This window comes from Paenibacillus wulumuqiensis, from assembly GCF_000971965.1.
GTDB classification, from domain to species: domain Bacteria; phylum Bacillota; class Bacilli; order Paenibacillales; family Paenibacillaceae; genus Saccharibacillus; species Saccharibacillus wulumuqiensis.
Genome location: NZ_LAQP01000004.1, coordinates 519042 through 634384 on the forward strand (window position 1 = coordinate 519042; position 115343 = coordinate 634384).

Annotated in this window: 92 protein-coding genes, 1 tRNA gene, 2 pseudogenes and 2 other annotated features (2 of these 97 cut by a window edge); of the genes and pseudogenes, 66 read left to right on the forward strand and 29 right to left on the reverse strand. The window is 49.9% G+C overall.

From position 1 onward, the window contains the following. Nucleotides 1-46: a binding site (T-box leader), on the reverse strand (it extends 175 nt beyond the left edge of the window). Between the two features lie 163 nt (nucleotides 47-209). Continuing rightward, the gene (locus tag WH45_RS14390; protein WP_046215063.1) at nucleotides 210-1412 is read right to left on the reverse strand and encodes a pyridoxal phosphate-dependent aminotransferase; all 1203 of its coding nucleotides are present in this window, start codon (nucleotides 1410-1412) and stop codon (nucleotides 210-212) included. 204 nt (nucleotides 1413-1616) lie between these two features. Between WH45_RS14390 and WH45_RS14395 the strand changes: the two genes are divergently transcribed. The 4 genes from WH45_RS14395 to WH45_RS14410 all read left to right on the forward strand — a co-directional run bounded on the left by WH45_RS14395 (nucleotide 1617) and on the right by WH45_RS14410 (nucleotide 4984). Continuing rightward, entirely contained in the window at nucleotides 1617-2426 is an 810-nt protein-coding gene (locus WH45_RS14395) for a carbon-nitrogen family hydrolase (RefSeq protein WP_046215064.1), read from the forward strand. A 161-nt stretch (nucleotides 2427-2587) separates the two neighbouring features. Further along, a complete protein-coding gene (locus tag WH45_RS14400) occupies nucleotides 2588-3196 on the forward strand; it encodes a histidine phosphatase family protein (RefSeq protein WP_046215065.1) in 609 nt (202 codons plus the stop codon). 221 nt (nucleotides 3197-3417) lie between these two features. Next, nucleotides 3418-4362: a ring-cleaving dioxygenase gene (locus WH45_RS14405; RefSeq protein ID WP_046215066.1), complete on the forward strand. Its 945-nt coding sequence runs from the start codon at nucleotides 3418-3420 to the stop codon at nucleotides 4360-4362. 13 nt (nucleotides 4363-4375) lie between these two features. Then, nucleotides 4376-4984, forward strand: a complete 609-nt coding sequence (locus tag WH45_RS14410; protein WP_046215208.1) for an alpha/beta hydrolase — start codon at nucleotides 4376-4378, stop codon at nucleotides 4982-4984. 108 nt (nucleotides 4985-5092) lie between these two features. On the opposite strand, the gene WH45_RS14415 is transcribed toward WH45_RS14410, so the two are convergent. The 3 genes from WH45_RS14415 to WH45_RS14425 form a co-directional block, all read right to left on the reverse strand. Continuing rightward, nucleotides 5093-5986 (reverse strand): hypothetical protein, encoded by an 894-nt coding sequence (locus tag WH45_RS14415; RefSeq protein WP_046215067.1) that lies wholly within the window; start codon nucleotides 5984-5986, stop codon nucleotides 5093-5095. A 309-nt stretch (nucleotides 5987-6295) separates the two neighbouring features. Next, the gene (locus WH45_RS14420; protein ID WP_046215068.1) at nucleotides 6296-7012 is read right to left on the reverse strand and encodes a DsbA family oxidoreductase; all 717 of its coding nucleotides are present in this window, start codon (nucleotides 7010-7012) and stop codon (nucleotides 6296-6298) included. A 201-nt stretch (nucleotides 7013-7213) separates the two neighbouring features. Continuing rightward, entirely contained in the window at nucleotides 7214-7591 is a 378-nt protein-coding gene (locus WH45_RS14425; RefSeq protein ID WP_046215209.1) for a winged helix-turn-helix transcriptional regulator, read from the reverse strand. A 114-nt stretch (nucleotides 7592-7705) separates the two neighbouring features. Between WH45_RS14425 and WH45_RS14430 the strand changes: the two genes are divergently transcribed. Then, nucleotides 7706-8233: an NAD(P)H-dependent oxidoreductase gene (locus WH45_RS14430; protein ID WP_046215069.1), complete on the forward strand. Its 528-nt coding sequence runs from the start codon at nucleotides 7706-7708 to the stop codon at nucleotides 8231-8233. A 165-nt stretch (nucleotides 8234-8398) separates the two neighbouring features. On the opposite strand, the gene WH45_RS14435 is transcribed toward WH45_RS14430, so the two are convergent. Continuing rightward, complete coding sequence (locus WH45_RS14435) at nucleotides 8399-9325, reverse strand: LysR family transcriptional regulator (protein WP_046215070.1); 927 nt, start codon at nucleotides 9323-9325, stop codon at nucleotides 8399-8401. Between the two features lie 321 nt (nucleotides 9326-9646). On the opposite strand from WH45_RS14435, the gene leuC reads away from it, so the two are divergent. The 12 genes from leuC to WH45_RS22890 all read left to right on the forward strand — a co-directional run bounded on the left by leuC (nucleotide 9647) and on the right by WH45_RS22890 (nucleotide 26956). Next, the gene (gene leuC / locus WH45_RS14440) at nucleotides 9647-11071 is read left to right on the forward strand and encodes a 3-isopropylmalate dehydratase large subunit (RefSeq protein WP_046215071.1); all 1425 of its coding nucleotides are present in this window, start codon (nucleotides 9647-9649) and stop codon (nucleotides 11069-11071) included. A 30-nt stretch (nucleotides 11072-11101) separates the two neighbouring features. Beyond that, a complete protein-coding gene (gene leuD / locus WH45_RS14445; RefSeq protein ID WP_046215072.1) occupies nucleotides 11102-11704 on the forward strand; it encodes a 3-isopropylmalate dehydratase small subunit in 603 nt (200 codons plus the stop codon). Nucleotides 11705-12038: 334 nt separating this feature from the next. After that, complete coding sequence (locus WH45_RS14450) at nucleotides 12039-13466, forward strand: N-acetylmuramoyl-L-alanine amidase family protein (RefSeq protein WP_046215073.1); 1428 nt, start codon at nucleotides 12039-12041, stop codon at nucleotides 13464-13466. A 342-nt stretch (nucleotides 13467-13808) separates the two neighbouring features. Continuing rightward, nucleotides 13809-14525 (forward strand): endonuclease III, encoded by a 717-nt coding sequence (gene nth, locus WH45_RS14455; protein ID WP_046215074.1) that lies wholly within the window; start codon nucleotides 13809-13811, stop codon nucleotides 14523-14525. A 16-nt stretch (nucleotides 14526-14541) separates the two neighbouring features. Next, nucleotides 14542-14820: a hypothetical protein gene (locus WH45_RS14460; protein ID WP_046215075.1), complete on the forward strand. Its 279-nt coding sequence runs from the start codon at nucleotides 14542-14544 to the stop codon at nucleotides 14818-14820. A gap of 288 nt (nucleotides 14821-15108) precedes the next feature. Further along, a complete protein-coding gene (locus tag WH45_RS14465) occupies nucleotides 15109-18972 on the forward strand; it encodes a dynamin family protein (protein WP_046215210.1) in 3864 nt (1287 codons plus the stop codon). A gap of 369 nt (nucleotides 18973-19341) precedes the next feature. Continuing rightward, nucleotides 19342-21171, forward strand: a complete 1830-nt coding sequence (locus WH45_RS14470; protein ID WP_046215076.1) for an ABC transporter ATP-binding protein — start codon at nucleotides 19342-19344, stop codon at nucleotides 21169-21171. Nucleotides 21172-21214: 43 nt separating this feature from the next. Then, on the forward strand, nucleotides 21215-23032 hold the full coding sequence (locus tag WH45_RS14475) for an ABC transporter ATP-binding protein (protein WP_152663568.1): 1818 nt from the start codon (nucleotides 21215-21217) through the stop codon (nucleotides 23030-23032). Between the two features lie 598 nt (nucleotides 23033-23630). After that, entirely contained in the window at nucleotides 23631-24818 is a 1188-nt protein-coding gene (gene purT, locus WH45_RS14480) for a formate-dependent phosphoribosylglycinamide formyltransferase (protein WP_046215077.1), read from the forward strand. After that, nucleotides 24808-25263: a GNAT family N-acetyltransferase gene (locus WH45_RS14485; RefSeq protein ID WP_046215078.1), complete on the forward strand. Its 456-nt coding sequence runs from the start codon at nucleotides 24808-24810 to the stop codon at nucleotides 25261-25263. Before purT ends, WH45_RS14485 begins: the two co-directional genes overlap by 11 nt. A 200-nt stretch (nucleotides 25264-25463) precedes the next feature. Further along, nucleotides 25464-26021 (forward strand): CAP domain-containing protein, encoded by a 558-nt coding sequence (locus WH45_RS14490; RefSeq protein WP_046215079.1) that lies wholly within the window; start codon nucleotides 25464-25466, stop codon nucleotides 26019-26021. Between the two features lie 239 nt (nucleotides 26022-26260). Next, on the forward strand, nucleotides 26261-26956 hold the full coding sequence (locus WH45_RS22890; RefSeq protein WP_052723788.1) for a DUF1450 domain-containing protein: 696 nt from the start codon (nucleotides 26261-26263) through the stop codon (nucleotides 26954-26956). A gap of 202 nt (nucleotides 26957-27158) precedes the next feature. On the opposite strand, the gene WH45_RS14500 is transcribed toward WH45_RS22890, so the two are convergent. Further along, nucleotides 27159-27231 (reverse strand) — tRNA-Lys (locus tag WH45_RS14500). 332 nt (nucleotides 27232-27563) lie between these two features. Here WH45_RS14500 and WH45_RS14505 point away from each other — a divergent pair. The 6 genes from WH45_RS14505 (at nucleotide 27564) to gyrA (ending at nucleotide 37574) form a co-directional block, all read left to right on the forward strand. Continuing rightward, complete coding sequence (locus WH45_RS14505; RefSeq protein ID WP_046215080.1) at nucleotides 27564-29273, forward strand: glycoside hydrolase family 13 protein; 1710 nt, start codon at nucleotides 27564-27566, stop codon at nucleotides 29271-29273. Nucleotides 29274-29500: 227 nt separating this feature from the next. Further along, on the forward strand, nucleotides 29501-30331 hold the full coding sequence (locus tag WH45_RS14510; RefSeq protein ID WP_046215081.1) for a GDSL-type esterase/lipase family protein: 831 nt from the start codon (nucleotides 29501-29503) through the stop codon (nucleotides 30329-30331). A 126-nt stretch (nucleotides 30332-30457) separates the two neighbouring features. Then, nucleotides 30458-31468, forward strand: coding sequence for an ABC transporter ATP-binding protein (locus WH45_RS14515; RefSeq protein WP_046215082.1), 1011 nt, complete (start codon nucleotides 30458-30460; stop codon nucleotides 31466-31468). Then, a complete protein-coding gene (locus WH45_RS14520; protein WP_046215083.1) occupies nucleotides 31461-32450 on the forward strand; it encodes an ABC transporter permease in 990 nt (329 codons plus the stop codon). Before WH45_RS14515 ends, WH45_RS14520 begins: the two co-directional genes overlap by 8 nt. 535 nt (nucleotides 32451-32985) lie before the next feature. Then, entirely contained in the window at nucleotides 32986-34971 is a 1986-nt protein-coding gene (parE, locus tag WH45_RS14525; protein WP_046215084.1) for a DNA topoisomerase IV subunit B, read from the forward strand. A gap of 140 nt (nucleotides 34972-35111) precedes the next feature. Next, entirely contained in the window at nucleotides 35112-37574 is a 2463-nt protein-coding gene (gyrA, locus tag WH45_RS14530) for a DNA gyrase subunit A (protein ID WP_046215085.1), read from the forward strand. A 434-nt stretch (nucleotides 37575-38008) separates the two neighbouring features. Here the strand turns inward: gyrA and WH45_RS14535 are convergent, their stop codons facing one another. Both WH45_RS14535 and WH45_RS14540 read right to left on the reverse strand, forming a co-directional pair. Then, complete coding sequence (locus WH45_RS14535; RefSeq protein ID WP_046215086.1) at nucleotides 38009-38734, reverse strand: RluA family pseudouridine synthase; 726 nt, start codon at nucleotides 38732-38734, stop codon at nucleotides 38009-38011. Between the two features lie 6 nt (nucleotides 38735-38740). Continuing rightward, on the reverse strand, nucleotides 38741-39604 hold the full coding sequence (locus tag WH45_RS14540; RefSeq protein WP_046215087.1) for a class I SAM-dependent methyltransferase: 864 nt from the start codon (nucleotides 39602-39604) through the stop codon (nucleotides 38741-38743). A gap of 531 nt (nucleotides 39605-40135) precedes the next feature. On the opposite strand from WH45_RS14540, the gene WH45_RS14545 reads away from it, so the two are divergent. Further along, a complete protein-coding gene (locus WH45_RS14545; protein ID WP_046215088.1) occupies nucleotides 40136-40723 on the forward strand; it encodes a sensor histidine kinase in 588 nt (195 codons plus the stop codon). Continuing rightward, on the forward strand, nucleotides 40716-41360 hold the full coding sequence (locus tag WH45_RS14550) for a response regulator transcription factor (protein ID WP_046215089.1): 645 nt from the start codon (nucleotides 40716-40718) through the stop codon (nucleotides 41358-41360). Before WH45_RS14545 ends, WH45_RS14550 begins: the two co-directional genes overlap by 8 nt. A gap of 254 nt (nucleotides 41361-41614) precedes the next feature. On the opposite strand, the gene WH45_RS14555 is transcribed toward WH45_RS14550, so the two are convergent. Continuing rightward, on the reverse strand, nucleotides 41615-42232 hold the full coding sequence (locus WH45_RS14555) for a hypothetical protein (protein ID WP_046215090.1): 618 nt from the start codon (nucleotides 42230-42232) through the stop codon (nucleotides 41615-41617). A 207-nt stretch (nucleotides 42233-42439) separates the two neighbouring features. Here WH45_RS14555 and WH45_RS14560 point away from each other — a divergent pair, with 207 nt between their 5' ends. From WH45_RS14560 to WH45_RS14585, 6 genes are all read left to right on the forward strand, one after another. Beyond that, nucleotides 42440-42808, forward strand: a complete 369-nt coding sequence (locus tag WH45_RS14560) for a sigma factor-like helix-turn-helix DNA-binding protein (protein WP_052723789.1) — start codon at nucleotides 42440-42442, stop codon at nucleotides 42806-42808. A gap of 333 nt (nucleotides 42809-43141) precedes the next feature. Beyond that, nucleotides 43142-43771, forward strand: a complete 630-nt coding sequence (locus WH45_RS22895; RefSeq protein ID WP_052723790.1) for a DUF1906 domain-containing protein — start codon at nucleotides 43142-43144, stop codon at nucleotides 43769-43771. Between the two features lie 95 nt (nucleotides 43772-43866). Continuing rightward, nucleotides 43867-44277, forward strand: a complete 411-nt coding sequence (locus tag WH45_RS14570) for a hypothetical protein (RefSeq protein WP_046215091.1) — start codon at nucleotides 43867-43869, stop codon at nucleotides 44275-44277. Between the two features lie 43 nt (nucleotides 44278-44320). Then, nucleotides 44321-44590 (forward strand): hypothetical protein, encoded by a 270-nt coding sequence (locus tag WH45_RS14575; protein WP_046215092.1) that lies wholly within the window; start codon nucleotides 44321-44323, stop codon nucleotides 44588-44590. Nucleotides 44591-44868: 278 nt separating this feature from the next. Further along, nucleotides 44869-45321 carry a flavodoxin gene (locus WH45_RS14580; RefSeq protein WP_046215093.1) on the forward strand — a complete coding sequence of 151 codons (453 nt, stop codon included), beginning with the start codon at nucleotides 44869-44871 and terminating at the stop codon, nucleotides 45319-45321. Nucleotides 45322-45351: 30 nt separating this feature from the next. Next, complete coding sequence (locus WH45_RS14585; RefSeq protein WP_046215094.1) at nucleotides 45352-46137, forward strand: hypothetical protein; 786 nt, start codon at nucleotides 45352-45354, stop codon at nucleotides 46135-46137. Between the two features lie 379 nt (nucleotides 46138-46516). Here WH45_RS14585 and WH45_RS14590 read toward each other — a convergent pair whose 3' ends face one another. The 3 genes from WH45_RS14590 to modA all read right to left on the reverse strand — a co-directional run bounded on the left by WH45_RS14590 (nucleotide 46517) and on the right by modA (nucleotide 49228). Then, nucleotides 46517-47380 (reverse strand): GNAT family N-acetyltransferase, encoded by an 864-nt coding sequence (locus WH45_RS14590; RefSeq protein ID WP_046215095.1) that lies wholly within the window; start codon nucleotides 47378-47380, stop codon nucleotides 46517-46519. Nucleotides 47381-47681: 301 nt separating this feature from the next. Next, nucleotides 47682-48359 carry a molybdate ABC transporter permease subunit gene (gene modB / locus WH45_RS14595; protein ID WP_046215096.1) on the reverse strand — a complete coding sequence of 226 codons (678 nt, stop codon included), beginning with the start codon at nucleotides 48357-48359 and terminating at the stop codon, nucleotides 47682-47684. Next, nucleotides 48356-49228 (reverse strand): molybdate ABC transporter substrate-binding protein, encoded by an 873-nt coding sequence (modA, locus tag WH45_RS14600; RefSeq protein WP_046215097.1) that lies wholly within the window; start codon nucleotides 49226-49228, stop codon nucleotides 48356-48358. Before modA ends, modB begins: the two co-directional genes overlap by 4 nt. A 218-nt stretch (nucleotides 49229-49446) precedes the next feature. On the opposite strand from modA, the gene WH45_RS14605 reads away from it, so the two are divergent. From WH45_RS14605 to WH45_RS14615, 3 genes are all read left to right on the forward strand, one after another. Further along, nucleotides 49447-50583 carry a substrate-binding domain-containing protein gene (locus WH45_RS14605; RefSeq protein ID WP_046215098.1) on the forward strand — a complete coding sequence of 379 codons (1137 nt, stop codon included), beginning with the start codon at nucleotides 49447-49449 and terminating at the stop codon, nucleotides 50581-50583. Nucleotides 50584-50660: 77 nt separating this feature from the next. Then, nucleotides 50661-51107, forward strand: coding sequence for an AAA family ATPase (locus tag WH45_RS14610; RefSeq protein ID WP_046215099.1), 447 nt, complete (start codon nucleotides 50661-50663; stop codon nucleotides 51105-51107). Nucleotides 51108-51244: 137 nt separating this feature from the next. Further along, the gene (locus tag WH45_RS14615) at nucleotides 51245-51577 is read left to right on the forward strand and encodes an antibiotic biosynthesis monooxygenase family protein (protein ID WP_046215100.1); all 333 of its coding nucleotides are present in this window, start codon (nucleotides 51245-51247) and stop codon (nucleotides 51575-51577) included. A gap of 135 nt (nucleotides 51578-51712) precedes the next feature. On the opposite strand, the gene WH45_RS14620 is transcribed toward WH45_RS14615, so the two are convergent. Continuing rightward, nucleotides 51713-52081, reverse strand: a complete 369-nt coding sequence (locus WH45_RS14620; RefSeq protein WP_046215101.1) for a hypothetical protein — start codon at nucleotides 52079-52081, stop codon at nucleotides 51713-51715. Between the two features lie 107 nt (nucleotides 52082-52188). Next, nucleotides 52189-52398 carry a KTSC domain-containing protein gene (locus WH45_RS14625; protein ID WP_046215102.1) on the reverse strand — a complete coding sequence of 70 codons (210 nt, stop codon included), beginning with the start codon at nucleotides 52396-52398 and terminating at the stop codon, nucleotides 52189-52191. Nucleotides 52399-52690: 292 nt separating this feature from the next. On the opposite strand from WH45_RS14625, the gene WH45_RS14630 reads away from it, so the two are divergent. Together WH45_RS14630 and WH45_RS23945 are read left to right on the forward strand one after the other, a co-directional pair. Continuing rightward, nucleotides 52691-53596 (forward strand): NUDIX hydrolase, encoded by a 906-nt coding sequence (locus WH45_RS14630; protein ID WP_046215103.1) that lies wholly within the window; start codon nucleotides 52691-52693, stop codon nucleotides 53594-53596. A 594-nt stretch (nucleotides 53597-54190) separates the two neighbouring features. After that, nucleotides 54191-54307, forward strand: a pseudogene (locus WH45_RS23945) (excalibur calcium-binding domain-containing protein); the annotation flags it as partial. 408 nt (nucleotides 54308-54715) lie between these two features. Here WH45_RS23945 and WH45_RS14640 read toward each other — a convergent pair. Both WH45_RS14640 and WH45_RS14645 read right to left on the reverse strand, forming a co-directional pair. After that, nucleotides 54716-56230, reverse strand: a complete 1515-nt coding sequence (locus tag WH45_RS14640; RefSeq protein ID WP_046215105.1) for a HAMP domain-containing sensor histidine kinase — start codon at nucleotides 56228-56230, stop codon at nucleotides 54716-54718. Further along, on the reverse strand, nucleotides 56215-56898 hold the full coding sequence (locus WH45_RS14645) for a response regulator transcription factor (protein WP_046215106.1): 684 nt from the start codon (nucleotides 56896-56898) through the stop codon (nucleotides 56215-56217). Before WH45_RS14645 ends, WH45_RS14640 begins: the two co-directional genes overlap by 16 nt. 200 nt (nucleotides 56899-57098) lie before the next feature. Between WH45_RS14645 and WH45_RS14650 the strand changes: the two genes are divergently transcribed. The 3 genes from WH45_RS14650 to WH45_RS14660 all read left to right on the forward strand — a co-directional run bounded on the left by WH45_RS14650 (nucleotide 57099) and on the right by WH45_RS14660 (nucleotide 61876). After that, a complete protein-coding gene (locus WH45_RS14650) occupies nucleotides 57099-57803 on the forward strand; it encodes a YceI family protein (protein ID WP_046215107.1) in 705 nt (234 codons plus the stop codon). 278 nt (nucleotides 57804-58081) lie between these two features. Beyond that, nucleotides 58082-60277, forward strand: a complete 2196-nt coding sequence (locus WH45_RS14655; protein ID WP_046215108.1) for a bifunctional alpha,alpha-trehalose-phosphate synthase (UDP-forming)/trehalose-phosphatase — start codon at nucleotides 58082-58084, stop codon at nucleotides 60275-60277. Nucleotides 60278-60580: 303 nt separating this feature from the next. Next, the gene (locus tag WH45_RS14660; protein WP_046215109.1) at nucleotides 60581-61876 is read left to right on the forward strand and encodes a galactokinase; all 1296 of its coding nucleotides are present in this window, start codon (nucleotides 60581-60583) and stop codon (nucleotides 61874-61876) included. A gap of 166 nt (nucleotides 61877-62042) precedes the next feature. Here WH45_RS14660 and WH45_RS14665 read toward each other — a convergent pair whose 3' ends face one another. From WH45_RS14665 to WH45_RS14675, 3 genes are all read right to left on the reverse strand, one after another. Continuing rightward, nucleotides 62043-62600 carry an O-acetyl-ADP-ribose deacetylase gene (locus WH45_RS14665; protein WP_200897698.1) on the reverse strand — a complete coding sequence of 186 codons (558 nt, stop codon included), beginning with the start codon at nucleotides 62598-62600 and terminating at the stop codon, nucleotides 62043-62045. A 152-nt stretch (nucleotides 62601-62752) separates the two neighbouring features. After that, on the reverse strand, nucleotides 62753-63727 hold the full coding sequence (locus WH45_RS14670; protein WP_046215110.1) for an aldo/keto reductase family protein: 975 nt from the start codon (nucleotides 63725-63727) through the stop codon (nucleotides 62753-62755). 93 nt (nucleotides 63728-63820) lie between these two features. Beyond that, nucleotides 63821-64363: a GbsR/MarR family transcriptional regulator gene (locus WH45_RS14675; RefSeq protein WP_046215111.1), complete on the reverse strand. Its 543-nt coding sequence runs from the start codon at nucleotides 64361-64363 to the stop codon at nucleotides 63821-63823. A 262-nt stretch (nucleotides 64364-64625) separates the two neighbouring features. Between WH45_RS14675 and WH45_RS14680 the strand changes: the two genes are divergently transcribed. From WH45_RS14680 to WH45_RS14715, 8 genes and pseudogenes are all read left to right on the forward strand, one after another. Continuing rightward, on the forward strand, nucleotides 64626-65459 hold the full coding sequence (locus WH45_RS14680; RefSeq protein ID WP_046215216.1) for a carbohydrate ABC transporter permease: 834 nt from the start codon (nucleotides 64626-64628) through the stop codon (nucleotides 65457-65459). Nucleotides 65460-65611: 152 nt separating this feature from the next. Then, nucleotides 65612-66412 (forward strand): carbohydrate ABC transporter permease, encoded by an 801-nt coding sequence (locus WH45_RS14685; protein WP_046215217.1) that lies wholly within the window; start codon nucleotides 65612-65614, stop codon nucleotides 66410-66412. A 224-nt stretch (nucleotides 66413-66636) separates the two neighbouring features. After that, a complete protein-coding gene (locus tag WH45_RS14690; protein WP_235338385.1) occupies nucleotides 66637-67929 on the forward strand; it encodes an ABC transporter substrate-binding protein in 1293 nt (430 codons plus the stop codon). A 100-nt stretch (nucleotides 67930-68029) separates the two neighbouring features. Continuing rightward, nucleotides 68030-68836: an HAD family hydrolase gene (locus WH45_RS14695; protein ID WP_152663560.1), complete on the forward strand. Its 807-nt coding sequence runs from the start codon at nucleotides 68030-68032 to the stop codon at nucleotides 68834-68836. Next, nucleotides 68833-69165: a DMT family transporter gene (locus WH45_RS14700; RefSeq protein ID WP_046215112.1), complete on the forward strand. Its 333-nt coding sequence runs from the start codon at nucleotides 68833-68835 to the stop codon at nucleotides 69163-69165. Before WH45_RS14695 ends, WH45_RS14700 begins: the two co-directional genes overlap by 4 nt. Beyond that, nucleotides 69162-70199: a metallophosphoesterase family protein gene (locus WH45_RS14705; RefSeq protein ID WP_052723792.1), complete on the forward strand. Its 1038-nt coding sequence runs from the start codon at nucleotides 69162-69164 to the stop codon at nucleotides 70197-70199. The genes WH45_RS14700 and WH45_RS14705 overlap by 4 nt, the downstream gene beginning before the upstream one ends. Before the next feature lie 509 nt (nucleotides 70200-70708). Next, nucleotides 70709-71472: pseudogene (locus WH45_RS14710) on the forward strand (alpha/beta hydrolase). Nucleotides 71473-71908: 436 nt separating this feature from the next. Then, on the forward strand, nucleotides 71909-72982 hold the full coding sequence (locus WH45_RS14715) for a M42 family metallopeptidase (protein ID WP_046215113.1): 1074 nt from the start codon (nucleotides 71909-71911) through the stop codon (nucleotides 72980-72982). Nucleotides 72983-73330: 348 nt separating this feature from the next. Here WH45_RS14715 and WH45_RS14720 read toward each other — a convergent pair whose 3' ends face one another. Next, a complete protein-coding gene (locus WH45_RS14720) occupies nucleotides 73331-74506 on the reverse strand; it encodes an aminotransferase class I/II-fold pyridoxal phosphate-dependent enzyme (RefSeq protein ID WP_046215114.1) in 1176 nt (391 codons plus the stop codon). Between the two features lie 221 nt (nucleotides 74507-74727). Then, nucleotides 74728-74965: a binding site (T-box leader), on the reverse strand. 492 nt (nucleotides 74966-75457) lie between these two features. On the opposite strand from WH45_RS14720, the gene WH45_RS14730 reads away from it, so the two are divergent. The 6 genes from WH45_RS14730 to WH45_RS14755 all read left to right on the forward strand — a co-directional run bounded on the left by WH45_RS14730 (nucleotide 75458) and on the right by WH45_RS14755 (nucleotide 90366). Continuing rightward, nucleotides 75458-78943 carry a chitobiase/beta-hexosaminidase C-terminal domain-containing protein gene (locus WH45_RS14730; RefSeq protein ID WP_046215116.1) on the forward strand — a complete coding sequence of 1162 codons (3486 nt, stop codon included), beginning with the start codon at nucleotides 75458-75460 and terminating at the stop codon, nucleotides 78941-78943. A gap of 157 nt (nucleotides 78944-79100) precedes the next feature. Further along, nucleotides 79101-81932 carry a glycoside hydrolase family 2 protein gene (locus tag WH45_RS14735; protein WP_052723793.1) on the forward strand — a complete coding sequence of 944 codons (2832 nt, stop codon included), beginning with the start codon at nucleotides 79101-79103 and terminating at the stop codon, nucleotides 81930-81932. A 69-nt stretch (nucleotides 81933-82001) separates the two neighbouring features. Next, nucleotides 82002-85298 (forward strand): glycosyl hydrolase, encoded by a 3297-nt coding sequence (locus tag WH45_RS14740; protein ID WP_046215117.1) that lies wholly within the window; start codon nucleotides 82002-82004, stop codon nucleotides 85296-85298. A 180-nt stretch (nucleotides 85299-85478) separates the two neighbouring features. After that, complete coding sequence (locus WH45_RS14745; protein ID WP_046215118.1) at nucleotides 85479-86822, forward strand: glycoside hydrolase family 140 protein; 1344 nt, start codon at nucleotides 85479-85481, stop codon at nucleotides 86820-86822. A gap of 5 nt (nucleotides 86823-86827) precedes the next feature. Further along, the gene (locus WH45_RS14750) at nucleotides 86828-88474 is read left to right on the forward strand and encodes a response regulator transcription factor (RefSeq protein WP_046215119.1); all 1647 of its coding nucleotides are present in this window, start codon (nucleotides 86828-86830) and stop codon (nucleotides 88472-88474) included. Further along, a complete protein-coding gene (locus tag WH45_RS14755) occupies nucleotides 88471-90366 on the forward strand; it encodes a cache domain-containing sensor histidine kinase (RefSeq protein ID WP_046215120.1) in 1896 nt (631 codons plus the stop codon). Before WH45_RS14750 ends, WH45_RS14755 begins: the two co-directional genes overlap by 4 nt. Here the strand turns inward: WH45_RS14755 and WH45_RS14760 are convergent. Continuing rightward, complete coding sequence (locus tag WH45_RS14760) at nucleotides 90327-90932, reverse strand: TetR/AcrR family transcriptional regulator (protein WP_046215121.1); 606 nt, start codon at nucleotides 90930-90932, stop codon at nucleotides 90327-90329. The two genes, WH45_RS14755 and WH45_RS14760, sit on opposite strands and share 40 nt — an antisense overlap. 218 nt (nucleotides 90933-91150) lie before the next feature. Here WH45_RS14760 and WH45_RS14765 point away from each other — a divergent pair, with 218 nt between their 5' ends. The 5 genes from WH45_RS14765 to WH45_RS14785 all read left to right on the forward strand — a co-directional run bounded on the left by WH45_RS14765 (nucleotide 91151) and on the right by WH45_RS14785 (nucleotide 97321). Continuing rightward, nucleotides 91151-91909 carry an SDR family oxidoreductase gene (locus WH45_RS14765; RefSeq protein ID WP_046215122.1) on the forward strand — a complete coding sequence of 253 codons (759 nt, stop codon included), beginning with the start codon at nucleotides 91151-91153 and terminating at the stop codon, nucleotides 91907-91909. Between the two features lie 169 nt (nucleotides 91910-92078). Continuing rightward, complete coding sequence (dat, locus tag WH45_RS14770; protein WP_052723794.1) at nucleotides 92079-92945, forward strand: D-amino-acid transaminase; 867 nt, start codon at nucleotides 92079-92081, stop codon at nucleotides 92943-92945. A 612-nt stretch (nucleotides 92946-93557) separates the two neighbouring features. Continuing rightward, nucleotides 93558-94496 carry an ABC transporter permease subunit gene (locus tag WH45_RS14775; RefSeq protein ID WP_046215123.1) on the forward strand — a complete coding sequence of 313 codons (939 nt, stop codon included), beginning with the start codon at nucleotides 93558-93560 and terminating at the stop codon, nucleotides 94494-94496. A gap of 107 nt (nucleotides 94497-94603) precedes the next feature. After that, nucleotides 94604-95515, forward strand: coding sequence for a carbohydrate ABC transporter permease (locus tag WH45_RS14780; protein WP_082096808.1), 912 nt, complete (start codon nucleotides 94604-94606; stop codon nucleotides 95513-95515). Nucleotides 95516-95572: 57 nt separating this feature from the next. Further along, on the forward strand, nucleotides 95573-97321 hold the full coding sequence (locus tag WH45_RS14785) for an extracellular solute-binding protein (protein ID WP_235338378.1): 1749 nt from the start codon (nucleotides 95573-95575) through the stop codon (nucleotides 97319-97321). A 226-nt stretch (nucleotides 97322-97547) separates the two neighbouring features. On the opposite strand, the gene WH45_RS14790 is transcribed toward WH45_RS14785, so the two are convergent. The 3 genes from WH45_RS14790 to WH45_RS14800 form a co-directional block, all read right to left on the reverse strand. Further along, complete coding sequence (locus WH45_RS14790) at nucleotides 97548-97967, reverse strand: hypothetical protein (RefSeq protein ID WP_052723795.1); 420 nt, start codon at nucleotides 97965-97967, stop codon at nucleotides 97548-97550. A 470-nt stretch (nucleotides 97968-98437) separates the two neighbouring features. After that, nucleotides 98438-98821 (reverse strand): VOC family protein, encoded by a 384-nt coding sequence (locus WH45_RS14795; RefSeq protein ID WP_046215125.1) that lies wholly within the window; start codon nucleotides 98819-98821, stop codon nucleotides 98438-98440. Between the two features lie 293 nt (nucleotides 98822-99114). Beyond that, nucleotides 99115-99978, reverse strand: a complete 864-nt coding sequence (locus WH45_RS14800) for an AraC family transcriptional regulator (RefSeq protein WP_082096810.1) — start codon at nucleotides 99976-99978, stop codon at nucleotides 99115-99117. 370 nt (nucleotides 99979-100348) lie between these two features. On the opposite strand from WH45_RS14800, the gene WH45_RS14805 reads away from it, so the two are divergent. Beyond that, on the forward strand, nucleotides 100349-101410 hold the full coding sequence (locus WH45_RS14805) for an SPFH domain-containing protein (protein WP_046215127.1): 1062 nt from the start codon (nucleotides 100349-100351) through the stop codon (nucleotides 101408-101410). After that, complete coding sequence (locus tag WH45_RS14810) at nucleotides 101407-102351, forward strand: diacylglycerol kinase catalytic domain-containing protein (RefSeq protein ID WP_046215128.1); 945 nt, start codon at nucleotides 101407-101409, stop codon at nucleotides 102349-102351. The genes WH45_RS14805 and WH45_RS14810 overlap by 4 nt, the downstream gene beginning before the upstream one ends. Before the next feature lie 59 nt (nucleotides 102352-102410). Here WH45_RS14810 and WH45_RS14815 read toward each other — a convergent pair whose 3' ends face one another. Then, the gene (locus tag WH45_RS14815; RefSeq protein ID WP_046215129.1) at nucleotides 102411-103526 is read right to left on the reverse strand and encodes a DUF4179 domain-containing protein; all 1116 of its coding nucleotides are present in this window, start codon (nucleotides 103524-103526) and stop codon (nucleotides 102411-102413) included. Between the two features lie 217 nt (nucleotides 103527-103743). Next, nucleotides 103744-105444: a methyl-accepting chemotaxis protein gene (locus WH45_RS14820; protein WP_046215130.1), complete on the reverse strand. Its 1701-nt coding sequence runs from the start codon at nucleotides 105442-105444 to the stop codon at nucleotides 103744-103746. Between the two features lie 291 nt (nucleotides 105445-105735). On the opposite strand from WH45_RS14820, the gene WH45_RS14825 reads away from it, so the two are divergent. Together WH45_RS14825 and WH45_RS14830 are read left to right on the forward strand one after the other, a co-directional pair. Then, the gene (locus WH45_RS14825; RefSeq protein WP_046215131.1) at nucleotides 105736-107025 is read left to right on the forward strand and encodes a glycoside hydrolase family 27 protein; all 1290 of its coding nucleotides are present in this window, start codon (nucleotides 105736-105738) and stop codon (nucleotides 107023-107025) included. 114 nt (nucleotides 107026-107139) lie between these two features. Then, the gene (locus WH45_RS14830) at nucleotides 107140-107361 is read left to right on the forward strand and encodes a hypothetical protein (protein ID WP_046215132.1); all 222 of its coding nucleotides are present in this window, start codon (nucleotides 107140-107142) and stop codon (nucleotides 107359-107361) included. 378 nt (nucleotides 107362-107739) lie between these two features. On the opposite strand, the gene WH45_RS14835 is transcribed toward WH45_RS14830, so the two are convergent. From WH45_RS14835 to WH45_RS14845, 3 genes are all read right to left on the reverse strand, one after another. After that, complete coding sequence (locus WH45_RS14835) at nucleotides 107740-108900, reverse strand: DUF4179 domain-containing protein (RefSeq protein ID WP_046215133.1); 1161 nt, start codon at nucleotides 108898-108900, stop codon at nucleotides 107740-107742. Further along, nucleotides 108887-109429 (reverse strand): sigma-70 family RNA polymerase sigma factor, encoded by a 543-nt coding sequence (locus WH45_RS14840; protein WP_082096812.1) that lies wholly within the window; start codon nucleotides 109427-109429, stop codon nucleotides 108887-108889. The genes WH45_RS14835 and WH45_RS14840 overlap by 14 nt, the downstream gene beginning before the upstream one ends. Before the next feature lie 201 nt (nucleotides 109430-109630). Next, complete coding sequence (locus WH45_RS14845) at nucleotides 109631-110518, reverse strand: DegV family protein (protein WP_046215134.1); 888 nt, start codon at nucleotides 110516-110518, stop codon at nucleotides 109631-109633. 372 nt (nucleotides 110519-110890) lie between these two features. On the opposite strand from WH45_RS14845, the gene WH45_RS14850 reads away from it, so the two are divergent. The 4 genes from WH45_RS14850 to WH45_RS22900 all read left to right on the forward strand — a co-directional run. Next, nucleotides 110891-111505: a DUF1836 domain-containing protein gene (locus WH45_RS14850; protein WP_046215135.1), complete on the forward strand. Its 615-nt coding sequence runs from the start codon at nucleotides 110891-110893 to the stop codon at nucleotides 111503-111505. Nucleotides 111506-112075: 570 nt separating this feature from the next. After that, nucleotides 112076-112747, forward strand: a complete 672-nt coding sequence (locus WH45_RS14855) for a hypothetical protein (protein ID WP_046215136.1) — start codon at nucleotides 112076-112078, stop codon at nucleotides 112745-112747. Beyond that, nucleotides 112747-114171 (forward strand): contractile injection system protein, VgrG/Pvc8 family, encoded by a 1425-nt coding sequence (locus WH45_RS14860; protein ID WP_046215137.1) that lies wholly within the window; start codon nucleotides 112747-112749, stop codon nucleotides 114169-114171. Before WH45_RS14855 ends, WH45_RS14860 begins: the two co-directional genes overlap by 1 nt. Nucleotides 114172-114203: 32 nt before the next feature. After that, a protein-coding gene (locus WH45_RS22900; protein WP_082096822.1) for a pentapeptide repeat-containing protein crosses the window boundary here: on the forward strand, nucleotides 114204-115343 show its 5' portion. It continues 78 nt past the right edge of the window; the window shows 1140 of its 1218 coding nt (coding positions 1-1140); its start codon is at nucleotides 114204-114206; its stop codon lies beyond the right edge, outside the window.

Below are 115343 nucleotides of genomic sequence, written 5' to 3' on the forward strand. Positions count from 1 at the left end.
CTATACACGCTGCGATATTGCTTACTATTCCCGTCATTGCAGTTATATCATCATAAGGTCAGTGGAATGCTTTTTCTCACAGCAGTATAGCGGCTGCAGCAGCTTATCCATCTGATATTCATGTTCTCGGCGTAGCTGGTATTGCACATTAGAATAGCACGTTCCGCTGCTTTTGCCAAGCACCGCATTGCTTGCTTCCAGCAAGTTTTTCAGAACAGATTCAGTTTACCGATCCGGCGAACCGCTTCACGCAGACGTTCTTCCGAAGTCAGCAGGCCGATACGTACATAACCTTCACCCTTGGTACCAAAGCCGATACCTGGTGCAACCGCGACATGTGCCTGTTCCAGCAGCAGTGTGGCAAATTCTCTGGAGCCCATGCCTTCCGGTACAGGCAGCCAGCAAAAGAAGGAACCTTTGGGTGCTTCCGCTTTCCAGCCGATCTGGTCCAGTTCTTCAAAGAAAGCATTACGACGGGACTCGTACATGGCCACCAGATCGGTGACACACTGCTGGTCATCGGTCAGTGCACGCGCTGCCGCCGCCTGAATGCCGCCGAACAGGCTGACATACACATGATCCTGCATCAGATTGATCAGGCGAATGATTTCTTTGTTGCCGAGCGCAAAAGCAACGCGCCAGCCGGCCATATTGTAAGTTTTGGATAGAGTGTAGAATTCAACGCCCACTTCCTTGGCGCCCGGCACCTGCAGGAAGCTGACCGGCTGCTGACCGTCAAAACCGATCGCACCATAGGCAAAATCACTCGCAACCACAATCTGGTGTTCCCGTGCGAACTGCACCGTTTCTTCATAGAAAGAATACGGAGCGGTCGCAGAGGTCGGATTGTTCGGGTAATTGAGGAACATCAGCTTGGCACGCTCCAATGTCTCGGGCGCGATTGCACTGTAATCCGGCAAATAAGCATGATCTTCGGTCAACGGCATAAAAGCCATCTCTGCACCGGCCAATGCTACGCCGGACCAGTAATCCGGGTACCCGGGATCAGGCACGAGGCAGACATCGCCTGCTTCCAGCATAATCTGACTGATTTCAATCAATCCGGTCTTGCCGCCAAACAGTATGGCCACTTCCGTCTCGGGGTCCAGATCCACATCATAATCTTCCTTATAGCGCTGGGCGGCAGCTTCCTTGAGGAAGGCATACCCGGAGAACGGCGAATATTTGTGATACTGCGGATTGCCTGCCGCTTCCCTCAGTTCCTCAACGATATGAGAAGGGGTCGGCTGGTCGGGATTGCCCTGTCCCAGATTGATCACATCATGTCCGGCAGCGACCTGCCGATTCACATCCTGAACAAGTTTGGCGAAAAACTGCTCGGGCAGCTGATTCATGATACCGGCAGGCTTGATTGCAAAAGCAGAGCCTGTGCCGTGGTTGTTATTTTGCATTGTATTCATCACTCCGGTGGCTTCATTTTGGGTAAAATGTACATAGTCTTCCTAATCTATCACGATTTTTCCGATGAGTATAGGGGTATTTTCTGGAAGAGGTGAATAGGCATTGATTTTATCAGAATACTAAGGATATGATGGAAACAGAAACGATTATGCCGGTGCTGACAGCCGGAATTGAATGGTAAGGAGAGAAGATGAATGACAATGCGTACATTACATATAAGCCTGATCCAGATGGATATTGAATTGGGCAATCCGGAGGCCAATCTGCAGCGGGCTGAAGAATGGATTCGTCAGGCAATGGAAGCTCATCCGAGACCCAATGTAATCATGCTGCCCGAGATGTGGAATACCGGCTATGCGCTGGATCGGCTGGACGGACTGGCTGAACCGGAGAATGGGCCTTATACATTCTGGATGAGTGAGACCGCCCGGCATTACGGAATTACGCTGGTAGCCGGCTCGATCTCCGAGCAGCGGCAGTCCGGCTTTTATAATACGCTGTATGTGTTCGGCCCGGATGGTGAGCGTACCGCCCGCTATGACAAGATTCATCTGTTTAAATTGATGGATGAAGAGAAATTTATGCAGCCTGGCGAACAGACGGCTTTGTTCCCATTGGGAGATATTACGGCAGCCGCCTCGATCTGCTATGATATCCGTTTTCCGGAACTGGCCCGTACACTTGCGCTGGACGGAGCCAAAGTATGGTTCGTACCGGCAGAATGGCCGCATCCGCGTCTGAACCACTGGCGTACGCTGCTGACCGCGCGGGCGATTGAGAACCAGATGTATGTCATTGCCTGCAACCGGGTAGGCCGGGATAAGAAGAGTCATTTCTTCGGTCATTCGATGGTCATTGATCCATGGGGAGAGATTCTGGCCGAGAGTGGCGAAGAAGAAGGCATTCTGACTGCGACGATCGATCTGGATCTGTCAGAAGAAGTGCGTGAACGCATTCCCGTATTTGCAGACCGCCGCCCGGAGCTGTACCGTCATCAGGACTGATGCACCTAGAATGGATACAGGCAGAGAGTGCCTATATAATAGAATAAGAAAGATTAAGAACCGTTCATTGACTGCATACTGCTGCCGGATGAACGGTTTCTTTTTGGATAAGCGGGTAACGCTTACATCAGAACCGATTTTGGATAAAGGAGGGTCAGGCCATGAGCATCACATTTCTGCTGGTAAGACACGGTATCAAAGAAAGAGCAGCTGGTGATGTACCTATCACCAGCGAGGGGAAACAGCAGGCTATACGTACAGCACAATATTTGCGCAATCAGCCGGTAACTGCCGTTGTAACCAGTCCGCTGCGCAGAGCCCGCGAGACGGCTGAATATATATCTGCTGCTGTTCATTGTTCATTAAAGACAGATGAACGTCTGAGAGAACGAGCGAACTGGGGAGATCTGCCAGGCCAGACTTTTGGACAATTCGTGGAAATGTGGGAGCAGTGTACAGCAGACCGCGAATACATCCCCCCGGTGGGAGATTCAGCCCGTCAGGCGGGAGAGAGGCTGAACTCCGTATTGTCCGAACTGGCAGCAGAACATCCGGCTGGCAGCACAGTAGTGATTGTTACTCATGGCGGACTTATTACAGACTTTCTCGTCGGCGTATTGTCCGAGAGTGAACTTAGGCGCTGGCATCCCCGGTTCATTGCTGAGCAGAGCACACTGATTCCGGAATGTTCCATTACGGAACTTCTGTATGACAGGGGACACTACCAGCTGACTTCATTGGCATCGGTCGAACATCTTACAGAAGACTAGGCCAAATAGCTGTTATTATTACTTACCAAAAGTTAGTTAGTTGTGGTTTCAAAACTGTTTTGCTTTACCCCCTTTTCTTCCTGTCCAGAGTGGATATAATAAAGGTATAGAAATTATCTACAATTAAAGATATTTAATACTTGAACATTCACAACAACATGTGATTACATCAAGCTACATTGGCAACTATCCTATCAACCATCCAAAAGGAGCTGGAATTCATGACACTTCGTACAGCCGGAATTCACCACATTACTTCTTTCGTTACAGACCCGCAGCGCAATGTTGATTTTTATGCAGGAGTACTCGGACTGCGTATGGTGAAGCAGACCATTAACTTTGATGCACCGGAAGTTTATCATTTATACTTTGGCAATGAGGGCGGCAGCCCGGGGACAATCGTAACCTTTTTCCCGCAACCGGGATCGCGTAAAGGTGTAATCGGCGCAGGTCAGCTGGGTATTACCGTATTTGCAGTACCGTCTGGCGCACTGCCTTTCTGGGAAGAACGCCTGAATCGCCTGAACGTGCATGTGGAAAAGGCAGAGCGTTTTGGGGAGCAGCTGCTTCGTTTTACCGATTATGATGGACTGCGTATTGAACTGGCGGAACGTGAAGAAGGAGCACTCAGCACCTGGGAGTGGGATGGCATCACTCCACAGCAGGCGATCAAAGGATTCGGCGGCGGTGTACTGTTCAGCGGACGTCCGGAACGTACGCTGCATACGGTAGAGCATGTGCTTGGACTGACCCGGATTGGCGAAGAAGATGGATATGTACGCTTCAAAGCAGCCGGTGATATCGGTAATATCATTGACGTTAATTCACGTGATCTGCCGCGCGGTATCGGCGGCGCCGGAACCGTTCATCATATCGCCTGGCGGGCAGCGGATTTTGAAGAACATGAGCAGTGGCGTGAACAGGTAGCTGCAGCCGGATTCCAGCCTACCCCGGTTATCGACCGTCAATACTTTAATGCAGTGTATTTCCGGGAAGATGGGGGCATACTGTTCGAGATTGCGACCGATCCTCCAGGCTTTGCCAATGACGAGACCGCTGAAGAGATGGGCAGCAAATTGATGCTGCCGGAATGGTATGAACCGCAGCGCGCGCTGATCGAGAGCAATCTGCTGCCCATCCAGGTTCGCAAAGTGGAGGGGAAATAAGATGACAACTACAATGAAGCATATATTCAAACAGGGAACCGACCTCAATCAGCCGGTACTGCTGCTGCTGCACGGAACCGGCGGCAATGAGCATGATCTGCTGCCGCTGGCGGAACTACTGGCACCGGAAGCTTCGGTGCTCGGTGTCCGGGGCAATGTATCCGAAAATGGCATGCCCCGTTTTTTCCGCCGACTGGCAGAAGGGGTGTTTGACGAACCCGATCTGATCGCTCGCACCCATGAGCTGAATGCATTTCTGGATGCTGCGGCAGAGGAATATGGATTTGACCGCAGAAAAGTGGTGGCTGTCGGGTATTCCAACGGTGCCAATATCGCTGCCAGTCTGCTGTTCCACGATGCCACCTCCCTGCAGGGAGCGATTTTGCACCACGCGATGGTCCCGCTGCGCAGCCTGACTCTGCCAGATTTGACAGGTATTCCGGTATTTATGGCTTCGGGTACCAATGATCCGATTATTCCGCGTCAGGAAAGCGAAGAGCTGGGAAGTCTGCTGGCTGATGCCGGAGCGGATGTAACGATGCACTGGGAAAATAATGGACATCAGCTCACGGCAGCAGAAGTACAGACCGCAGCCGAGTGGTATGCCCGCAAGTTTCGCTGAAGATAAAGCAGATACAACAACAGAACAGCAGATACACAGTATCCAGACAAAATTGCAAATAAAAACGGGACAGCTCCTCATTATGCTGTCCCGTTTTTTGTATTGATTTTAAATTCGGATATCAATTACAGGTGAAGAAGCAAATATGTAGCTCATTGGATATCCGTTGTCTGTCGTTTTGATGCTGTTGATCAGATCCTGGATCGCTTGTACATCCGGTGCTGCTTCCTGAGCGGCTGCCCGGCTGTCCTGAAGAGTGTTAATCTGTCGGGAGGCATAATCGTTAAATCGATCATTGACATTTTTGATCCAGTCTCCGGGAATGCCGCTTTCCTGAAGATTATAATTGAGTGCTGCTTTGATTGTACCGAGCGCATAGCCCAGCGCATTATCATCCACATAGTGAGGAATGGTCTCATGAATCAGTGAAGGCTGATGCATTTGCAGAGAAGCGTTTTTCATATTGTAGTCAAGCTGCTGAAGCTGTTCAAAAGTGGACGTGGAACTAGGAATCGGACTTTTAATCCCTACTTTGGTCTTGAGTGCCTCAGTCATCTGCATACGTACATCCTTTAGTGTATCTAGCGACATAAAGGATGAATAGGCTCGGGAGCTGGTGGCCAGTTCGGCAGTTCTGGATGCTGCCAGGCCAAAAACCTCCTGCAGCTTGGCTTGTTCTTCGGTCCGTTTGTCGCTGCTCCATGTGCTGGTGCCGGCAATGCTGTTGGACAGGATCGTGTACTGATTCTGCAGCTGGTTGTACATCATACCGAGATCTTTGCTATTCCAGCGATCTACCGCATCATTTAGAGCATTTTCCATATCGGTGCTGTTCATGTTCTTCACATCAACAAGTCCGCCAATCATGGAGTTTCTGGAGGCCAGAATGGAAGCGGGTACTCCTTTGTTAGGCACTTCAGATGCAGGCGGTTTGATACTGGATGCTGCTTTTTGAAGAAATTCCGGGTTCAGCGGGTACATTTGTGGTGAACTGATTTTCATGGTATTTCTCCTTTCCGTATATTGGACTACCTCTTAGTTATCGGGAAAAGGGAAAAAATAGTAAAGATGTAAGCTGAAAAAGTGGATCATACCAGGATACAGACATGCGGGACAGTACGTACAGAGGTCTAATTCACAAAATTATATACAACAAAAAAGCCCATATCCGCCTTTTTGGAAGAAGACGGTATTCCGATTCTGATCTGCAAGGATGAGAATCGGAAATGATGGGCTTTGATTAACGATATAGGGAATATATGCTTCAGCTAATGAAGACATCGGATCAAAAGTGCATATCGCATATGGAGATTATTTACGATCTTGCGGAGCCGCGCAGGAACCATCTGTGCACATCTCGCCATCTGCCGAATTACCGAGCATCTGCAGCGGATGGTCTTCTGCCCAGATATCGTTCAGTGCTTTGGTGAACATTTCGGTCGGCTGGGCACCGGATACGGCGTATTTGTCATTGATCACAAAGAACGGCACACCGGTAATTCCCAGCTGGCTGCCCAGATGCTCCTGACGACGTACCAGATCGCCATACTGCTCGCTCTCCAGCACAGCAGCAGTCTGCTCACGATCCAGACCGACACTTTCTGCGATATCGATCAGTGTAGGATGGTCACCGATATGACGGGATTCGGTAAAGTAGGCCCGAAACAGCGCTTCGTTCATCTCTTCCGCTTTGCCCTGATCGGCCGCATACTGCATTAACCGGTGTGCATCAAAGCTGTTGGTCAGTATCATCGTATCGAACTTGAAGTCCAGTCCTTCCTGGGCTGCCTGGGCACCTACGTTCACATTCATCTCGCGTGCCTGTTCAATGGTAGTGCCGTACTTTTTGGCCAGACTCTCATAGATATTCAGCGGAATATCACGTTCTGCCGAAGGATCGAGTTCAAAGCTCTTGTAGTTGACGGTTACTTCTTCCGCATGCGGAAACTGGGACAGTGCATTTTGCAGTCTTGTTTTGCCAATATAGCAGAAAGGACACTGATAATCGGACCAGATATCAATTTTCATGTAAAAACCTCCGGATTATTGTTGTGCTGCTTCACCTGAGCGGATACGGGAGCCGCCGGACATCCGCAGCCTGCATCGCAAGCGGCAAGCGCATAAACCATATGGTCTCATCCTACTATATTTACTTTTAATAATCAACTAACAATTAAACAACTTCTTGACTGCCAATGGATGACGTGGCTAATTTATTGGTTTATTGTTCTATTCACTCATTTCGTATTTTACGGACGAATCCTGCTGAACATTCAACTGATTACGTTCTCCCCACTCGCACATCATATTCAAAATAGGCATTAGGGACAGTCCTCTTGCAGACAGTTTGTATTCAACTTTGGGCGGAATCTGTGGATATTCCGTACGGATGACCAGCTGATCCCGTTCCAGCTCCTTTAATGTATTACTCAGTGTTTTGAAAGAGATATTTCCAATACAGCGTTTGAGTTCATTGTATCGCATTGCCGGTTGATGCTCGTAGAGCCAGTACATCACAATCATTTTATACTTGCCACCGACAAGGGAAAGGGTATAGCCGAATCCGGTATCTTTCAGATTCGTATTGGTGAGATTATACGATTCCATAGTCATATTACACTCTCCTTGAGGTTAGTATCTAACCTTATTTTGCGTACTTCCCCGGACAGGCGGAAGGGGTTTACAATGAGCTGGAAATCATAAAAGCAAATGGAGGTTATTATGAAAACACTGGTTATTGTGGCACATCCCCATATGGAACAATCCCGGGTCAATCAGCGCTGGGTCAGCGAGCTGGCGAAATATCCGGATAAATTCACTGTTCATCAGCTATATCAGGCTTATCCCGATGGGCATATTGACGTAGAGCGGGAACAGGCACTCGTTGAATCTCATGGCAGTCTGGTATTGCAGTTTCCGTTATACTGGTTCAACTGTACACCGCTTATGAAGAAATGGCTGGACGAAGTATTGACCTATGGCTGGGCTTTTGGCTCTACCGGCGATCGGCTGCGTAATCGTCGTACAGCGCTGGCGGTGACGGCAGGAGTCAGCGAAGATGATTATTCGCCTGCAGGCAAATACAAGTATACGCTGGAACAGATTTTACTGCCGTTTGAGATGACATTTAACTATATCAATGCCGACTACAGAGGTTATACCGCTTTTTACGATGCGGAATATAAGTCGACAGATGAACGGATTGAAGGCAGTGTCAGCGGCTATATCGATTTTCTCAGCAATCTGTAACCGACACGAGTAATAATTCGGAAAGTTAACCGAAAAATGTACGATTGAAAATCAGCAGTTATTTGTAACTATAGTATAGAAGGAAAAAATGATGAGTACGAGTCAATTAGCTACCATTTTCTCTGTTCGTTCCATTCGCACTTTGCAATAATCTCTTACGGCAGGCTAGACTCTTTCATGGGTAACTACGTTGACCATTGTTTCCTTGAATGTCTCGATAAAGGCTTCAGCCGCTTTGGATAAATAGCGTCCTTTGCGCCGGGCAATAACGAGAGTACGGCTCGGAACAGGTTCTTCTAAAGGCAGATAGACCGGAAGAAATTCACCGCGTCGCGCCCGGGCGATATAATGAGGCACAAACGTAACCCCCATACCTGTAGCGACAAGAGACTGAATCGTCTCGATATTATTGCTCTCAAACACAACCTGCGGCTCAAAGCCGGCTTCGCTGCACACATCAAACACAATTTTGCGGAAGCCCTGTCCTTTTTTGAGTACGATAAAAGACTCATCCTTCAGTTCGGACAGCTTGACCGGTGTATGATCACCTGCGAGGAAACGCTGGGCGAGCGGGTGAGCAGGAGGTACGGCGAGATCGATCCGTTCTTCCGCTACCGGTTCGTACGTCAGTGAGGATTCGGTCAGCGGCAGCGCGAGCAGGCTAAGATCGGTCTGGCCGCTGGCGGTCAGCTTTTCCAGATTAAGCGATGTATCTTCCAGCAGTACCACATCAATCTGGGGGTAGGCTGCGCGAAAAACAGGCAGTACATGCGGCAGCAGATGGGAGCCGGTAATCTGCATGCTGCCGACGATGACGCGCCCGCTCTGCAGCTGGGAGATATCCGCCATTTCCTTGCGCAGCTGTTCGACCGAATCGATAATTTTCTGAGCATGTTCCACAAAGCTTGATCCGGCATGAGTCAATTCGACGGTGCTTGTATTACGCTGGAACAGCAGTACGCCAAGCTCCTTTTCCAGCTTGGACAGCTGCTGGCTGAGGGAAGGCTGGGCGATATGCAGCTTCTCGGCGGCACGGGAGAAATTGCGTTCTGCAGCAATCTGCAGCGCATATTGTAGTTGTCTGAGTTCCATGGAATGTCTCCTTTAATCATCATTCTCTTATAAGATTAACCTATAACTTCTATAGATATAATATCTTAGACCTATCGCACACACAATGTTATATTGTAATCATTATAAAAAAGCCTGTTGAAACGATACAGGCCGCCGATAAAGTAACTACCGATCTTTTTCCACATATTGCAAATTATGCAGTGGTGGAGTGACAGTCATTCAGCAGTAAAAAAGAGCAGCAGTGCATTTTCAGGTCCGATCTCTACGGGACACCGGTTCACCGGCATCCCACCGAACATGCAGCAGCTTGGGATCACAATCCATGATGGGGTGAGAATAATGAGCAAAAAGACATTGTATGAGAAAATCTGGGATAACCACGTAATTCATCAGGAAGAAGGCAAGCCGAGCGTACTCTATATCGATCTGCATCTGGTTCACGAAGTAACTTCTCCGCAGGCATTTGAAGGTCTGCGTCTGAGCAAACGTCAGGTTCGTCGTCCGGAACTTACTTTTGCCACAATGGATCATAATGTACCTACGTTTGACCGCTTCAATATTACTGACCCGATCTCCAAGCAGCAGATTGATACGCTGACTCAGAACTGCCGTGATTTTGGTGTCAAGCTGTTCGATCTGGATACGATTGACCAGGGTGTTGTTCACGTTATGGGACCTGAACTCGGCCTGACTCATCCGGGCAAAACGATTGTATGCGGGGACAGCCATACATCGACCCACGGTGCGTTTGGCGCGCTGGCATTCGGAATTGGAACGAGTGAAGTGGAGCATGTGCTGGCGACGCAGTGTCTGCAGCAGTCCACCTCCAAAACAATGGAAATCCGCTTCAACGGTTCGCGCAAGCCGGGCGTAACAGCCAAGGATATGATTCTCGGCGTCATCGCCAAATACGGAACCGACTTCGCTACAGGGTATGTTATCGAGTACACCGGTGAAGCCATCCGTGATCTGTCCATGGAAGAGCGTATGACCGTATGCAATATGTCGATCGAAGGCGGAGCGCGTGCAGGACTGATCGCACCGGATGAGACGACATTCTCCTATCTGCGCGGACGCCAGTATGTACCGCAGGGTGCCGCATTTGACGAAGCGGTTGCCCGCTGGAGAGAGCTGACGACCGATGAAGGTGCAGCTTACGATACCGTGCTTGAATTTGATGTGGATGCACTGATTCCGCAGGTGACCTGGGGCACCAGCCCGGGTATGGGTACCGATATTACTTCGGCTGTACCGAATCCGGCCGACTTCACCACTGAAAATGAACGCAGAGCCGCCGAGAAGGCGCTTGAATATATGGATCTCGTACCAGGTACTCCAATGTCCGAGATTCCGGTCGATTATGTATTTATCGGCTCCTGCACCAACGGACGGATCGAGGATCTGCGTGCTGCCGCCGAGGTGGCGCGCGGCTACAAAGTATCCGATCGTCTGACAGCAATCGTCGTACCCGGCTCCGGCCGCGTCAAAATCCAGGCTGAGAAAGAAGGACTGGATGTAATTTTCAAGGAAGCCGGTTTTGAATGGCGTGAAGCGGGATGCAGCATGTGCCTCGCGATGAATCCGGATGTACTGAAACCGGGTCAGCGCTGCGCATCGACCTCCAACCGTAACTTTGAAGGACGTCAGGGTCGCGGTGGACGTACGCATCTCGTCTCTCCGGCAATGGCGGCAGCAGCAGCGATCACCGGCCGCTTTACCGATGTTCGTGACTGGGAATTCAAGAATGAACCTGTATTGAACTAAGTACGGTATTTTAGAGAGGAGTCTTCATCAATGGAACCATTCAAACAGTTAAACGGTATTGTCGCACCGGTCGACCGGGTTAATGTAGATACAGATGCCATCATTCCCAAGCAATTTCTGAAACGGATCGAACGGACAGGCTTCGGCCAGTTCCTGTTCTACGAATGGCGCTGGGATGAAGAGGGCAATGTGAACGAGAATTTCGATATGAACAAGCCGCGTTACCAGGGAGCATCCGTGCTGGTCTCCCGTGCGAACTTTGGCTGCGGTTCTTCCCGTGAGCATGCGCCGTGGGCGATCATGGACTACGGATTCCGCTGCGTTATTGCTCCGTCCTTTGCGGATATCTTCTATAATAACTGCTTCAAAAATGGCATCCTGCCGATCAAGCTGTCGGAAGAGCAGGTACAGGACCTGTTTGAGCGCACGGATGCACATGAAGGATATCGCCTGAAAGTGGATCTGGAGAACAAGCAGCTCACCGATGAGTATGGACTGCATATTGGCTTTGATCTTGACGAGCACCGTCGTCAGTTCCTGCTGCAGGGACTGGATGATATCGGTCTGACGCTTCAGCATGAGTCTGCGATCACAGCGTATGAGCAATCCAGAGGTGCCCATCTGTTTGCCTGATTCTGCAGGAGAATGACCGATATTAACATTTTGTACCGTCCAATTTACAAATAGTTATTACAAAAATGCATAACTCTGTCGATATTAGCTACGACAGATCCTTATGCATTTTTTTTTGCGGATGCCAATCCGGCGCAGACGAGGCAGGCTCTGCGATCTCGTCCATCATGCTTAAAAAAGGACAGCGCAGAATCAAGAAAAGCGCCCGGAAATGAAAATTGGCTCGCAACTTTTGCAGAGTGCAAGCGTCTAATATGTCGTCTGGTAATAACATTTGCCGGTACAGCCGTGCTGGGTAGTTCGGTAATCAAAACGGGAATGGTAGGGGTGAAGAATGAAGAAATTAGGTTTTTTAGTCTTTTTGTTGGTGTTTATGTGGTCCTTTCCCCATATCGGCGAAGCTGCCACAGACACGAGAGTTGTACTGAACGGTCAACAGCTCAGCATTCCGGAAGACGTGCAGAATATCAAGGGCTCGGTGATGGTGCCGATTCGGGTCATTTCCCAGAATCTTGGCTATCAGGTGAAATGGGATCAATCTGCCGGACAGGTCAATATTGATGGTGAAGGCAAGTCCATCCAGCTGTATATTGGCAAGAATGCAGCTTCTGTAGACAACAAAACGTACAGCTTGAACACCGCACCGGTCGTTCAAAATGGCACTACACTGGTACCGATCCGACTGGTAAGTGAACAGATGGGTATCGGAGTTCACTGGAACAACAGCGACAAAATCGTCACATTGACATCGACGGGCACGAGCACCGGCGGAGGAACGACTTCGGACGCGGACAATGCAACTCCCGAAAACGGTCTTGCACTGGTGAACGGCATCAGCTTCAGTGAAAGTCGCCTGCTGGTGACGCTGGATAAGAGCGTGACGCCAAAAGTATCAAAAATGGATTCACCGAACCGGATCGTGGTCGATTTGCCAAATGCCGATTTCGGTAAAGGTTTTGCCCAGGGGGTCAATGCAGAAGCGGGGCAAATTGCTACGCTGGCTGTGCCCAATAACGATAATGTCTCCCAGGTTCGTTACTCGCAGTACAGTACCGATCCATCCAGTGTACGTATCGTTATCGATCTGAAAAAAGAACGGAACTACGAAGTGTTCAACGAAGGTCAGGGTCTGCTGATCGTGGATCTGACAGCGAACAACGGTACAACCAAACAGCCGGATTCGACGACAGGCGCAACACAGCCGGGTTCTTCGGTAGGTCATTCCGGCAAAAAGGTTGTCGTGATTGATGCAGGTCACGGCTACCAGGATCCGGGTGCTGTAGGCTCCCAGACGACCGAGAAGAAGCTGAACCTTGCACTGGCACTCAAAGTGGAGGCACTGCTCAAGAACGATCCGAATATTGATGTCGTGCTGACACGTTCGGATGATACGTTCCTCGAACTCAAGGAGCGTGTCAAAGTGGCCGAGAAGCTGAATGCGGACGTATTCGTATCCATTCACGCGAACAGCAGCGGTTCATCTGCTGCCTCGGGCACGGAGACGTACTACCAGCGCAGCAGCAGCAAAAAGCTGGCACAGACGATCCACAAGTATTTTGTAGCCGCTACGGGCTTTAAGGACCGCGGTGTACAATACGGTAACTTCCATGTTATCCGTGAAACGACAATGCCTGCCGTACTGCTCGAAGTGGGCTTTATCAGCAACCGGACGGAAGAATCCAAAATGATGGATTCCGCCAAGCAGGATCAGATTGCCGCATCTGTCGTTAAAGGCATCAAGGAATACCTTGGTGTATCCTGATCCATTCCTAAACAGGAGGATATCCGGTTAACGGTATCCTGTCTGACCGGGCCAGCCTCTCCTATCCGCAGGGAGGGCTGGTCCTTTTTTATGTCATTTTCTGTTAATCGTCCGACTGCTGAACAATTGCAATCATCGCCAATAAAATTACTGAAATTTCATGTAAAGTATACGTGCAATTACAGTCAGAACATGTTAAGATACGAATTGTATTGTCATTGAAGATGGAGCATCAGAGTCTGACACGTAATCCAGCAATCCCATCATCAGGTACCGTGAGACGATACCGTCTGCATCACGATCCATATCGTGAACAGGCGGTTTTTTGCAGGAGGAATGAAAATGAATGCCGCTACCGTAAGACATATTCTGGACACGCTTGCCGGCATGTTTCCCGATGCCCACTGCGAGCTTAATCATAGCAATGCCTTTGAACTGACGATTGCCGTACTGCTCTCCGCACAGTGTACAGATGCAACAGTCAATAAGGTAACGGTTGATTTATTTCAGAAATACCGTACACCGCAAGATTATCTAAACGTGCCACTGGAAGAGCTGGAGCAGGATATACGGCGGATCGGTTTGTATCGCAGCAAAGCCAAGCATATCCAGAATTTATGCCGGATTCTGATCGAACAGTATGGCGGCGACGTGCCAGGTGAGCATGATCTGCTCGTGCAGCTTCCGGGTGTGGGCCGCAAGACAGCCAACGTCGTCGTATCCAATGCGTTCGGAGTGCCTGCTTTTGCCGTTGATACTCATGTAGAACGGGTATCCAAACGACTGGGTCTCGCAAATTGGAAAGACAATGTACTGGAAGTGGAACGTAAATTGATGAAACGGGTGCCGCGCGACGAATGGACGCTATCCCATCACCGATTTATCTTTTTTGGAAGGTATCATTGCAAGGCGCAAAACCCGGCCTGTCAGATCTGTCCATTACTCGACATTTGCCGTGAAGGCAAAAAAAGAATGAAAACATCCCTTCTGATCAAGGAAAAGCCCGCCAAGCCGCGTGCCTCCAGAGCAAAGGGAAAGCAATCTAACACTACAACATAAAAAGAGGTCGAACGTTATGAAATGCATTTCCGTCTACACTGATAACTTTGAGCAATTCTCCGATATCTTCGAGCAGATCGTTGCTGAAGAATTGGCCGAAAACGAAGAAAAAGTAGTTGAAGGCATCACTGTCAACTATTCCGGCGATGTTCCGGAACATTACATCGAGCGTATGGCACAAAAGCGCGATGTAGTCGTGATGAAAGACAAAGGCAGAGGCATCACGATTCTGCAGCACGGCAAACTGTTTGAAATTCTGGTTCCGGTTGCGGAAACGGAAGCAAGCGTAGTTTAATACATCACGTCTGTGGAGAACGGCTGCCTGTCAGCGAATGATCTCCCAGCGGCTCAAAAGCTTTTTATACGATGCATCCCTGTTCGCAGGGATCGTCTATAAAAAGCTTTTTTGTTGTAGATCGACTTTAAAATGGATCACTGGTTTCCGATACATCGTATACAGTGCTACAATACAGATAAGGATAAATTTTAAAATAATATGCAGGCGCATCACTGTCGCCTGTACCGAATCAGCACAGGAACACACCGATTGAACCATCATCAGAAAGTGACGGAGGACATACTGATGCAAGCGATTACAACGCAGAGAGAAGATTCATTCGAACTTATTCTGGAGCAGCTGGCAAAAGAATTAAACCAGCAGGGAAATCACGCCGCTGCTCGCAAGGCCCATGATCTGCAGCTAAAGTACCGCTCGGAGGAGCTGGTACTGGCGTTTTGCGGTCATTTCTCGGCAGGCAAATCCAGCCTTATGAACTGGCTGTGCGGCAAGCAGATACTGCCGACCAGCCCGGTGCCGACTACCGCCAATATTGCAGCTATCCGCTGCGGAGAGCCGCGGGCGGTTGTGCATGTGCACGCAGGCGACCAGCTGGAGATCGGGCTGAACGATCTGGATGAGTACTGCAAAAATGGCGGCGACTATGAATCCGTGGAGCTATGGGACCGGATTACGCTGCTTGGACAGCATGGGGTGCTGCTGGATACGCCCGGCGTGGATTCAACAGATGCAGCTCATGAAGCAGCTACCTATTCGGCACTGCACCGCGCCGATGTTGTCTTTTATGTAATGGATTATAATCATGTGCAGTCTGAGACGAATCTTTCCTTTGCCCGCACCCTGTACGAACGGGGCAAGCCGCTGTATCTGATCGTCAACCAGATCGACAAGCATGAAGATCAGGAGCTGTCCTTTGCCGATTATCGTAAAGGGGTTGAGCAGGCTTTTGCCAGACGGGGGATTGAGCCTGCAGGTGTGCTGTATGTCTCCCGCCAGGTGCCCGATCATTCGTATGGCCGACTGGAGCGTCTCCGGGAAGTGATTGGCGAGCTGCTGCAGGACCATCGGCCGCTGCTACGCTACAGCCTGTCACAGGCAGCGTGGGAGCTGGCAGAGGAACACAGCAAGTGGCTTGTTCAGCAAATGTCGATAGACGTGGAAGATCAAGCGGACGAGACTGAAATGGACGATACGGGCGAAAAAGTGGAATTTTCCATGGAGCAGGATCATTCCGAAGAAGAGCCTGATACCAAGCAGGAGCCGGATGATCTGCCTGCCTTGAGCGGGAAAATCGCACAGCTGCAGCAGCGGCAGTCCGAACTGTCCGGCAATCTCAAGGCGCTGCGTGAGAAATGGAGCTGGGAGATTGGCCGGCTGATGGAGCAGGCCAATCTGACACCGGCCGATCTGCGTGATCTGGCCCAGCTCTATCTGGAAGGTGAACGTCCCGGATTCAAAAAAGGACTGTTCGCTTCCAGAGAGAAAACGCTGCAGGAGCGCGAGCAGCGCAGACAGACGTTTTTGCAGGCTTTTCAGGAGCAGGTAGCCGCTCATCTGGATGTGCATGTACGCGGCCTGCTGCGCGGCTGGAGCCGGGAGCATGAATTATGGAATGAGGAGCAGGAGACAGCACTGACAGCATCGCTGCCAGAGATAACAGCCTCTGATATCGAGAATGGTGCGGGCAAGGATATGGCGGTCACCGGGGAATATGTGCTTAATTATACGCGTGCACTGCGCGAGCAGACCGCTGCCCGCTATCGCCGGGCAGCACTGGAAGCAGCAGATCGGCTGCTGGAACAACTGCAGCCCGAGATCGATCGCCAGCTGGCTGATCTGCAGGCTAAACAGAAGCAGCTGCAGGTGCGTTATGATGATCTGCTGCGTCAGCAGGAAACCGAGCAGCAGATGCAGCAGCAGGATCAGGCGGTTCGCAGTCTGCTGCCGCAGCGGGAGACCGAAGTACCGGACTGGCTGCCGCGTATCGAAGTGGCGTCAGCCGGGCAGAATACCGCTGCGGGTCATCCTTTATCTTCACAGGCAGAACAGACTGGAGCGATGAATCGTCCGTCTGCCGAAGAGAAGCGAAGTGATTTGTCTGTAAAAGATCAGCGGGAGAATAATAATCCTGCTTTGTCTTCTGCTGCGTCATATGATGCCTCAGCCGGAAGCGATAAAGGTTTTGCTGCAACGAAAATGGAAGCTATCAACGAAGCAGCATCTGAGACTGTATCGAAGCAGGCAGCCGGGACTGGATCGTCGGCGCGCAGACAGCGTCTGCTGGATACGGCTGAGCGGCTGCGTCATACCGCTGACAAGATCAGCGGACTGCCGGGTATGACTTCCCAGGCCGAAGAGCTGCGCCACCGTGCCGGTGTAATGGAGGATGGCAAGTTTACCCTGGCACTGTTCGGTGCATTCAGTGCAGGCAAGTCTTCTTTTGCCAATGCCCTCCTGGGTGGGCCGGTGCTGCCGGTCTCGCCGCATCCGATGACGGCGGCGATTACGCAGATTATGGGAGCGGACGCTGCTCATCCGCACGGAACTGCCGTTGTCTTCCTCAAGGATGCGGAAGAAATGCAGGAGGATATCAGCGGAGCACTGCGGCTGCTTGGTCTGCCGGATCGTACGCTCAATCAGGACTGGCGCAAAGCGGTGGCTGCACTGTCTCCGTCGCGCATTCATCCTTCTGCCCGTGCGCACTACAACTTTATTATGGCTGCAGCAGCTGGCTGGGAGCAGATGTCCGGTCATCTGGGTGAAGAAGTGGTCGCCGATATGCAAGCTTTCCGCGGATATGTATCGGAAGAGCAGCAGTCCTGCTTTGTCCGCCGGATTGATCTGTATTATGACTGTGATCTGACCCGCCAGGGGATGGTGCTGGTCGATACACCGGGTGCTGACTCGGTCAATGCCCGTCATACCGGTGTAACGTTTGAATATATGAAGTCTGCGGATGCATTGGTGTTTGTAACCTATTACAATCACGCCTTTACCGCTGGCGACCGTCAGCTGCTCGAGCAGCTGGGACGGGTCAAGGGCAGTCTAGCCCTGGATAATATGTTCTTTATCGTGAATGCTTCCGATCTGGCTTCATCGGAAGAGGAAAAGGATGACGTAGTGAACCGGATCGTCCGCGAGCTGAATACAGCGGGCATTCGTGAGCCCAATATTCATGCATTGTCCAGCCGCCGTGCTCTGCATGGTCAGGACGAAGGATTCCGCCAGTTCCAGCAGAGCTTTAATACATTTGCCGATGAGACACTGGCCGGGCTGGCTGTACATGCTGCGCTGGAAGAAATCGGCCGTATCCGGGACATGATTCTCTCCTGGGAGCAGGCTGCAAGGCAGGGTGAGGCTTATCGTCACCAGCGCAGACAGCAGCTTATGACCGAGCAGCAGACAGCACGGGAAGCAGTCAGCGGTATCGCACGTACCGAGCCGGACCGCAGAGTGCAGGAAGAGAGTGGAGAGCTGCTGTTCCATGTGCGTCAGCGCGTGCGCCTCAAGACACTGGAATGGATACCGGAAATCTTCAACCCGGCACAGCTGAACCAGGAGTCTACCGATCTGAAAGCCGACTTTGCCGCCTGTGGACGCGAACTTCAGCGGCGTGTCGGCATTGAGCTGGAACAGGAAGTGCTGGCCACCACGCTGCGGATGGAAAAGGCTGCCCGTCAGCTGATCAGCGAGCGCATGAGAACCTATGGCCGTGAAGCGGAAGCCGGTGCACAGGGACTACGCCTGTCTGCTTACGAACCATCCGGCTGGGAGACACCTCAGCTGCCGCCCCTGGCATTGTCCCAGGCGCTGGACTGGAAGTCACTCTGGTCCATGTTCCGTAATCCTCGTCATTTCTTTGAACAGGGAGGACGGGAGAAGCTGCGCACAGAAGTAACTGCCCGAATCGACAACATGATCGGTCAGCTGCTGGAGGAACAGCGTGAACGGCTGGCTGCTTATTACATCGATGGCCTGAATGCGAGATTCCAGGAGACGGTCCGGGAGATGCACCGCCAGATCGCCGAATGGGCAGAGGCAACGGAAGCATCTCTGAGCATGTCCGACGGTCCGGAGCGCTGGCAGCAGCTGGCTGCCGAACTGGATGCACTATCATCTGACCCGGCTGCTTTTGAGCTTCATCATTAACAATATAATTGTGCACTAAAGTTATAGAAGGCAATTCCCTTTGCGGAAATGCCTTCTATTTTTACATATTATTAATTTCCTTATTATTATATGAGTTGCTCGAAAATAGGTGTTTCAAATTTGGAATTACAACGCTTATGTTTCCTGAAGAATCTCAGCGGTTTACAAAAAACGGGACTATGGAATAATTGGCTGTTATCACGAGCATTTTGCATGATTTCATTATAATCGGCTCATTATATATCGATTATGGCATTAATTTGACACCATCGACTGTAAACGGTCTCTTTTCCTCTTTGCGGGCAATTGGCGACGGTGGTAAGCTTCATTATGCTAAATAACCTGACAGGTGATTGAAGGAGGAACAACATGGACGTTCTCAGGCAACTGCAAGGCTTTTATCGCGAAAAAAAGAGCTATCTCTACTTCTCCATCTTTTGTCTTGCAACCGCTACCGCGCTCGGATTGGTCTATCCGAATCTGCTGAGATACCTGATCGATGACATTATCAGGCTCAGGCGGTTTGATCAGGTTCCCATGCTGGTCATTGGACTGTTCGTCGTTACTGTTTTAAAAGCATTTATGCAGTTCCTGCACGGTTTTTTCGGTGGAAGGCTCGGTAATTTCCTCGCCTACCGGCTTCGTAATGCCTGCTATGAAAAGCTTCAATTTCTTTCCTTCCGTTATTATGATACTGCCAAGACAGGCGATCTGATGTCCCGTCTGACCGGAGATCTGGAGGCCATCCGTAACTTTATCGCGTTTGGTTTTGCCCAGCTGCTCAATGTGTTCCTCATGGTCATTTTCGGGGCAGCCGTCATGTTCTCGCTCAACTGGCAGCTCACCCTTGTCACCCTCATTTCCATTCCGTTTCTCGTCTATGTGGCTTTGCGCTTTGAATCACGCATTCATCCGGCTTTTCAGGAGATGCGACTGGCGTTAAGTTCACTTACAACAGCTGTACAGGAAAATATCACCGGTGTACGCACGATCAAGGCATTTGCCCGGGAGTCGCATGAAGTGGACAAGTTCTCCGTACGCAATGAACGCTACCGGACCAATCAGATTTTTGCTTCATCTCTCTGGAGCCGTTATTTCCCGGTGATGGAGCTGCTGGCTTCGGTATGTATCGTCATTTTGCTCGGATTTGGCGGTACGCTGGTGATCCAGGGATCGATGACTCTCGGGGAGCTGGTCGCTTTTTTCACCCTGATCTGGTACATAATTGGCCCGATGTGGGGACTTGGCTTTCATATTAACAACTACACCCAATCCAAGGCATCGACCGAACGGATTCTGGAAATTCTGAATCAGCCGGTGGATATCAAGGATGAACATACAGCTAAACCAGTGCATGAAATCAAGGGGCATGTGGTATTTGATCATGTGACCTTTGCCTATGGCAACAAAATGGCAGCCGTGGTCGATATCAATCTGGATGCGCCTCCCGGCTCGGTGATCGGGCTGCTGGGCGGTACAGGCTCCGGTAAGTCGACCATTATCCAGCTGCTGATGCGCGCCTATAACGTAAATGAAGGCAAAATCACACTGGACGGTACCGATATCCGGGATATCCGAATTGAAGATCTGCGGGCACAGATTGCCTCTGTTTTCCAGGAAACCTTTCTGTTCTCCTCCACGATCAAAAATAACATCGCCTACGGGATGGAAGAAGTGACCATGGAAGAGATCGTTCGTGCCGCCCGGCTAGCCAAAGCTCATGAATTCATTATGGAGCTGCCAAAGGGCTATGATACGATTGTCGGCGAACGCGGTCTGGGATTGTCAGGCGGACAAAAGCAGCGTCTCGCTATCGCGCGAGCCCTGCTCAAAAATCCGAAGATTCTCATTCTGGACGATGCGACCAGTGCAGTCGATATGGAGACCGAGCATGAGATTCAGTCCGGGTTCCAGGAAGTCATGCGGGGCAGAACAACTTTTATTATCGCGCACCGGATCTCCTCGCTGCGTCATGCGGATGAGATTCTGGTACTGGAAGAAGGACGCGTCATCCAGCGCGGCAAGCATGAACAGCTAATCCATATCGCGGGTCCGTACCAGGACATCTATCATGTCCAATATGCGGATCATATCTCCCGTCTGCAAGAACAGCCGGAGACTGACATGCCGGAGCCGGATGGCTGGAAAAGCGAACTGCCGCAGCCAGGCAGTGGGGAGCAGGTGAGATACCATGAGTAATCCGTCCATGAACAATACATCCATCGATGACAAGCAAAAAGTGATGGATACCTCGGCATCGGTACGGGTAGAGGAGCGGTTTATCTACCAGGATGACGAGCTGATCGACAAAGCATTTAACTGGGGACAATTCAGCCGCCTGTTCAGTTACATGAAGCCGTATGCCCGGCAGCTGCTGCCCTTTATTCTGCTTATGATGGTGCTCGGAACCGTAACCAAGCTGGCGGTCCCGCTCATTACCGGTATGGCGATCGACCGGGCGATCCAGCCTGCTAACGGTGTACCCAGTCTGAAGCTGCTGTATGGACTGACTGCGCTCGCACTGGTGCTTTATCTGATTCAATGGGCAGCCAATGCCTACCGGATCAAGTACACCAATATTATCGGGCAACGGGTCATCTACGATCTGCGCTCGGACCTGTTCAGCCATATCCAGCGGCTGTCCTTTTCTTTCTTTGATAAAAGGCCGGCCGGTTCGGTACTCGTCCGGGTGACCAATGATGTGAACTCCCTGCAGGATCTGTTCACCAACGGGGCGGTCAATGTCATGATCGACTGTGTACAGCTGCTCGGGATCATTGTCATTTTACTGTTCATCAACTGGAAATTGGCACTCGCGGTTATGCTGACCGTGCCGATCATGTTCTTCGTCTCCACCAAGCTGCGCAAAGTCATCCGTCGTTCGTGGCAGGAAGTACGGATGAAAAACTCGCGTATCAATTCCCATCTGAATGAATCGATTCAAGGAATTCGCGTGACCCAAGCGTATACACAGGAAAAGCAGAACATGAAATATTTCGATAATATGAATATGTCGAGCAAGCAGTCCTGGGACAAAGCGTCGGCGATGAACCAGATGTTCGGACCGTTGATCGAAGTAACCGGCGGTCTTGGATCGGTCATTCTGTTCGGGTTCGGAGCCATGCTGATCGCCAGCGGCGAGATTGAGATCGGTATTCTGGTCGCCTTTGCCAACTACGTCAGCAACTTCTGGGACCCGATCAACCGGCTCGGCAATATGTACAATCAGCTGCTTGTTGCCATGGCTTCCTCGGAACGTATCTTTGAATTTATGGATGAAAAGCCTTCGGTAGCCGACAAGCCGGATGCCCATCCCATGCCGCGTATCCGCGGTGATATCGTGTTCAAGGATGTGGTGTTTGAGTATGAACCGGGCCGTCCGGCACTTAAGGGAATCAATCTGAACGTCAAAGCCGGACAGTCGATTGCCCTGGTCGGTCATACCGGTTCAGGTAAATCAACCATCATCAATTTGATCAGCCGGTTCTATGATATCAAGAGCGGCCAGATTACGATCGATGGTCAGGATCTGCGTGATGTGACACTGGAGAGTCTGCGCAGTCAGATCAGTATTGTGCTGCAGGATACGTTTATTTTCTCCGGTACGATCCGTGACAATATCCGGTTCGGACGCCTGGATGCGACCGATGAAGAGGTGGAAGCCGCAGCAAAGGCGGTTCATGCCCATGTATTTATCGAGAAGCTGGCCAAAGGTTATGATACCGAAGTCGAGGAGCGGGGCAATGTACTGTCTATGGGACAGCGGCAGCTGCTCTCCTTTGCCAGGGCGCTGCTGGCCGATCCGCGGATTCTTATTCTGGATGAAGCGACAGCGAGTATCGATACGGAGACCGAGCTGCGGATTCAGGAAGCGCTCAAGGTACTGCTGCAGGGAAGAACATCCTTTATCGTCGCTCACAGGCTATCGACGATCCGCCATGCCGACCTTATCGTCGTGCTGGATCACGGAGAGATCAAGGAAGAGGGTACCCATGAGCAGCTGATTCAGCGCAAAGGGGTATACAACGGACTGATCGAAGCTCAGTTCCGCTTTTTGTAAGATCGTCTGGATCAGTCTGGATCGAACAGCTTGAGGAATGACAAAACTATCCGGTTTGCATCTTATAGCAGACTGGCAGCTGCTCGGACGAGAATTTTTCTGCCGATATAAATCGGAATTTCTCTCCAGTATGGGCGATAGGTGCCGTGGAGCGGCAAAGCCGGGTCTGCTCGCCAGCAAATAAGTGCCTTCAATATCCTTTTATATCCATATAAGCCTCTTATCTGCTATTCACGTGAGCAGTGATAAGAGGCTTTTTTTGCTTAAAAATGTTTCTTGTAAAAAGCAGGAAACAAGCAAATATACAAATTGTGACAAAATTCGTGAATGAAAGCGTCATCATTTAATAAATTTCGTGATTTGTCCAAAAATTTAAGTAAAGTGGGTTGCAATCTAACTTGGAAGGTAAGAAAATAAGAGTGTCAACACATTGTAAAGTTCATTATCAACATCGTCGGGAATTTTACAATGTGTTAATCACTTAACAGCAAAGAGAATAGACAAAGAGCACAATCTGTACCAACGGAGAGTTTTGCAGTTCGAGTAGTATGCAAGCTTGACGCAGTGTAAAAAAGTGGATAAGGGAGTGCTGTTTATTATGTGGGGGGCCCCAATGTCTCGCCAGGCGAAGAAAATTTTGATGCTTGGCAGCGGAGAACTTGGTAAAGAAGTAGTGATCGAAGCTCAGCGTCTCGGCGTGGAATGCATCGCCGTAGATCGCTATCCGGACGCACCTGCGATGCAGGTCGCTCACCGTTCTCATGTCATTGATATGCTGAACGGACAGCAGCTCAGGGAAGTTATCGCCCTGGAGCAGCCGGATCTGATCGTACCTGAAATTGAAGCGATTGCGACGGATGTGCTGGTGGAGCTGGAGCAGGAAGGCTATCATGTCGTTCCTACCGCTACAGCCGCGAGATTAACGATGGATCGTGAGGGGATACGCCGCCTGGCTGCCGAGACACTCGGCCTGCCGACTGCAGCGTACCGATTCGCGGATAATCTCGAGCAGCTCCAGGCAGCCGTCGCTGAACTCGGAACACCCTGCGTAGTAAAACCTCTGATGAGCTCGTCCGGCAAAGGACAGAGCGTCTGCCGTACGCCGGAAGATACGGAAGATTGCTGGAATACGGCGCTCGAAGGAGCCAGAGGCAAGTCAGTACGGGTCATCGTCGAAGCCTTTGTCCATTTTGAAAGTGAAATTACACTGCTAACGGTGCGTTCAGCCTCAGGTACCCTGTATTGTCCGCCGATCGGGCATATTCAGCGGGATGGGGATTATGTGGAGTCATGGCAGCCGCATTACATGACTGCGGAGCAGCTGGCAGAAGCCCAGCATATCGCCGGCACCATTACCGGACATCTGGGAGGATACGGATTGTTCGGTGTGGAGCTGTTTCTTACGGCGGATGGGGTAGTCTTCAGCGAAGTATCGCCAAGACCGCATGATACGGGTATGGTAACGATGGTAACCCAGGACTTGTCCGAATTCGCTCTGCATGTGCGGGCGATTCTCGGTTTTGAGATCCCTGGTGTCCATCTATTGACCCCTGGCGCATCGGCAACACTCAAGGCAGCACAGACTTCAAAAGATTTTGTTGTTGGCGGACTGGAAGAAGCATTGAAGCTGCCGCGTACGCAGGTACGGGTATTCGGCAAACCGGAGACCAAACCCGGACGCCGGATGGCAGTGGCACTCAGTGCGGACGAAAGTGTGGAAATCGCGCGGAAGCGTGCCGTTGAAGCGGCCGCTCTGCTAAAAGAGGAGTATGTACATGTCGACTAGTGTATTAATGCCTGTTGCGGAAGTCCGTAAATTCGAAAGTAAAGATGTTCAAGCTTTGACTGGCCTGATGCGTGAACTTTGTTACCCTATGACGGAGAGTGTACTGCGTGACCGGATGGCTGCACTGGAAGGCAAGCCCCAATTTATGACCCTTGTCGCTGAACGTGAAGGACAGGTGGTTGGTATGATCGCTCTGTATCGCAAGACATCTTATGATACAGGTCATCAGACTTCCCAGATTACCGGTCTGGTGATCTCGGAAGCCTACCGCAACAAAGGAATTGGCCGTGAGTTGATTACGACAGCCGAACGTCAGGCGCGTGAAGCCGGAGATCATTCCGTATTTGTCACCGGAATGAACCGTGACGAGCGTCTGTCTTCCTGCTCATTTTACCAGCATATGGGTTATGAGAAGATCGGCTGCAATTTCATTAAACAGATGTAAGTATCATCAGATGCAAAATGACGGCTCCCCTGCATCAGGGGAGTCGTTTTTTATTTCTCTTTAGGACACCGAGGCTGAATCGGTGTCTTTTTTTGCAAATAGGCACATATTTCATGCAAAGTTGCCGATATATAGCAATAAATGTTAAAATCTTAGGCGGATTTGAACATACTCATTTTACAGGAGGATTTGTACTTATTATGAAGCTTACCCAACTGAAACGCATTGTCGCATCGGCAGCAGCTGCCGGAGTTCTTGCAGCGACACTCATCGCACCAGCAGGTGCACAGGCAGCTCCATCCAGTCATGTTCAATATACACACAAAGCATATGCCAAACTGTCTGCGGACTTTACAGCAGCCGGGAAAACGGCCGTTACAGCCGATACGTACGCTTTTGTCGCTCAGGTAGCCGATCTCGTGAATCAGGAGCGCAGCAAAGCCGGACTGAAGGCGCTGGCTGTAGACACCAATCTGCAGACCATGGCTCAGGACAAAGCAGTGGATATGTACAAAAACAATTACTTCAGCCACACTTCACCTACGTACGGATCACCATTTGATATGATGAAGACTTACAAAATCAGCTATCGCGCTGCAGGAGAGAACATCGCCAAAGGCCAGACTTCTCCCGCACAGGTTATGAATTCCTGGATGAACAGCCCGGGTCACAAAGCCAATATACTGAGCAAAAACTTTACGCATATCGGTGTAGGTTATGTGAATGGTATATGGGTGCAGGAATTTATCGGTAAATAATGTTAAATGTATTTACAGCTATAAGAACCGATTTGACAGAATCATGATCGCAAAAGAAACCTTGTGGATGCTCCGGCTTGCCGAACAGTCCACAAGGTTTCTTTTGTTATAAAGATGCAGCGGACAGGTCAGGGTGCGTACGTTCCTTTTACATTCTATTGACAATCCGCAGGGCACTCCCTAGTATAAAGTTACATTTCAACCGATGCATTAGATCGCAAGATGGGGGAATCACAGTCATGAAGACGATCAAATATTGCAGTAAAAACGACAGGGTCGGCACCAAAAAGGTCTATCAGGATATCGGAGAGCGGTTCCCTGATATCGATCAGCAGCGCAAAAGCTGTCTGAGTGAGTGCAAAACCTGCCGCCGCCAGCCCTTTGTCAAAATCGGCAAAAAACAGATGCTCTGTGCAGACTCGCCGGACCAGCTGTATGAACAACTGACAGCATTAATCGCTCAATCCCGTTCCAAGTCCGGCAAAAAGTCCGAAAATAAATCTAAATCGGATCAACAGCAAGAGGCTGCGATGATTTCTTACCGGTTTGCAGCGCAAAACAAAAAGGAATTATCTTTTTCGCTGAATCCTGTCTCTGCTGTCCAATTAGCCAACAAACTAAGAGCACTACAGCTATCCGGCAAACCGAAAAAGATGAAAGCCATCCGTCTCAAAAAATCATCTTCGGTCAAAGCCAGATTGATGGTGATGATAACAGATGGCAGTAGCAATCAGCTACATGCACAAAAAAACGAGCTGATCCTGCAGCTGACGCAGTCTGCCATACAGGACCTATTGTCCCGACTGGAAAAGTATATCCAGCAGGGCGAGTGGTCTTCTGCAGCACCATTCCTGTTGGAGCGTCCGGGCTTCAGCAAGGAAGTACAAATGTATGTTGTTGCTTCTGCACCGGAGCAGCAAGTTGTCACCGGATAATATTTTCAAGATGAAATATCCGCAAAGTATCTGATATAACATCACTGCAGCAGATCATGATTTCCATTTATAATAATATGCATGCAGATGCCAGCATTATTGGCATCGATATCGAAAAGGTATAACAGAAAGCCCCATCGTCCATTTTGATAATGGACGATGGGGCTTTTGACTATTCATAAATCTGAAAATTATATCGGAATGGGACATGTGGGGATCGAACCCGCGACCTGCCGATTAAGAGTCGGATGCTCTACCAGCTGAGCTAATGTCCCGTACCAGAAAGGCTGTTATTGCTGTATTCAAATCAACAAAGCAGCATAATACTACGCATAACAACTATGACTGTGGTCAGTATACACCTGTGATTGATGTTTGTCCAATCTGCTCTTGCGGGTGAGTATCTGTTGGATGAGGTGAGGACTCGATGCTTATACTGGTGGAACATCATTCCTACTGCCGTACGTCTGCCTGACAAAGTTCACAGGTTCTGCTGAATAGCCTGCTTCATCTATGGACAGATGGGGAAATAATAAAGAAGCATATGTACACAACAGCCAGCAATTGTATCAACCGGATCAATTACATAAGGAGAGGTGGAAGCGATATGAAGAAGACATGGTGGAAAGAAAGTGTCGTATATCAGATTTATCCGCGCAGCTTTATGGACAGTAATGGAGATGGAATCGGTGATATTCCGGGCATTATCAGCAAGCTGGACTATCTGCAGCTGCTTGGCGTGCATGTGGTCTGGCTCTGTCCGGTGTATGAGTCACCGAATGATGACAATGGCTACGATATTAGCAACTACCAGAATATTATGGATGAATTCGGCACACTGGAAGATTGGGAGCAGCTGCTGGATGGCCTGCATCAGCGCGGTATGAAGCTGATCATGGATCTTGTCGTCAACCACAGCTCCGATGAGCATGCCTGGTTCGTCGAGTCCCGCAAATCCAAAGAGAATGCCTACCGTGACTACTATATCTGGCGTCCGGGTCAGGAAGACCGCGAGCCTAACGACTGGAGCTCCTTTTTCAGTGGATCGGCCTGGCAGCTCGATGAGACAACCGGCGAATATTATTTGCACCTCTTTTCCAAAAAGCAACCGGATCTGAACTGGGAGAATCCGACTGTGCGGGAAGAAGTGTACAAGATGATGACCTGGTGGTTGGACAAAGGAATTGACGGGTTCCGGATGGATGTGATCAATCTGATCTCCAAGGACCCTCAGTTGCCCAATGCGAGAGAAGAGACGCCTCAGCTGGGAACAGGCGATCCGGGAGACATTTTCCCGTATCATTTTGGAGGCAAGTACTTTGTCAACGGTCCACGGGTGCATGAATACCTGCAGGAGATGAATGCAAAGGTACTGTCCAAATACGATATTATGACGGTCGGTGAAGCGATTAATGTCACCCCTGAAGATGGTGCATTGTATGTCGGAGAGGATCGCAATGAACTGAATATGGTATTTCATTTTGAACTGATGCGGGTCGATGCCGGCAAGGGCGGCAAATGGGATATCCGTCCATGGGAACTTCCCGAGATCAAGGCGATCATTAGCAAATGGCAGACCCTGCTCCACAATAAGGGCTGGAACAGCAATTATATGAACAACCATGACCAGCCGCGTATGGTATCACGATTTGGCAATGATACCCGTTACCGCAAGGAATCCGCCAAAATGCTCGGGACGCTGCTGCACACGCTGCAGGGCACACCGTACATTTATCAGGGTGAGGAAATCGGGATGACCAATATCCGTATGCCATCCATTGATGATTACCAGGATATCGAGACAGTGAATATGTACAATGAGTATACCCAGGCTGGAATCGACAAAAATAAAGTGATGGAATCGATCTATATCAAAAGTCGGGACAATGCCCGTACGCCGATGCAGTGGGATGATTCCGAGCATGCCGGCTTTACGACAGGCAAGCCATGGCTGCCGGTCAATCCGAATCATGACAAAATTAATGTCGCCGAAGCGCTGAATGATCAGGATTCCATTTTCTATTATTACCAGAAACTGATTGCCCTGCGCGGAGAGCACGAAATTATCGTCTATGGGGACTACCGTCTGCTGCTGCCGGATGATGAGCAGATCTTTGCCTATATGCGGAGTTATGAAGGAGCGCAGCTGCTCGTCGTACTGAACTTCTGTGACCAGAACGTGCATTTCCGGCTGGAGGACGAGGTTCATTACGAGCAGCATCAGCTGCTGATCAGCAACTACGAAGTGGACGACCAGCAGGATATCCGTCAGCTGAGTCTGCAGCCATATGAAGCAAGGGTATATTTACTGAAATAAAAATTAATCCGCCAGCTGTAATTACAATACACAGGAAAGGGACGCTCTGACCGATCTGCCGCTGTTTTCGGATCGACAGCGTCCCTTTTCCAACTTAGAGGACAGAGTGTACAACTTCCAAATGGTTGGCATACACTTGGATAGCTGCTGATCATTTGGAAGTTGTATACATAGTGTATATAATGAAGAGTACCACTTACTATAATTTATAACTTGGAGGTCACAGGATGAAACCATCTTCATCATCGGCACGAATATGGAGAATTACCAGCATCGCTTCCATCATAGCAACGTTACTGCTGATCGGCGGTTTTGTATATGCAGTCAATGATGTTGTCAATCCGGTAGGCAGCTCCTATACAGCAGGTGATTCTGCCGGCAGCGGAGATACCGGTTCCCAGGCCGCCGTTGATCCGGCGACGGAAGGAATACGCATTGCAGCCATGGGTGACTCGCTGGCCAAAGGAACCGGCGACGACGAAGGCAGCGGATTTGTACGCCGTACGGTCAATCTTCTGCAGCAGCAGGGAGTCGATGCCAAGCTGGTCGCCAATCTGGGCATTAACGGGCAAAAGACCAATCAGGTGCTCTCTTCACTGGAGCAATCCGGTGTGCAGCATACGCTGCGTCAGTCCAATGTCATTATGCTGTCGATTGGTGCGAATGATCTGTTCAATGGTGGTGAAGCGCTCGGCAATCTGGACGAGCAAGCTCCTACTGCCAAGCAGCTGCTGACCAACCAGCCTCAGGCAGCGGCACGACTGCAGAAAATTCTGGATCGACTGGCAGAAATCAATCCCGATGCACAGATTATTTACCTCGGTCTGTACAATCCGTTTGGAGATCTGAAAGAACTTCGTGTACCGGGCAATCAGGCGGTAAGTGCCTGGAATATGAAAGCGACCGGCCTCACTAATACGAACGAACATATGATGGTTATTCCGACGTTTGACCTGTTCCAGAACAATCTGGATCAGTATTTGTCGGCCGATCATTTCCATCCAAATGGTGATGGCTATGAGCAGATTGCCCAGCGTATCGTTCAGAGTATCCGCTAACCGGGATGCCGGATAATCATCGAAATATACCTTTTTCATTCATTATGCAGCGGGATTTGTCCGCTTGGGAACAATACAGTCAGGTCACTACGTACAAGTACAGGTTACAGGAGGGAATATCAACGGATGAATAGACCAAACCCGGACATTGCCACAGCGATTACTGGCGGCGAACAGACAGAATCGGAAATCATACTATCGGCTGTAAAAGTAAAGAAAAAGATCGGCAAGCGATGGATTATCAAGGATGTGACCTTTAACGTGCGGGCAGGTGAGATCTTCGGCTTTCTCGGTCCCAATGGAGCAGGAAAGACGACTACGATCCGGATGCTGGTCAATCTGATCCGACCGACCGAAGGACAGATTACCATCTGCGGATATGACGTAACCCGCCAGCCGGAAAAGGCGCTGGCCTACGTAGGTTCGATTGTCGAGAATCCGGAGATGTACCCATATCTGACCGGCTGGGAGAATCTGCAGCATTTTGCCCGGATGCAGCCGGGCGTGGATGAACAGCGGATTCAGGAGGTTACGGAGATCGTTCGCCTGGACGAACGGATTCATGATAAAGTGAGCAAATACTCGCTGGGGATGCGTCAGCGCCTCGGTATTGCCCAGGCACTGCTCGGCAGACCGAAGCTGCTCATTCTTGATGAACCGACCAACGGACTCGACCCCAAAGGTATCCGTGATATGCGGCTGTTCATCCGTGAGCTGGCGGCCCAGGGGATGGGCGTGTTTGTCTCCAGCCATCTGCTCAGCGAGATTCAGCTGCTGTGCGATCGGGTCGCCATTATCGGCAACGGCCGGGTAATTGCGGTAGGCAGTGTTAACGAGCTGGTCGAAGACAGGGAACATCTCGTCGTCTGGGAACTGGAGCCTGCCGATCAGGGAATGCGCATTTTGAAGTCCCTGCCTCAAGTCAGTGTGCTGGATATGGAATCGGCACATCTGGATAATGATACGGCTGCTTCACTGAAGGCAGACAGCATCATCACCCGCACACCGGAAGAACAGATATCTTCAACCATTCAGGCTCTGGTACAGGCAAATGTCCAAATTCATAACGTACGCAAACTGAATCCTACCCTGGAGCAGCTGTTCCTCGGCATTACGGAGGGTGAGACGATTGAATAGCATCTGGCCGCTCGTACAGAATGAGACGATCAAGATTATCAAGAAAAAGCGGTTCTATGTCATCCTGCTCGTGCTGCTCGTGCTGGTGCCGATGTTCACCTATGCACAGATGCGTCAGGCACAGGAGAACCGTACCAAGTTCGGAGATGACTGGCGAACCGAGCTGCAACAGGCCATTACGGATAACCAGAACTCCCTGGGCAGTGACCGGGTACCGGAAGAATGGAAAAAGTACCGCCGCATCTTTATCCAGCAGATGCAGTATTATTTGCAAAATGACGTGAATCCGAACGAACCGGGCGGTGTCACCTTTACCCGTGAATTCCTCGATAATTCCAGCAGCCTGTTTATCCCGCTGCTGATTATGACGATCGCTTCGGATCTGGTCTCCGGTGAGCGAACCGGCGGCACGATCAAGATGCTGCTGACGAGGCCGGTGCGGCGATGGAAAATTTTGCTCAGCAAGCTGATTACGCTGACCATGTTTGTGTCGCTCATCGTCGTATCGACCTTTATTATATGTTATGCAATATCGGGGCTGGCATTCGGATATTCGGGCTTTACCATTCCGGTATTTACCGGATTCCAGCCAAGTGAGACGGGCGTGGATATGGCGACGGTGCATGCGGTGGACCAGTGGCAGTTTATTCTGATGCAGATGGGACTGATCTGGTTCGTCGGATTGACAGTGGGGCTGCTGGCTTTTATGGTATCTGTGCTCGTACGCAGTACCGCTGCGAGTATCGTCATTATGATGGCGGCGCTGATCGCCGGGACGATTCTGACCAATATGGCTTCTTCGTGGAGCAGTGCCAAGTATCTGTTTATGGTCAATCTGGGCCTGACCAATTACCTGTCCGGCAGCCCGGCACCGATCGAAGGCATGACCCTGCCGTTCTCACTGGCGGTACTCGGCATCTGGGCCGCGGTATCGCTGGTTGTGTCGTTTGTCGTCTTTACGAAAAGGGATGTACTGAATTAGCATAAATGCTGCGAACTCTGCTAGTGGTGTTCCATCCTGTATCGGTTTGCTGTCAAAGCAGCTGCCCGAACAGTGAAATGGAGACTGGCAAGCTTGCACGCTTCTTATTATTCGTTAAAATAAACAAGTCTGCCTTTGCAGGATGCGAACGCACCTGCAGGCAGGCTTGTTTTCATGAAAGAGCATGATAAAAGGATAAACGGGTGTACTTGTTCGTACTCCTTTGCAACATTTCCTTTACGAAAACGGGAGTTTGATTTAGAATAAATGAAGAAATGGAAACATGTGTTTGCATTATTTCCGAACAACATACTTATAAATTACATTTAATGTAAATCGTAATATGTGATATGCTCAAGGCTTGTGGTATGCTTAGGCAAAGCTGAGGATAGCCTGAAGTGATATAATCCTCCCTTCGGATACCGAAAAGGATTGTTCGGCTGGCTCTGGCGTAATTTTCGACAAACCAGTATACTACTAAAGCGTAGGTTGAGAAGCACGAAGCATGATTGCAATAAATAAAGGGGGGCCATGAATGGTCGAACAGATCGATTCACTTACAAATTCATCCCGGGATGGCGTTAATCCGCCAGCTACAGGGTATGATGCTGACGACATTCAGGTGCTCGAAGGGCTTGTTGCCGTACGGAAGCGTCCGGGGATGTATATCGGTAGTACAAGTTCGTCTGGACTGCATCATCTTGTCTGGGAGATTGTAGACAATGCAGTCGACGAGCATCTTGCAAAGCATTGCGACAAAATAGAGATCAGCCTAAACAAAGACGGTTCTGTAACCGTATATGATAACGGCCGGGGAATTCCGACGGGAATGCATAAAAGCGGCATCCCAACGCCTCAGGTCGTATTTACCATTCTGCATGCCGGCGGTAAATTCGGCGGTGGCGGATACAAAAAGTCCGGCGGTCTGCACGGTGTAGGGGCATCAGTTACCAATGCCCTGTCCGAATGGCTGGAAGTGGAAATCTACCGGGATGGCGGAATTCACCGTCAACGGTTTGAATACTGGATGGACAAAAAGGGCAAGGAACATGTCGGTGAGCCGGTAACCGGTCTTGAAGTGATCGGCAAAACCAAAGTCACCGGCACCAAAGTTACCTTTAAGCCGGATATCCGTGTATTCCAGAACGGAATTTCCCTTAACTATGATACGCTGTCCGAGCGTCTGCAGGAGATTGCTTTCCTGAATTCGGGGCTGGAGATTCTGCTCAAGGATGAGCGCAATGACAAAGAAGACCGTTTCTATTACGAAGGCGGCGCCAGTCAGTTCGTTGAATATTTGAACGAGGGCAAGGACGTACTGCATGATGTGATTCATTTTAATGCGGAACGTGAGGATATCGAGGTCGAGATTGCCCTGCAGTATAACGCAGGTTATACCGAGACGATTGCTTCCTTTGTCAATTCCATTCCTACTCGCGGAGGCGGTACGCACGAGACCGGATTCAAGACGGCGTACACCCGGGTACTCAATGATTATGCCCGCAAGATGAGCATGCTCAAGGAAAAGGAAAAGAACTTGGAGGGCGGCGATCTGCGCGAAGGCATGATGGCTGTTATCAGCGTCAAGATGGCTGAGGTGGAATTTGTCGGCCAGACCAAGGACCAGCTGGGCAGTTCCTCTGCACGCGGAGCCGTGGATGCGGTTGTAGCCGAGAGCATGCAGCGTTTCCTTGAAGAGAACCCGCAGGTCGGCCAGAAGCTTATCAAAAAGGCGATTCAGGCTTCCAGAGCCCGTGAAGCTGCCCGCAAGGCACGCGATGATATGCGTACCGGCCGCAAGCGCAGCGAGAGCTCCAACCTGAACGGCAAGCTAAGCCCTGCACAATCCAAGGACTTTTCCCGCAATGAACTGTTTATCGTTGAGGGTGATTCCGCAGGTGGTTCGGCCAAGCAGGGACGTGATTCCAAGATCCAGGCGATTTTGCCTCTTAAGGGTAAACCGATGAATCCGGAAAAGTCCAAGCTGGCGGATGTAATGAAAAACGAAGAATACCGGGCGATTACCTCGGCGATTGGTGCCGGTATTGGACCCGAGTTTGCGATTGAAGACAGCAATTACTCCAAGATTATTATCATGACCGATGCCGATACGGATGGAGCGCATATTCAGGTGCTGCTGCTGACGTTCTTTTACCGGTACATGAAGCCTCTGATTGACCAGGGGCGTATCTATATCGCTCAGCCGCCGCTGTTCAAAATCACACAGCGTTCCGGCAAAAAGACCAATCAACGTTATGCATGGACCGATGAGCAGCTGGAGAAATCGCTCAAGGAATTCGGCCGCAATGTCGAGCTGCAGCGTTACAAAGGTCTGGGTGAGATGAATCCCGATCAGCTGTGGGAGACCACAATGAATCCGGAGAGTCGTACGCTGCTGCAGGTACAGATCGAGGATGCGGCCAAAGCCGAACGCCGCGTATCCACACTGATGGGCGACAAAGTCGATCCGCGCAAACGCTGGATCGTCGAAAATGTCGATTTTACAGAATACGAAGAGTAATATTTCCATACAATAATTCACGCTATAGACGGCAATCAGGAATGAGACACACCAGCTTTCAGGGATGGTTTTCATTCCTTTTTGCACGAATAACAGTTTTATAAAATAATCCGGCTGCGGCCGGAAGGTAAGGTGAACGGATGGCTACAAATGAACAGTATATGCCGGCGTTTCTCGAAGAAGTCGTCGGAGACCGATTTGGTCGTTATTCCAAATATATTATCCAGGACCGTGCGATTCCAGATGTACGGGACGGATTAAAACCGGTACAGCGCCGTATTCTCTATGCGATGTACGAATCCGGCAATACACCGGAAAAAGGCTACCGCAAATCTGCTAAAACCGTCGGTGACGTAATGGGTAACTATCACCCGCACGGTGACTCTTCCATCTATGATGGTATGGTCCGGATGGCACAGCCATGGAAAATGGGACATACACTCGTGGACGGTCATGGTAACTGGGGTTCCCCGGATGATGATCCGGCAGCAGCAATGCGTTATACCGAAGCACGCCTGTCTGCCATTGCCATGGAGATTCTGCGCGATATCGACCGCAATACGGTCCAGTTCAAGGACAATTTCGATAATACAACCAAGGAACCGACCGTTCTGCCGGCCCGTTATCCGAATCTGCTCGTCAATGGTGTCAGTGGTATTTCATCAGGTTTTGCGACCGAGATTCCGCCGCACAGCCTGCGTGAAGTCATTGAAGCCTGTATTGCACTGATGGAGAATCCGGCGATGGAGCTGGATGAGCTGATGACTCATGTCAAAGGTCCGGACTTCCCGACCGGCGGCATTATTATGGGCGGCAGTGGTATCCGCGATGCGTATGAGACCGGTAAAGGGCGCATCTATGTTCGTTCCAAAACCGAAATCGAGACGATGCGCGGCGGCAAACAGCAGATCGTGATTACCGAGATCCCTTATCAGGTGGTAAAGGTACGTCTGGTCACCGCGATGGAGAATATCCGTCTGGAGAAAAAGGTCGAAGGTATTGCCGAAGTTCGTGATGAGAGCGGCCGTGAAGGCCTGCGTATCGTCGTGGAACTGAAAAAGGATGCAGACGCAGAAGGTATCCTCGCTTATCTGCTCAAAAAGACCGATCTGCAGGTAGCCTACAACTTTAACATGGTCGCTATTGTCAACAAAGCTCCACAGCAGCTGGGTCTAAAAGCGATACTGCAAGCATATATCGCTCACCAGCGCGAAGTGGTGACCCGCCGTACACGCTATGATCTGGACAAACTGGAAGATCGTGCGCATGTGCTGGAAGGTCTCGCCAAGGCACTGAATATTCTGGATGAAGTGATCGCAGCGATCAAAGCATCCAAAAACCGTCAGGATGCCCATCAAAATCTACAGTGGATGTTCGGATTGACCGAGCGTCAGGCCGATGCCATTCTCAGCCTGCAATTGTATCGTCTGACCAACCTGGAAATTAATCAGGTGGAGAAAGAACTGAGCGATATCCAGAAAAAAATTAAAAATCTCCAATCCATTCTGGACAGCGACAAAAAACTGATCGGTGTCATCAAAAAAGAATTGATGGAGAGCTACGACAAATATGGAATCGAGCGCCGCTCCGAGATCCGTGATGAAGTGGAAGAACTCAAAGTCAATCTGGAAGTTCTGGTCAACTCCGAGGATGTGCTGGTTACCCTCTCGAGCGGTGGATACATCAAGCGTACGAGCATGATGTCCTTTAACCGTTCCGGTGCAGAGCGCAGCGGCTCGGGAGCCAAGGAAGATGACTTTATCCGCCAGGTACTGGATGTGAATACACTCGATAGTCTGCTGATCTTCACGCAGCGCGGTCAGTACTTCCTGCTGCCGGTGCATCAGATTCCGGACTTCAAGTGGAAAGAAACCGGTACGGCGATTGTCAATGTCATTTCCATGACCCGGGAAGACCGGATCGTCGATATTATCCCGGTACGCAATCTGGAAGAAGAGACAGGCAGTCTGGTGTTTGTCACCAAGCGGGGACAGGTCAAACGGACCGAACTCAAAGACTATGCAACCAAGCGCTCCGGTGCGGTAGCCGCCTGCAAGCTCGGTGAAGGAGATGAAGTCATATCCGTCAGCCGCGGCGATCAGGCACGCGACCTGATGCTGATTACCCGCAACGGAATGAGCATCCGTTTCCGTGCGGAAGAAGTCAGTCCGATGGGCCGGGTATCGACAGGGGTACGCGGCATTCAGCTGGTGGATGACGATGAAGTGGTCATTTCGCTATGGGTAGACGGGGAAGAAGATGGACAGCTGATGGTCATGACCGATCTCGGTTATGCCAAACGAACGTCCATGCTGCAGTATCAGACACAGAGCCGTGGGGGCAAAGGCGTATCCACCTTTGAACTCAAAGAAGGCAAGCGCGTGAAGCCGAACGGTAACCGCATTATCGCTGCTTTTATCTGCAAGGAAAATCGTTCGTTTATCGCCATTGTGCCGCCAAATCGCACAATACCATTTAACAGCAAGCTCGCTCTGCAGACCGATGAACGCCGACATATCGGTAAACCGATTGTCACACTCGACAAAAATGATGCAATCATCGCTGTACTGGAAGATGTATCAACCGCTTCTGTCAGCAGCTAACCGGATTGATTCCAAAAAGGGCTTTTCTGCTGTATTCTCTGAGATTCATACATTCAGAGAATACCAGGGAAAAGCTTTTTTCTGTTCTACTATCCTGTACAAATGCTATAGCTTCAGAATATGAATGCTAATCTGCGATGACTGACTTCCTTCATGCATGAAGAAGTATCATAATATCTCATAAATAAAAATCCCCTGCGTTCCGGAATAGCAGCCATGTTATGATGCATGGTCGATACTCTGTACAAACAGGGGATTTTTATATTTTGTGTATCCTTTGGATATCTTGGATCAGTAGTGAAGCTTGTTGTTACATACAGAATAAAAAACCTGCCAATATTGTATCTGTATCTGTATCTGTATCTGTATCTGTATCTGTATCTGTATCTGTATCTCTGTATTTTGTCTACTCTCCAACTATTTCCAGTAGCTAATTACTGTCCAAGCTGTACTTTAATCTGTTCATATACATCTTCATTCCACTGCGTCCATGGACGAGTACGTGGTGGCAGAGAGACAAAGGTCATCATTTTTCTGGATACCGGATGCGGTACGCCTGTGCAGACCGACCAGAGAGCCAGCTGCTCGCCTTTGCTGTTCACTTCCGCACCGTATTTCTGATCACCATACAGCGGATGACCGCTGTGGGCCATCTGCACACGAATCTGATGCGAACGTCCAGTATGCAGATGAATCAGCACAAGCGACAATTCACCGGTGCTGGCGATCACTTCGTAATCAAGCACCGCATCTTTGGCACCGGCAGTCCCTGGCTTCACCACGGCTACCATATTGGTCCGTGAGTCTTTGAGCAGTGTATCTTTTAAAGTACCCTGTGAACGCGCAGGCACACCGCGTACAACAGCAGCATACTGTTTGATCATACTGCGGCTGCGTACCGTCTCGGACAGACGAGAAGCGGCCTTGGATGTTTTGGCAAACACCATCGCTCCGCCGACCGGACGATCCAGCCGGTGAACAAGGCCGAGAAATACATTGCCCGGCTTGTTATGCCGCTCTTTGAGATCGGCTTTGAGCAGTGTAAGCATGTCAGGGTCGCCGGTATTGTCTTCCTGGGAAGGAATATTGACCGGCTTGACGACAGCGAGCAGATGATTATCTTCGAATAAGACTGGAATGGATGCGTTCGGTGTGCTCATAACCGATCAGCTTTCCCAGCGGCCGAGGATACCGCATGGCAGGGTCATTCCCGAATTGGTGATCGGCAGACCGATCTCTCCCGAAGAAATGGTACCGCCATAACGCTGCTTCATGGTCATGCTAAGAATATTGGACAATACCGTCGGTGCCAGACCGGTTGTATACGAGTTGATCAGCATGAACAGCGGCTGGTCGGACATGATGGTCATGCATGATTCCAGGAATGGATACAGACTCTGCTCCAGCTTCCACATTTCTCCGCCTGGTCCGCGTCCGTAGGAAGGAGGGTCCATAATGATCGCATCATATTTGTTACCGCGACGCTGCTCACGCTGCACGAATTTGAATACATCATCGGTAATGAAGCGTACCGGGCGATCGCCGATACCGGACAGCTGATGGTTTTCTTTCGCCCACTGCACCATACCTTTGGCTGCATCGACATGCACCACTTCAGCACCTGCAGAGGAGGCAGCTACCGTCGCACCGCCGGTGTAGGCAAACAGATTAAGTACGGAAATCGGACGTCCGGCATTGCGAATTTTGTCCATCATCCAGCTCCAGTTGGCTGCCTGTTCCGGGAACAGACCGGTATGCTTGAAGTTGGTCGGTTTGATATGGAATTTCAACTGTTCATAACCAAGCTCCCATTTTTCCGGGATTTTGCGTTTCCATTCCCACTCGCCACCGCCCGAGGAGCTGCGGTGATAATGACCGTGCACCTGATTCCAGCGTGGATCGTCGGATTTCTTGGGCCAGATGATCTGTGGGTCCGGACGACGCAGCAGGATTTCTCCCCAGCGCTCCAGACGCTCTCCATCACCGGTATCGATTAATTCATAGTCTTTCCATTGATCTGCAATATACATGTGTAACCATCCTTATGATTTATTTCTTTCAGAGCCCGGGCAAGCTGTGTAAAACGCCGTTTATTCTGTAAACAGAAAACATCGTTTTTCGGCAGCTTCGAATATCGGCTGCAGAAACACGAAAATAGACAATAATAACCCGCTCGTCAAATAGGTTTACCGCATTTTATTGTACAACAATAGACGGGGAGGCGCTACAGATGTTTCGGTTTGGACAGCCGGATGAGCAGATGAATCCAACGTATGAGGAGACAGGGCAACGATGGAGATACCTGCATATTTTGTTTAGAACAACGATATAATAAACATAAACAGGAATTATTATAATTTAATGGATAATTCTGTTGCTAAGAAAAGAAGGAGGGATGGAGAGAAGCAGAGAGAAATCGAAGATAAATGAATGGATATCAGCATCATTTACAGAGCGATCATCCAATCATAGCCAAGAGTACTGGTGCGGGTCCATTCGCTGTTTGTGGACATGGTTATTATTCTGTTTCCCTGAAAACGATACGAGGGAGGAGCATTACAATGAAGTCAGCCAACGTTGGATCGGCACTGCATTGCAAAATAAAACAAAATCAGCGTTCACGAAAGAAATACGCAGACATTCCTGTCATACCGCAGGCAGCGATTGACGAACAGACCATTCCGCTTGGTTTGCCTGCTTCTTCGCACAATTCTCCAGATAAACAGGCAGGCTTTTATTATTGTACATCTCCGGTGCAATATTCCAGCACATTGCTGACTGAGCAATGGATCACCGAGCAGCTGCTAACCGAAGAACGACGGTGCATTGCAAGGGATATTCATAATGTTGTCAGTCATACACTGACCCTTTCCTTGATCCAGCTGGACGCAGCCCAAAAGCTGCTGGATATCAATCCAATTGTGACACGCGAAAAGCTCGAATCTTCTCAGGAACTGATCCGGCACGGAATTGAGGAGATTCGGCGATTTACTCATCATATGGCCAGCCAGACTCCCTCGATGAATCTAGCCTCCGAAATTGCCCTTCTTATTGATAATATTCACAAACACACTTCTATTGAGATCGACTGGACCGAGCTGTTCATTCAGATGCCAGTATGTACTGCAGCAGGAGCAGCTTATGAATAAGCTAAAATTGCTGGTGGCGGATGATCAGACGCTTATGAGGGAAGGGTTGAAGACCATACTGGAATTGGAAGAAGACATCATCGTGGTGAATACAGCTGCGAACGGCCAGGAAGCCTGGGAAATGGTACACCGGAACGAGCCGGATATTGTGCTGCTGGATATTCAGATGCCTGTCATGGATGGAATATGCTGCGCCCGTAAAATTAAACAGCATCGTCCCGATATGATTGTACTGCTGCTCTCCACCTTTATGGATGAGCAATATATTATGGAGGGCATGAGGAGCGGAGCCAATGGTTATCTGCTCAAGGATATGGACAGCCGTCTATTGATTCAGACGATTCGTAGTGTGACAGCCGGACAGTTTACGATGCCGGCAGCTGTCGCTATTCAGCTGGCAGAAACGATAAACCGGCGATCGGTAGAGGCTGATCGAACCGCTTTCGGTCAATCTGCCGATTTTACAAGGCGGGAACAGGAGATTATCACACTTATGAGACAGGGGCTTACCAATAAACAGATTGCCCAGCAGCTGTATATCCATAGCGGGACTGTGCGTAACTACATCAGTATTATTTATGCCAAAATGGGCGTGAACGATCGTATGAGTGCACTGATGTATCTGCAGGCCAAATAACTTCAGACTTCCTGATGCCACCTGACCGGTCTCTATAGACCGGTTTTGCACAGCGTTTAATTACATGACAGTAATGGAATTATATTACATAACGAATGACAGCAATCACTATGAGAATGACTATGTCATCCTGTATAAAAGAGATACAACCAATCCCCGGCATCCTGGCTGCTGGTATTCATAAAATCAGACATGAAAAAGGCCACCTCGTACAAAGGTGGCCCCATCATAAGCAGCAATTGATAATACGGGAATTACTCGGTTGGACTAAGAGTCCAGGAATTGTCTGCATTCAATGTTGCCGTCATGGAATACACATTAGCCGGGAAATCAATCTGCTGTGTATGTGTAATCCCTTCAATATTCATGACCTGACCCTGAGTGTAGTTGCCAAAAGTGATCCAGTATTCCGGATGGGGAGTGAAAATTTCTTCATAATTGGGCTGTGTGGGAATGATAAAGGTTCCAGCTCCGGACATGCCTACTCCTGCAGCACCGAGAGAGGAAGGGACGGTCTCATCAAAAGTCATCGTCAGCTGACCGGCTACCCCTTTTACAGGAGGCTGAAAAAAGAAGCCATATTGATCACGGGAAAGCGTAATACTGTTGCTGCTTTGCAGGGAAGGAACATTAATTGTCTGAGAAGCATCAAAGATAACGCCGGGCTTCAACGTACCTGTCTCCGACCAGACAAAGCAATAATCAACCGACCAGTCGAAGCGGACTTTGGTGTTGCTGTGAGCGCCTTCGGTCAACCAGGCAAGTGATTGAATCGTAGATGAGCTGCTTTGCTTTGGCAGTGTCTGATACAAACAGGCATGTCCCGCGTTGGATGAGTTATTGACAAAAACCACTTCATATTGCTGTCCCATAGATATTCCTCCCGGATATGTTTTTTTGGAATAGCGGCCGCTATCACTGATCAGAAGCGGTTTGTCGCTCCTATATAGAATGGAATCGGCAGGCCTTGATTTACAAACGATTCCCGAAAATAAATTGGTTGAATATGGAAATTGCGCTTCGTATAATTGGAGCTAATCCATACCGCAAGTAAATTGCAGCAAAGGAGGTGATATCAAGTGAATCCTGTGTTGTGTACTTATGAGGAATGTCTGGTTGAGCTCAAACGAAGTGCATGGCGTCTGCAGAGCAAGACAAGAGCACATATCAAGCGAGAGTGCGAGTGGGCAGAGGATTACAACGAAGTTGATAGTGCATGCAGTCAATTGCAGCAGTTATGCGAAGAAGAGTTTATTCAGTATGCACTAAGCCATATTTCCTCATCAAAAGCCAGGCTGATTATTCAAAAGCTGTATGTGGAAGATCTGTCGGAGAAACAGGTGGCAGAGCAACTCAATCTGACCCAGCAGGCGGTGAACAGGTGGAAAAACATAGCGCTGCAGGAACTAAGGAGCAAAAAGAATTTGCTGAAATATGTGCAGCTATAGTACAGGCAGAGGAAGGAAGCCAGGAACGGTTGATCGCCTATTTTCAACAGGATATGCAAAAGCTCAGCCGGTATATTCGGCTGCCCGAGGAGGAGATCATGCAGGCCCTTCAGACCGATTTGCTGGAATATGTAATTCGTAAAATAAAAAGCACAGAATCCCAATCCCAGGATTGAGTATCTGTGCTCTTTGAGACAGACTTAACAAGCGGCAACTTGTTAGGTACACTCCTCTTTGGGAGAGAGGAGATCTATCCGGTACCTGTTCATAATTATTCTGGATGAGGTGGCGAATTCCTGTTTGATTTTACAAAAAACAAAGGAGCTGAATAACATGAGTACCGAACAAAGAGTAAAAGGACTGGATACCACACAATCTTGCATCCACCAAGCAGAGGATCTTCACAAGCAAGGATATGCTTTTGTAGGCAGATATTATAATGTCAATCGTCCGGAAAAAAATCTGACATTGGAAGAAGCTGAGGCACTAAGCAGAGGCGGTATAAAAATAGTCGCCGTATGGGAAAATGGGTATCCGACTACATCCGGTTATTTTACGGAGGCAGCAGGCCGCGCAGATGCTGAAAGAGCTTATGACTATGCCCAACATGTGATCCATCAGCCAGCGGGATCAGCGATTTATTTTACTATCGATTATGATGCATCTGTGGCTGATCTCAGCCATGGTATTCATCAATATATGCAAACTCTGGTAAGCACATTCAAGGCACACGGCAATGCGTACAAGATAGGTATCTACGGTTCAGGCCTTACGTGTGAATATGCGATCCAGCATATCCCCGATATTCATTACACCTGGCTGGCAGAATCATCCGGTTGGACACATTCCCGGACATTTACAGGCTGGAATATCAGACAGACAGGCAGCGGCAGCTTGCATGGCCTATCGATCGATCTGAATGAAGCTGTCGGCAGCTACGGATCTTTTGATATTCCTTTGTAAATAACGGCTTCCCGATTCCATTATAAGTAGACAGCATAATCAGCAAAATGTCCCAATACAGGCTGTCAATCATAATGAGTTGAGGAGGAAAAAAGATGCATGAGAAAAATCCGGAAACCATTCCCGATCAAAACTGTACACTCTGTACCATTGCCGGTCTTCACATTCCAGCGCTTACTCCCTATCAGGTTTTCGAGCAAACCGGTTATATGGATGGTCCCCCGCATGATAGCGAAGCGATCTCCGCTATGCTGGTGACGATGAAAATGTCGGATGGTAGCTATGAGCGTTTTGCAACTCTGGAAGAAGCTGAACGAGCGATGCTGCAGTTTGGTGATAATCAGAAATTTTGTGTGGGTTATGCAAGTGATCAGGACGTTGGACATATGGTTGCTGCCCAGAAAGCGATGGGTGGGATGTACTATTATGATTTTCAGAATAGTACACATGCACAACTGCCGACCAGTCCCGGGCATAAATTTTATGTGTGGCCTATATACTCCTAACAACGGATTAATGCATTTATATAAACAAAGGCGGTGAATACTGATGCCATATACGTTGACGTATGCTAACGAAAATCAATTTGATAAAGACTATGAAGCCCTTCAGGAGGCGGAACAGGACAAATATAATGGCTGGCGCAATCAGGTAGTTGAATATGGAGCGATCCAGGCAGCCAGATTAGAGCATATTGAAATCAAAAAAATACGAGGTGCCGCTGAAAATCAATGGGAACTCGTGATTGGCAGAAAAGAAAGAGTGCAGATGTTCCTTGAGGGAGAGAACGTAACTATCCTGGGAATCGGACATTTGTAAATCATTCACTCATTGAGATTCATATCGGTCCAATTGAGAAACGCCGGAGCATTTTTCGGCGTTTCTTGTTGTACATACATGGATCAACCATATAATCCGCAGCACGATAAATGACCAAAAAACCGCGTAGTAAAAGGAATTATGGAGCCGATCAGATAGGATGATCAAGAAAATAAAAAACAAATTTAAATAAAAAAGTTGACAATGATAATCATTATCAATTATGATGTTGTCAGAGAAAAGAAGTAAGAGAAACAACGTACAACAGGAGGATGAACATGCCGAAAATATTAATCGTTTTTGCCAGCATGACAGGCAATACCGAAGAGATGGCAGACCTTATTGCAGAAGGCATTACATCCGCAGGCGGTGTAGCTGAACTAAAACAGTCCATGGATGTGGATGCAGACATTCTGCTTGAATATGACGCTGTAATGCTTGGCGCCTATACATGGGGAGACGGCGAACTGCCGGACGAATTCCTCGACTTTTATGAAGATATGGACAATCTGGATCTCGGCGGCAAAAAAGCAGCCGTATTCGGCAGTGGCGATACCGCTTATGACCAGTACGCGGCAGCGGTTGATCTGCTGACCAACAAGCTGAGAGAACGCGGTGCAGAGATCGTACAGGAGAGCCTGAAGATCGAGCTCAACCCGTCCGCGGAAGACAAAGAAACATGCCGCAGCTTCGGCAAACAATTTGCCAGCACGGCAGTTAGTCTCGTATAAGTGAAGTGTACGGAAGATGGTGAACACATAATGAATTCCCCTGCGACATGGACCGACGATAATGCCGTACTGCGGGACTATCAGCTGGAGGACTGGCTGAGAAAGACGTACACTGCCGGGACGCATACGGCAGGTTCGTCCGGCCGTACTGCACAGCAGAAGCCCGGCTGGAAGCAGCGTGTCCAATATGCTGTAGGGCATGCGGTGAACCGCTATTACAGCCTGGACCCGGAGCTGCGCGAAGTTGCCAATATGGGACAGCTGCTGGATTACCGCTGGCCCAGGCGGACCCAGTGCTTTGAGAGTGAGCGGCATTACTGGGATACCAAGGACCTGATGATCCGGCGTCTTACCGAGCTGCTGCCTCCCAATCATCCGGCAGCCTATCCGGTCATGCTGTACGAACAGCATCAGGTCATGGTGCCGGAACTGGGAGCGGAGCTGTCGCTGATCTTTCAGGCAGCCTGGCAGGTGCCCTGGACAACAGCGCAACCGGATGCAGGATCATCCGGACACAAGAGCCTGATTGTCCAGAAGTTCTTTCTTGAGCATGAGCCTCAGCTGGAAGAAGCGTTTATCCATCTGTCTTCCGTATTTTGCCAGTCTGCCTTCGGCGCTTTGCCGGAGCGGATTGAATTATTCAATATAATTGAAGGCACGGTGCGGCAGTATGTGCCGCATGCCGATCAGTACACGGCTTCCGTCGATTATCTTCATTTGCTCCGCCATGCCGTACCGGGCGGAAATCGCTCCTGCACCAGCTGTGGGACGAACGTCGGTATGGCATACCTTGCTCCGCAATGGAGCCTTATGTAGGTGAAAGAGGAAACGTATCAAAATCCCCCATCATTTTGATGCTGTTATCTTTTCACATAAATGCACTACAGGAACATACGGCTTCCCTGTTACAGGGGAAACAGGACGGTTGAACCTTCTGTCCCAGTCATGTACGGAATGTTCAGCCGTTCTGAGAAAAAGCGTTGATCCTGTTATGGACCGGACCTCCATAACAGCGATCAACGCTTTTTTGTATATCCGGATAGGACATAGCTTAATCAATAGTAGGCTATGCATAAGGAATACAGTTATCATATATTTTTAGCGAAATTTATGATGAGCAGAGAACGGGTCCTGTATGGAGGGAAAGATCAAACAAAAAAAGACAGCGGCAGGAATCCGCTGTCTGTATAGCTGGTTATACCTGTGCTGCAGAGCGCAGCGGAATTCCCTGATACTCATAATAATCCTGAATATCCTGATGAACAAATCCGCAGGATTCGTACAAATGAAGTGCCCGGTTATTATCTGCTACTACATTAAGCCATACTTCCTGTCCAAGTCTTTTCTCTTCAGCAGCGATCTGACGCAGCGCACTGCGTCCGAGGCCGTGTCCGCGAAGAGCAGGATCAATCGCGAAACCGTATATCCAGCTCTGTTTATCCTCGCGGCTGACTTCGATTTTGCCGGCTGCCAACCCCTGATGTTCAATAACATGCATAATTTTGGATAAGGGACCATGAGGGCTGGATAGTGCATTCATCGTGGAAGATTCCGGAATATCGAATGCATCGGCATCAAGACGCGCCCACAGGGGAGCATCTTCTTCCCGGAACAGCCGCAGGGATGCAATCTCATGCATAACAGGATCAAGCAGTGATCCCTGTTCATCCAGTTTCATCGTATATTCTACGCTGTTGAGCGACGTACGAAGCGTATGAATCCAGCTCTGCCCGGAAGTAGACGCACGCGGGACGTTCAGTAACACCCGATGAGCCCCGGAAAATACACCACTGTCTGCAGCCTGCTGCCAGAGCTTCGTAAATAGACCCTGACGACGGTAATCCGGATGTGTCATACCGCATACTTCAATATTGGGACCAAATTGGTAAACAGCCAGATAAGCTACCAGCCGGTCCTGATCGTAATGGAAAAAGTCTTCCGTACTGCCTGGAGTACGATTTTTGAGCATATCCCAGTTAAGCTTCAGCATGATCTGTTCATATTTCTCGCATACCATCTGAAGCTCAGAAATATCTGATAATTGACGGAGTTTTAGCATGGTTTGGATGTCCTCTCTTTTGAGCCAGACAGATTACCGCAGGTGAGATCATGTATCCTTTTTCCTGTTTCTTATGAAAATCAACATCGATCATCTGTCTTTCACTGGATACTTATACGTATGTATACCCTGTTTATTAGCCGTTGTACAAACGGATAGTAATTCAATTATATAAAGAAAGGACTAGATAAAGCTATATTTCTTTCCAATTTATTCATGAACCAATATCCTTTACCATCTTAATTATTGCGTCACCCAGAACGTATACTTATCGATACAAAGCAAAAAATCCGCAGCATGATCAATCAGTGCCGCGGATTTTTCCGGTTAATAAAAGCAGGATAAAAGAAATCAAAATCGTAATGATAGTCAGGCTCCAGGCGAGCTCCATATGACCAGCATCAACCGCGAAATAAATAGCGGTCGGCAGTGTCTGCGTCTTGCCCGGAATATTGCCGGCTACCATCAATGTAGCTCCGAATTCCCCAAGTGCTCTGGCAAAGCCAAGTACAAACCCGGTCACAAGTGAACGCCAGGAGAGAGGCAGTACCATATACCAGAGCACCTGCAGTTCACTTGCTCCCTGGGAACGGGAAGCTTCCAGTACATCCCGGTCGACGAGAGCGAATCCGGTTTTGAGGGTCTGGTAGACGAGGGGAAAAGAAACAACAGCCGATGCAATCACCGCCCCGGTAATGCTGAAGACAATCGGCTGGTGGGTTAGCCATTCGGCAGCCTGGCCGATCCAGCTGCGTCTGCCCAGAATCGTGAGCAGCAGCAAGCCGACGACCGAAGGCGGCAGCACAAGCGGCAGCATGAACAGCGTTTCCAGGATCATTTTGCCGGGAAAAGAATGACGGTTCATCCAGGCGGCTATCCACACGGCCGCTGCAAAAGCAAGAATACCCGAGATGCAGGCAATTCGCAGCGACAGCATAACCGGAAAGCCTACAGCCTCCCAGGACCAGACTTCACTCATGAGCCGCTGGATACTCTGCTGAACCCGTATTTCTCAAATACAGCCTGAGCTTCGTCGGTCTGAAGATAAGCATAGAACTGGGCCGCTTCCTCGCGGTGAGCGGTTCCGGCAAGCACGCCTGCCGGATAGACAATAGGATCATGACTGTCCGGCGCTGCCGTAAAGGCAATGTGTACACCATTCGATTCCAGCGCGTCGGTCTTGTAGACAAATCCCGCATCCGCATTGCTGGTCTCTACATAGGAGAGGACCTGTTTGACATCCTTGGTCTGTACAATCCGTGACTGCAGGCTATCCCATAGATTAGCTGCCTGCAGCGTCTGCTGGGCATACATGCCGGCAGGTACGGATTCCGGCGTACCGACAGCGAGACGTTTCAGGCCGGGTTGGGCCAGGTCCTGTAGGGAAGTCGGTGGATTGGGGCTATCTTTGGGAACGACCAGCACCAGCTCATTGGTCAGCAGATTGGTCTGATGATCCGGGTCGATGAGCTTCTGGCTGACGAGAGCTTCCATTTGCTTGCTGCCTGCAGACAGGAACAGATCGGCAGGTGCGCCCTGTTCGATCTGCTTTTGCAGCGTACCGGAGGCGGCAAAGTTAAAGGTTAATTTTACATTGGGAAATTTCTGCTCATACATCTGTTGAATCTCCTGCAGGCTGTCCGTCAGACTGGCAGCTGCCGAGACGGTTAATTCAGTTGTGCCGCTGGAAGCCCAGCCGCCCTGCTGGGAAGCGGTTCCCGACTGCGCCGACCCGCCAGGGGAGCAGGCACTGAGTGCAGCTGCGAACACCATCAGCAGCACCATTACAGGTAAACGGTGCATAGAGAGGCATGACAGTTTATCCTTATTCTTATGTAGAGATTGCATGGGTCTCCTCCTTAACAAAATAGATATGGATCGTTCACACTGAATCCTATCTTAATACAACAAATATAAACGAAACCATACTAAATATCACTACTTATATCTGGATATCATTAATTATGTCGAAAAAGATGAGGGTAGCGACCTTTTATGAATTGCAATCCACCGTTCTCGCAGGTAAGATGAACGTATCTTGTCAGCGACACAGGGAGGAACCACCTATGAATGAAGAGGTGTCATATACCACGGAAGAGATTGCCAGATTATTAAAGGTATCCAAATTAACCGTCTATGACCTGATCAAAAAAGGCGATCTGCCTGCCTATAGGGTCGGCAAACAGATGCGTGTAGATCATTATGATCTGGAGACCTACAAACAGCGTGCCAAAAATGGAATGGTACGGGAAAATAACCAATCCATGAACATCCGGGATCTGCAAAGCGGATTGTCACCCGGTCAGGCAGCTTCCGACCATGCACTGCAGCCGGGCAAGAGCGGGGTTATGCCTGCCAATGAACCTCTGAATACCGATCCGGCGGCGGTATCGCCGGAGTTTGTCCATGCCGCTTATGCGCGTCCGGAAGAGATTCTGCGTAATACCGGCACGATGCAGCCGGTCACCCAGGAGCCGGTACCACCGCCGATCAATAACAAGACAATTGTCATTACCGGACAGGATACGAGTCTTGATCTGCTGGCCCGTTATATGGAAAAGGATAACCGCTACCGTCCGCTGCGTTCCTTTGCCGGAAGTATGGACAGCCTCGTATCGATGTATATGGGCAATTCGGATATTGTCAGCACCCATTTGTTCGATGGAGACAGTGGAGAATACAATCTGCCCTATGTACGCAAAATCATGGTATCCTGCCCATTTACCCTGATCAATCTGGCGTCGAGGCAGGCAGGCATCTATGTGCAGCGCGGCAATCCGCGGCGAATTCGCAGCTGGAGTGATCTAAGCCAGCCCGGTCTGACGATCGTCAATCGGGAAAAGGGTGCCGGAGCACGTGTGCTGCTGGATGAGCAGCTGCGGCTTCATCAGATTCGTCCTTCCACCGTACGGGGATACGGCAACGAAGAGTCGTCCCATATTGCGGTCGCGGCCCGGATTGCTGCCGGACAGGCCGATGTCGGAATAGGCAGTGAAAAGGCTGCTTCCATGGTCGGAGTTGACTTTATTCCGCTCGTTACGGAGCGCTATGATCTGGTCGTGCTGAACAAACCGGACAATGCCGAATGGATTGCGATGCTCAAACGCATTTTGCAGTCTGCGGACTTTCGACAGGAGCTGGAGGCGCTTGGGGGATATGATCTGTCCCGTACCGGAGAGATATTGTATGAGAGTGTCCATTAGAACCGCGATCGATAAGGTAAAGGGAAAGGACAATATACCTTTTACCTTATCATCCATCGTCCGGATGGAGGGATAGCATGGAGTGTATCATTCTGATCGGTATTCCCGCATCAGGCAAATCGACCTTTTACCGGGAACGATTCTTCAATACCCATATGCGCATTAATCTGGACATGCTGAAGACCCGGCACCGGGAGCAAATCTATCTGCAGGCTTCGCTGGAAGCCAAGCAGCCGTTTGTTGTCGACAATACCAATCCGGCGGCTTTGGATCGGCAAAAGTATATCGAAGCTGTCCGTTCCTATCGATTTCGAGTGGTCGGTTATTATTTTGAGCCGGATGCCGAGGCTTCACTGCAGCGCAATCAGCTGCGCACCGGCAAAGCGCGTGTTCCGGACAAGGCGATACCGATTATTCTCAACCAGCTGGAGGAGCCTTGTTACAGCGAAGGATTTGATGAGCTGTACCGGGTCACCCTGCAGAATGGGAAATTCAGTGTTGTTATGATAGAGCGCGCTGAATAGCAGGCTAACCATCACTTGTATTGACAATGATAATCTTTATCATTTACAATAAACGTATTCTGATCCCGGCAGGTTGATCTATTGATTGCCGGCCTTATCGGATGGAATCTGTTGAGCTAAATGAGGAGGTATAAACGATGTTCGTAATTATTCGTACCATGACTGTCAGTGAAGGTAATGCCGATAAAGTCGTTGAACGTTTCAGCAAGCCGGGGTCGCTCGTTGAGCAGCAGCCGGGTTTTATAAATATTGAGGTTATGGTGAAGCAGACCCGCCGGGGAGAGGAAGAAGTCGTTATCCTGTTCCGCTGGGAGTCCGAGGAAGCCTGGAAAAACTGGGAGAAGAGCGACGCCCATATTCAGGGACATCGCCAAAATGCCGGACAGCCGAAGCCTGAATACGTACTGAATGCGACTCATGCCCGTTATGATGTCAAGGCGGTCAAAGGCGCAGCAGAACCTACGTCATAATAGAACCGTTATGCGTATCCATACGTATTTTCACATAACGAAATGTGCTATCAGATCCCATAATTAATAAAAAGCACCCTTTCCGAGGAAAAGGTGCTTTTTGTTATGCTATCCTATGCGCTACCACATGCACATTTAGGCACGTGAATCAAAAGGTTCGATGGTGACCATACTCTGATCGAGCATGGAGACTTCATACGCCTTCTGGGCAGTCGACAGACGCTGCTGCGAAGCGATCGGCATGTCCTGTACCGCTGCGGTGGACATTTTGAAGCTCACCGACTGAGGACGAGGCACCTGCTGTACATGTTCCAACTTGGGCGCCTGACTCTGCGGGATTTTCTCCAGTAAATGATCAAAATTAACAGCTGTATCTGCGGTCTGCTGGATCTGCTGCTCGGAACGTTCGGCTTGCTTTTGTTCGCGACGGATCAGCATCTGCCGGGTATAAGCTGCAACTTCGGCTGTAATACGCCGTACAGCCTCAATAGGGTTAACTCTCATTTCATCTCTCCTTATCCGGGACTTGCTTCCTGTCTATATCCGTTCTGCTAAATGGCTGTCTTGCACTATTTATATCGGCAAAAGCGACAGTTTATATTACTCGCTGGTCATAACCGTGCATAATGAAAATGCCTTGCGATATTTTTATTGAAAAAAGCCCCTCGTGAAGGCGCATCCAGTAGACGGTAATACATATCGGATGGAACATCATAATATACATAATCGTGACCGTTACGGAACTGGACATACAGAATCGAACGATCTCTATCGTAGGAGACGGCAGCCAGGTTGGACGATCCGATAGCAACCCAGTTCATTAATGTCCCTCCTTCTATTATCTCTCTTCTAACAGGTGAATTTCAACCTTTATACTGTAATCATTGACATTTAAATTCGGAATTTGATACATTAACTTTATGTTATTAACAATGTGATAATTAATTCGGCGAGTAGACAGACAGAGGCGGATAAGAGCGGAAGTGGAGAGAAAAGTGGATGCACATCCGGATAAAATTCTCAACGCAGTGTTCTGACGGCATTCCTGTCACTCATTAGTAAACAAACAGGCTGTGCCTGTAACACCTTTTCAATAAAGATGGAGGCAAATAAATGACAAATCAGTATTCCCTGAATCATGAAGGACTTACCGAGCAGCAGTTTCTTGATCAATATGATGCCGATGTCTATGAACGGCCTTCGGTTACTGCCGATATGTTGATCTTCACGATTATGGATCAGGAGCAGGATAATTATCGCAAGCTCCCGGAAAAGTCGCTGCTGCTGCTGCTGATCCAGCGCGGAGAGCATCCGTTTCTCGGACAGTGGGCGCTGCCGGGAGGCTTCGTCGGTATGGACGAGAGTGTGGATGAAGCTGCGGCACGGGAGCTGCGAAGCGAGACGGGGCTGGAGGACATTTATATGGAACAGCTGTACACCTGGGGAGAAGTGGACCGTGATCCGCGTACCCGGGTGATCAGTACATCTTATATGGCATTGGTAGATTCATCGGCACAGCAGGTAAGCGCCGGAGAGGATGCCCAGGATGCTCGCTGGTTTGAACTGAAGTACCGGGTTCAGCAGGAGGCCAAGGTTCATCTGCCGGACGGCTGCCGTCTGGAAAAGGAAATTCATATCAGCCTGCGTCATCAGGATACGGAGCTATCCGGGATCGTAAAAGTAACCCGTACTTACCGCGGTACGATTACCGGCGTGCACTGGGAAGTGCTGGAGAGTGAAGGCATCGCCTTTGACCATGCCAAAATGATCGCTTACGGTGTAGAGCGGCTGCGCAGCAAAATTGAGTATACGGATATCGTATTCAACCTGATGCCGCCGCTGTTCACCCTGTCCGCACTGCAGCAGGTGTACGAGACGATTCTGGACCGCGAGCTGCTGGCACCGGCTTTTCGCCGTAAAATTGCTCCGCGTGTGCTGGCGACCAACGAGTACACACGGGATGCCGGTCATCGTCCGTCCCAGCTGTACCGGTTCCGCCCGGAATGGGAAGAGGCATGACCAATTATATAACGATAGCACGCTCTAATTCCTGATAAAAAGGGATTGGAGCGTTTTTACATATTTTTTGGCGCTTGTGCCGCTAGTCAGGTCGGTAATTAGAGCGCACTTGTATAGGGATTCATAAACATTATGAACGATAGGAACGATTTTATGGAGGAAAAGAAAATACGAAACAAGAACATCCAGCCATTCTTTACACTAGCAAAATTCTTTATACCAATAAAATTAATTCAATACATGAAAAATTCAAAATAGTCAAACTATAAAAATAGAACTTTTCTGCGCCAATGGATGTGCAATATACTATCTGCTATCTAGTTAATAATTTTTTTGGAAAAAAGGTAAAATAAAACATAAATATGTGATATGATACATTTCGTAATATAACTAATTAAGTAATCTTTTGCATTGGCATCATCTTGTAATCATCCAAAAACAAAGGGGCTATTTACAATGAAAATGATGAACAAAGTATGTACAGGTCTACTAACCGCAGCGCTACTCGCAGGTACAGGCATTGCGGTGTCTACAACGGCAGAAGCCAAGCCGGCACAACAGCAATCCGCCTATACAGCTGTTAAAGGCAAAACCGTCTATTACAAAAACTGCACAGCTGTACGCAAAGCAGGCAAAGCACCACTGTACAAAGGAGATCCAGGTTACCGGATTCGTCTGGACCGTGATAAAGACGGAATTGCCTGCGAATAATCAGGTCGATTCGGTTCGAGCCGCTGATACCCTGAGTATGAACATAGAACATCCATGAATCGCTTGAAGATTATGAGTGGCAGATCATTTACGCCAGCAGGAATGCCGGAGTATGGATCTCCTTTCAAAATAAATACAATAATCAGTCATCAAAAAAAGTTGGCTATCACAAAAAGCCCTGCCGCCAGTTAAAGTGTACTCTTCGAAATGGTCATTCAAGAACCTTTTGGGTAAACGAATGACCATTTGAGGATACCTGTTAATTCTGGGGCAGGGCTTTTTTATTTCATTATTTTGATATTGCATTATCGCAATTGTAATCGTGCATGATACAACATAAACGAATGGAAACAGCGCAGCCTGCCCATTTTCAGGGACAGACCTTTGTGCGATAGGCCAGTACCTGTTCTATTTGTTCGTGCCTACTCCTGGAGGTACAGCGTGGGCACCGGGCAGCAGCTTTTTGACGCTATAGGTTTCTTTGGCTGCTGTATAGTCAGCTGACTGGAGGGAGCGGGTATCGCGCAGCAGCGGCATCCGTAGGACAAAGGTAGTGCCTGCGGGCGAGCTGCCTTTCAGGAGCAGCTCGCCACCCTGGGCGCGTGCCAGCAGCTGGCTGTAGGTCAGACCCAGCCCGAGACCGCGTACGGCCCGTTTTTTGCGTTCACCACGATAGAAACGCTCGAAAATATAATCCTGCTCCTCCGGTGCTACGCCAGTGCCATTATCAGTCACTTCGAGGTGGATATGCTGCTGTTCAGCATACATCACAATATGCAGCTTGAGCGTCTGTCCCGGCGTCACCGCCTGAAGGCTGTTGTTCAGCAGATTGACGAGAATCTGCTGGATTCTCAGGGCATCCCCGACCGTGTAAAGAGAGGAATCCGGCAGTTCGGATATTACCTGCACCATGCTGGAATCATGCAGCAGATTCCACTGGTAGATCACTTCCGCGATCAGCACCGGCAGATCCAGCTGATCATGGCGTACCTCCACACTGCCGGAAGCAAACGCATTGTAATCCAGCAGGTCGGCGACCATGCGTTCCATCCGGTCGGATTCCTTGAGTGCGATATCGAGGAATTCCCTGGCTTCTTCCTGCACAACCACTTCATCGCGTACAGCCATGACCAGACCTTTGATCGAGGTGACCGGTGTCTTCAGTTCGTGCGTCACTCCGGCGAGGGAGAGGGCGCGCCATTCTTCCAGATGTTTGAGCCGCCGGGCCATATCTTCAAACGAAGATACGAGCTGCTGAATCTCGCGTTCAGGAGGATGGATATTGAGCTGCACATCATAATTGCCCAGACGGATCTGCTGGGCAGCATCGGCGACACTGCCGAGTGGACGGGCAAGTTTGCGGGACAGCAGATACAGGGTCAGCCAGCCCGTCAGAATCAGAATCGTCAGCAGCAGGATGGAGACCATCATCTCCTGCGGACTGTAAGTGAGTGCTTTTTTGGACTGGAGAATGATGACTTTGCCGAGCTGCTTGTTATCGCTGTCGATCGGGGTAGTGATCGCCACATAGCGGTCATCCCGCGGTTGGCTCAGATCGTCGGTTAGCTTGTCACGCATCTGCTGCTCGGTCATGGCAGGCCGGGAGAACTTGAGGTCGCCTTTTTGGTCCGTAATCATCAGACAGATATATTCATCGATATTGAAGAAGAACAGCCTGTTTTTGACGATATAATCCAGCTTTGGAGGAATGGTCAGCTGTCCTTCGGGCGAAGTCACCCGGTCGGCGACTTCCTGACCGAGCAGACCGGCTGTCTGAAGACGGCTCTCCATCGTTGCATCCCGCATCCAGTAGATCGCAGCAGCGGCAATAATGGTGAAGCCGATACATAAAATAATGAAGTATCGTATCGTCCAGTAGGACAGTAGCGACGTGGAGCATACCCGTTTTACTCGTTTAGCCAAAATTGATACCCCATTCCTCGTAATGTGCGGATCTCTCCGGTCTGCGCTGACCAGTGCGAGAGGGACTGGCGCAGCCGCTTGATGGACAGATCGACTGCCCGGTCGCTGCCCTCATAATCCATGCCCCACACCTGTTCAATCAGATGATCCCGTGTAAAAGTACGGTTAGGATATTCGGACAGAAACAGCAGCAGCGACAAATCCCGCGGACTGAGCGGAACTTCAGCGCCATTCAGATAGACACGCTTGGCTGCGAGGTCGAGGACCAGATTGCCAAAATGCCTTTTGCTTGCCGCATCCGTCAGATACGGGCGCCGCCGCAGTACGGCATTGACCCGTGCGACGACTTCTTCCGGGGTGAATGGCTTGGTCATGTAATCATCAGCACCGCTGTCCAGGCCGTTTAGCCGATCTTCGATTCTGTCCCGTGCGGTCAGCATAATGACCGGACAGGCGCCCTGTGCCCGAATCAGTTGCAGCAGCTCCCATCCATCCATGCCGGGCAGCATAATATCAAGCACGACCAGAGCGGGAGCGCAGGACTGGAATCTCTCCATGGCAGTATGGCCGTCAGCCGCATGCTCGGTATCAAAGCCAGCCTTTTTTAAATAAGCGGACAAAACGCGGGCAATTGCCGGTTCGTCTTCAATAATCAGAATCAGACTCATAAGGGTGAAGCTCCTTGCCGAGTAGTATCGTGTCTGTACATAATACTTACTTTTTTATATCTATTGTACATGGGCAGGAAATTGGGCTGCAAGCTTTATCATTAAGTACCATCCTTTTTTAGTCTGCAGGATCATCGACATATTCCCGACACATTAACCACCTATACTTACGTCATGACCTAACCAAAGGAGAGAATATAATGACGAAAAAAACAAGAAACTGGATTATTGCTTCTGCAGTTGTCGTGGTGCTGCTGGCTGTCGGTGGATATACATTTATGCAGAGCTATATGGGAAATAAAGTGGAGATTCAGCAGGTGATTCCGACAGAAGCGGCAGCTGCTGAAGGCCAGGCAGCAACAAGTGGAGCAAATGTGACCGGTACGGAACTGAACGGCGACTGGGCGATCAGCGACGCTTCCAAAGTGTATTTCTCGGTAACCACTTCCCAGGAAACTGTCAACTTTGTGGACAACAAAGTATCAGGCAGCTGGAAAGTGAATGTGGATGATCCTGCCCAGATGTCTGCAGAAGGACAGATCGACATGAGCGCTATCGATTCCGGTACAGCACAGCGGGACGAGCACGTGAAACAGGCCGATTTCTTCGATGTAAGCAAGTTCCCGAATGCGACTTTCAAAGCGACTTCATTTGAAGGGCTGCCATCCGAATGGGTGTCCGGTGCAACAAATGAATTCAAAATGGCAGGCACGCTGACTGTCAAAGGGGTAGAGAAAGAAGTGACATTTGATGCCAAGGGCGTCTACCAGGATGGCAAGATTCTGTTATCCGGTACAACGATGGTTACTTTCCAGGACTTTGGCATGACCAATCCTCACTCTGTAGTGATGACGACAGAGAATGATATCAATGTGCAGCTCGAACTGGTCCTGACCAAAGGCTGATCACAGGCGATCAAATAATGTTTGAAGTATAAACTGTATGACCAACCGCATCAGAAAGAGAAAAAGCCCGGAAAACATTGAGTTTCCGGGCTTTTTGCCATGTTAATATATACGCTTCGTGACACAATCATGCAACTTAATTAGCAAGAACTGAGTCGGAATGTGCAAATAAGGGTAATTTGCCATTGACCAATAGGAGCACCGGTTTTACCGAGCACCATCCATTCATACATTATCATTCAAGTCTACTTTATACTTTGGTTAGGAGAGGAGATTCAATGAGTAAAATAATTTTCGTATCCAATCGCTTACCCGTAACAGTGAAAAAAACTGAGTCCGATCTTCAATATAGTAAAAGTATCGGCGGCCTTGCTACAGGGCTGAAAAGCTATCATGAGCAGGGGGACAGCCTGTGGGCCGGCTGGCCGGGCATTTCCAGCAATGACCTGAATGAACAGGACGAGAAAGATATTGACCAGGAGCTGCGTGAGGAGTACAACTGCCTGCCAATCTTCCTGTCCGAAGAAGAAATCGAACAGTATTACCATGGATTCTGTAATGAAACGATCTGGCCGCTGTTCCACTACTTTACCAATGCGACCGAATACAATGTAGATACATGGGAAGCCTACAAAAGAGTGAACCAGAAATTTTTCGATTCGATTGATCCGGTTATCGAACCGAATGATACAATCTGGATTCACGACTATCAGCTGATGCTGCTGCCGCAGATGATCCGTGAGAAATATCCGGATACCAAGATCGGATTCTTCCTGCATATTCCGTTCCCATCTTTTGAAATTTACCGTTTACTTATCTGGCGTGAAGAGATCCTCAGAGGACTCATGGGTGCCAACCTGATCGGATTTCATACTTATGATTATGTGCGTCACTTCCTGAGCAGCGTACGTCGTCTGCTGGGCAAGGAGCACAACCTGTACAAAGTTAATTATGAGACTTACAGTGTACAGGTCGAAGCATTCCCAATGGGAATTGACTACGATTATTTCGCCAAATCGTCCGTACAGAGCGATCTGTCGAACGAAGCGCTGGAATTTATCGAAAGCACCAAATCCGTACAGAATATCATCTCCGTCGACCGTCTGGATTATACCAAAGGACTGCCGGAGCGGATCAAGGCGTTCAAGCAGTTCCTGAACAAGTATCCGGAATATCATGAGAAAGTCCGTCTGAACCTGATCGTCGCGCCTTCCCGTGTCGGGGTAGAAGCTTATGATAATCTCAAGCGCGAGATTGAAGAGCTGGTCAGCGCGGTCAATGGTCAGTTCGGTACGCTCAGCTGGATGCCGGTATGGTTCTTTTTCCGTACCTTTACCCAGGACGATCTGATTGCGTTCTATCGCAACAGCGATGTGCTGCTCGTTACGCCGCTGCGCGACGGGATGAACCTCGTAGCCAAAGAGTATATTGCAGCCCGTAACGACTACAAAGGCATGCTCGTTATGAGTGAAACGGCCGGAGCAGCGAGTGAACTGGGTGAAGCGGTTATCGTCAATGCCAACGATTACGGTGCAATTGCAGCCGGTATCAAAACGGCACTTGATATGCCGGATCACGAGAAAATCGAGCGCAACAAAATGCTGCATCGCCGTATTTCCCGTTATAATGTGAAATTCTGGGCCGATGAGTTCCTTGAAGCTCTCAAAAATACAACAGATTCCCAGGTGGAGACCAAAGATGTGGTAGACATCAAGTCCGAACCTTCCAATGTGGAAAAAGCATATATGGAAACCGAAAAGCGCGTTCTGTTCCTCGATTACGATGGTACATTGGTAGGCTTTAAGCCGACACCGGATCAAGCCAAGCCGGATGAGGAACTGCGCCAGATCCTGAGAGAGCTGTGTGCGGACAAGCGCAATACGGTCGTTATTATTACCGGACGTGATCGCGATGTGATCGAGAACTGGCTGGGCGATCTGGATCTGCATATCATTGCTTCCCACGGCCTGTGGCTTCGTGAACCGGGTGGCGAGTGGAGAATGACCATGAGCGTGGATAACGATTGGAAAGAATCGATCCGCCACGTATTGGAAATGTACACCGACCGTACACCGGGTTCCCTGATTGAGGAGAAAGAATACTCTCTCGCATGGCATTACAGACAGTGTGAGCCGGAAATCGGTATGCTGAAACGTAATGAGCTGCGTGAAGCACTGCTCTCCATTACACAATCGATGAGCCTCGGCATTCTGGAAGGTAACAAAGTGCTGGAAATCAAGGATACCCGCATGAACAAAGGCCATGGTGCTCACCAGATGCTGCAGGGCAAAGACTTTGACTTTATCTTCGGTGTGGGCGATGATCATACGGATGAGGATCTGTTCGATGCACTGCCGGAAGATGCATTCTCGATCAAAGTAGGCTCCGGTAATACCCATGCCAACTACCGTCTGAAGTCCTTCCGTAATATCCGTCAGCTGCTCAAACGTTTCGTTGATCTGAGCAAAAAGTAAGCGGAAATGGTGTGAATGATCCAAAATCAACGAAGTATTTTACCAAGAACAAAATATATGTTAATTGCTATCCATACACCCGGTATTCTATGCCGGGTGTATTTTATTGGAATAGAACGAAAATAAGACGAATAGGATCAAGCGAATCCGCGGTTACCGACAGACACAGACTTGCAAATTGTCGTGAATATTGGAATTTTATCCTGTCCTAGCGGGAGCGACAAGATTATACTTAGACAGGTAAGCATACAGACAGCAGGTAATGCGATTCGAAATACATAATACTCAAGTGGAGGGAACATCATGAAGTCAGTTGAACAAGCACACCAATATATGCACCAAGAGGGCATGAAGCAGCTGCTCACCGGACTGTACGGACAGGATGAGCTGGAGATGCAGTTGAATCGGTATGAACAGATGATCGGCAGCTTCCTGAACCGGTACGAAGCGGATCCACAGCAGATCCAGCTGTTCAGCGCATCCGGGCGGGTAGAGATCGGCGGTAATCATACGGATCATAATCATGGCAAAGTGCTGGCTGGCAGTATTCATCTCGATACGATCGCAGCGGCTGTACCGACCGAAGAACCGGTTATCGTACTTGTCTCCGAAGGGTATGAGGGAGAGTTCAAAGTCGATCTGAATGAATCATCTGTAGACGATTCTGAGAGCGCTACCACCAAGTTGCTGAGAGGTATCGTAGCCGGTTTCCGTGAGAAAGGGCTGCATGTCGGCGGGTTCCGCGCCTATGCGACGACCAATGTACTATCCGCATCCGGACTCAGCTCATCGGCTTCTTTTGAAATGCTGATCTGTACGATTCTGAATCATTTCTATAATGAGGGCAGACTCGATGCAGCGGAGATCTCCAAAATCGGTCAATATGCCGAGAATCAGTACTGGAACAAACCATCCGGTCTGCTCGATCAGATGGCCTGTGCGTATGGCGGTATGGTGGCGATGGACTTTGCCGATCCATCCAAGCCGCAGGTAGAGCAGCTGCAGTATGACTTTGGGGCTGCCGGATATTCGATGATGGTCGTTAATACGGGCGGGAATCATGCGGATCTGACCGAAGATTATGCAAGCGTGCCCAATGAGATGTTTGCTGTGGCACAGGCGCTTGGTGCCGAGTACTGCCGGGATATTACACTGGAGCAGATCTATGGAGAACTGCCGCGTCTGCGGGAGCAGGCAGGAGACCGTGCAGTGCTGAGAGCGATGCACTTTCTCGAAGAGAATCGCCGGGTGGATCGTCAGGTCGAGGCGCTGCGTAAGGATGATATGCCGGCTTTCCTGCAGCTGTTGACCGCTTCGGGCAATTCCTCCTGGAAATGGCTGCAAAACTGCTACCGTGATTCGGATCATCATGATCAGAGCATGGCCGTCGCACTGGCGATTACAGAGATTTATTTGCAGGATATCGGCGGAGGTGCCTGTCGTCTGCATGGTGGCGGATTTGCCGGTGTGATTCTGGCGGTCGTGCCCAATGAACATGCCGCAGGTTACAGAGAGCTGATCGAGAAGACACTGGGTACATCGATCTTCGATATCCGCATCCGCGAGAAAGGCGCTTTTTGCCTGAATGCCCTGCTGTAATTCATTGGCTGGGCTATAGAAAGACAATATAACGGTATACACAAAACAAGACCCTGATAATAGAGGCTCCTGTTCACCTATCTTTGCTCATCATGCAAAGCGGTTGTAAAGGAATCCCCATCTAATCAGGGTCTTGTTTTGTTGCGCTTATTTATGCTATACGCTGTTATTGAAAAGCCTGCTGAAGCTTTTGCTCATACAAGGCCAGATTCTCCGCATCATAGCAGACAAACCGGATACGCTTCATATGACCCTGTCCGCTGAGATTGACGTATTCCTTAACAGCCTGAATGGCTACGTCGGCCGCCTGGGATTTGGGATAACCATAGATGCCTGTGCTGATATTTGGAAAAGCAATTGTTGTCGCTTCATGCTCATTTGCCAGCCACAATGAATTGAGATAGCAGTTATGCAGCAAATTATCTTCACCGCTGCTGCCTCCATTCCATACAGGACCGACTGTATGAATGACATAACGTGCCGGCAGTCGTCCTGCAGTCGTAATAACGGCTTCGCCAGTGTCACAGCCACCCTGTCGGGCGCGAATCTGCTGGCATTCCTCGAGGATCTCCGGTCCGCCTGCGCGATGAATTGCTCCATCGACACCACCGCCCCCCAGCAGGCTGGAATTGGCGGCATTTACGATGACATCAACATGTTCCCGGGTGATATCACCCTGAACCGCTTCGATTATCGTATCTTTGAATTGTATTTCCATAATCATAAAACCTCCCTCGGCGGGGTAGCTGGACAGAATGAGCCTTTTTGCAAATGTTCTTCTGTCGCTGATCTGCTCGCCATTCGTTCCCCAACCTGCTTGCTGCGGTCATTGACTGGCTGCAGGTACAGACCCGTACGATCAAATGGAGTTACAGATTAGCGCAGCGGAGCAAAGTCCTTGATTTTCAGCATGATCTCATCAATCTGCTCCAGCACCCCGGTATTCAAAGATATATTTACCGCTTCTACATTCTCCTGAATCTGATGCGGCTTAGTGGCGCCGATAATAGCCGAGCTGACGCCCGGCTGACGCAGTACCCAGGCGAGAGCCAGCTGGGAAAGTGAGATATTCATGCTGCCTGCCAGTTCATTCAGTTCGGCGACGACATGCAGTACATCTTCACGCAGATAGCTGTTGATCACCTGGTTGACGGAATCATCGGCTGCACGGGTACCGGCAGCAGGCGCCTGACCCGGTTTGTACTTGCCGGTCAATACACCCTGTGCGAGCGGGGAGAAGACCACCTGGCCCAGTCCGTACTGCATCGACACCGGCAGTACTTCATCTTCGATATAACGTTCGAACAGATTGTAGATCGGCTGGTTGGAAGCGAGCGGACGCAGACGGAGACGTTCACTGATCGCTGCCGCACCGGCGATCTGGGCGGCACTCCATTCACTGACACCTGCATACAGGATTTTACCCTGGGCTGTCAGATCATCCAGTGCACGCAGTGTTTCTTCGACCGGGGTCTCCTGATCGAACCGGTGGCAGAAATAAATATCAATATAATCGGTACCCAGACGCTTCAGGCTCGCTTCACACTGCTCCATAATATGTTTGCGGGACAAGCCTCGATCATTGGGACCATCGCCCATTGGGAAAAACAGCTTGGTGCTCAGTACATAACTGGAGCGTTCGTAGGCGGATAAGGCGGCACCAATCGCCTTTTCTCCTTCGCCGCGGTTGTAAGCGTTTGCCGTATCGAAAAAATTAATACCATATTCAAATGCGGTGCGGATGCACTGATCTGCGGCCTGCTGCTCGGCGGCGGTGCCATAGGTAAGCCAGCTGCCGAGCGCGATTTCACTTACTTTGAGGCCGGTATTGCCAAGATTGCGGTATTTCATGTGTAACACTCCTTATGTAAGACAGAATAGAGGCAACAGTTTTGCCGTCTTATCCATCATTGAACAAAAAGCTGCTTTCGTCAATCTGCTGGATTACTCATCTTGGGCAGGAGACGGGAAATAGGCACCTGCCTGCAGCTGATTCACAAAATGCTGCAGCCACTCGTAATACTGCCGGGCATGCTGCAGCTTATGCAAATCACGCAGACAGCTTTCCCGTTCCTCGGCCGAGGTATGCCGGGAGAGAATGATCTCGGACAGCTGGGGAATGACTTCTTCCATGGAGGTGGTCATGACGTCGATCTCCCGCTGCAATTTGGTGCCAAAAAAGTTCTGGAACGTGCTGAAATAATTGGTGTCTGCCTGATACTGGTCTTTGCGGTCACGTTTCTCGTCAAGCTTGTTGATCATGCGTGACTCCATCAGGGAGCGAACGGCATAACTCATATTGCTTTTGCTCATATTCATATCGTTTTTCATTTCTTCCAGTGTCATCGGACGGTCCTCGAAATACATTACTCCATAGAGCTGACCGAACGAATGATTCACCCCATACAGGTCCATCGTCTGGGCAATCGCTTCAATCATCTCTGTTCGCAGCTCCTGCTGTCTGGAACGGGAGTTCTCATTAGGCATCTCATTTATTTCCTTTTCCACAATATCACCTCATAATCTGTGATTAACTTCCAGAAAAAGCTGAAAAATTTACAATATTCATCAATGTTTTTACACTGGGATAACTCATGATCTCTTATTTGATTGTACAATATTTTTTGTACGGAAGACATATAAATATAAAAAATGCGTTTCTGAAAGAAGTATTAAAGAAAAATTGAACGCGGGAGTGGATGTATTGAAAACAAAAATATTCCGGGAGACAGAGGCACTGCTGTTCACAATGCCAGCCGTCATTCCACTGCTGGTATTCTGGCTGGGACCTCTTGGATACATATTTTATCTGAGCTTCACGGATTGGGACTTTATGAGTCCGGACAAGCTCTTCGTCGGACTGGACAATTACCGCTATCTCCTGGGCAATCCCGAATTTTATCAGGCGCTGAAAGTGACTGCCCTGTTCGGAATCGGCAGCGTAATTCCAATCATGATCGGCGGCCTGCTGCTGGCTCTGCTGATGAACAGCAAGCTGCGGACATCGGGCATCTATCGCGCTTTTATTTTCTCGCCATGGGTTACACCGACTGTCGCAGTATCGATCGTGTGGTCATGGATCTTCCAGCCGGATGTCGGTTATGCGAACCATGTACTCAGCTGGTTCGGTATTGCGGGTATCGGATGGCTGCAGGATTCCAACTGGGCACTGGTTGCCATTCTGATCGTTACTCTGTGGAAATCGGTCGGCTGGGCGATGATCTTCTATCTGGTAGCGCTGCGTAATCTGCCGTCGGATCTGCTGGAAGCCGCTTCGATGGACGGAGCGGGAGCATGGAGCCGGTTCCGCCATATTACGCTGCCGCTGATCTCACCGACGACCTTTTTCCTGGCCGTTATTCTGACGATCCAGTCGCTGCAGGCGTATGACCAGATCAATGTCATGACCCAGGGTGGCCCGGCGGGATCGACGCGCACGCTGCTGTATCTGTATTATCAATCCGCCTTTGAGGCATTTAACGTAGGGGAGGCTTCTTCAGTGGCAGTCGTTATTATTCTGATCTGTGTACTGCTGTCAGGGTGCTCGTTCCTGATTGGAAGAAAGATGGTGCATTACCAGTGAATATGACAGGAGCAGGCAAGGATACAACGTCGTATGAACCGGTGACCCCCGGACGACGCCGATCGGGATCGCGCAGTAATGGAGCAGCAGGCCGAAGAGACGGGACGGTGACCCGTTATCGTTTGAGCGGCGGTACGGCGCTGCGGTATATCATGCTGACGGTAATCAGTCTGCTGATGGCTTTTCCATTCTATTGGATGGTCATGAGCGGATTCAAGACCAATGATGAGATTTTCCGCTTTCCGCCGACATTTTGGCCGGAGACCTTTCTCTGGAGCAATTATGTGGATGCATGGCATGCGGCTCCATTCGCCCGCTATATTCTGAACAGTATCGGTGTTGGAGCCGCCATTTCACTGCTGCAGATTATCAATTCAAGCATGATGGCGTATGCGCTGACCCATATGCGCTTCCGGCTCAAAGGGCTGTTCACCGGTGTCGTGCTGCTCGGCTACATGATCCCGAGTACAGCCGTCTATCTGCCAAGCTATCTCGTACTGAGCAAGCTGCAGCTGCTGGACAGCTATACGGGGCTGATCCTCTCCAACTGTGTCAGTGTATTCTCGATCTTCCTGATCCGGCAGGCTTTTATGCAGATATCCCATGAGCTGGTGGAAGCCGGACAGCTGGATGGAGCTTCCCATTTCCGGATACTGTGGACGATCATCACGCCTCTGGCACGTTCGACGTTTGCAGTGATGGTGCTCATTACCTTTATCGAGCAGTACAACAACTATTTCTGGCCGATGCTGATCACCAAGAGTCCTGATCTGCAGCTCGTCTCGGCGGGGCTGCGCAGCTTCTTTGTGGAAGGAGGGGCCTATGGTCTGAAATGGCCGCAAATTATGGCCGCCAGCGCGTTTACAATTGCACCACTGCTGATTCTGTTTTTATTTACCCAGAAGACGATTATGCAGAGCGTGAATATGTCGGCAGGCGTGAACAAGAACTAATCCGGAAGCTGTATTGCGATTCTATCCAATAATGAAAATGAGAAGGGAAGAATGTCATGAAACCATTCCGCTTATATGGAAAAGAAATCTTCAAACAACGTTCTAACATGATTAAAGAGAGCGAATACATTAAAAATCCAACCGGTACCTCCGCGCATCTGCCCTCTTCTGCAGCAGGACGACGCACTTCCCGACTGCTGAACTGGAAATCCGGATTGTCGCTTATGCTGATCGCCAGCTTCCTGATGATTACCGCCTGCGGTTCACCGGGCAACAGCGCTACAAGCGCAGCAGGCAGCAGCACGGCATCCCAGGGACCGGTTGAAATCGAATTCTGGTACGGACTCGGCGGCAAGCTGGGCGATAATATGAAAAAGACGATCGATGAGTTCAACGCTTCTCAAAAAGATGTTATCGTCAAAGGCATCGTGCAGGCTGACTATGATGAGACCGGGCAAAAGCTGCAGGCTGCCATCGCTTCCGGACAGGTACCGGCTGCAGTACTCAGCTCCAATATCGACTGGGCCAAAAAAGGCTATTATGCACCGCTGGATCAATTGATCGCTGCAGATCCGGATTTCAAAAAAGAAGACTTTGTACAGACATTCCTGAACCAAGGACAGGTGGATGGCAAGCAGTATTTCCTGCCGATGTACGGTACGACCCAGGTCATGTACTATCGCAAGGATACGCTCAAAGCAAACGGCATCGACCCGGCAAGCCTCACAACCTGGGAAGCGCTCGCGGCAGCTGCTGCCAAAATGACCAAAAAGGAAAATGGCAAAACCACGTTCTACGGCTGGGAGCCAATGTGGGGCAGTGACAATATGATGGATGCCGTACTGAGCAAAGGCGGCAAAATTCTCAGCGACGATGGCAAGACCGTCATGATTGACTCCCCGGAATGGGTGGAGACATGGGATATGTTCCGCAAATGGATTCATGAAGACCAGATTATGACGATTCACTCCGGCGGACAGGGCTGGGAATACTGGTACAAAACGATTGATGATGTAATGAAAAATAAAGCAGCGGGATATACCGGTTCCAGCGGGGATCAGGGTGATCTGGACTTCAAAATCGTCGGAGCAATGGAGCAGCCGGGCTGGCAGGCAGTGGGCGAAGGCAAGCCGGTCGCCAATGCGATTATGGCAGGCATCCCGGCCAAAGCAAGTCCGGAGCAGCAGCAGGCCGCTTTCAAATGGCTGACGTATTTCTCCAAAGCATCCAACACGGCACAATGGTCGATGAATACCGGCTATATCGCGGTTCGTCAATCCGCACTGCAAGATCCTGCTTTCCAGGCGTTCAGCAAGAAAAATCCGCAAATTGAAGTGCCGCTGAAGCAGGCATCCCATGCTTCACCGCCATTCCAGGACCCGACCGGCGGCAAAATTACCGATGCGCTCAAAGTAGCTGCCGACCAGGTACAAATCAACAATGTCCCGGCTGCCCAGGCGCTGCAGGAAGCCAAGGTAAAGGCACAGCAGGAACTGGATCGTGTAAACAGCCGCTGATTACCAAATAACATGTCGCAACGATGAACCATGACAGTGTACAGCAGCCGATGGCACTGTACACTGTCTTCAGGTACACGCAGGAAAGGGAGCAACACCGATGACTGAAATGATGAAAAACATAAGCCATCCACTGGAGCAGGCGAAAAGCATAATGGACGATCTGTCCCGCGTTCAGGCAGTACTGCTGGACAAGGACGGAACACTGCTGGATTTTAACAAGATGTGGGGCTTCTGGACCGATGAAGTGATGCGGCTGGTGAATGTCCGTCTGGCCGAGCACGGATGTTCCCTGGAACAGGAGCAGGTTCCGTACATCTGGGGAACGGTGCATGATGAACACGGGCAGATGACCGATTACGACACCCAGGGACCGCTGGCGATGGGCACGATGGAAGAAGTGTATGCCATACTGATCTGGCATGGTTACCGGGCCGGACTGTCTTGGGCCGTATCCAAATCGATCGTTCATGATTGTATCCGCGAGGCTGATCTCGCTATGGAACGTTCGAAGCCTGCATATCCGCTGCCGGGTGTACGGGAGTTTCTGGAACAGTGCCGGGAGAATGGAATACGGCTTGGCGTAGTCACAGCAGATGATACGGACAATGCCCGCAAGCATCTGCTGTGGATGGGCATGACCGACTATTTTGATGTGATCGTCGGTAATGATGCGGTACGTCAGGGCAAGCCTTTTCCCGATATGGTACAGCTGGCCTGTGAGCAGCTCGGTATCCCGGCAGAGCATACCGTCGTGATCGGCGATACAAGCGGCGATATGCAGATGGGCCGAGCGGCAGGTTGCCTGCTGACGATCGGGATTGGCAGAAGCGATAATATTCAATCGGCGGACGTGGTAATCGATTCCTTTGACCAGCTGCTGCGGCAGGGCGGGGAGCGGAAATGACAGGCAGTACAGGCTGGGTTCTGCTCCTACTCGCCATCGTGCTGGAACTGGCCGGTACGATTATGATGAAAATGTCGGATGGCTTCAGCCGCATCCTGCCGTCTGTACTGATGTTCGTCTGCTATGGAGCCAGCTTCACTATGCTGAACTATGCAGTTCGTTATATGCCGATCAGTATTGCCTATGCGATCTGGTCGGGCGTGGGTATCACACTGATCAGCATTGCCGGTTACTACTTTTTCGGAGAACGATTGAAAATAGCCTCCGTCTGCTGGATGGTGCTGATTATTGTCGGAATTATCGGATTGAAATGGAGCGATGCACAATGAAGCAATCGGAAATGAACCTCATCGGACAGCAGGAGAAGAGCTGTCCGAATCAACCGTTAGCCAGCTTTCAGGTCATTACGGATACACATGTCACCGACGATCCGCAGCATATTCACAACCTCCACTGGGAACAGGCACTCGCGGATATTGCCCGATATGGTCAGAACAGCCTCGGCGTTATGCATGTGGGCGATGTAACGGATCATGGCCTGGAAGCGGAATACAGAGAGCTGCACCGGATATGGGAGCCGTATCGGGAGCAGCTGCCACCGTTCTTTTTTACAATGGGCAATCATGATGTAGGCGACTTTATCTGGGAGGAAGCGCCGCAGGAACTGACTGGACTGACCGGCCAGCAGCTGCTGGAATTGTGGGAACAGTACCAGTCTCAGATGGCAGCAGAAGCATCCCTCAAAAAGGAAAAAGATTCCGCAGCGGCCCGGCAGCTGTGGCAGCGCCGAATCGGCAATTTTAACGAAGCGACGGGTACAAGAGGTTCCTACCACGATCACTGGATCGGCGGATATCATTTCATCTTCATCGGTACCGAGCAGCCGCTGTCCAAAGACTGCCATCTGTCGGACGAGCAGCTGGAATGGATCGATCACAAGCTGGCCGAACAGTCTTCCCCGGACCAACCGATCTTCCTGTTCCTGCATCAGCCGCTCATCAATACGGTAGCCGGCTCTCTGGAACAGCAGGGCTGGTACGGGGTCCATCAGGACGAGCAGCTGCGCCGCATCCTGTCCCGCTACTCACAGACGATCCTGTTCACCGGCCATACCCACTGGCAGCTCGGCGCACCGCACACCCACTACGACGGCCAGGGCCAACTGCCTACCATGTTCAATGCTTCATCCGTCGGCTACCTGTGGACAGACGAAGACGAATACCTGCTGGGCAGCGAAGGCTACTACGTAGAAATTCACAAATCGCATGTACGCGTCCGAGGCAGAGACTTCACCACAGGCACCTGGATCGAACAAGCCGACTACACCGTCCCATATCCCATCTCGGCTGCCCTGATCGAATAGGGTAGACGATCCGCTCTATGCTCTACAATCAATAGCATGCGGACAAAGGCTAAATGACTACACGAATTAATTGTGTAAATTCATGAATCGCATGTATTGGCCAAATCTCAAAATTACGTAGGTTGCTAAAGCTGAAAAACTCACCAGAATTGCATGTTCCTAGAACCGAAAGGTCTGAGCTTGAAACAATCTTGCATTTAAAGTAGATAGGCAACTCCAACTGCATTCCATCCACAGAACGTAAGAAAAGAAATAAGAGCAGCGGACGACCTTTAAGCCTGGAGATCCCCATTTTCAATATCCAATTCAGGGATCTCCAGGCTTAACCGGATGACGTGCTCTTATTCTTTTCTGAAGTGGATGCAAGTAGATTCGAGTGGATGCAAGTAGATGCACCCCACCCGATTAGGCTCCCCCCTGCAATTGTGGTATCCTTACATCTGGTTCTGCTTTTACAGCAGTCATTCTGTTTATAATATAGAGAAAATAGAATTGGAGAGATGATCCGGATGAAATTGGTTCCGCCTCAGTCATTTACCTATCGCGGGGGAGCGAGGGCTGCCCTGCTGCTGCACGGGTATACCGGCAACACGCTGCATGTCCGCAAGCTGGGACGTTTCCTGAATGATAGAGGGTATACCTGTCATGGACCCCTGTACAAAGGGCATGGCAGTACCCCGGACGAACTGCTGCATACCAAGCCATCCGAATGGTGGAAAGATGCCGTAGAAGGATATGAATACCTGGAGCGGGAAGGGTACGAAGAGATCGCGATCGTGGGCGTATCGCTGGGTGGTGTGTTTGCTCTGCGGCTGGGTACCCTTTTCCCGGCCAAAGCGATTGTATCGATGTGTGCGCCTGTACGTGAAAAAGGCAATGAAGATATCCTCAGACGGGTGCTCGAATACGCTCACTGGTTCAAGTCCATAGAAGGCAAGGACGAGCCACAGATCCAAAGGGAACTGCAGGAACTGGCTGCCGAGCCGCTGCACAGTCTGGATCAGCGCTGCGCGAATTGATCGCTTCAACAGCGCGTCAGGTCAAGCGCATCGCTGCGCCCACACTGATTATGCAGGGGGAGCTGGATGAAGAGCTGTACCACGAGAGTGCCCGGATCATTTATGAGGAATTGACCGTGCCGGTCAAGGAGCTGAAATGGTATGATCAGTCCGGTCATATTCTTACCATGGACAAGCAGCATGATCTGGTGTTTGAGGATGTGTATCGATTCCTCGAGAGTCTGGAATGGGATGCGGCAGGAACGACACTCTAATGGAAAGAACGATTGGGCATTGATGAATAATGCTGTCTGGCCTAACGATTAATAAATCATAAGCCGAATCGTTAAAAAGTGAAGCACGCTTATTGACCGGTAAAAAGGCATGAAGCGTGCTTTTTCGCATCATCTAGGATGTGGATAAGAGGATAACAGTTCGGAGAAGCAATCGCATGCAGTACAGACTAGCATTTTATACAGTGCTGCACAAATGATAGCGTGTATGTACCCGTTAGTATATGAAATGCCCGCCATGAGAACAATGCAGAATGTTTGCGAATAACGTCAGGTTGCCCTACAATCAATCTCATAGCTTTCTGTTTTCGGGACCTTTATGCCGGAAAGGTAACATCAAGCATAAGGACAGAGTATGTATAGCAGAAGACATGGCCTATATTTACCACTACGCAACTGTAAAAGGAGAGACGACAGCATGGATGAAATGACACTAATGATGAAGGAACTGACCGAGACGGATGGAGTATCCGGATTTGAACGGAATGTTCGGGACAAGATGGCGGGTTATCTGGAACCGTTGTCCGATGAAATACTCAAAGATCGCCTCGGCGGTATTGTTGGCCGAAAAACCGGACGTGCAGCCGGTCCCAAAGTGTTGATTGCCGGCCATCTGGACGAGATCGGATTTCTCGTGACCAGCATCACGTCAAAAGGATATCTCAAATTCCAGCAGCTGGGCGGCTGGTGGCCTCATTCGGTCATGTCTCAGCGTGTAAAAGTCAAAACGCGCAAAGGCGATTATATCGGCATCGTCGGTTCCAAACCGCCTCATATTCTAGAGGCTGCCGAACGGGAGAAAGTCGTACCGCTCAAAAACATGTACATCGATATCGGCGCAAGAGATGCGGACGATGCCAAAGCGATGGGCGTGCGTCCGGGTGACTGGATTGTACCGGTATCCGAATTTACGACGATGCGGGATGATGAACTGTGGGTCGGCAAAGCGATCGATAATCGTGCAGGCTGTGCACTCGCTGTTGAAGTCATGAAGCGTCTGCAGCAGCAGGAACATCCCAATGTACTGTATGCCGGAGCGACCGTACAGGAAGAAGTCGGTCTGCGCGGGGCAACCACGATCGCCAATCTGGTGGAGCCGGATATCGCTTTTGCATTGGATGTTGGAGTGGCAAGCGATATGCCTGGTCTGGAATCCCAGCCGGTGCAGACCAGTGTCGGTGACGGTCCGCTGATCCTCCTCTTCGATGCCAGCATGATTCCGCATAACGGTCTGCGTGATCTGGTGATGGATACGGCAGAGGAGCTGAATATTCCGCTGCAGGTCGATTCCATACCCGGAGGCGGAACCGATGGCGGCAAGTTCCATCTGAGCGGCAAAGGCTGTCCAACCCTGTCAGTTGGCTTCCCGACGCGCTATATTCATACACACAATGCCATTATGGCGAAAAAGGACTTTGATCAGGCAGCAACGCTGCTGACAGCTGTAATCCAGAAGCTGGACTGGGATCTGGTCAACGAGCTGTTTGGCTGATTGCGGCTTCGTCTAGGTCCATTTGTTTCAGGTTTTAAAAAAGCAAGGGTTTCACCTATACAAATGCGGTATATACAGAAGCAAGGCAGTTCCGCTGGTGATCAGGCGGAGCTGCCTTGCTTTTTGCCGTCCTGCCGGAGTCTGCGTTGCAGCAGCACATAAAACCATCTGCATGGACTATTTTCATTGCAGCAACTGTATAAACAATGACTTTCAGCATTGTCTGCTGCCGACACAAGAGTAAGCCCACCCATTTGTACGGCCTCTTGCGCCGCTGCAACCGGTACAGCTACCTATAGCTGGCTATCATACTTTCCTGTCCGGCAGTCCAGCATGGTTTGTGGCATTCTACAGCCGCTGCATGAACAGCTGCATCCGATCCAGTGCCTGCTCCAACTTGGCAGGGGAAGTCGCGTACGAGCAGCGGATGAATCCTTCGCCGCCTTTGCCAAAAGCAGTGCCCGGTACAGCCAGTACATTCATTTCCTTGAGCAGCCGCTCGGCGAACTGGTCCGAAGTCAGTCCGGTATGCGCGATGGAAGGGAAAGCGTAAAATGCACCCTGCGGTTCGTGGCATGGCAGGCCAATCTGGCGCAGGCCGCTTACGAACATGCGGCGGCGTTCGTTGTACGATTCCATCATCCGGTCCTTGGCCTCCAGACCATGCGGCTTCAATGATTCCAGAGCCGCGATTTGGCCGAGGATGGGCGCACACATTACGGTATACTGGTGGATTTTGAGCATCGGCTTAATGAGTTCTTCCGGTCCGCATACATAGCCGATACGCCAGCCAGTCATGGCAAAGGCTTTGGAAAAGCCGCTGATCAGCAGGGTACGTGCCTTCATGCCCGGCATGGAGGCGAAGCTGACATGCTTGGACCCGTAGGTCAGCTCTGCATAAATCTCGTCGGAGAGCACAGTCAGATCGTATTTTTCCACGAGCCGGGCGATCGGCAGCCAGTCTTCATAGCTCATAATGCCGCCGGTCGGATTGCTCGGATAGCTGAGAATGAGCAGCTTGGAGCGCGGTGTGATTTTGGATTCCAGTTCAGCGGCAGTCAGTTTGAATCCATTGTTGGCCTGTGTCTCAATCTCCACCGTTCTGCCGCTGCACAGTCCGGTGATGGGCGAATAGGACACATAGCAGGGGGAAGGAACGAGAATCTCGTCTCCCGGGTTGATCAGTACCCGCAGTGCCAGATCGAGTGCTTCGCTGCTGCCGATGGTCACCATCATCTCGTGAACGGGATCATAGTCCAGCTGGTAGCTGGTATTCAGATAGCCGGCGATACTTTCACGGAGTTCGAGCAGTCCGGCATTGGGTGTATATTCGGTGCGTCCTTCTTCCAGCGCGCGGATACAAGCTTCCCGTACAGCCCGCGGCGTGGTAAAGTCCGGCTCTCCAATTCCGAGGGATATAATGTCTTCCTGTCCGGAAGCATAGTCGAAAAACTTGCGAATGCCCGATGGCGGCATCTGCTGTACCTGCGGGGTGATCAGACTGCTTTTGGTCAATGAACTCATGATTGTTCCTCCTCGGTGAAGCCTGTCCGTCAGGATGGCTTCGTTTCTTTTATCGTGCTGCTGAAATATGGTCAGATCCCGGCAAGCGGGCGTGAAGATCAGACAGAGCAGCGGCTGATTGGATACGACAGTGGCAGCTTGGTCTGGATAGCATGGCAGGTTGCAGAGAGGGCAATATTTCTGCGGACAGCCTTTTGGAAAACAAAAAGAGCCCGCCCCTGAAAAGGGACGAGCTCTGCCCGTGTTACCACCCTGGTTCCACTTCATGACAAAGTGGCACTCTGCAACGTATCCATCAATACGTGTTCCCGTTAACGCTGGAAATGCGGCAGCACCTACTGTAATGTTCAGCCTGCTTCTCGGGGATGGCTTCGGCTATATTCTGAACGTTGGCTTGCACCTTATCCAACTCTCTGTAGATCAGAATCATAGCGTACTCTTTCCCGTCACGGAATGTATATATGCATCTATATAACCAAAAGGTTCATGTTCAATCCAATGGATTCAGGATCAGGGAGATTGACTCCGGCAATCCTGCTTATTTCGACCGGTCAAAATCGTAGGCTCATTATAATCCGGTTTTTTGCAGATTGCAATAGGCTTTTTTTGGCATGGAATTCTGAACCGGTTCGTAAATGCTGCAGCGGCAAGGTGACAGGCCATGTCTGATATTTGTTCAAGTTTTTCGTTATTTTGTTCAACGATACCTAAAATTCCATCTTCGCAGTTCTGTATATTCTTCAATTTATTCTGTGTTTTTTTCAATTTGTAAGCGCTATCTTTGACCTATGATGAAGAAGGATTCAGTTTCTCGTTTCCCCTGTTATTCCGGCATTTATATGCAGTTTCGCCAGCCGGAATCGTACACGGTAATGGGAACTGGACAGCCCTTGGCCAGAGCGTCGGAAGCAGGCTTACTTAATTATCCTTATGCGAAAAGGAGAGGAAGGAATGAACAAAAAAGCGAGGTCGGCATTCAGCATTGTGGGCACGTCCATTTTATTGCTTTCGCTTGTCCTGCCTTCAGTAAGTGTACCGTCCAAAGCACAGGCAGCAGAACCAGCCGCCAGTGCAGCAGCAGTGACCCGTACGATCAGCATTGACCCCGAAAATGTGGTGCAGTCGGACTTTCTCGGTGTAGGGGTCAATATTATTCCGACCAACACGATGGATCTTGGCCGGAAGTACGGGTATAACGATGCCTATTGGGCGATGGATGTGAACCGGATTCAGAAAATCCAGCCGAAAGTCGCCAGAGTCTGGTTCCAGATCGACTGGATGGAGCCGGAGAAGGGACAGTATACCTTTGACAGTCCCAAGATGAAAGAGTTCTATCGTTATCTGGATGCTCTCAAAAGCGCCGGTACGGAAGTCGAACTGAACTTTGGCTGGAAGGTAGGCAAGACGGTTCAGGACTGGTTTAATTTCCCAGATCTGAAAGACCCTTATGTGAGCGCACCAACCGACCTCAATGCCTACGCGGCTTCGGCTTCAGCCGTATTGAACGAGCTGCTGAACGAGCGCGGATATGACAATGTCAAATATATGACCTTTTACAATGAATCCAACGGCAGCTGGGATTTCGAAGGTCCTGCCGATCAGAAAGCCTATTTTGCCGAGATGACACGCAAAGTAAGCGACCGTCTCAAAACAGATGGACTGCGCGACCGGATCCAGATCTGGGGACCGGAGGAATCGGGAGCGCTGAACTGGATAGAATATATGAAACAGAATGCCGATAGCGCTTTTGATGCCTATACTTTCCATGTGTATGGCACCGGCTATGAAGGACTTGAAAAAGTCATTAGTGACCGCACCAGCATAACCGGCGGCAAACCGGTCGTTATGACCGAATTTGGCTGGGCTGATGACAATGCGAGCAACTGGGATGCCGGATTTGCCAATTCCGTGATTCGTGCAGCCAATGATGGTCTGAAAGGGGCATTAATGTGGCAGATGAACGGTGCCTGGACGTCCGATCCGGATGGAGACACGAACGGTACGTATACGATGTGGAGCTCGCTGCCGCTCGACCGGACGCCGCGTAAAACTTACTATTCCGCCGGCTTCCTGAACCGCTACATTCCGGAACACAGCGATGTTCTCACTGCGGATACCGGAGGAGCAGACGATATCCGTGCTGCTGCCTTCAAGGGTAAAGACGGCAACTATACCGTACTGGTGGAATCCAAAGGTGGCGAAGCCAAAAATATCAATTTCAACTTTGGCGGTACAGATGTGAATAAAACGTTCTACAAAATGACTTACCGCGATAATGTCAATATAGACGCAAATGCGATACTTCCGCAGGTGGAAAAAGCATTTGCTGCAACCCGTTCCTTTACCGACAATGATACGGATACCGGCTATCATTTCTCCATTTATACGACAGCCAAGCCGCAGACCCAGGTAGCGGTCACGCCGGTAGAGAAGACGATTACCGGAGCAAGCACATTGCAGCTCGATGCCAAGGTAATTGATGCAGTGTACAGCGGACAGACGATCGTCACCGAAGATACGTATGGCATGGATGAAGCTTCTGCAACTGCTGGAGAAGAAGCAGCAGACAATACACAGTCTGCGACAGCTGACGATGACAATCCGGATGAAAATGCACAAACTAATGCAGCTTCCTCCACTCAAGCAGTAGATGGCAGCCGTACAGCAGCAAGCTCCACAGCTCTGGCTGTACAAAATGATACTGCATCGACAAGTACAAATACCGCTGCGGCTGTAGAGAACGATGCTGAACCAGCTGCTGTCGGTACGGTCAATGAAGATACGTACAGCGACGCAGCCGATGAAGAGCAGTCTGCGGCGGCAGCCGGTAATGTTACATGGACCGTACTCGGAATTAATAACGGAACGATTACTCCAAATGGTCTCTATACCGCACCGGATCTCGCTTCCGAGCGTCTGGTAGCGATCAAGGCCACCAGTAGCAATGAAGTGGGCGCTTATGGAATAGCACTTATCAAAGTCATTCCGCGTTCCATTCCTACCCGGGTGGATGCACCGACATTCAGCCTGAAGCCGGGACTCTATGACTCGGCGGAAGTGGTATTTATCGAGACCAAGACACCGGGAGCACAGATTTACTACACCATGGATGGCACGACACCGACAGCATCTTCCAGATTGTACAAGCATGGAGCGGTTCTGCCAAACGGCGGCAACCGGATGCTCAAGGCAATAGCGATCAAGCCGGGATTGGATAACTCAGGTGTTACCGCAGCCCTTTACAAAACAAGGGATGTAGCAATTGGACCGGATGGATATGAATTCTGTATGTACGAAGGCAAGGTATGCGAATTCACCGGTGAAGCGATGGTCGCTTACGGGGCAGACGGCATTTTCAAATATAAAACATTTACAGATGATGTGGAGTGTACGGATGAGTCGTTTGGTGTTGATCCGGCACCAGGCATCGCCAAACGCTGCTTCTTCACCAACGATATTCCGGATGAGACACCGGTAGTCACCATATTTAACGCAGGATTTGAGAAGCCCGGAACAAGCAGCACGCGTACCGGACCGTTAACCAACGGATGGACATTTGATTCCCGTTCGGGCGTATCTCTAAATGGGAGCGATCTGGTAGGTGATAAAATTGTTGCACCGTCAGGGGTGCAAGTAGGTTACCTGAAAACAGATGGTGGTGTGAATGGTACACTCACCCAGCAGCTAAATTTCCCGGCGGGCACGTATGAAATGAGCTTTGATCTGGCGACCCGCGCAGATTATGGGGTGCAGAAGTTTGATATCTATGTGGACAACGAGAAGATTGACTCATTTGCACCTGAATTTACCAATTATCAAAAGGTAACCACTGAACCATTTACGGTAACTGCAGGCAAGCATACGGTGAAATTTGTAGCCAACTCGGTAGTGACTAATGATACAGATCATACCGCTTTTCTGGATAACGTGTTTATCCGTGTAGCCAACAGTCTGCCTGCCCAACTGAAAAATGGTGGGTTCGAGACACCGGTCATTCCGGCTGACAGCAAGTCCAAAACGAAACCGGGTCCATTTACCAGTGACTGGGTATTTGACAGCCGTTCCGGTGTTCAAGCCAATAACAGTGTACTGGGCAATGTAACCATACCGGAAGGTGTACAGAGTGCCTATCTGAAAACGGACAATGGCATCAACGGTACGATTACCCAAAAGCTGAAGTTCCCGGGCGGTTCGTATACGCTCAGCTTCAAGTCAGCCCAACGTACCAATCTTAACAAAAATATCCAGAAGTTTAATTTTGTGGTAGATAATCAGGTCGTGGGCAGCTATGCCCCTGAATCCGGCAGCTATGTCGCCTATACGACAAGTCCTTTCACGGTCACAGCCGGGGAGCATACACTCAGGTTTGTCGCCACTTCCACGTCGGGTGACAATACAGCCTTTATCGATGATGTGAAGCTGAACCTAATCCAATAAGCATTTGGTACACATGGCAAAACAGAGCCGAAGCTGTCACGGATCGGCTCTGTTTTGCTGGTATTACCACATAGCAGGCAGATCTGCTGCATCGGGATGTATACATGAGAGGCAATGAGTAACTGCAAACCGTTCGCAGCAAAAGGAGAGGAAAATTATGAATACGAGGCAGGCCATAAGCAAGGATATGCTGGATCGACAGAGCTTTCAGGCACAATTCACACCATGGGATCAGCCTGCCCGGCAGGTGGAGATACAGCCGGTAATCCGTCAGGACGGAATCGACAGTGATCGACTGCTGAACGGTTCGCTTCAATTGGCTCCGGAGCTGGTGCTGGATGGGAATTGGGAAATGGCAGAGGGCGGAGAGGATCAGGAGCGTCTGCAGGGGCAATGGAATGATGTTATTCCGGTTCGCGTACCGGGCAGCATTCATCAGGCGCTGGTGGAGGCAGGTGTCATCGGCGATCCTGCATTTGGGGAGAATGCCGATATTGCCAAAACCTACAGTCACAAGACATGGTGGTACAGATGTACATTTACACTGGACCCGGACAAGGTCTGGAGGCATCCGCGGCTGAGCTTTGCCGGGGTCTCGCCTGCATGTGAAGTCTGGCTGAACGGTCACCCACTCGGGGAGCATACCGGTGCATTCGGCGGTCCGGAGCATGATATCTCCGCCCTCGTGGAGCAGGAAAACATATTAATTGTCAAAGTCCATCCGGCACCGCTCGGCAATGAGTGGAATATCTGGCATTCGACCGTTGTCTTCAACTGCAATTACGGCTGGCATTATGTCAATCTGCCGGCTGTCGGCATCTGGCAGAGCGTACGGGTGCATGGAGAACCGGACGTCTCGATCCAACATCCGTATATGGCTGCGCTGAGCGAGGAGAATGCAGCCCGGGGAATGATGGATTTGTCGCTCACACTAACGGCGCGGGAGTGGGCTGGATCAGGTGTGCTGCAGGGCTGGATCGAGCCGGATAATTTTGCCGGACAGGGTATTACGTTCAGCCAGCAAATTTCTGGAGAAGAAATGTCTGCAGCAGGGGAAATGAAAATGCATCTGCAGCTGCAAATTCCGGATCATCGGATGTGGTGGCCGCTGGATATGGGAGAGCAGCATCTGTACCGGTTGAAGCTGGCTTTTGTCCCGGATTACGCGGCAGACTCTCTGTCAACAGGGCGGAAGGAACACGATATATCCGTCAAGGAAGTGCTGGGGGATCAGTGTGAGCTGACTTTTGGCATTCGGCACATCCGCATGGACCCGCTGCCGCAGGGGCAGCAGCCGGACATGTACAACTGGACATTTATGGTGAACGGCAGGCCGTTTTTTGCCAAAGGAACCGGCTGGTGTACCATGGACGCGCTGATGGACTTTCGCCGTGAGAAATATGAGCATTTCCTCCGGCTGACCGCAGAGCAGCATGTGAACTTTATGCGCGCCTGGGGCGGCGGGATGCCGGAGACCGATGATTTCTATGATATATGTGACCGGCTGGGCATTCTGATTATGCAGGAATGGCCGACCTGTTGGGGCAGTCATGCCAACCAGCCGTATGATGCCCTGGAAGAGACGGTAATTGTAAACACGCTGCGTCTGCGCAATCATCCTTCCCTCATCATGTGGGGCGGCGGCAATGAGACGAGCAGTGAGCTGGAGCATGAGAGTATGCAGATGATGGGGCGCTGCAGTGTGGAGCTGGATGGGACACGCCCCTTTCACCGTACCGATCCGCTGGGCGGCAGTACGCATGACCATATCGTCTGGAATGGCTGGACACCGGCGTACAGCTTTGACTATTATGCCGGGCTGGATGATATGATGCTGAGCGAATTCGGTCTGGCTTCCTCGCCCAATATGGAGTCGGTGAAGCGATATCTGCCGGAAGAGGAGCGTCATGTCTGGCCGCCGGAACCGGGTAAAAGTTTCTATCATCATCTGCCGGCTTTTGATACCCGGGATGAGATGCGGATTCTATCCGAGTTCGCGGATTCGTTTGTGCCGTGTGATTCGCTGGAGAACTTTGTTGCCGGTACCCAGATGGCTCAGGTCGTCTCGCTGCGCCACAAGATGGAGCGTGCACGATGCCACTGGCCGGAGCAGATTGGAGTCGTGACGTACAAGCTGAATGATGTCTATCCCGGCGTGTCATGGGCAACGATCGACTGGTATGGTGTCCCCAAGATGTCGCACTATTTTACGGCAGATGCCTATGCGCCGCTGATGGTATCTGTCGTGTTCGACAAGCTGAACAGTCCCGAGCAGCAGTCCTTGCCAGTGTATCTGCTGGATGACCGGGAGCAGCTGGAGGGAGAATGGACAGCCGGAGTGCGGGTGTATAACGCCAGACTGGAAGTTATGCTGTCAGAGTCGTGGCAGGACAGCGATTCCAATGGACAGGTACGAAGGCTGGGACAGCTGGAAATGCCGGGAAGCCAACTGGAAGACGCACCGCTCTTGGTCGTGGCGGAGATCGTACAGGCGGATAATGTGCTGAATCGTACCTTTTACTGGATCAACTTTGACGCGAGACAGGGAGTGCTGATGAATCTGCCGTCTGCCAAGCTGGAGCTGCAGATTCAGGAGCATCAGCAGCATCAGGGAGATCAAAGAGAACATCATATTCAGCCACATCAGGCAAATCAGCCCAAGCCGCCCAATCAGGCAGACATGCAGGAAAATGTATACGAAGCGGCTAATCCGGCTGGAAGCACTCATCATTCATTTACAGACCGTTATTCCGGCCGCTATCCGTATCCAGTCACGGTCACCAACCGTGGAAGCTATCCGGCGGTGGCAGTAGAGCTGTATCAGACAGTTCAGGAGACCCCGGCTTCACAGCAGGTTGGGGCAATAGAAGATGCGCCGTTCATGGCTGAAGATAATTTTATCTGGCTGGATGCCGGTGAGAGCCGGACGATACATGTCAGCAGTGTCCGCAATATAGCGGTGCGTGCCTGGAACTGTCGTCATTCATGAGCAGAGGAGACAGGGACGAAGTGCAGTTGTTCCATAACGATATTTGCAAAGTAAAAGGTGGAGATACCGATGAATCGTTCGAACTTTTCTTCAGCTGAGACGGCGTATGCTCCAAATCATCCAACGACCGGTTCGGCGGAGCGGATTTTCCGGCAGCTGCATGATCCGCCGGCAGTGTACCGGGCAATTCCGTTCTGGTCGTGGAATGACCGACTGGACCCGGAGGAGATTCGCAGGCAGGTACGCGAGATGAAGCAGGCGGGAGTGGGCGGATTTATTATGCATGCCCGCGCCGGGCTGGAGACGCCCTATCTGGATGAAGAATGGATGGACTGTATAGCAGCCGGGATCGAGGAAGGGCAGCAGCTGGGGATGCAGGTGTGGTGTTATGACGAGAACGGCTGGCCAAGCGGATTTGCCGATGGGGTAGTCCCGCAGCTGGGACTGGATTACCAGCAAAAGTGGCTGAAAATGGAAAGGATTGATCCGGAAAAGGAAAAGCATTCCGCAGTAACAACCGATGATGCTGCCGTTGCCAAGAGCCAGAGCTGCACCATTGCCTGGTATGTTTGCCGGGAGGGGCGCTATGTGCAGATTCCGCAGGAACAGCAAGAGCAGGCGGAGCTGCGTCTTTATTACGAAGTGAATCCGTATTATATCGACACGCTGGATGCGAAGGTTGTTCATGCTTTTATCGAATCGACCTACGAGAAATATGCAGATCGGTTTGCTGTGCATTTCGGTCAGGCGGTGTACGGCATATTTACCGATGAACCGCAGTATGGACGCAATCAGGTGCCGTGGTCATTTACCCTGGAGCAGCAGTTCCGGCAGGCTTATGGAGAGGAGCTGCTGGATATTCTGCCGCTTCTGTTTCTGGAAGAGGATGGATATGAATCGGCGCGCTACCGGTTCTGGGAGCTGGTAACCAGACTGTTCTCGGAATCTTTTATGAAGCAGATCGGTGACTGGTGCGAGGAACATCAGCTGCGTCTGACGGGACATGTGGTGAGTGAAGATCATCTAACAGCACAGACCGGAGCGGTCGGAGATGCGATGGCTTCGTATGCCTATATGCAGACTCCGGGCATCGACTGGCTCGGCCGCTTCATCAGCAATCCACTGACGCCCAAGCAGGCCAGTTCGGCAGCCCGTCAGCTGGGGCAGAAATTTGTACTCTCCGAGACGTTTGGCTGCAGCGGCTGGAATGTATCCTTTGCCGATCTGAAATGGATTGCCGAGTGGCAGTATGTGCATGGCATCAATCTGATGTGCCAGCATCTGGAAGGCTACAGCTTGCGCGGCATCCGCAAGCGGGATTATCCGCCGTCCCTGTACTACCAGCAGCCCTGGTGGGAGGAATACAGCCGGTTTAATGATTATTTTGGGCGGTTATCGATGCTGCTGGCAGAGAGCCGCAGACAGGTCGATATCCTGCTGCTGCATCCGATCCGCTCTTCCTGGATCGTCTACAACAATCGCACCACAGAGGATGGCGAGCGGATTCATGAGGACTTTGTACAGATCAGCGACTGGCTGTGCGGGCTGCAGTACAGTCATGATTATGGCTCGGAGAGCATTATTGCCAATCACGGAGCAGTCAAAGACGGACAGTTTGTGGTGGGACAGGCAGCCTACAAGCTGGTTATTCTGCCGCCGATGGTCACGCTGGCAGAGCGGACGCTGGAATTGCTGCTGGAATTCGTTCGCCAGGGCGGCCGGGCGATCGCGCTTGGTACATTGCCGGTAATGGTCAATGGGCGTCAGGATAAGCGGCTGACAGAACTGGCATCCTACGTATCCTGCTTGCCGCTGAATCATCTATCTCTGGCAGATCATCTCGCCGGTCATCTGGAAGCCGGCATAACCATTCGTGATCTGGTACAGCTACCGTCTGCCGGACCATCTGATGCCGCTTCCCTGTCGGAACAAAGCGTACCGGACAGTGCACCGATCCTGAGTCAGATCAGTACACTCGGAGAATATACCCTCTGCTATCTGGTGAATACCGACCGGATGCACAGTTACAATGCCGAGATCCTGCTGCCCTATCACGGAGAGCTGGAGCAGATCGAGCTGGAAAAGGGAAAGGTTATGCCTCTGACAGATACAGTTGGCAATGATCCCGTACAATCTGGACAAGGTGTAGTGGTTAGACTTTCCTTTGCTCCTGCGCAGTCTTATATGCTGCGCCTGCGGACAGAACAGGCTGTTGCCGCACAGCAGGATGCAGCAGGGCGAACAGATACGACGGATACAACGGATGCGGCTTCAATCCAAAGCAACTTACGAACAGCAGAAGATGGCCCAGCTGCAGCTGTGGACACATCGGTGCAGCAGATTATCCGGACAGGGAAGTCCTGGCAGCTCACCCGCAGTGATATGAACAGCCTGACCCTGGATACATGCCGCCTGCGTGTGGACAGAGGAGAATGGTCGGGAGTGCAGCCGGTTATTTTCCTGCAGGATCAGCTGGTCGGTCTCGGTCATCCGGTAGCAATTGAACTGGAATTCACAGTAGAGGCACTGCCCGGAGATTATCTGAACCGGGAAATGTACCTGATTATCGAACAGCCGGAGCAGTATGTGATCAGCATCAATGACCGCCTTCTTGAGCAGCGGGAGCTTGGGTGGTGGCGGGATATTGCTTTTCGCAAGCTGGATATGACAGGTTATCTGACCGCCGGGCCTAACCGGATTACGCTGGCGCGCCATTTTGCCAATTCTGCCGAAACGTATGAAGCCGTAGCGAGAGCCAAAGCGTTCGAATCCGAAGGCAACAAGCTCTTCTACGACACGGAGATCGAGAGCATCTATCTGCTGGGCGATTTTCATGTAAATAGCAGTGCAGGATATATCCTGGTGGGGAATGGTGCAATCTATACCGAGGGTTCTTTCCGGCTGGAGGAACCGCAGTCTGTTATGCAGACCGGCGATCTGACGACCCAGGGACTGAACTTTTATGCAGGCAATGTGCAGCTGTCCCAGCAGCTGATCCTGCCAGAAATGGAAGCTTCGCAGCGCGTCTGGTTCCGTTTTGACCGCCCGGATGCAGTACTGTCAAGGCTGTGGTGGAACGGGCAGGAAGTGCATACTTTTATGTGGGCGCCATATGAAGTGGAGATTACGGATTATATTCAGGCAGGGGAAAATGAACTGACCATCGAGCTCATGTCCAGCTGCCGCAATCTGCTCGGTCCTCATCATCATGTACGCGGGGAGCTGACTATGGTAGGTCCGGACAGCTTCAAGGATACGCCGAGCTGGACAGACGGGGACCACCCGGAACGACATATTTATACCGATCGGTACTGTCTGACTGCCTTTGGACTCAAGGGAAGCCCGGAGATTATTATAAAAGAATAACACTGGTATAAAAGGGTGATAGTAGTATAAATCAATCAGTAGCCGCAGACCTTCTGAACAGACAGCAGTCTGCGGCTGCTGATCTCCTGCAATAATTACAGAAAAAGGTCTGTTTTGACTCAATATATCCCAGCCCTATACGTAGACTTTCCCTATTTCATTTCCGAAAGGATGACCATCATGACCACCTATCCGCATCTGCCCCGTCTATGCATCAGCGATAATCAGCGGTTTCTGGTTACCGAAGACGGGCATCCATTTTTCTGGCTGGCCGATACGGCCTGGGAGCTGCTGCACCAGTTGAACCGGGAAGACACCGAATATTATTTGCACATCCGTGCCGTACAGGGATTCAATGTCATTCAGACGGTCGCACTGGCCGAGCTGGATGGTCTGCGTACACCCAATGCATATGGACGTCTTCCTTTGCTGAATGATAATTCCGGTCTGCCGGACCCGCTCCGGCCGGATCTTACGGGAGAGTACTCTTACTGGCAGCATGTCGATGAGATGATCCGGCTCTCGGCTTCGCTCGGCATGTATACGGCGCTGCTGCCGACTTGGGGAGACAAATTTCATAAGATGTGGGGCAAGGGGCCGGAGATTTTCACACCGAATAATGCTTTTGAATATGGCAAATGGCTCGGTGAACGCTACCGGGAAACGGATTCGCTGATCTGGGTGCTGGGAGGCGATCGTCCGCTGCAGACCCGCCGGCATTTCGAGATCATCCGGCAGATGGCACTCGGGATCAGGGAGGGAGACGGGGGAAGACATTTGATGACTTTTCATCCCAAGGGTGGCGTATCTTCGTCCCTGTATGTGCATGAGGAAGAGTGGCTGGATCTGAATATGGTTCAGTCCAGTCATGGTGCCGGTGTGCGGGACAATTATCGTCTGATCCAACAGGATTATCATCTTCGGCCGATCAAGCCGACACTGGATGCAGAGCCATGTTATGAAGATATCCCGATTGATTTTGAGCCGGAGAACGGATATTTTGATGAAGTGGATATACGGCAGGCGGCTTATTATGCGGTATTCAGCGGTGCGGCAGGTCATACGTATGGTCATCACTCGGTCTGGGCGCTGGCGGATGGACTGTACAGCTCCGTGGCCATGGATCAGCCCGGTGCCTTTTTTATCATGTCCTGGCAGGATGCGCTGCAGCGTCCGGGAGCCAGGCAGATGCAGCATCTGCGACATCTAATGGAGAGTGTAGACCATACAACGGGACAGCCGGCTCAGGAGCTGCTGCAGGATCCTCTGACCGGAGCCAACACTCCAGTGGCAACGAGAGGTAAAAATTACATATTCATCTACTGCCCCCAGGGACTGTATGTTAAAGTTAGATTGGGAGAACTTCCCGGTACGGAGCTGACTGCCAGCTGGTATTGTCCGCGCACCGGACAGCATACCGGGCAGCTTCGGATTCCTAACACAGGTACCCGCCGATTTACCGCTCCTTCCAGCGGCAGGGGCAGGGACTGGGTATTGTGTTTATACTCTGGAAGCAAGGAGTGACCATCATGTATACAGTGATGATTGTAGAGGATGAGATGCTGGTGCGGATCGGACTCAAAAATTCGGTTGACTGGAATAAATTCAATATGAAAGTGATTGCGGACCTGCCGGATGGACAGAGCGCATGGGAGACATATACGCAGGAGAAGCCTGACCTGATTATTACGGATATACGCATGCCCCGGATGGATGGTATGGAGCTGATTGCCCGGATCAGGGAAGAGGACAAACAGACACGGATTGTCGTGCTGTCCTGCCTAGAAGAATTCGAACTGGCACGCCGGGCCATGTCGCTTGGTGTATCCGGTTACATTCTCAAATTGACGATGACCGAAGAGGAGATTGAGAGCGTATTGTCCGGCATTCAGCGCGAATGGAGCGAGCAGCAGAGTGCGGTTAGTGACCGAGCAGCCGGGTCGATGCTGCCGGCCAATATGGAACTGGTCAAAGAAAAGTTTCTCAAGGACTTCCTGCTATACGGAATTTACTCAGCCGACGAATTCGAACGATTCACCCTGCAAAGCGGCATGCGCCTCTCGCCGGTGCGGATCGTGGCCTGTACGATTGAAGTGGATAACTATTCACGGCTCAAGCAGAAATTCCGCGATGAGCATGGACATCTGATCAAGATGACGCTGCTGAACATTCTGAATGAGATTACGACTTCCTTTAAAAGGGGGGAGGGATTCTATGTCGATGAGACGCATTATCTGCTGCTGCTCAGCTTTGAGGATATATTGTCCGAGCAGGCGATCCGTCAGCAGATTGCAATGATGCTTCAGCGGGTGCAGGAAGTGATTCGCACCTACTTTAACAGCTCCGTTTCCTTTGGTATCAGTCAAATTGGTAGCGCATACAAAAACTTACTGGGACTGTACCAGGAGTCCTGCCAGGTGCTCAGCAACAAATTTCTGATGGGTACCGGGCTGTATCATACCCGTAGCGAACAGGTGGATATGACCCCGATAGAAACACAGCTGGAGAGGATTCGGCAGTATGCTCCTGTGCGCGAACTGCTGTCTCCGCTCCGGCAGGAACGATATGAAGGGTATATCCGTATCCTGCGCAGTCATCTGCAGGATGACCGCAAATCGATCCAGCATCTGCTGTTCCAGTTCATCCAGTGGGTCAGCACCAGTCTGTATGATCATCATCAGAACGAGAAGACGCTCCTATTCAATATTACCGGCCAACTGGAGCAGTGTGATACGCTGCCGGAGATGCTGGATCAGGTGATGGCGTATCTGTCCGAGGTGGTGGAGTATTCCCGCAATCTGCTCTATATGAGTAACGAGATTGCCCGGGCGCTCCAATATATCAAGCAGCATTATGCCCAGAATATCAGCCTGCAGCAGGTCGCCGATCATGTGAGCCTGAGCTTTGGATATTTGAGCAATCTGTTCAAAAAGGAGCTGCAGATTACCTTTATCGACTATCTGAATCGCTACCGGATCGAACGGGCCAAGGAGCTGCTCATCGGCACCAATCTCAAGTCGTACGATATTGCAGTACAGGTAGGTTTTTCGCCGGAATATACGTATTTCAGCAAAGTATTCAAAAAGGTGACCGGACTCAATCCGAACGAATATCGCAGACAGTGGCTCAGCAGTGCGGGCACAGGCGGGCAGACAGGAGCGAATCACAGCCTATGACAGGATGGCGGCGCTCCGGCAAGACCGGCAAAATTCAGCATCTCGGTACCCAGCTGATCGTCTTCTTCATGGCGGTCAGCATTATTGTGTTCTCCCTGGCGACCTATCTGCTGTATACGTTCATGCTCGGATTGATCAAGGAGCAGAACGAGAAGCTCTTGTACCAGCAGTTCCAGCAGATTGATCATAATATCCATAACCTGATCAGCGATGTGGATCGGCTGTCCAAGCTGTTCCTGCTGGACAACAATGTGCAGAGCTATATCCAGAGTAGTGAGACCCGTTCCCAGCTGGAGAATATCGATTTGAAAAAGGACATTTACGCACGGATCGCCAACTTTATCAGCAATTACAGTTATATTCACTCGATCTACATCATATCGGATGCGAACGGTGCGCTCGGCGGAGATGCGACGCGGACGCTCGTACACTCCGACCGTGCCTGGACGGACAGCTTTTTCCAATCCGAGGGTTACGAACGGGCCAAGCAGTCTTTTCCCAATCTGACGGTCGAAGGCGGTATGACAGAATCGTACTATAACCCTTACATTACCGGGGAGGCTGACGGCAGGCTGATCAGCCTGATTCGCGGGGTACGCGCCCTGTACGACCCGCAGACAAGCGCCACGTTGATCTTCAATATGGACGAACAGTATCTGGCTTCGACCTATTCGGCTTCGCTCGATATGGCCGAGGGCAATATGTATATTGTTAACAGTGACGGCCGGATTATTTCCGGCAGCAGTCCGGATAGCGTAGGGCAGCAGAGTCCCTACCTTCCTCCGGCAGGCAGTACGGCAGCATTCGGCAGCTATGATTCGGTCAAAAATGGTGATCCGATCCAGATTGTGTACTACCGATTGCAGGACAGCGACTGGTACATGATGCGCGAAGTACCGCTCGGTCTGTTCTCGCAGCAGATCTTTTCCGTGCAGCGGATTATGCTGCTTGTATTTGCGCTCAGCATTCTAGTTATTTTCGGCGTCTCGTATTTCTCGCTGCGCCGGATGATCCGCCCGCTGCATCTGCTCGCCCACAAGATGCGGGATGTGAGCAAGGGCGATCTGGGTGTGACGTTTACCGATATTCCGAATAACGAATTCGGTACTGTTATGCGACGGTTCAACGAGATGTCGCTCAGTATCGTCGATCTGCTGCGCCGCAATAACGAGATTCAGGAGAATCGGCGCAAGCTGGAGATCGAAGCGCTCCAGTATCAGATCAATCCGCATTTTCTGTACAATACGCTCAATATGATCCGCTGGATGGCCTCGATGATCAAAGCGGATAATATCGTGAACAGCGTGGTCGCACTTGGCAATATCCTGCGTCCGGTCTTTGCCAGCAAGGACAGCATGTGTACGCTGCGGGATGAGCTGAATTATCTGGAAAATTACATCAAAATCATTAACTTTCGCTTCAACAGCACGATTCGATTTGAATTCGATGTGGACCCTGAACTGCTCAATTGCCGGATTCCCCGCTTTATTCTGCAGCCTGTCGTCGAGAACTCAATCAAGTTCGCCCGGCAGGAGGGAGAAGGGATCGAGATCAGTATCGAGGTTCATGAAGACGGGCAGGATCTCTGGATCTCGGTCATCGACTCGGGAGCAGGCTTCGATCCGCAGCGGCGGGAACAGCTCAATGCACGTCTGGCCGCAGGAGAGAGCTATGGAGAAGCGGAAGGGGATATCCATGCTCAGCCGGATGCCAACACGGGCACCGGAGTCGGACTGTATAATGTCAACAAGCGTATCCAGCTTTATTTTGGACAGGGGTATGGTCTTCATGTGCCGCAGGTGCCTGCTGGTGCAGAAGTGACAATCCGACTGCCCAAAATGACAGATTCCTCTCAGCAGGATGGCTTCGGGGACACTCGCCCGGCCGAATAATTCACAATCATCAACAGCTGCTCGGCCATATGGTCGGGTGACGCTTCAAACTCATGCTGCGCCCAGTTCATAATCAATCCCCAGATCGCATACGCCTGATAGCTGGAGAACAGCTCGGGATCGATGGAGCTGGGCTGCCTGGCATCTGTATATGGAGAAGAGCTGATCTGCTGCATGCCCTGCAGACAGAGCTGCTGCAGCTGGCTGCAGATTTTCTGCTGGAAGCCTGCCATCGAGTGCGAATGAATAATCAGCCGGTAAAAGCTGCGATGGGCAGCCACATGATCGAAGATCGTAATCGCCGAAGACACCAGTTCACTTACGTCCAGAAAGTCGTTTTCCCCGTAAGGTTCCATATAGGAATCGGTCAGATCCTCCAGTACGTATTCGATCAGCTCATCCAGCAGATCTTCTTTGTATATATAATGCTTGTAAAAGGTGCCCCGGTTCACGTCTGCAGCTGCGACAATATCCGTGATCGTAATGGCGCGAAAATCTTTCTGTTCCAGCAGCTGCAGCAGTGCCTGATGAAAAGCCTGCTTGGTTTTGCGTATGCGGCGATCCATAATGATAGTCTCCTTTCAAAACTATTCATTCACCAAAAATAGTACAGTCAACAAAATGGCGCTGATCTGTTGCTTATCCGACAGGAAAGCGTCTTTTTACTGATTGAGACTGTACCGATGTGTTTGTATCATATTCATAAGGATGTTGTTTAGTCAACATTTGTTCATTTATGTCAATCTACTAGTATCAATCCAAAACGACTGTGGAGGGAACCATTATGAGACTGGAAAATAAAGTTGCTGTTATTACAGGGGCTGCCTCAGGCATGGGCAGGTCATCCGCATTGTTATTTGCCAGGGAAGGTGCCAAAGTGATCGTATCCGATCTGCGCCAGGATACCGCCCAGCTCACCGTAGATGAGATCGAGGCGGCGGGAGGTACTGCCATTGCACTCAAAGTCGATGTGACCCAGGAGCAGGATATCCAGAACATGATCGATACGGCAGTCAGCACATATGGAACAGTCGATATTCTGGTCAATAATGCCGGGATCATGGATAACTTTGTTCCGGCAGAAGATCTGACCGATGAACTGTGGGCACGCATATTCGATATCAATACGACCAGTGTGATGCGGGCTACCCGCAAAGTACTGCCGATCTTCAAGGAAAAAGGCAGCGGCGTCATCATCAATATCGCTTCCAACGGTGGACTTAACGGCTCCCGTGCAGGAGCGGCATATACTGCTTCCAAGCATGCAGTAGTCGGATTCACGCGCAATGTAGGCTTCCAGTATGCGACGCTTGGCATTCGCTGCAATGCCATCGCTCCGGGAGCGGTCAAGACCAATATCAGTGCCAGTATGACCGAACCGAATGCCTTTGGTCAGCAGAAAGCCATGCTGGGCATGGGACTGAATCCCAAACTCGGCGAACCCGAAGAAGTCGCTGCTGCAGCACTGTTCCTCGCTTCAGACGATGCCAGCTTTATCAACGGAACGGTGCTTGTAGCCGATGGCGGCTGGAGCGCTTACTGATTAGCATACGCTCTAGGTCCTGCATAGCGCACCGCCGATTTGTAAGGTGAACCAGTTCTGCAAGGCGGCAGCCGGATTTACTCTTCCATTTGGGGCATGGTAAGATGCATACAGGACCGACAGGCTCTGTATAGCTGCTCTGTCACATATGCTCATGGGAGGTTGGATTATGCTGCTCTGGAATGGCAAGCTCGTTAACGAAGAAGACGTACAGGTCTCCTACCGGGACCGTGGTTATTATTTCGGTGATGGAATCTATGAGGTATTCCGTATCTACGAAGGACATTTGTTTGAAAAGGAAGCTCATCTGGATCGTCTGTATAACAGTCTGGCCGAGATCAAAATTCGGATCCCCTGGAGCCGGGAGGAACTATCTGCCCAGATGGATCAGCTGACAGAGACGTTCGGCGCACAGGACGGCATGCTCTATCTGCAGCTCACCCGCGGTGAAGCAAAGAGAGCACACGCCTTTCCGGCCAGCAGCCAGGCAGTCATGCTCGGCTACTGCGAACCGCTGGCTCGTCCGGTCGATGCGATCGAGAACGGCATCGCGACGATCACCTGTGAAGACGTACGCTGGCTGCGCTGCAATATCAAATCGCTGAATCTGCTGCCCAATACGCTCGCCAAGCAGGAAGCCGCCGAAGCCGGCGCGACTGAAGCCATCCTGATCCGTGCGGACAATACGGTGACCGAGGGCAGCTCATCCAATCTGCTGATCGTCAAGGATGGCACGATCTATACCCATCCCGACGGCCCGCTGATCCTGAGTGGCATCACCAAAAAAGTCATCGAACGCATCGCCGTCGATCTGGAGATCCCGTACGTGGAGCGCCGGTTCACCCGTGAAGAACTGATGGCAGCCGACGAAGCGATGATTACCAGCACCACGATGGAAGCTGCTCCAATCATCACCATCGACGGCCAACCGGTCGGTACCGGCATTCCCGGCCCGATCACCCGCCGCCTGCAGGAAGCCTACCTCAAACAGGTACACGCCCTGATCGCCGGTACAACTCCGGCTTCTCGCACTTGATCGCAAGAAAGTTTCAAGATCAATCTTAACGATAACAGGAAAATAAGTAGACCACTAAGCCATTAATCTGCCAAATGAACAACCAACTGCTGAAAAGCACCCTTCATATGCTCATTAGCTATCTATCCGGTTAAGCTAATGAACATAAAGGGTGCTTTTTTATATCCCCATTAGCTGCTCCGCAGTATGGTGAAATAGCTCAAAATGACGTACGTCTTTAACTGCATAATAAGCATCCCCGCACATAGCGGAGCAAAGGAAATTCGGTCAAAGGACGACCTTGGAGCCTGGAAATCACCATCTTGTCCAACCTGTTCATGATTTCCAGGCTCCACCGGAGGACGTGGCCGAATTCCTTTGGGCAGTAGCTGCTGCCCATCCACATCAGTTTCTACAATATAATCAGCGTCTTTTGTTCAACCATATCTGTAGATCGTTCAACTCCCCAGCCGATTCAGCCCGTCATCTGTAGATTGTTCAGCTTTTTTTACAGATTGTTCATTTAGCGCCCTCCCCTTGCATATTAATATAAGGACATGACAACCGACTCACAATCAAGTCCGATCACGACCTGCCGAGGTCCGTGGCAAGAAGAACAAAGGAGGTTCCGCTGTGGAGATTACGTATAAAAAGGGAGAAGTTGCGCAAACGAAGAAGCGGAAGATTCATGCAGACGGAATCAAATTATTGCTGATGACCCTACCGTTCATTGTTTTTGTAATCGCTTTCAGTTATGTGCCGCTGTTCGGCTGGGCGTATGCTTTTTTCGATTACAGGCCGGGGATTCCGCTCAGCCAGACGGATTTTGTCGGGATGGAGCATTTTCGCGAGATGCTGCATGACCGGGATATGCTGAGGGTTATGATCAATACACTGGCGCTGAGCCTGCTGTCGATCCTGGCTGCCCCGCTGCCGCTGGTACTGGCGATCATGATCTCGGAAGTACGCAATGGCTTTTTCAAAAGGCTCATTCAGACGACGACCACACTGCCCAACTATATCAGCTGGATTATCGTCTTCTCGCTGGCCTTCAGCATGTTCAGCTCGGAAGGGGCGATCAATACGATCATCGCCCGGCTCGGACTGAGCGATACACCGCTCAATGTACTCGGTAATCCCGAACATGTCTGGCTCGTCCAGACCCTGCTGCTGATCTGGAAAACGATCGGCTGGAATGCAATCATCTATCTGGCAGCGATCGTCGGCATCGATGGAGAACAGTATGATGCCGCCAAAATTGACGGCGCCGGACGGTTCCACAGTATTGTGCATATCACAATACCGAACATTATGCCTACCTTTATCGTGCTGCTGCTGCTCGCTGTAAGCAATCTGCTGTCTGCCGGATTCGAACAGTATCTGGTGTTCAACAATATTATGGTTGCCGACAAAATTGAAGTGCTCGACCTGTACGTGTACCGCCTGGGTCTCGTAACGAATGACTATCCGTATTCGACGGCTGTCGGCATGTTCAAGTCCGTCATCAGCATCATCCTGCTCTTCATGATCAACAGCCTGTCCAAAAGGGTCAGAGGCGAGAGTATTATCTAACAGCCGTTGTCACTCTACCGCTGATTCTGCCACGTACACTGTCATTCATGAACGGCATGCAGTATACGTGGAAGTACTCTATTAGAGCCGGAAAGGAAGGAACAGCTATGGAAAAGACTGCCAGGATGCGTACCCGCAAACCCATCAATTGGCCGGATATGGCCTTCAACGCAGTGAATTATACGCTGCTTACGATCCTGCTGATTATTACGATTTACCCGTTTTATTATATTTTCATCTATTCGATCAGTGATTCATTTCAGGCACAGAGCGGTGTGTTTCTGTGGCCAGCCGGATTCTCGCTGGAGAGCTACCGGGCGACGCTGCAGCTGAACGGTCTGCAGGAAGCAGCGCTGGTCTCGGTACTGCGTACGATTATCGGTACCCTGCTGACGGTAGTCTGCTGCTCGTTTTTTGCCTATCTGATCACCAAGCGGGAGATGCCTATGCGCAAGCTGATCTATCGTTTCGTGCTGATCACGATGTATTTTAACGCCGGATTTATTCCCTGGTATCTGACGATGAAAGCTTATGGTCTGCAAAATAACTTTCTGTTATACGTGCTGCCAAGCGCGATCAGCGGATTCAATATTATTCTGATCAAGACGTTTATCGAGCAGCTGCCGCCTGCGCTGGAAGAATCTGCCAAGATAGACGGTGCAGGTTACTTTACGATCTTTACCCGGGTGATTTTTCCGTTATCTACGCCGATTATTGCAACGATTGCCGTATTTGCCGCACTGGGGCAGTGGAACACCTGGTTTGATAATTTCTTTCTGGTGGAGAATCCGAACCTGCAGACACTTCAGCTGGTGCTGTACAACTTCCTCAACCAGTCCAACAGCATTTCCAGCATGAGTGCTGCCGAATTGACCAACTCGGCAGAAGTGCGAACGATGACACCGCAGTCGATCCAGATGACCATTACGATGCTGGTTACACTGCCGATCGTCATTGTCTACCCGATGCTGCAGCGTTTCTTTGTCAAAGGAATCATGATGGGCGCCGTCAAAGGCTGATCCTTACGCTGGCGCAGCTGTCTTCAGGCAGGTAAGATAACAATAATAGGAGGTCGTATGATGAGAAAAAGAGGTAAAACCAGATCGGCAGCCGCACTTTTACTTTCTTTTGTGATAACGCTTACAGCTTGTTCGAGTGGAGCAGAGAACACGACTGGCAGTGCCAGCCAGGCAGGCACCGCAGACCAGAACGGTATCGTGACCCTGCGTGTGCTGGTCAATGAGACGGGAACCAACTGGAATACGTACCCGGACAGCGATATCGCCAAAGAAATCGAAAAGAAAGTCGGCGTGAAGATCGAATACGTTGAAGCCGATGCCAATAAAATGAATGTACTGCTCGCCGGCGGCGATCTGCCGGATATCGTACGGGCCGATCCTACCCAGTATGGCAAGCAGCTGATTGATGGCAAACTGATTATTCCGATGGATGATCTGCTGGACAAGTACGGCAAGGACATCCAGCAGACGATTCCAACCGTAGTCGATTACAGCCGGTCCAACTGGAGCGAAGGACAGAACAAGCTCTATTTCCTGCCGCCACAGATCCAGGCAGATCCCAGCCCGATCTACCCGAATCTCACGATCGGACCAACTATGCGCTGGGACTATTACAAGGAAATCGGCACTCCGCCCATTAACAGCACTGATGACCTGCTGAATGTGCTGCAGCAGATCTCCGCCAAGCATCCTGCCACTGAAGAGGGCAAGAAAATCTACGGTGTATCCATGTGGCAGGACTGGGGGCTATGGCCGTATATCATTCCATTTACCTGGATTACCCAGCAGAGTGCGATTGGCAGCTCTGACCTGTTCGCCAAACCGATGGGTGAGCATCGTCTGATCAATGTGCTGACCGACGAGAACTCCAACTACTGGGTAGCGATGGACTTTTATAATCAGGCGTATCGGATGGGCCTGCTGGACCCGGATGCATTGACGATGAAAAATAACGATTACATGGCCAAGGCGACAGCTGGTCAGTTCATCCTTGGGCCAGCCACCTGGGCGATGGGCGACTTCAATGCCAAGTACGCCAAGGACGGTAAAGGCTATATGGTTCTGCCGGTAGGCAAGCAGGCATGGAGCGGCGGTGTCCGCCCGGTAGGCTGGGCAGACAAGAGCTATGCCATCTCCAAAAGCTCCAAATATCCCGAGAAAGCGATGGAGTTCCTGAATTATATTCATTCCTACGAAGGCGCCCGCACGCTCTACAGTGGAATCGAAGGCAACCACTGGAATATGGAAAATGGCAAGCCGCAGCTGACCAAGGAAACCATTGAAATGAAAGTCAATGGCGGTGATGCCTGGGAACGTACCGGTATTGCGCTGGATCAGAATCTGATCGGTCTTGGCGGCAGTGTCATCGATCCGAAGACCAAGACACCGGTCAATCTGTTCTCTACCGAAGAATCAATGGCCGCAAGTTCCACCACACTGGAAAAGGATTTCAGCAAGCACTATGGTGCGTCCTATCCGGGAGAAGTGGTATCCAAGCTGGTGCAGGAGGGCAAGCTGCAGGATGAGAATACTCCACTGCAAAATATGACAGCCGAGGAGATTATTCAGGAGAATACGGTTGTACTGCCGGTACTGAATGATGATCTGCTCAAGCTGGAGACCCAGCTCAAGGAACTGGCTGCACGTACAGCAGCAACGATGATCCTGTCCAAATCAGATGAAGATTTTACCGCCAACAAGCAGGAGGCGATCGCAGCTTTCAAGGCGGCCGGAGCCGATCAGCTGACCCAGTTCCTGACGACCGAATACAGCAAAGCACTGCAAACCGCAGGCGTGAAGCAGTAACCTTTTCATCAGGTTCATGAATGACAGGGTCGGTTCAAAAAAGCACATACCAAGGGTAACCCTGTATGAAAAAAAGGGCCAGTATCCTCCGAGGAGGTGCTGGTCCTTTTATAATTACAAATAGTAAGTTGCATTTATCCGTTATTACCTGCTGATCATATATGATTTGTAAGCGTGCGAAGCATTCATGTCTATCTATCCTGAATCTTCGTAACCGGTTATCTGTTCACCGACGTCTGGTTGTTCCTCTGGACGTGAATAGTGTCTTGTGACTTGTACGTGTACCGGAAGTGCGTGCAGCTGGTGTGCTTATAGCAGGTACCGGGAATGCTTCCTTGAATGAACCGGTACAGCTGCTGCATATTCGTCCCTGACGGATCGGTTGACGGCAGCATTCGCAAGGGAAAGTGAGCTTCGGATAAGTGAAAGAGAACTTGCCTTCTTTGATAAACTGGTACAGTTCATTGATCTCTACATTGGCTGCCTGGCTTAATTCCTGGGTAGTGCTGTTCGGGTATCTCCAGAGATGATCCATACACCGTTTCATTGTCGAATCCAGCTCATTACTGCATCCGTTGCACATTTTACGAAAATTTTTCTGATAAACATTACCGCAGCGCGGGCAATAATCTACCATCAAAGTCATACGGATCACCTCTTCTCATGATTGATTATATTTGAATAATTATTGGATAATGGCACGGTAACTAGGTCTATGTGTTCATAGGTCTATAATACTATCTAAGTAAGGGCATAGCAATATAAATTATGTGTAAAGACTCATATATTTTAGTTCCATAGGCTTATATAACTAAATTTACCAATTTAACATGACAATGGAATATATGCAGTATACCTATCTTACCAAATTGCTGAGAATAAGTAAGCAATTGGGTTCCCATCTCATTGTTAATATACACAAATACGCAAAAACGAATCAGGAATTAATTACCAGCTCTTGTAGACCCAAAAAATAGCCTACCGGATATCCGATAGGCGAGAGATAGATACACTAGTATTAATTGGCAGAGTGCAGGCAAGCATAAGTACTGCTGCGAGAGGCCCCAGTACTATGGCAGCAGTCTTCCATACGCTTAATCAGGCAAGAATTATTGCTCAGCCGACAGCCGTGCAGATTTCGATAAAATGCCCGTCGGGATCGGTCACGTAGGCGACCGTCTGTCCCCACGGCTTGGTCACCGGTTCACGGATCACCGGAACATCCTGACTGCGCAGATCCTCAATCACTGCAGCCACATCCTCGACCACAAACCCTACCTCAAACGAACTGGCCGCCGGCACATCCGCCGTCAATCCAAGATCCAGCAGTTCATTGACGGATTCGCGTGTATTGATCGAAAGTGTGGTGGCTCCGGTATCAAATTCCACGTAGGTGCCGGCTTCCATTTTAACTGGCAGACCAAGAATATCCCGGTAAAAACGCATCGATTGCTCAAAATCATTTACATACAGGATCACATATTTCATGGACAGTTTCATCGTTATATCCCCTTTGGCATCATAGTCTACATCTGTCTTCCCCAATCACTTTGCTGGTCCTGGTGCTGCATGCTGTCAGTCAGGCCCAGCCCGTTATCAGTAGCTTTTGGCTCTGGGCTTCACAAGTGGCTGTTGTGTTCTGAAGGAACAGATGAGCAGGAAGAGTCTCTTTTAGCATAATCATATGTATTGCAAATAGATTGTAAAAAACGGCCATAATGGCCCGTAACCCGTAACCCGTAACCCGTGAAAAGGATCTGGCAACCAGTAGTTGGCAGCCAAATCCAGTTAGATTATTCCAAAATTTCCGCACGATCACCTGACGATTGTATAACCTGACCGGGTGCGAGTCCATAATACTGCTTGAACGCACGATTCAGATGAGACTGATCATAATACCCATGAGCCGCCGCCAGATCGCTGAACCGGTGTCGTGACATACTATCAGGATGAGCAGACTGCAGCTGCCAACTGTGCAGCATGGACTGGAAACGGATAATGCCTGCGATTTCCTTGGGAGAAATGCCCAGCTGCTGCTGGAAAAGCCGCCGGATCGTACGTTCACTGTAATGAAGCTCGTCGGCCAGCCCGGACAGTGTGATATTCCCGCGCTCACTCTGGATATACTGCAGCGCTGCGGTGAACAGGGAAGGAGGCGCTGTATCCTGCTGCTCCCATTTTCTGCATAACCAGTGGTCAAGCAGAGAGATGCGGGCTGTCACATTCTCCGCGCAGATTATCTGCTCGGTAATGGCATCTGCTGCCGAACCATATAGATTCTGCAGCGTGACTTCGCAGCCGTACAGTGAGCCTGCCGGAAGACCCAAAATCCGCGCTGCCTCACCCGCATACATCCGCACCCCAAAACAGTGCATCGGCTGACCAACGGACATCATCTCATATCTGCACATCAGCTGGGAGATAAAAGCACTTCCCGTCACCTGTCCCGCCATCAGATCAAAGATAATATCAATGCAGCCATCAGGAATAACGCGATGCTCTATAGAAGCATTTCCCGGAGCCGCATAGGAGTTCCAATAACAGGCAACCACCTGCCGCAGCGGCAGAGCAGGCCTATATTCCTGATAACAGTAGCCCGGGTGCAGCAGCCCATGCTGAATCTCCGGAGGCTGAAGCGGTTGCAAAAGCGTCATCATCCTACTCCTTTCTGTAATTATTTTGCTTTTACCGAAAAAAAGAAATAGATATCGATAGCTATCAACTCAATAGGTTCAAAGTATTCGGATGGAAGAGAAGTGCATTGCAGGATCATTTCCTTCTTCTCTTTCTTTGTCCTCAGTATACCATCGCAAACAAGCATATTGGCATCCTTTTCAATTCAATCTCGATTGAATTACTCCCAGCATCTCTTATCCATCCGAAGCATTTCCATAAATAAATAATTAGTTATTATCATATTGATTATAACTAAACTTCGTGCTATTCTTATTCCTATCAACATATTAACAAAATGTTATTAACATATGTCGAACACAATATTTGTAAAAAAGAAAGGAAGGATATACCATGTTCGGACTGCGTTTCGCCAAATTCCAACCCAGTGAGTATGTCATGAAAATCAAAAACGGCAAGATTGTCAGAGAAGGAGTCGGGTTATCCTTTTATTACTATGAACCCACGACTTCGGTTGTTGTCGCACCGGTGTCTTCGATCGATGTTCCGTTTATGTTCGAGGAGATTACCCGTGATTACCAGATGGTGACTGTTCAGGGTCAGCTGACTTACCGGATCACCGATTATCGACAGACGACCCGGATTCTGAACTATACGTATAGTCTCAAGAAAAATAAATACATCTCCGATGATCCGGGCAAGCTGTCCCAGCGGGTGATTCATATCGTCAAAGTTCTGATGAAAAAGCGGCTGGAGCAGATGCCACTGCGCGAAGCTATTCAGTCCAGTGAATACCTGGTTCAAAATATTACAACCGAGATGCAGTCTAGCGAAGAACTGCAAAAGCTGGGGATCGAGATTATGGGATTGTCCGTACTCGCTATTCTGCCGAACAAGGAAACGATGCGGGCACTGGAAGCCCAGACACGGGAGCAGATTCTGCAGGATGCCGATGATGCGCTGTACGAACGCCGTAATGCGTCAATCGAGCAGGAACGGCGGGTGCGCGAGAATGAGCTGAACACCGAGATTGCCGTGGAGACCAAGAAGCGGCAGATTCGGGAGACCCAGCTGGAAGCCGAACGTTCCATGAAAATCAAGCAGAATGAAATGGAACAGGAGCAGCTGCAGTTTGATACCGGACTGGAAGAACAAAAGCAGGCGTTGATCGAACTGAGCATCGCCAATAACAAAGCCCGGGCCGATGCCCGCGCTTATGAAATGTCGGCAGTGATGAAGGCGCTGCAGGATGTGCAGCCAAGCGTACTGCAGGCGATGGCCAATCTGAGCATGAAGCCGGATCAGCTGATCGCAGCAGCATTTCAGGGATTGGCGGAAAATGCAGGCCGGATCGGCCAGCTCAATATTACACCGGATTTGCTGCAGGGACTGCTGGGTGATCCCGGTACGAATTACGCCCATACAGGAGCCGAGCGGGGAGGACGAACCAGATGAATCAACGGATCACGGAGAATACAATTATTCTCGTGCAGCGCCGCACCCGGCTGCAGGAACTGATCGTTCGTTACAATACCATTCAGCAGGCACAGTTCTATATCGAGCGGCTGGGAGCGGACTTTGGCGATTATGTACAGGAGGATCGCATGTATCATCAGGCGCTGGAGCAGGCAGTAGCCGAGCTTCAGCCGCTTGGCCGGGTGCAGCGCCTGGACCGTGAGCATGTGCCCAGCTTTATTTTTGGACCAGAGGATATTGTAGTGGTATTGGGACAGGATGGGCTGGTCGCTAATACGATGAAGTATGTAACAAATCAGCCGCTGATTGGAGTGAACCCGGACCCGCAGCGCTGGGATGGTGTACTGCTGCCTTTTACCGTTGGGGACCTTGGCAAGGTGATCCCGGAAGTGTTCCGCCGTCAACGGCAGGTACAGGAGGTGAGGCTGGCGAGAGCCGAGCTGAATGATGGACAGTCGCTGACCGGTGTGAATGATCTGTTTATCGGACGGCGAACCCATGTCTCGGCACGCTATGAGATTCGGGTCGGGGAGCAGCAGGAACAACAGTCTTCCAGCGGTATTATCGTCTCGACGGGTATGGGTTCGACCGGTTGGTTCAAGAGCGTGATGGCCGGTGCAGCCGGCATTGTGAGACAGGCGAGTCAGCAGGAGGTGCAGCTGAGCAGTCGTGATTCTTCTTTTGCCTGGGATGCTCCGTATCTGTATTACAGTGTACGCGAGCCTTTTCCGAGCCGGACCACGGCGGCCGAGCTGGTATTTGGCCGGATTGACAGCAATCAGCCGCTTCGAATCGTGTCCCAGATGCCGGAGAACGGGGTGATTTTCAGCGATGGAGTGGAAAGTGATTATCTGGAGTTCAATTCCGGTATCGAAGCAACGATCAGCGTGGCACAGCAAAAAGCGCATCTTGTTATCTGATGCGCTTTTTGCTGTGTTTGGTGTATGCACGGAACAGGCAGTAGTGGATAAATTGCGAATTATTTGATCCGGATAATCTGTGTATCAGCATAGGCAGACGTTCCCAGCGGTTTGACGACAACCTCCAGTGAGTCCGGATCATCCAGCAGATTACTGTAATACACATGTTCAAATGTATACGGGTCATGGCTCACGACCCGGCTGCCCAGCGGCTGAAGGGTAATCGTCTGGCCGTCTTTTTCGGAAATAACGCCTCGTGGACTAAGCCATACTCGGTCGGGCTTGGCATATTCCTTATCCATATTCGAATCGGCAGTAAAACGCACCCGCATCTCCAGCGGAGACAATTCAACCCGGGTTAGCCACACAGTATGATTATTCCAGTCAATCGCCTGATTTGGGTAAATAATCTCGGTTTCCTGAGTGCGGAATTGGGGAGCAAGCGAGAAATGCACCAATAATGTAGGGGAATAACGGATTCGACCCGGTTCTGCTGCCGAATCCGGCGTGATAGACATAATCCGGAACTGGGCTGCGATTTCTCTCGGGAAATTCTGGCGATGATCCAGCCGCATCGTCGCTGTGCCAAAGTACTGCTGCCGGTTCTCTTCGCCATTGGTGCCATTCATGCGTACCCGGGAAGCATTGATCGGCTTGCCGGTGGCAATATTAAGCAGCTTGACACTGCTGACATGAGGAATCTGACGGCTGTCGTTGGTCTCTGCCGTATAGAGGATGATCAGCCGATTCTCGTCTGCGGTTACCGCATTGATGGTCAGTTTGTAGCCTTCCTGTTCGGCCGTTTTGTTCACCATCTGAATATAATTATGATCCATGGCAGAGACCAGGCTCTGATTATGCACATCATCGGTCTGATAGACCCGGAAAGGCTCCAGTTCTCCCCAGCTTGCCGCATTGGCCTGAAGATCATCCGGTACAGGTCTCAGCCATGTCGTCGTCAGCAGAATCAGCATGACGATCGCTGTCGCGATCACGACGACCAGCAGCCGGGCATCCCACCATTTCTGGCGTACTACAGGCTCGGTCGCTGCGGGCTCGGCCTGCTGTACGGGCAGAGAATCAGTGGCAGCAGCCAGCGGCGGTTGAACAGAAGGCTGTGTTATACGCATGGCATCAGTCTCCGCTGGCAATATTCGTTTGTCATGGTCAGTCATGCTACCAGTCCTCCTGTTCGTCTAAGTTCATCTGCTGTATAGGATTGAGCAGCATCGTATGTTATGGATTGCATTCTAATTTTACCTCGTTCTGTGTCTGTAATTCCAGCTATTTCTGGTAATGTTATGCCAATTTCATGTCGCTTGGTATGTAAAAGCGTCCTAACTGCTGCAGGTGCACAGAAGATAGGACGCATGGAAACCGTAAAAGGTTACATTATACTTTAAATTCGTTGATTTGGGCCTGCAGCTGTTCCGCCGTATTGGCGAGTGAAGCGGAAGAAGTCGTAATTTCTTCCATCGAAGCCAGCTGCTGTTCGGTAGCGGCAGATACATTCATGGTACCTGAAGCTGTCTCTTCGGTAATCTGAGAGATTTCTTTGGAGAAGCGTACAATCTCTTCCGTGCTGGCCGACATCTGCTCGGCGCCTGCAGATACGTCTTCAATATCTCCAGCCACCTGATTAACAGCTGCCAGAATATCCTGGAAAGCATTACCTGCGAGCGATACGGACTGGATGCCTTTGCGCACTTCCTGGGTGTTCACATCAACCGCCTGGATAGCGCGGTAGGTCTCTCTCTGGATCGTATTGACCAGCTCTGTAATCTGGCGTGCGGATTCGGCGGATTGTTCAGCCAGCTTGCGCACTTCATCAGCTACAACAGCAAAGCCGCGTCCTGCATCTCCGGCACGTGCCGCTTCAATCGCTGCGTTCAGTGCGAGCAGGTTGGTCTGGGAAGAGATGCCTGTAATCACATCGGTAATATTACCAATTGTCTGGGAACGCTCACCCAGTTCCTGTACCACATGAGCCAGAGAAGTCATGGAGTTCTGGATCGAATCCATCTGGGCGACAGCTTCACGGATTGCCGCATCGCCATCAGCGGATTTAGCTGCAGCTTCGGTCGCGGACGAGGAGACCGTCTGGGCACGGATGGCAATCTGCTCGACGCCGATAGACATTTCCTGCATGGCCTGTGCGGATTTGGCGGTCAGATCGACCTGGCGTGTCGTACCTTCGGCCACTTCCTGTGTCGTCTCGGCAATCTGGCGGGATGCCTGGGTATTCTGTTCACTGCTGGCAGTCAGCTGTTCGGACGAGGCGGCGATCATCTCGGAAGTGGAAGCAACCGATTCGATCAGATTGCGCAGATTGGTGGACATTTTGTTAAAGGAATCCGCCAGCAGACCAATCTCGTCACGGTTCCGAATTATGATCGCTTCACCGGACAGGTCGCCATTGGCAATTTGCTCAGCCGCGGATTGCAGGGATTTGACCGGACGAGAGATCAGACGGGCGATAAATATGGCGATACCGATTGCCAGGACAACGGATATAATCGTCAAGATAAAGATATTGCGGGAAGTGGACGTTGACAGATCTACCGATTCAGCGGTCAGGGTTGTAGATTGCTGATTCTCCAGCGCAATCAGCTGACTGATGGCTTCACTGGCGGCATACCAAAATGGGTAGGCTTCCGTATGCAAATCGTGTGAAGTCTGCAGTTGATTGTTAAGGCCGGCTTCAATCAACTGAGGCAGTAAAGCAACATATTTATCGTAATTGGTTGTGAATTGCTCATATATTTGTCTTTCCTGATCCGTCTGGATCAATTTTTCATACTCTATGCGTTCTTTGGCGATTTTTTCCAGGATTGAATTGTAGGAATTATTAAGATCTTTTAACTTGGACGGATCAGTCTCAAAAAGGATATTGAGTACCAGACGCTCAATATCGGATGTGTGGCCATTCATCGTACCCAGCAGGGTCACGCTCGGCATAGATTTGCTATTAAGTTGCTTTAACTGGGTGCCCAGATTATTAATCCCCATTGTAGACATCAACCCCATAAGGGCAAGAAGCAGGACAACAACGATAAAACCGGATAAAAGCTTTGTTTGAATATTAAATCTCATTAATTCACGCTCCAACTGCAAGATGTAATGTACTGTATTATAGTCTGTATATATATCGACTCATCTGCCCCAAAATTTATACATAAAACAGGAATTCATTTAGTCAGGAAAATAATAAGAAAACCCGGTAGAAATGGGTATATACCAGCCTGATCAGTTTCTTTATAAGATATGGAAATATAAACTAATTTATATAAATATATAGTTTAAATTGAATTACATTATAGTAAGCGTTATCATCAGAGAGAATAGGCAAGCAATCAATTATCTGATGAAATGGAGTGTGTATCGATGCATCATCAATGGGCACCTTATCCACCGCTCGGCTGGAACAGCTGGGACTGTTACGGAGCTGCTGTACGGGAAGAGGAAGTACGCGGCAATGCGGAATACATGGCAGAACATCTGCAGGCATTTGGCTGGGAGTATGTAGTGGTGGATATTCAGTGGTACGAGCCGGGAGCGGTATCTTCCGCGTATCGCTCATTTGTGCCGCTGGAGATGGATGAATATTCGCGGCTGATTCCGGCAGTGAACCGTTTCCCGTCTGCGGCCGGAGGTCAGGGGTTCAAGCCGCTGGCCGATTATGTGCACAGCCTGGGGCTGCGGTTTGGCATACATATGATGCGAGGCATTCCGAGACAGGCGGTACACCAGGATACGCCGATCAAGGGAACGACTGTGACCGCCCGCCAGATCGCTCATCCCAACTCGATCTGTCCATGGAACACGGATATGTACGGGGTGGATGCCTCGCAGGAAGGCGCACAGGAATATTATGATTCACTGTTTGAGTTGTATGCGGAGTGGGGCGTTGATTTTGTCAAAGTCGATGATATCGCCGCTTCCCGGTTGTATGATACCCATCTGCCGGAAATGCAGCTGATCCGCCGGGCGATTGACCGTTGCGGTCGCCCGATGGTGCTCAGTCTGTCTCCCGGACCGGCACCGCTGGAATATCATGAGCAGTTCGCAGCCAATGCGAATATGTGGCGGGTGACGGATGATTTCTGGGATCTGTGGCCGCTGCTGCATGCCATGTTCGAACGCTGTGAGAAATGGGCGCCTCATGTCGCCGAAGGCCGGTGGCCGGACTGTGATATGCTGCCGCTCGGTCATATCGGTATTCGCTCGGTCGATGGCGGCGGCAGTGATCGCTGGACCCGGTTTACCCGTGATGAGCAGCTGACAATGATGACGCTCTGGTCCATTTTCCGTTCACCGCTCATGTTCGGCGGGGAGCTGCGGGATAATGATGCATGGACCTTGTCGCTGCTCACCAATAATGAAGTGCTGCAGGCGAACCGCAGCAGCCGCAATGCCCGTCAGGTGTTCCGTGATGAGCAGGACCGTATTGTGTGGACAGCCGAGCAGGAAGGCAGCGAGGATCGTTATGTGGCGCTGTTCAATGCAGGGGACGAGGATGCTGTGGTGCGCGTGACGCTGGAGCAGCTTAATATTGATGGAGCGGTGCAGCTGCGCAATCTGTGGGAGCGCTCGGATGCCGGCGTAGTACAGGGAGAGATCGAAGTGAAGCTGGCGCCGCATGGGGCAGCCTTTTACCGGTTGAGCCGGGTGTGAGGAGTAGAGTGGGAATATAAGGACAGAGCTGGCAGGCAGGACCAGAAGTTACCCTGGTGATAGGAAATATGCTATGATTCATAGGAGTGTTCAGCATGGAACAGGAGGATGAATATGGCGTATCAGATCAGACTGGAGAACGATGAAGATTTTCAGGATGCGATGGATCGGCAGTCGGTTCTGCGCATTTTCCGTGGGGATGATTTGATCGAATCCTCGGTGAAGATTGTGCGTTTTGATGAGAACCGGATTGTGGTTCAGGCGGATATTAGTGATATGAAGTATTACAGCAGGCAGGAATGCGAGTTTTTTGAGCAGCGTCAGGCACGGCGATAGGATGAACAAGTGGATTTGGCTGCTGAGTCGTGGCGGTATCACGATAGTATGCAAAATAAAAGGGCGGTACCTCCAGGGTATCCGCCTTTTTTTGTGCTGATAGATCGGGTGTAGAACGAACTTTGCATGTCCCCCCTAATATAGGGGAGACAGCAGCATCCACTCCAGAAAGAAATAAGAGCACGTACTCCGATTAAGCATGGAGATGCTTTAATTGTAATAGAAAATGAGGATCTCCATGCTTAAAATAGTAAGATATTTTGCTTCACAAAAATCACTTTTCATTGAACCTCGCGTTTCATAAGCCAAACGCTAATTTGCTCTTATTTCCTTTCTTGTGCTCTGTGCAGGTGGATCACCAGAGCGTACTTTTGGAGACTAGTGCAGATGCAATGTTTGTTCCTGCCCATTAGTTAAGACAATTCGCAACCCATCAGGATCTGATAGCATATCACTTCCGAATTCATATTCTAAATGATAACTGCCATCGGCGGTTTGTCCTCCACCACCTGAATTAGGAGAGCGATTGATTGGCGTAAGTGTATCTCCTTTTTCTGATAATAAATAAACTCTAGGATAATTTACCCCATAGTCTATTGGAGGAGGCAATTCATCAAGTCGCATTTCAATTTTTGTGGACAATGGTAACAGTTCTACTTTGGTTATTTGTAAGTTTATATTCTCCCATGTATACTCCATATCTTTAGGATAATACGTTTGGCTTTGCTGTAAAGAAAATTGAGGTGCCAGATCAAATGGTATTTTAAATATTGGCAAAGTGTGTATTTCACTTTGTGGAGGAGCAACTTTAGCATTTTTCAAAAGTTCTGCCTTTGCAGTACGAAGCTGAAAATGTCCTGTCATTTTATTAGGGAATCGCTGAGAAGGATCTAACGGAACAATGCCTATTCCCCTGTAAAATTTAGGGTTTTCTAAAGATGTGCCGCCCCACGTGCTGCTGCCTTCACTAACGACCTGATGAGTACTTGCATTAATAAACCGTATTATACGGGGATAAAGAATTCCTTGGTCTGTATGACTCTCAATAGTGAAAAAATAAATGACTTGCTTTTGATCTGCTGTTACTGCATTCAAATGAAAAGTGAGTCCATTTTGTGTAACTGATGTATTCATTCGCTGAACGTAATTATGCTTAATAGCTATATTCAATGAATCATAAGTGGGATCACTGTAATTGGCATCATCAGAATTAATGTATAACGTCCGAAATGGCTCTAGATCACCCCAATTATCTTTTTGTTTTGGCTCGTTAAGTACAGCAGCCGTTTGGGGAAGTTGGTCATTTTTATAAGTCACCCCCACTAAAATAGCAATAACCATAACTGCAGACAAGACACTTACCAGTATGGGAGATCTGATTCCTTTAAATAACCTACCCACCACATTCATGCGTCTGGCAGGCTGCTGCATGCCTGCACGAATCGCTCGGATTTGCTCGAAATCTGAGGCAGGAGGCTGCTCAGCGCGCATCTGCTTCGCATCGTGCTGCAATACCTTTTCCACATCATGCTTCATCATACCAATCCTCCTGTTTGTCCATAAATTTGCGCAGCTGCTTGAGTGCCTGGTGCTGCCAGGTTTTGATCGTGCCTTCCGGTTTGTCCAGAATACGGGCGATCTCGGGTACGGTCATATCATTGTAATAACGGAGCAGCAGAATATGCCGGTACTTGGGCTTGATCTTCTCCAGCAGCGCCAGCATCTGCATCCGGCGGTGATCCATGTGGATGGACGGTTCCGGCATCTGCTGTGGCATCGGTGAGATCTTTTTGCGGCGCCGCTGCTCATCAATACATATGTAGATAAGAATGCGAATGATCCATGGCTTGAACGCGGCCGGATTTTTGAGAGTTTTGCGCTTTTTCCATGCCCGGTAGGTTGCTTCCTGGATCGCTTCGAGGGCATCGTCGTTATTGCGCAGATAACTGTAGGCAATCTGGTGAAGCTGATTTCGGTGAGACAGCACCGTCTGGTAGAATCGTTCTTCTTCGCAGGCATAATCTGCGGTTAGACCGTGCAGCTCGGTGTCTGCTTTGGATACAGTCACGATCTTTCCCCCTTTTGGATATCTATATAGTATAGACGAAGAGAGCAGGGCAGAACGTTTTATAAAAACAGAAAAAGGCTTCCACCCTGATACGGCGGAAGCCTTTTCCATTGTCTAATGACTGCTCGGAAGTACGGATCTAATGAAAATACTCTTCGTTACGGATACTCGCTGCGCAGATAAATACCGGATTATCCCTGATTAAGCTGTTGTATGTGCAGTGGCAGACAGGGCACTTCGATTGATCGCGCTCCAGTTGTTTTTGATCCATGCCAGTGCCAGTGTACCTTCACCTGCGTGAATGCCGGCGACCGGGATAAAGGAAGCAATCTCAATCTGCAGGCGAGGGGCCATATGGGCAATCTCTTCCTTAAGCTTAAAAGCACCTTCCATATTGTTGGCATGCATAATGCATACGTCGCGGATATGCTCGACATCTTTTTTCAGAATATCCAGCAGGCGCAGCTTGGCTTTTTTCATCGTGCGGATTTTGTCCTCGACGATGACTTTGCCTTCTTCAAAGCGCAGCAGCAGATGGATCGACAGCAGCTGACTGATCATCAGCTGGGTACCGGATACCCGTCCGCTGCGATGCAGCTGGCTCAGGCTGGCCGGAATCATATAAAAGGACATTTCCTGGATTATGCCATCGATCAGTTCCTTGATCTCCAGAGCGGTTTTGCCCTGACGCTGCATCTCGATGCCCTGCATCACCATCTCACGCAGCGGGAATGCACCGACTTTGGAGTCGATGCCGATTACGCTGACTTCAGCTATCTCGGCTGCCTGGAGAGAGGAATTGTACGTTCCGCTCAGCTCGGAAGAACAGTGGATCACGATAATATCGTCATACTTGTCCTTGATCTGTTCATAGAGCTCTATAAATTCTCCGATCGGCGGCTGGGAGCTGCCTACACGGTCATGTACACGCATTTTCTCATAAAATTGCTCGGCGGTAATATCGATATTCTCACGATATACTTCATCACCGGCGATCAGGCAAAGAGGTACAATATAAATATTATTCTCGCTTGCAAATACAGGATCGATCATTGCGGTGCTATCAGTTACCCAGGCGATTGTTCTCATAATAAATCACTACTTTCTTATGGAAGATTCAACAATTCCCTGAAAACCAGCTCAGCTAGCCGCTATTTTCCAAAGATTGTGAGCATATGTTCTGCAACAACGAGCAAGATGTTATTGCAAAAAATACATATGTAGTGTAAAACTTTGTGATATAGTTATTATAACCATATGTAAGGATGATTACAAACTCGTCACATGTAGATAAAAAGCATATCGGGTTACAGGAATACAATATATCCGTTATAATAGAAAGAAAAGTCCGGCGCTATAACAAAAGATAGATTATTTATTGAAGTGGTGACGAAGCAGTGAACTTTACTAAATATATAACAATAATATGAATAGATGAACCGGAAGAGGAGGAGAATCCCGATGAACCGACCTGTGATGCAGTATCCGCTTCTGGATGAATTAAGAGACTGGGGCGAAGCCAAGATTGAATACCGCTTTCCCCGCTGGAAGCAGCTGCCCCAGATTGAATTGTATATGGATCAGATGGTCGCACTGCTGGAAGGGCAGTTCCGTCAGTTTCCAGGCGATACCGGCAGCAAGCTGATCACTCCATCCATGATCAATAACTATGTCAAACAGAAAGTCATCCCGCCTACTGTGAAGAAGAGGTATTCCCGTACTCATATTGCCTATCTGATCATGATCTGCAATCTCAAGCCAGTCCTGCCGATCGCTACCATACAGACGATGATCGAAAGCCAGCTGGAGATTCATACGCTGGGCGAAATCTATAATCATTTCTGCGATGAACAGGAAGCTGCTTCCCGCTACACGATGGAGCTGGCTCGCCAGGAAGCGCGTACTCTGCGTGAAAGCGCCGGTTCGCAGCAGGAGATGCTGTCCAACTTCTCACTGAAAATGGCGACCCTTGCCAACGCAGGCAAGATTCTGGCCGAGAAAATTACCGGACTGGAAATGAGCGAGGAAGCAGAGAAAGAAATATCCATACAATCAGAACAGCAGGCGGTCAAATAAGTATTGCAACCAACGGATATCTTTCCATCAGTTTATCTACAAATAATCGAATATTAATACACTCTGAAATTAATAGAAAAGCTAAAAGGCAGTTGATTAAGGTCTTTTGGGTAGACAGTATCAAGTTCGTAATCTGGCAATAAGAAAGTGAGCTGTATCAAATAGAGAATATAAAAAGGAAGAGAAAACTACAGTGTACTTACTGTTAGTTTTCTCTTCCTTTTTTATTTATGGATATGATTAAAATTAAATATGGTCAGTTACTACGACGATATTCAGAGCGACCACTATAGAAGTCTGCCTGAGCTGGATTGCTGGTTGGAGCCTCGTCCAATCGAAGTGATGAATCATTTGTAAAGACCTCCTTTTCGGCCTTTCAAACCCCAAATTTTGTGCAGAAAAATGCAGAAGAAGTATTGTAAATAGTACCAATTATCCAAAATTTTTAATAGTTATAAGAAAAATTAGCGACTTGTTATAGATTCTATGATAAGCGCAAAAATGTATAATTGTATGGTGTATTACTGACTTTAAAGTCAGCTTAGTTTTGATTGAAAGGAGAAACTATGAATGAGCAACATGGATGAAAAAATCATTTCCATGATTCATACTTCCAGACAAAAAGAAATTGAACTTTCCAATAGTTCATCCATCCGGGAGCAGGAATCAAATCAGCATTTTAAAAGTGAAAATGAATCCTTGAATAAGGCGGATGTGCGCCAGTTGTTGTTATCGATTGGTGAAAGCAGTGTTCCTTTTCATGAAGCAAGCTTGCTTGATCATCAAATTAATATACATAAGCCAAAATTATTCCGTCTTATGACCGAACAGGAGGCTGCAATCAAGTATCCATCTGAACGTCGTCCAACACTGATTTATACGAATAATAATGCAACTATCAATCTGACGTTCAACCATACGAACAGCCTGCTTGATTACCAAGAGATCGAAGAATTCACGCAGGCAATGGCTACGATTCTGCAAGCAAACCAGCCCGTGCGACAGTGGATCGGTCATGGTCTTTATACTGCAGGGGAACAACAGTATGGATACTGTGAGTTTATTTCACCAGCATTGAATACAGATATTTATAATCTGATGTTCTTTGCTTCGCTGCAGGGAAAAGCACTCGTTGGAGGATTTAATTGTATAGAGTCTGATCAAACCAACTGGCAGCCGATTGCTTGGGCAATGCTGGAGTCATTGGTCGTACATGAACATGTGCAAGGAGGAAAAGCCTGATGAGTACAGTATCTGCCACTTACAGTAATTTACGAGTACATCCGTATGATCTGGTCAGTCTCGAAGAGTTAACAATCACAAAGGAAATGAATAATCATGCACGTTTGCGCTTTACGGGAATCATCCCGGAAGAGAAGCAGGAGAGCTATGTAGAAATGACGGAAGCTGATACGGCAGTGGAGATACGGCAGCTCGATAACCAAGGGAACACCGACACACTGTTCCACGGTATCGTACTGCATGTCGGCATTAAGACGGTACGCAGCGTCTACTATCTGGAAGTGGAGGCCATATCACACACCTATCTGCTGGATGTGAAGAAAAAAAAGCGTTCCTTTCAAAATCATGCCATGACATATGGGGAGCTGCTGAATCAGGTGGCTTCGGATTATGACAAGTTTGACGTGATGGATGCAGCGACAGATGGAGCAGCAATCGGGAATTTTACCCTGCAATATCTGGAGACGGATTGGGAGTTTCTTAAGCGGATGGCTTCCCGTTTTCATACTTCGCTGATGCCGGTAGCCACAGCAACCCATCCCAAATTTTACCTGGGCGTGTTTGAGAGTTCTTCCAAAGGAAAACTGGATAACTATCATTATCAGTTAGAAAAGCGTATGGATGATTATCATTACTATTCTGCCAACGACGAAGGTGCCTTTGACGAAAATGACTTTATCGATTATGAAGTGGAGACCGAAACGGTACTTGATCTCGGCAGCATGATTGAATTCAAGGGACGTCAAATGTATGTTCGCGCTGTACATACCCAAATGAAGCAGGGAGTAGCTCTGCATCGTTACTGGCTTTGCAGCCGTAAGGGATTGCGCCAGAGACAGCTATACAATGAAAAAATTATTGGAGCCTCGATCCAGGGCAAGGTCATTGGAATTGTCAAAGACACGGTTAAAATCCATTTATACATCGATAAGGCACAAGATGTTGGCACAGCTCACTGCTTCCCGTATTCTTCCATGTATACGGCAGAGGGCAGCAGCGGATGGTACTGCATGCCAGAGACCGGTGATCACGTTCGTATCTACTTCCCGGGAAGCCGTGAGGAAGAAGCAGTTGCCAGCAGCTCGGTCCGCCAGGATAAGTCAGAAGGTACCAGCAATAAGGTTAGCGATCCAGACAAGAAGATTTTGCGCACGGCAGCCGGCAAAGAGATCATGCTGGCGCCGGATGAAATTGTAATCACCGGCAAAGATGGAGCGGTTTTTATCCGGCTGAATGAAGGCGGAGGAATCGAGATTATCAGCAATCAGCAGATTACGCTGAAAGCAGCCCAGGACATTATGATTAATTCCGATAAAAATGTTACCATCTCTGCCAAAGATGAGATAAGTCTGTCCTGCAAAGAAAGCAGCATTCTCATGGATGGAAGTACCAGGATTATCGGTAAAAATCTGAATACCAACTGATTCAGGGATGTAGTGGGCAAATAAGGGGGAGAATGATGAATTCTGTGGAGGTCCTCAGTCATTTTGAACGGCATGAGGTAAGATCCTGGCGTCAGCGCACACTGCTGGAGTTGGACGCTGCGTTTGGGCAAGGACGAGAAGAATGGATTGCAGCTTTTTTAATGCATTTTGAGAGCTGGTGTTCCCGGCTGCTCGAAAAACAGCAAAAAGGCGAAAAAGGGAAGATTGGCTATATCAGCTATCACCTTTTGCGAACCCGTCTGCAAGAAAATGAAGCCGTTTATCTGGTGGAAGGAATGGATGATACCTGGTGGTTGGATAAACAGCCTTATCAGGGATATTATGCGGCAGACTGGGCATTCTCTTCATGGATGAAGTGTAAACAGGAGCTGCTTTTTGCAGCTCATTCTTATAGCGGCAGAATACGCGATCCTCAGCTTGAAAAAATAGCTCGTAAAGAGTGTGAGCATTTTCATCGCTATGTCATAGAATTAATTCGTCTGGCGATGCCAAGAGCAGCAAAGCTGGATGCTTATCAACGACTGCAGCGGGAAGAAGTTTTCGAGGTACGGGTAGGCGAGTATATGGATCACAGTGTTGTGGTCTATAAAGAGGATCGGCGTCAGCGCGAATCGGAACATGTTCGTGAATGGATTCGTGAAAGGCATGAGAATGACTATGCTTATGAAGCTTATGAACATTTCGATTTGGCTGGCGAGCATGCGGCAGGACTGGATTTCCGCTACTCTACCTTTCATAAATGTAATCTCAAGCAGATCGATATGCGATGGAGCATGATGGTTGGAACGCGCTGGGAGGAATGTTTCCTGCAGCAAGCAGATTTGTCGGAAAGTTTGGTACATGGCGCATGCTTTGGTGGTTCTAATATGAGAGGAGTCAACTTGCAAAAAATTATGGGCGGCCGATCTCGTGAAGCCTCTACTCATTGGGTAATGCCCTCTCTGGATGCAGTTAGTTTTGTTCATACCGATTTGAGAGAAGCGGATCTGTCCTATGCAGATATTCCTCAAGCCGACTTTTCTTTTGCTGATCTAAGGGGCGGAATTTTGCATGGAGCGAATCTGGAGGGTGCCATTTTGTGCAATGCCAATCTAAGTGATGCAGAGCTGCAGGGAACTAATCTTAGATATGCGGATCTGCGCGGTACGGAT

What these genes read in the sequence shown, in the direction of transcription:
- WH45_RS14390 (WP_046215063.1), bottom strand. Translation starts at nt 1,412, where the DNA reads ATGCAAAATAACAACCACGGCACAGGCTCTGCTTTTGCAATCAAGCCT.
- WH45_RS14395 (WP_046215064.1), top strand. Translation starts at nt 1,617, where the DNA reads ATGACAATGCGTACATTACATATAAGCCTGATCCAGATGGATATTGAA.
- WH45_RS14400 (WP_046215065.1), top strand. Translation starts at nt 2,588, where the DNA reads ATGAGCATCACATTTCTGCTGGTAAGACACGGTATCAAAGAAAGAGCA.
- WH45_RS14405 (WP_046215066.1), top strand. Translation starts at nt 3,418, where the DNA reads ATGACACTTCGTACAGCCGGAATTCACCACATTACTTCTTTCGTTACA.
- WH45_RS14410 (WP_046215208.1), top strand. Translation starts at nt 4,376, where the DNA reads ATGAAGCATATATTCAAACAGGGAACCGACCTCAATCAGCCGGTACTG.
- WH45_RS14415 (WP_046215067.1), bottom strand. Translation starts at nt 5,986, where the DNA reads ATGAAAATCAGTTCACCACAAATGTACCCGCTGAACCCGGAATTTCTT.
- WH45_RS14420 (WP_046215068.1), bottom strand. Translation starts at nt 7,012, where the DNA reads ATGAAAATTGATATCTGGTCCGATTATCAGTGTCCTTTCTGCTATATT.
- WH45_RS14425 (WP_046215209.1), bottom strand. Translation starts at nt 7,591, where the DNA reads ATGGAATCGTATAATCTCACCAATACGAATCTGAAAGATACCGGATTC.
- WH45_RS14430 (WP_046215069.1), top strand. Translation starts at nt 7,706, where the DNA reads ATGAAAACACTGGTTATTGTGGCACATCCCCATATGGAACAATCCCGG.
- WH45_RS14435 (WP_046215070.1), bottom strand. Translation starts at nt 9,325, where the DNA reads ATGGAACTCAGACAACTACAATATGCGCTGCAGATTGCTGCAGAACGC.
- leuC (WP_046215071.1), top strand. Translation starts at nt 9,647, where the DNA reads ATGAGCAAAAAGACATTGTATGAGAAAATCTGGGATAACCACGTAATT.
- leuD (WP_046215072.1), top strand. Translation starts at nt 11,102, where the DNA reads ATGGAACCATTCAAACAGTTAAACGGTATTGTCGCACCGGTCGACCGG.
- WH45_RS14450 (WP_046215073.1), top strand. Translation starts at nt 12,039, where the DNA reads ATGAAGAAATTAGGTTTTTTAGTCTTTTTGTTGGTGTTTATGTGGTCC.
- nth (WP_046215074.1), top strand. Translation starts at nt 13,809, where the DNA reads ATGAATGCCGCTACCGTAAGACATATTCTGGACACGCTTGCCGGCATG.
- WH45_RS14460 (WP_046215075.1), top strand. Translation starts at nt 14,542, where the DNA reads ATGAAATGCATTTCCGTCTACACTGATAACTTTGAGCAATTCTCCGAT.
- WH45_RS14465 (WP_046215210.1), top strand. Translation starts at nt 15,109, where the DNA reads ATGCAAGCGATTACAACGCAGAGAGAAGATTCATTCGAACTTATTCTG.
- WH45_RS14470 (WP_046215076.1), top strand. Translation starts at nt 19,342, where the DNA reads ATGGACGTTCTCAGGCAACTGCAAGGCTTTTATCGCGAAAAAAAGAGC.
- WH45_RS14475 (WP_152663568.1), top strand. Translation starts at nt 21,215, where the DNA reads ATGGATACCTCGGCATCGGTACGGGTAGAGGAGCGGTTTATCTACCAG.
- purT (WP_046215077.1), top strand. Translation starts at nt 23,631, where the DNA reads ATGTGGGGGGCCCCAATGTCTCGCCAGGCGAAGAAAATTTTGATGCTT.
- WH45_RS14485 (WP_046215078.1), top strand. Translation starts at nt 24,808, where the DNA reads ATGTCGACTAGTGTATTAATGCCTGTTGCGGAAGTCCGTAAATTCGAA.
- WH45_RS14490 (WP_046215079.1), top strand. Translation starts at nt 25,464, where the DNA reads ATGAAGCTTACCCAACTGAAACGCATTGTCGCATCGGCAGCAGCTGCC.
- WH45_RS22890 (WP_052723788.1), top strand. Translation starts at nt 26,261, where the DNA reads ATGAAGACGATCAAATATTGCAGTAAAAACGACAGGGTCGGCACCAAA.
- WH45_RS14505 (WP_046215080.1), top strand. Translation starts at nt 27,564, where the DNA reads ATGAAGAAGACATGGTGGAAAGAAAGTGTCGTATATCAGATTTATCCG.
- WH45_RS14510 (WP_046215081.1), top strand. Translation starts at nt 29,501, where the DNA reads ATGAAACCATCTTCATCATCGGCACGAATATGGAGAATTACCAGCATC.
- WH45_RS14515 (WP_046215082.1), top strand. Translation starts at nt 30,458, where the DNA reads ATGAATAGACCAAACCCGGACATTGCCACAGCGATTACTGGCGGCGAA.
- parE (WP_046215084.1), top strand. Translation starts at nt 32,986, where the DNA reads ATGGTCGAACAGATCGATTCACTTACAAATTCATCCCGGGATGGCGTT.
- gyrA (WP_046215085.1), top strand. Translation starts at nt 35,112, where the DNA reads ATGGCTACAAATGAACAGTATATGCCGGCGTTTCTCGAAGAAGTCGTC.
- WH45_RS14535 (WP_046215086.1), bottom strand. Translation starts at nt 38,734, where the DNA reads ATGAGCACACCGAACGCATCCATTCCAGTCTTATTCGAAGATAATCAT.
- WH45_RS14540 (WP_046215087.1), bottom strand. Translation starts at nt 39,604, where the DNA reads ATGTATATTGCAGATCAATGGAAAGACTATGAATTAATCGATACCGGT.
- WH45_RS14545 (WP_046215088.1), top strand. Translation starts at nt 40,136, where the DNA reads ATGAAGTCAGCCAACGTTGGATCGGCACTGCATTGCAAAATAAAACAA.
- WH45_RS14550 (WP_046215089.1), top strand. Translation starts at nt 40,716, where the DNA reads ATGAATAAGCTAAAATTGCTGGTGGCGGATGATCAGACGCTTATGAGG.
- WH45_RS14555 (WP_046215090.1), bottom strand. Translation starts at nt 42,232, where the DNA reads ATGGGACAGCAATATGAAGTGGTTTTTGTCAATAACTCATCCAACGCG.
- WH45_RS22895 (WP_052723790.1), top strand. Translation starts at nt 43,142, where the DNA reads ATGAGTACCGAACAAAGAGTAAAAGGACTGGATACCACACAATCTTGC.
- WH45_RS14570 (WP_046215091.1), top strand. Translation starts at nt 43,867, where the DNA reads ATGCATGAGAAAAATCCGGAAACCATTCCCGATCAAAACTGTACACTC.
- WH45_RS14575 (WP_046215092.1), top strand. Translation starts at nt 44,321, where the DNA reads ATGCCATATACGTTGACGTATGCTAACGAAAATCAATTTGATAAAGAC.
- WH45_RS14580 (WP_046215093.1), top strand. Translation starts at nt 44,869, where the DNA reads ATGCCGAAAATATTAATCGTTTTTGCCAGCATGACAGGCAATACCGAA.
- WH45_RS14585 (WP_046215094.1), top strand. Translation starts at nt 45,352, where the DNA reads ATGAATTCCCCTGCGACATGGACCGACGATAATGCCGTACTGCGGGAC.
- WH45_RS14590 (WP_046215095.1), bottom strand. Translation starts at nt 47,380, where the DNA reads ATGCTAAAACTCCGTCAATTATCAGATATTTCTGAGCTTCAGATGGTA.
- modB (WP_046215096.1), bottom strand. Translation starts at nt 48,359, where the DNA reads ATGAGTGAAGTCTGGTCCTGGGAGGCTGTAGGCTTTCCGGTTATGCTG.
- modA (WP_046215097.1), bottom strand. Translation starts at nt 49,228, where the DNA reads ATGCAATCTCTACATAAGAATAAGGATAAACTGTCATGCCTCTCTATG.
- WH45_RS14605 (WP_046215098.1), top strand. Translation starts at nt 49,447, where the DNA reads ATGAATGAAGAGGTGTCATATACCACGGAAGAGATTGCCAGATTATTA.
- WH45_RS14610 (WP_046215099.1), top strand. Translation starts at nt 50,661, where the DNA reads ATGGAGTGTATCATTCTGATCGGTATTCCCGCATCAGGCAAATCGACC.
- WH45_RS14615 (WP_046215100.1), top strand. Translation starts at nt 51,245, where the DNA reads ATGTTCGTAATTATTCGTACCATGACTGTCAGTGAAGGTAATGCCGAT.
- WH45_RS14620 (WP_046215101.1), bottom strand. Translation starts at nt 52,081, where the DNA reads ATGAGAGTTAACCCTATTGAGGCTGTACGGCGTATTACAGCCGAAGTT.
- WH45_RS14625 (WP_046215102.1), bottom strand. Translation starts at nt 52,398, where the DNA reads ATGAACTGGGTTGCTATCGGATCGTCCAACCTGGCTGCCGTCTCCTAC.
- WH45_RS14630 (WP_046215103.1), top strand. Translation starts at nt 52,691, where the DNA reads ATGACAAATCAGTATTCCCTGAATCATGAAGGACTTACCGAGCAGCAG.
- WH45_RS14645 (WP_046215106.1), bottom strand. Translation starts at nt 56,898, where the DNA reads ATGAGTCTGATTCTGATTATTGAAGACGAACCGGCAATTGCCCGCGTT.
- WH45_RS14650 (WP_046215107.1), top strand. Translation starts at nt 57,099, where the DNA reads ATGACGAAAAAAACAAGAAACTGGATTATTGCTTCTGCAGTTGTCGTG.
- WH45_RS14655 (WP_046215108.1), top strand. Translation starts at nt 58,082, where the DNA reads ATGAGTAAAATAATTTTCGTATCCAATCGCTTACCCGTAACAGTGAAA.
- WH45_RS14660 (WP_046215109.1), top strand. Translation starts at nt 60,581, where the DNA reads ATGAAGTCAGTTGAACAAGCACACCAATATATGCACCAAGAGGGCATG.
- WH45_RS14665 (WP_200897698.1), bottom strand. Translation starts at nt 62,600, where the DNA reads ATGATTATGGAAATACAATTCAAAGATACGATAATCGAAGCGGTTCAG.
- WH45_RS14670 (WP_046215110.1), bottom strand. Translation starts at nt 63,727, where the DNA reads ATGAAATACCGCAATCTTGGCAATACCGGCCTCAAAGTAAGTGAAATC.
- WH45_RS14675 (WP_046215111.1), bottom strand. Translation starts at nt 64,363, where the DNA reads ATGCCTAATGAGAACTCCCGTTCCAGACAGCAGGAGCTGCGAACAGAG.
- WH45_RS14680 (WP_046215216.1), top strand. Translation starts at nt 64,626, where the DNA reads ATGCCAGCCGTCATTCCACTGCTGGTATTCTGGCTGGGACCTCTTGGA.
- WH45_RS14685 (WP_046215217.1), top strand. Translation starts at nt 65,612, where the DNA reads ATGCTGACGGTAATCAGTCTGCTGATGGCTTTTCCATTCTATTGGATG.
- WH45_RS14690 (WP_235338385.1), top strand. Translation starts at nt 66,637, where the DNA reads ATGCTGATCGCCAGCTTCCTGATGATTACCGCCTGCGGTTCACCGGGC.
- WH45_RS14695 (WP_152663560.1), top strand. Translation starts at nt 68,030, where the DNA reads ATGACTGAAATGATGAAAAACATAAGCCATCCACTGGAGCAGGCGAAA.
- WH45_RS14700 (WP_046215112.1), top strand. Translation starts at nt 68,833, where the DNA reads ATGACAGGCAGTACAGGCTGGGTTCTGCTCCTACTCGCCATCGTGCTG.
- WH45_RS14705 (WP_052723792.1), top strand. Translation starts at nt 69,162, where the DNA reads ATGAAGCAATCGGAAATGAACCTCATCGGACAGCAGGAGAAGAGCTGT.
- WH45_RS14715 (WP_046215113.1), top strand. Translation starts at nt 71,909, where the DNA reads ATGGATGAAATGACACTAATGATGAAGGAACTGACCGAGACGGATGGA.
- WH45_RS14720 (WP_046215114.1), bottom strand. Translation starts at nt 74,506, where the DNA reads ATGAGTTCATTGACCAAAAGCAGTCTGATCACCCCGCAGGTACAGCAG.
- WH45_RS14730 (WP_046215116.1), top strand. Translation starts at nt 75,458, where the DNA reads ATGAACAAAAAAGCGAGGTCGGCATTCAGCATTGTGGGCACGTCCATT.
- WH45_RS14735 (WP_052723793.1), top strand. Translation starts at nt 79,101, where the DNA reads ATGAATACGAGGCAGGCCATAAGCAAGGATATGCTGGATCGACAGAGC.
- WH45_RS14740 (WP_046215117.1), top strand. Translation starts at nt 82,002, where the DNA reads ATGAATCGTTCGAACTTTTCTTCAGCTGAGACGGCGTATGCTCCAAAT.
- WH45_RS14745 (WP_046215118.1), top strand. Translation starts at nt 85,479, where the DNA reads ATGACCACCTATCCGCATCTGCCCCGTCTATGCATCAGCGATAATCAG.
- WH45_RS14750 (WP_046215119.1), top strand. Translation starts at nt 86,828, where the DNA reads ATGTATACAGTGATGATTGTAGAGGATGAGATGCTGGTGCGGATCGGA.
- WH45_RS14755 (WP_046215120.1), top strand. Translation starts at nt 88,471, where the DNA reads ATGACAGGATGGCGGCGCTCCGGCAAGACCGGCAAAATTCAGCATCTC.
- WH45_RS14760 (WP_046215121.1), bottom strand. Translation starts at nt 90,932, where the DNA reads ATGGATCGCCGCATACGCAAAACCAAGCAGGCTTTTCATCAGGCACTG.
- WH45_RS14765 (WP_046215122.1), top strand. Translation starts at nt 91,151, where the DNA reads ATGAGACTGGAAAATAAAGTTGCTGTTATTACAGGGGCTGCCTCAGGC.
- dat (WP_052723794.1), top strand. Translation starts at nt 92,079, where the DNA reads ATGCTGCTCTGGAATGGCAAGCTCGTTAACGAAGAAGACGTACAGGTC.
- WH45_RS14780 (WP_082096808.1), top strand. Translation starts at nt 94,604, where the DNA reads ATGGAAAAGACTGCCAGGATGCGTACCCGCAAACCCATCAATTGGCCG.
- WH45_RS14785 (WP_235338378.1), top strand. Translation starts at nt 95,573, where the DNA reads ATGATGAGAAAAAGAGGTAAAACCAGATCGGCAGCCGCACTTTTACTT.
- WH45_RS14790 (WP_052723795.1), bottom strand. Translation starts at nt 97,967, where the DNA reads ATGACTTTGATGGTAGATTATTGCCCGCGCTGCGGTAATGTTTATCAG.
- WH45_RS14795 (WP_046215125.1), bottom strand. Translation starts at nt 98,821, where the DNA reads ATGAAACTGTCCATGAAATATGTGATCCTGTATGTAAATGATTTTGAG.
- WH45_RS14800 (WP_082096810.1), bottom strand. Translation starts at nt 99,978, where the DNA reads ATGATGACGCTTTTGCAACCGCTTCAGCCTCCGGAGATTCAGCATGGG.
- WH45_RS14805 (WP_046215127.1), top strand. Translation starts at nt 100,349, where the DNA reads ATGTTCGGACTGCGTTTCGCCAAATTCCAACCCAGTGAGTATGTCATG.
- WH45_RS14810 (WP_046215128.1), top strand. Translation starts at nt 101,407, where the DNA reads ATGAATCAACGGATCACGGAGAATACAATTATTCTCGTGCAGCGCCGC.
- WH45_RS14815 (WP_046215129.1), bottom strand. Translation starts at nt 103,526, where the DNA reads ATGACTGACCATGACAAACGAATATTGCCAGCGGAGACTGATGCCATG.
- WH45_RS14820 (WP_046215130.1), bottom strand. Translation starts at nt 105,444, where the DNA reads ATGAGATTTAATATTCAAACAAAGCTTTTATCCGGTTTTATCGTTGTT.
- WH45_RS14825 (WP_046215131.1), top strand. Translation starts at nt 105,736, where the DNA reads ATGCATCATCAATGGGCACCTTATCCACCGCTCGGCTGGAACAGCTGG.
- WH45_RS14830 (WP_046215132.1), top strand. Translation starts at nt 107,140, where the DNA reads ATGGCGTATCAGATCAGACTGGAGAACGATGAAGATTTTCAGGATGCG.
- WH45_RS14835 (WP_046215133.1), bottom strand. Translation starts at nt 108,900, where the DNA reads ATGATGAAGCATGATGTGGAAAAGGTATTGCAGCACGATGCGAAGCAG.
- WH45_RS14845 (WP_046215134.1), bottom strand. Translation starts at nt 110,518, where the DNA reads ATGAGAACAATCGCCTGGGTAACTGATAGCACCGCAATGATCGATCCT.
- WH45_RS14850 (WP_046215135.1), top strand. Translation starts at nt 110,891, where the DNA reads ATGAACCGACCTGTGATGCAGTATCCGCTTCTGGATGAATTAAGAGAC.
- WH45_RS14855 (WP_046215136.1), top strand. Translation starts at nt 112,076, where the DNA reads ATGAGCAACATGGATGAAAAAATCATTTCCATGATTCATACTTCCAGA.
- WH45_RS14860 (WP_046215137.1), top strand. Translation starts at nt 112,747, where the DNA reads ATGAGTACAGTATCTGCCACTTACAGTAATTTACGAGTACATCCGTAT.